This window comes from Flavitalea antarctica, from assembly GCF_054461535.1.
Window position 1 is genome coordinate 1 of the sequence record NZ_JBTLQG010000009.1, and the last position, 115,343, is coordinate 115,343.

Annotated in this window: 96 protein-coding genes and 1 tRNA gene (1 of these 97 running past the window's edge); 54 read left to right on the top strand and 43 right to left on the bottom strand. The window is 44.8% G+C overall.

The genetic code is table 11. The features are described 5' to 3' along the window. Window positions 1–270: 270 nt before the first annotated feature. The 6 genes from ACX0G7_RS10765 to ACX0G7_RS10790 form a co-directional block, all read right to left on the bottom strand. Window positions 271–1,902 carry an ArnT family glycosyltransferase gene (locus tag ACX0G7_RS10765; RefSeq protein WP_458923472.1) on the bottom strand — a complete coding sequence of 544 codons (1,632 nt, stop codon included), beginning with the start codon at window positions 1,900–1,902 and terminating at the stop codon, window positions 271–273. Between the two features lie 195 nt (window positions 1,903–2,097). Beyond that, the gene (locus tag ACX0G7_RS10770) at window positions 2,098–2,721 is read right to left on the bottom strand and encodes a phosphatase PAP2 family protein (protein ID WP_458923473.1); all 624 of its coding nucleotides are present in this window, start codon (window positions 2,719–2,721) and stop codon (window positions 2,098–2,100) included. A gap of 425 nt (window positions 2,722–3,146) precedes the next feature. Continuing rightward, window positions 3,147–3,482: a Rieske (2Fe-2S) protein gene (locus ACX0G7_RS10775; RefSeq protein WP_458923474.1), complete on the bottom strand. Its 336-nt coding sequence runs from the start codon at window positions 3,480–3,482 to the stop codon at window positions 3,147–3,149. Between the two features lie 403 nt (window positions 3,483–3,885). Further along, on the bottom strand, window positions 3,886–5,073 hold the full coding sequence (gene hflX, locus ACX0G7_RS10780; protein WP_458923475.1) for a GTPase HflX: 1,188 nt from the start codon (window positions 5,071–5,073) through the stop codon (window positions 3,886–3,888). A gap of 88 nt (window positions 5,074–5,161) precedes the next feature. Continuing rightward, complete coding sequence (locus ACX0G7_RS10785; RefSeq protein ID WP_458923476.1) at window positions 5,162–5,950, bottom strand: outer membrane beta-barrel protein; 789 nt, start codon at window positions 5,948–5,950, stop codon at window positions 5,162–5,164. A gap of 187 nt (window positions 5,951–6,137) precedes the next feature. Continuing rightward, window positions 6,138–6,214: transfer RNA gene (locus ACX0G7_RS10790), tRNA-Ile, on the bottom strand. Between the two features lie 196 nt (window positions 6,215–6,410). Between ACX0G7_RS10790 and ACX0G7_RS10795 the strand changes: the two genes are divergently transcribed. From ACX0G7_RS10795 to ACX0G7_RS10835, 9 genes are all read left to right on the top strand, one after another. Next, window positions 6,411–7,004, top strand: a complete 594-nt coding sequence (locus ACX0G7_RS10795; RefSeq protein ID WP_458923477.1) for an RNA polymerase sigma-70 factor — start codon at window positions 6,411–6,413, stop codon at window positions 7,002–7,004. 99 nt (window positions 7,005–7,103) lie between these two features. Then, entirely contained in the window at window positions 7,104–8,174 is a 1,071-nt protein-coding gene (locus tag ACX0G7_RS10800; RefSeq protein WP_458923478.1) for a FecR family protein, read from the top strand. Window positions 8,175–8,398: 224 nt separating this feature from the next. Further along, on the top strand, window positions 8,399–11,722 hold the full coding sequence (locus ACX0G7_RS10805) for a TonB-dependent receptor (RefSeq protein ID WP_458923479.1): 3,324 nt from the start codon (window positions 8,399–8,401) through the stop codon (window positions 11,720–11,722). 16 nt (window positions 11,723–11,738) lie between these two features. Continuing rightward, the gene (locus tag ACX0G7_RS10810) at window positions 11,739–13,217 is read left to right on the top strand and encodes a RagB/SusD family nutrient uptake outer membrane protein (RefSeq protein ID WP_458923480.1); all 1,479 of its coding nucleotides are present in this window, start codon (window positions 11,739–11,741) and stop codon (window positions 13,215–13,217) included. 26 nt (window positions 13,218–13,243) lie between these two features. Next, entirely contained in the window at window positions 13,244–14,158 is a 915-nt protein-coding gene (locus tag ACX0G7_RS10815) for a LamG domain-containing protein (protein WP_458923481.1), read from the top strand. After that, window positions 14,148–15,860: a glucoamylase family protein gene (locus ACX0G7_RS10820; protein WP_458923482.1), complete on the top strand. Its 1,713-nt coding sequence runs from the start codon at window positions 14,148–14,150 to the stop codon at window positions 15,858–15,860. The genes ACX0G7_RS10815 and ACX0G7_RS10820 overlap by 11 nt, the downstream gene beginning before the upstream one ends. A gap of 94 nt (window positions 15,861–15,954) precedes the next feature. Beyond that, a complete protein-coding gene (locus tag ACX0G7_RS10825) occupies window positions 15,955–17,304 on the top strand; it encodes a glucoamylase family protein (RefSeq protein ID WP_458923483.1) in 1,350 nt (449 codons plus the stop codon). A gap of 87 nt (window positions 17,305–17,391) precedes the next feature. Beyond that, a complete protein-coding gene (locus ACX0G7_RS10830; RefSeq protein WP_458923484.1) occupies window positions 17,392–18,054 on the top strand; it encodes a GDSL-type esterase/lipase family protein in 663 nt (220 codons plus the stop codon). 139 nt (window positions 18,055–18,193) lie between these two features. Beyond that, window positions 18,194–18,808 (top strand): HAD family hydrolase, encoded by a 615-nt coding sequence (locus ACX0G7_RS10835; protein WP_458923485.1) that lies wholly within the window; start codon window positions 18,194–18,196, stop codon window positions 18,806–18,808. A gap of 183 nt (window positions 18,809–18,991) precedes the next feature. Here the strand turns inward: ACX0G7_RS10835 and ACX0G7_RS10840 are convergent, their stop codons facing one another. From ACX0G7_RS10840 to ACX0G7_RS10850, 3 genes are all read right to left on the bottom strand, one after another. Beyond that, window positions 18,992–19,351, bottom strand: coding sequence for a hypothetical protein (locus ACX0G7_RS10840; RefSeq protein ID WP_458923486.1), 360 nt, complete (start codon window positions 19,349–19,351; stop codon window positions 18,992–18,994). 99 nt (window positions 19,352–19,450) lie between these two features. After that, window positions 19,451–19,774 (bottom strand): hypothetical protein, encoded by a 324-nt coding sequence (locus ACX0G7_RS10845; protein WP_458923487.1) that lies wholly within the window; start codon window positions 19,772–19,774, stop codon window positions 19,451–19,453. Window positions 19,775–20,117: 343 nt separating this feature from the next. Beyond that, a complete protein-coding gene (locus ACX0G7_RS10850) occupies window positions 20,118–20,492 on the bottom strand; it encodes a hypothetical protein (protein WP_458923488.1) in 375 nt (124 codons plus the stop codon). 154 nt (window positions 20,493–20,646) lie between these two features. Between ACX0G7_RS10850 and rimP the strand changes: the two genes are divergently transcribed. The 6 genes from rimP (at window position 20,647) to ACX0G7_RS10880 (ending at window position 31,702) form a co-directional block, all read left to right on the top strand. Next, complete coding sequence (rimP, locus tag ACX0G7_RS10855) at window positions 20,647–21,135, top strand: ribosome assembly cofactor RimP (RefSeq protein WP_458923489.1); 489 nt, start codon at window positions 20,647–20,649, stop codon at window positions 21,133–21,135. A 164-nt stretch (window positions 21,136–21,299) separates the two neighbouring features. Beyond that, a complete protein-coding gene (gene nusA, locus ACX0G7_RS10860; RefSeq protein WP_458923490.1) occupies window positions 21,300–22,547 on the top strand; it encodes a transcription termination factor NusA in 1,248 nt (415 codons plus the stop codon). Window positions 22,548–22,648: 101 nt separating this feature from the next. Next, window positions 22,649–25,675 (top strand): translation initiation factor IF-2, encoded by a 3,027-nt coding sequence (infB, locus tag ACX0G7_RS10865; protein WP_458923491.1) that lies wholly within the window; start codon window positions 22,649–22,651, stop codon window positions 25,673–25,675. Window positions 25,676–25,856: 181 nt separating this feature from the next. Next, a complete protein-coding gene (locus ACX0G7_RS10870; protein WP_458923492.1) occupies window positions 25,857–27,230 on the top strand; it encodes a peptidylprolyl isomerase in 1,374 nt (457 codons plus the stop codon). A 238-nt stretch (window positions 27,231–27,468) separates the two neighbouring features. Next, on the top strand, window positions 27,469–31,050 hold the full coding sequence (locus ACX0G7_RS10875) for a PAS domain S-box protein (RefSeq protein WP_458923493.1): 3,582 nt from the start codon (window positions 27,469–27,471) through the stop codon (window positions 31,048–31,050). A 10-nt stretch (window positions 31,051–31,060) separates the two neighbouring features. Beyond that, a complete protein-coding gene (locus tag ACX0G7_RS10880; protein WP_458923494.1) occupies window positions 31,061–31,702 on the top strand; it encodes a response regulator in 642 nt (213 codons plus the stop codon). 571 nt (window positions 31,703–32,273) lie between these two features. Here ACX0G7_RS10880 and ACX0G7_RS10885 read toward each other — a convergent pair. Beyond that, on the bottom strand, window positions 32,274–32,489 hold the full coding sequence (locus tag ACX0G7_RS10885) for a hypothetical protein (protein ID WP_458923495.1): 216 nt from the start codon (window positions 32,487–32,489) through the stop codon (window positions 32,274–32,276). A 111-nt stretch (window positions 32,490–32,600) separates the two neighbouring features. Here ACX0G7_RS10885 and ACX0G7_RS10890 point away from each other — a divergent pair, with 111 nt between their 5' ends. From ACX0G7_RS10890 to ACX0G7_RS10900, 3 genes are all read left to right on the top strand, one after another. Beyond that, complete coding sequence (locus tag ACX0G7_RS10890) at window positions 32,601–34,448, top strand: amidophosphoribosyltransferase (protein ID WP_458923496.1); 1,848 nt, start codon at window positions 32,601–32,603, stop codon at window positions 34,446–34,448. Between the two features lie 181 nt (window positions 34,449–34,629). Continuing rightward, on the top strand, window positions 34,630–35,265 hold the full coding sequence (locus ACX0G7_RS10895) for a response regulator (RefSeq protein ID WP_458923497.1): 636 nt from the start codon (window positions 34,630–34,632) through the stop codon (window positions 35,263–35,265). Between the two features lie 468 nt (window positions 35,266–35,733). Continuing rightward, window positions 35,734–36,222 (top strand): SixA phosphatase family protein, encoded by a 489-nt coding sequence (locus tag ACX0G7_RS10900; RefSeq protein WP_458923498.1) that lies wholly within the window; start codon window positions 35,734–35,736, stop codon window positions 36,220–36,222. Here the strand turns inward: ACX0G7_RS10900 and ACX0G7_RS10905 are convergent. After that, complete coding sequence (locus ACX0G7_RS10905; RefSeq protein ID WP_458923499.1) at window positions 36,207–37,364, bottom strand: glycosyltransferase; 1,158 nt, start codon at window positions 37,362–37,364, stop codon at window positions 36,207–36,209. The genes ACX0G7_RS10900 and ACX0G7_RS10905 overlap by 16 nt on opposite strands. A 209-nt stretch (window positions 37,365–37,573) precedes the next feature. Here ACX0G7_RS10905 and ACX0G7_RS10910 point away from each other — a divergent pair, with 209 nt between their 5' ends. Next, complete coding sequence (locus ACX0G7_RS10910) at window positions 37,574–37,822, top strand: hypothetical protein (RefSeq protein ID WP_458923500.1); 249 nt, start codon at window positions 37,574–37,576, stop codon at window positions 37,820–37,822. Window positions 37,823–38,015: 193 nt separating this feature from the next. On the opposite strand, the gene ACX0G7_RS10915 is transcribed toward ACX0G7_RS10910, so the two are convergent. Continuing rightward, window positions 38,016–39,272 (bottom strand): pyridoxal phosphate-dependent aminotransferase, encoded by a 1,257-nt coding sequence (locus ACX0G7_RS10915; protein WP_458923501.1) that lies wholly within the window; start codon window positions 39,270–39,272, stop codon window positions 38,016–38,018. A gap of 142 nt (window positions 39,273–39,414) precedes the next feature. Here ACX0G7_RS10915 and ACX0G7_RS10920 point away from each other — a divergent pair, with 142 nt between their 5' ends. Then, window positions 39,415–40,065 carry a YceI family protein gene (locus tag ACX0G7_RS10920; protein WP_458923502.1) on the top strand — a complete coding sequence of 217 codons (651 nt, stop codon included), beginning with the start codon at window positions 39,415–39,417 and terminating at the stop codon, window positions 40,063–40,065. A 120-nt stretch (window positions 40,066–40,185) separates the two neighbouring features. Here the strand turns inward: ACX0G7_RS10920 and ACX0G7_RS10925 are convergent, their stop codons facing one another. Next, the gene (locus ACX0G7_RS10925) at window positions 40,186–40,434 is read right to left on the bottom strand and encodes a hypothetical protein (RefSeq protein WP_458923503.1); all 249 of its coding nucleotides are present in this window, start codon (window positions 40,432–40,434) and stop codon (window positions 40,186–40,188) included. Between ACX0G7_RS10925 and ACX0G7_RS10930 the strand changes: the two genes are divergently transcribed. Beyond that, window positions 40,433–41,860: a thioredoxin-like domain-containing protein gene (locus ACX0G7_RS10930; RefSeq protein WP_458923504.1), complete on the top strand. Its 1,428-nt coding sequence runs from the start codon at window positions 40,433–40,435 to the stop codon at window positions 41,858–41,860. The two genes, ACX0G7_RS10925 and ACX0G7_RS10930, sit on opposite strands and share 2 nt — an antisense overlap. Window positions 41,861–41,914: 54 nt before the next feature. Further along, window positions 41,915–43,846, top strand: coding sequence for a peptidylprolyl isomerase (locus ACX0G7_RS10935; RefSeq protein ID WP_458923505.1), 1,932 nt, complete (start codon window positions 41,915–41,917; stop codon window positions 43,844–43,846). A gap of 17 nt (window positions 43,847–43,863) precedes the next feature. On the opposite strand, the gene ACX0G7_RS10940 is transcribed toward ACX0G7_RS10935, so the two are convergent. Then, window positions 43,864–44,817, bottom strand: coding sequence for a methylenetetrahydrofolate reductase (locus ACX0G7_RS10940; protein ID WP_458923506.1), 954 nt, complete (start codon window positions 44,815–44,817; stop codon window positions 43,864–43,866). Window positions 44,818–44,961: 144 nt separating this feature from the next. Here ACX0G7_RS10940 and lptB point away from each other — a divergent pair, with 144 nt between their 5' ends. The 4 genes from lptB (at window position 44,962) to ACX0G7_RS10960 (ending at window position 50,168) form a co-directional block, all read left to right on the top strand. Next, window positions 44,962–45,756, top strand: a complete 795-nt coding sequence (lptB, locus tag ACX0G7_RS10945; RefSeq protein WP_458923507.1) for an LPS export ABC transporter ATP-binding protein — start codon at window positions 44,962–44,964, stop codon at window positions 45,754–45,756. A gap of 48 nt (window positions 45,757–45,804) precedes the next feature. Then, complete coding sequence (locus ACX0G7_RS10950; RefSeq protein ID WP_458923508.1) at window positions 45,805–47,313, top strand: GH3 auxin-responsive promoter family protein; 1,509 nt, start codon at window positions 45,805–45,807, stop codon at window positions 47,311–47,313. A gap of 76 nt (window positions 47,314–47,389) precedes the next feature. Beyond that, entirely contained in the window at window positions 47,390–48,145 is a 756-nt protein-coding gene (gene fabG, locus ACX0G7_RS10955) for a 3-oxoacyl-[acyl-carrier-protein] reductase (RefSeq protein WP_458923509.1), read from the top strand. A 43-nt stretch (window positions 48,146–48,188) separates the two neighbouring features. Then, entirely contained in the window at window positions 48,189–50,168 is a 1,980-nt protein-coding gene (locus ACX0G7_RS10960; protein WP_458923510.1) for a sensor histidine kinase, read from the top strand. A gap of 18 nt (window positions 50,169–50,186) precedes the next feature. Here ACX0G7_RS10960 and ACX0G7_RS10965 read toward each other — a convergent pair whose 3' ends face one another. Next, window positions 50,187–50,795: a DNA-3-methyladenine glycosylase family protein gene (locus ACX0G7_RS10965; RefSeq protein WP_458923511.1), complete on the bottom strand. Its 609-nt coding sequence runs from the start codon at window positions 50,793–50,795 to the stop codon at window positions 50,187–50,189. 87 nt (window positions 50,796–50,882) lie between these two features. On the opposite strand from ACX0G7_RS10965, the gene mnmD reads away from it, so the two are divergent. Then, on the top strand, window positions 50,883–51,656 hold the full coding sequence (gene mnmD, locus ACX0G7_RS10970) for a tRNA (5-methylaminomethyl-2-thiouridine)(34)-methyltransferase MnmD (RefSeq protein WP_458923512.1): 774 nt from the start codon (window positions 50,883–50,885) through the stop codon (window positions 51,654–51,656). Window positions 51,657–51,703: 47 nt separating this feature from the next. Here mnmD and cysS read toward each other — a convergent pair whose 3' ends face one another. The 6 genes from cysS to msrB all read right to left on the bottom strand — a co-directional run bounded on the left by cysS (window position 51,704) and on the right by msrB (window position 58,398). Further along, window positions 51,704–53,215, bottom strand: coding sequence for a cysteine--tRNA ligase (gene cysS, locus ACX0G7_RS10975; RefSeq protein WP_458923513.1), 1,512 nt, complete (start codon window positions 53,213–53,215; stop codon window positions 51,704–51,706). 75 nt (window positions 53,216–53,290) lie between these two features. Next, window positions 53,291–54,424, bottom strand: a complete 1,134-nt coding sequence (locus tag ACX0G7_RS10980) for an endonuclease/exonuclease/phosphatase family protein (protein ID WP_458923514.1) — start codon at window positions 54,422–54,424, stop codon at window positions 53,291–53,293. A gap of 9 nt (window positions 54,425–54,433) precedes the next feature. Next, the gene (locus ACX0G7_RS10985; protein ID WP_458923515.1) at window positions 54,434–55,348 is read right to left on the bottom strand and encodes a rhomboid family intramembrane serine protease; all 915 of its coding nucleotides are present in this window, start codon (window positions 55,346–55,348) and stop codon (window positions 54,434–54,436) included. 104 nt (window positions 55,349–55,452) lie between these two features. Beyond that, entirely contained in the window at window positions 55,453–56,148 is a 696-nt protein-coding gene (locus ACX0G7_RS10990; RefSeq protein ID WP_458923516.1) for a rhomboid family intramembrane serine protease, read from the bottom strand. Window positions 56,149–56,318: 170 nt separating this feature from the next. Next, window positions 56,319–57,728 (bottom strand): 23S rRNA (uracil(1939)-C(5))-methyltransferase RlmD, encoded by a 1,410-nt coding sequence (gene rlmD / locus ACX0G7_RS10995; protein ID WP_458923517.1) that lies wholly within the window; start codon window positions 57,726–57,728, stop codon window positions 56,319–56,321. 100 nt (window positions 57,729–57,828) lie between these two features. Next, a complete protein-coding gene (gene msrB, locus ACX0G7_RS11000) occupies window positions 57,829–58,398 on the bottom strand; it encodes a peptide-methionine (R)-S-oxide reductase MsrB (RefSeq protein WP_458923518.1) in 570 nt (189 codons plus the stop codon). 129 nt (window positions 58,399–58,527) lie between these two features. Between msrB and ACX0G7_RS11005 the strand changes: the two genes are divergently transcribed. After that, a complete protein-coding gene (locus tag ACX0G7_RS11005) occupies window positions 58,528–59,106 on the top strand; it encodes an adenylate kinase (RefSeq protein WP_458923519.1) in 579 nt (192 codons plus the stop codon). Between the two features lie 19 nt (window positions 59,107–59,125). Here ACX0G7_RS11005 and ACX0G7_RS11010 read toward each other — a convergent pair whose 3' ends face one another. Beyond that, entirely contained in the window at window positions 59,126–59,629 is a 504-nt protein-coding gene (locus ACX0G7_RS11010; RefSeq protein WP_458923520.1) for a hypothetical protein, read from the bottom strand. A gap of 117 nt (window positions 59,630–59,746) precedes the next feature. Here ACX0G7_RS11010 and paaZ point away from each other — a divergent pair, with 117 nt between their 5' ends. Next, window positions 59,747–61,795 (top strand): phenylacetic acid degradation bifunctional protein PaaZ, encoded by a 2,049-nt coding sequence (gene paaZ / locus ACX0G7_RS11015; protein ID WP_458923521.1) that lies wholly within the window; start codon window positions 59,747–59,749, stop codon window positions 61,793–61,795. Window positions 61,796–61,821: 26 nt separating this feature from the next. Then, window positions 61,822–62,592, top strand: a complete 771-nt coding sequence (locus tag ACX0G7_RS11020; RefSeq protein ID WP_458923522.1) for an enoyl-CoA hydratase/isomerase family protein — start codon at window positions 61,822–61,824, stop codon at window positions 62,590–62,592. An 81-nt stretch (window positions 62,593–62,673) separates the two neighbouring features. Here ACX0G7_RS11020 and obgE read toward each other — a convergent pair whose 3' ends face one another. The 6 genes from obgE to paaA all read right to left on the bottom strand — a co-directional run bounded on the left by obgE (window position 62,674) and on the right by paaA (window position 67,050). Further along, complete coding sequence (gene obgE, locus ACX0G7_RS11025; protein ID WP_458923523.1) at window positions 62,674–63,666, bottom strand: GTPase ObgE; 993 nt, start codon at window positions 63,664–63,666, stop codon at window positions 62,674–62,676. Window positions 63,667–63,747: 81 nt separating this feature from the next. Continuing rightward, complete coding sequence (locus tag ACX0G7_RS11030) at window positions 63,748–64,500, bottom strand: enoyl-CoA hydratase-related protein (RefSeq protein ID WP_458923524.1); 753 nt, start codon at window positions 64,498–64,500, stop codon at window positions 63,748–63,750. Window positions 64,501–64,550: 50 nt separating this feature from the next. Continuing rightward, complete coding sequence (gene paaD / locus ACX0G7_RS11035; RefSeq protein WP_458923525.1) at window positions 64,551–65,042, bottom strand: 1,2-phenylacetyl-CoA epoxidase subunit PaaD; 492 nt, start codon at window positions 65,040–65,042, stop codon at window positions 64,551–64,553. A 19-nt stretch (window positions 65,043–65,061) separates the two neighbouring features. Continuing rightward, entirely contained in the window at window positions 65,062–65,820 is a 759-nt protein-coding gene (gene paaC, locus ACX0G7_RS11040) for a 1,2-phenylacetyl-CoA epoxidase subunit PaaC (RefSeq protein ID WP_458923526.1), read from the bottom strand. 1 nt (window position 65,821) lies between these two features. Further along, the gene (gene paaB, locus ACX0G7_RS11045; RefSeq protein ID WP_458923527.1) at window positions 65,822–66,109 is read right to left on the bottom strand and encodes a 1,2-phenylacetyl-CoA epoxidase subunit PaaB; all 288 of its coding nucleotides are present in this window, start codon (window positions 66,107–66,109) and stop codon (window positions 65,822–65,824) included. Window positions 66,110–66,117: 8 nt separating this feature from the next. Next, a complete protein-coding gene (gene paaA, locus ACX0G7_RS11050) occupies window positions 66,118–67,050 on the bottom strand; it encodes a 1,2-phenylacetyl-CoA epoxidase subunit PaaA (protein WP_458923528.1) in 933 nt (310 codons plus the stop codon). Window positions 67,051–67,194: 144 nt separating this feature from the next. Between paaA and ACX0G7_RS11055 the strand changes: the two genes are divergently transcribed. From ACX0G7_RS11055 to ACX0G7_RS11075, 5 genes are all read left to right on the top strand, one after another. Next, the gene (locus ACX0G7_RS11055; protein WP_458923529.1) at window positions 67,195–68,025 is read left to right on the top strand and encodes a hypothetical protein; all 831 of its coding nucleotides are present in this window, start codon (window positions 67,195–67,197) and stop codon (window positions 68,023–68,025) included. A 342-nt stretch (window positions 68,026–68,367) separates the two neighbouring features. After that, window positions 68,368–69,531, top strand: a complete 1,164-nt coding sequence (locus ACX0G7_RS11060; RefSeq protein WP_458923530.1) for a DmpA family aminopeptidase — start codon at window positions 68,368–68,370, stop codon at window positions 69,529–69,531. Between the two features lie 11 nt (window positions 69,532–69,542). Then, entirely contained in the window at window positions 69,543–70,028 is a 486-nt protein-coding gene (locus ACX0G7_RS11065; RefSeq protein ID WP_458923531.1) for a GNAT family N-acetyltransferase, read from the top strand. A 94-nt stretch (window positions 70,029–70,122) separates the two neighbouring features. Next, on the top strand, window positions 70,123–70,746 hold the full coding sequence (locus ACX0G7_RS11070) for a hypothetical protein (protein WP_458923532.1): 624 nt from the start codon (window positions 70,123–70,125) through the stop codon (window positions 70,744–70,746). Next, window positions 70,743–71,123 carry a hypothetical protein gene (locus ACX0G7_RS11075; protein WP_458923533.1) on the top strand — a complete coding sequence of 127 codons (381 nt, stop codon included), beginning with the start codon at window positions 70,743–70,745 and terminating at the stop codon, window positions 71,121–71,123. Before ACX0G7_RS11070 ends, ACX0G7_RS11075 begins: the two co-directional genes overlap by 4 nt. Window positions 71,124–71,251: 128 nt before the next feature. On the opposite strand, the gene ACX0G7_RS11080 is transcribed toward ACX0G7_RS11075, so the two are convergent. Together ACX0G7_RS11080 and ACX0G7_RS11085 are read right to left on the bottom strand one after the other, a co-directional pair. Then, the gene (locus ACX0G7_RS11080; RefSeq protein ID WP_458923534.1) at window positions 71,252–72,391 is read right to left on the bottom strand and encodes a 2Fe-2S iron-sulfur cluster-binding protein; all 1,140 of its coding nucleotides are present in this window, start codon (window positions 72,389–72,391) and stop codon (window positions 71,252–71,254) included. 15 nt (window positions 72,392–72,406) lie between these two features. Next, window positions 72,407–73,003, bottom strand: a complete 597-nt coding sequence (locus tag ACX0G7_RS11085; RefSeq protein ID WP_458923535.1) for a TetR/AcrR family transcriptional regulator — start codon at window positions 73,001–73,003, stop codon at window positions 72,407–72,409. 148 nt (window positions 73,004–73,151) lie between these two features. Here ACX0G7_RS11085 and ACX0G7_RS11090 point away from each other — a divergent pair, with 148 nt between their 5' ends. Further along, entirely contained in the window at window positions 73,152–74,078 is a 927-nt protein-coding gene (locus ACX0G7_RS11090; protein WP_458923536.1) for a PfkB family carbohydrate kinase, read from the top strand. A gap of 138 nt (window positions 74,079–74,216) precedes the next feature. Here the strand turns inward: ACX0G7_RS11090 and ACX0G7_RS11095 are convergent, their stop codons facing one another. Continuing rightward, window positions 74,217–75,953: a lamin tail domain-containing protein gene (locus ACX0G7_RS11095; RefSeq protein WP_458923537.1), complete on the bottom strand. Its 1,737-nt coding sequence runs from the start codon at window positions 75,951–75,953 to the stop codon at window positions 74,217–74,219. A gap of 281 nt (window positions 75,954–76,234) precedes the next feature. On the opposite strand from ACX0G7_RS11095, the gene ACX0G7_RS11100 reads away from it, so the two are divergent. The 6 genes from ACX0G7_RS11100 to ACX0G7_RS11125 all read left to right on the top strand — a co-directional run bounded on the left by ACX0G7_RS11100 (window position 76,235) and on the right by ACX0G7_RS11125 (window position 85,534). Then, the gene (locus ACX0G7_RS11100; RefSeq protein WP_458923538.1) at window positions 76,235–77,251 is read left to right on the top strand and encodes an aspartate-semialdehyde dehydrogenase; all 1,017 of its coding nucleotides are present in this window, start codon (window positions 76,235–76,237) and stop codon (window positions 77,249–77,251) included. 230 nt (window positions 77,252–77,481) lie between these two features. Further along, entirely contained in the window at window positions 77,482–78,114 is a 633-nt protein-coding gene (locus ACX0G7_RS11105; protein ID WP_458923539.1) for an RNA polymerase sigma factor, read from the top strand. A 306-nt stretch (window positions 78,115–78,420) separates the two neighbouring features. Continuing rightward, window positions 78,421–79,464 (top strand): FecR family protein, encoded by a 1,044-nt coding sequence (locus tag ACX0G7_RS11110; RefSeq protein WP_458923540.1) that lies wholly within the window; start codon window positions 78,421–78,423, stop codon window positions 79,462–79,464. A 1-nt stretch (window position 79,465) separates the two neighbouring features. After that, complete coding sequence (locus ACX0G7_RS11115; RefSeq protein WP_458923541.1) at window positions 79,466–82,981, top strand: SusC/RagA family TonB-linked outer membrane protein; 3,516 nt, start codon at window positions 79,466–79,468, stop codon at window positions 82,979–82,981. 36 nt (window positions 82,982–83,017) lie between these two features. After that, complete coding sequence (locus ACX0G7_RS11120; protein WP_458923542.1) at window positions 83,018–84,673, top strand: RagB/SusD family nutrient uptake outer membrane protein; 1,656 nt, start codon at window positions 83,018–83,020, stop codon at window positions 84,671–84,673. Window positions 84,674–84,703: 30 nt separating this feature from the next. Then, a complete protein-coding gene (locus ACX0G7_RS11125; protein ID WP_458923543.1) occupies window positions 84,704–85,534 on the top strand; it encodes an endonuclease/exonuclease/phosphatase family protein in 831 nt (276 codons plus the stop codon). A 96-nt stretch (window positions 85,535–85,630) separates the two neighbouring features. Here the strand turns inward: ACX0G7_RS11125 and ACX0G7_RS11130 are convergent, their stop codons facing one another. The 4 genes from ACX0G7_RS11130 to ligA form a co-directional block, all read right to left on the bottom strand. Beyond that, the gene (locus ACX0G7_RS11130) at window positions 85,631–85,975 is read right to left on the bottom strand and encodes a hypothetical protein (protein ID WP_458923544.1); all 345 of its coding nucleotides are present in this window, start codon (window positions 85,973–85,975) and stop codon (window positions 85,631–85,633) included. A gap of 79 nt (window positions 85,976–86,054) precedes the next feature. Continuing rightward, entirely contained in the window at window positions 86,055–86,723 is a 669-nt protein-coding gene (locus ACX0G7_RS11135) for a DUF2461 domain-containing protein (protein ID WP_458923545.1), read from the bottom strand. 6 nt (window positions 86,724–86,729) lie between these two features. Further along, a complete protein-coding gene (locus ACX0G7_RS11140; RefSeq protein WP_458923546.1) occupies window positions 86,730–87,293 on the bottom strand; it encodes an NUMOD4 domain-containing protein in 564 nt (187 codons plus the stop codon). Window positions 87,294–87,403: 110 nt separating this feature from the next. Beyond that, window positions 87,404–89,494 (bottom strand): NAD-dependent DNA ligase LigA, encoded by a 2,091-nt coding sequence (gene ligA, locus ACX0G7_RS11145; protein WP_458923547.1) that lies wholly within the window; start codon window positions 89,492–89,494, stop codon window positions 87,404–87,406. Window positions 89,495–89,655: 161 nt separating this feature from the next. On the opposite strand from ligA, the gene ACX0G7_RS11150 reads away from it, so the two are divergent. The 5 genes from ACX0G7_RS11150 to ACX0G7_RS11170 all read left to right on the top strand — a co-directional run bounded on the left by ACX0G7_RS11150 (window position 89,656) and on the right by ACX0G7_RS11170 (window position 102,443). Beyond that, window positions 89,656–90,354 carry an NUDIX hydrolase gene (locus tag ACX0G7_RS11150; protein WP_458923548.1) on the top strand — a complete coding sequence of 233 codons (699 nt, stop codon included), beginning with the start codon at window positions 89,656–89,658 and terminating at the stop codon, window positions 90,352–90,354. Window positions 90,355–90,718: 364 nt separating this feature from the next. After that, window positions 90,719–93,685: a SusC/RagA family TonB-linked outer membrane protein gene (locus ACX0G7_RS11155; protein ID WP_458923549.1), complete on the top strand. Its 2,967-nt coding sequence runs from the start codon at window positions 90,719–90,721 to the stop codon at window positions 93,683–93,685. Window positions 93,686–93,705: 20 nt separating this feature from the next. Beyond that, window positions 93,706–95,238, top strand: coding sequence for a RagB/SusD family nutrient uptake outer membrane protein (locus ACX0G7_RS11160; RefSeq protein WP_458923550.1), 1,533 nt, complete (start codon window positions 93,706–93,708; stop codon window positions 95,236–95,238). Window positions 95,239–95,364: 126 nt separating this feature from the next. Further along, complete coding sequence (locus ACX0G7_RS11165; RefSeq protein WP_458923551.1) at window positions 95,365–98,970, top strand: VCBS repeat-containing protein; 3,606 nt, start codon at window positions 95,365–95,367, stop codon at window positions 98,968–98,970. Then, window positions 98,970–102,443, top strand: a complete 3,474-nt coding sequence (locus tag ACX0G7_RS11170; RefSeq protein ID WP_458923552.1) for a VCBS repeat-containing protein — start codon at window positions 98,970–98,972, stop codon at window positions 102,441–102,443. The genes ACX0G7_RS11165 and ACX0G7_RS11170 overlap by 1 nt, the downstream gene beginning before the upstream one ends. 9 nt (window positions 102,444–102,452) lie before the next feature. Here ACX0G7_RS11170 and ACX0G7_RS11175 read toward each other — a convergent pair whose 3' ends face one another. From ACX0G7_RS11175 to ACX0G7_RS11190, 4 genes are all read right to left on the bottom strand, one after another. Then, window positions 102,453–103,370 carry a GyrI-like domain-containing protein gene (locus tag ACX0G7_RS11175; RefSeq protein WP_458923553.1) on the bottom strand — a complete coding sequence of 306 codons (918 nt, stop codon included), beginning with the start codon at window positions 103,368–103,370 and terminating at the stop codon, window positions 102,453–102,455. A gap of 24 nt (window positions 103,371–103,394) precedes the next feature. Further along, entirely contained in the window at window positions 103,395–103,994 is a 600-nt protein-coding gene (locus ACX0G7_RS11180) for an HD domain-containing protein (RefSeq protein ID WP_458923554.1), read from the bottom strand. A 104-nt stretch (window positions 103,995–104,098) separates the two neighbouring features. Next, window positions 104,099–105,613 carry a hypothetical protein gene (locus tag ACX0G7_RS11185; RefSeq protein WP_458923555.1) on the bottom strand — a complete coding sequence of 505 codons (1,515 nt, stop codon included), beginning with the start codon at window positions 105,611–105,613 and terminating at the stop codon, window positions 104,099–104,101. A gap of 150 nt (window positions 105,614–105,763) precedes the next feature. Next, a complete protein-coding gene (locus ACX0G7_RS11190) occupies window positions 105,764–107,452 on the bottom strand; it encodes a serine hydrolase domain-containing protein (RefSeq protein ID WP_458923556.1) in 1,689 nt (562 codons plus the stop codon). A 904-nt stretch (window positions 107,453–108,356) separates the two neighbouring features. Here ACX0G7_RS11190 and rplM point away from each other — a divergent pair. The 7 genes from rplM (at window position 108,357) to pdxH (ending at window position 113,987) form a co-directional block, all read left to right on the top strand. Further along, complete coding sequence (gene rplM, locus ACX0G7_RS11195) at window positions 108,357–108,800, top strand: 50S ribosomal protein L13 (RefSeq protein WP_458923557.1); 444 nt, start codon at window positions 108,357–108,359, stop codon at window positions 108,798–108,800. Window positions 108,801–108,812: 12 nt separating this feature from the next. Continuing rightward, on the top strand, window positions 108,813–109,202 hold the full coding sequence (gene rpsI / locus ACX0G7_RS11200; RefSeq protein ID WP_458923558.1) for a 30S ribosomal protein S9: 390 nt from the start codon (window positions 108,813–108,815) through the stop codon (window positions 109,200–109,202). A gap of 37 nt (window positions 109,203–109,239) precedes the next feature. Then, window positions 109,240–110,124: a 30S ribosomal protein S2 gene (rpsB, locus tag ACX0G7_RS11205; protein ID WP_458923559.1), complete on the top strand. Its 885-nt coding sequence runs from the start codon at window positions 109,240–109,242 to the stop codon at window positions 110,122–110,124. Window positions 110,125–110,222: 98 nt separating this feature from the next. Next, the gene (tsf, locus tag ACX0G7_RS11210) at window positions 110,223–111,059 is read left to right on the top strand and encodes a translation elongation factor Ts (RefSeq protein ID WP_458923560.1); all 837 of its coding nucleotides are present in this window, start codon (window positions 110,223–110,225) and stop codon (window positions 111,057–111,059) included. Between the two features lie 159 nt (window positions 111,060–111,218). Then, window positions 111,219–111,932 (top strand): UMP kinase, encoded by a 714-nt coding sequence (gene pyrH / locus ACX0G7_RS11215; RefSeq protein ID WP_458923561.1) that lies wholly within the window; start codon window positions 111,219–111,221, stop codon window positions 111,930–111,932. Between the two features lie 186 nt (window positions 111,933–112,118). Beyond that, window positions 112,119–113,120 carry a hypothetical protein gene (locus ACX0G7_RS11220; RefSeq protein WP_458923562.1) on the top strand — a complete coding sequence of 334 codons (1,002 nt, stop codon included), beginning with the start codon at window positions 112,119–112,121 and terminating at the stop codon, window positions 113,118–113,120. A gap of 228 nt (window positions 113,121–113,348) precedes the next feature. After that, entirely contained in the window at window positions 113,349–113,987 is a 639-nt protein-coding gene (gene pdxH / locus ACX0G7_RS11225) for a pyridoxamine 5'-phosphate oxidase (protein ID WP_458923563.1), read from the top strand. A gap of 117 nt (window positions 113,988–114,104) precedes the next feature. On the opposite strand, the gene ACX0G7_RS11230 is transcribed toward pdxH, so the two are convergent. The 4 genes from ACX0G7_RS11230 to ACX0G7_RS11245 form a co-directional block, all read right to left on the bottom strand. Beyond that, on the bottom strand, window positions 114,105–114,212 hold the full coding sequence (locus tag ACX0G7_RS11230) for a 30S ribosomal protein THX (RefSeq protein WP_458923564.1): 108 nt from the start codon (window positions 114,210–114,212) through the stop codon (window positions 114,105–114,107). 112 nt (window positions 114,213–114,324) lie between these two features. Continuing rightward, window positions 114,325–114,594, bottom strand: coding sequence for an HU family DNA-binding protein (locus ACX0G7_RS11235; protein ID WP_458923565.1), 270 nt, complete (start codon window positions 114,592–114,594; stop codon window positions 114,325–114,327). 293 nt (window positions 114,595–114,887) lie between these two features. After that, on the bottom strand, window positions 114,888–115,193 hold the full coding sequence (locus ACX0G7_RS11240) for a DUF4286 family protein (RefSeq protein WP_458923566.1): 306 nt from the start codon (window positions 115,191–115,193) through the stop codon (window positions 114,888–114,890). A 29-nt stretch (window positions 115,194–115,222) separates the two neighbouring features. Continuing rightward, window positions 115,223–115,343, bottom strand: partial view of an exodeoxyribonuclease III gene (locus tag ACX0G7_RS11245; RefSeq protein WP_458923567.1) — the end only. It continues 647 nt past the right edge of the window; the window shows 121 of its 768 coding nt (coding positions 648–768); the start codon falls outside the window, past its right edge — the gene reads right to left on this strand; it ends in the stop codon at window positions 115,223–115,225.

Sequence of the window (115,343 nt, forward strand, 5' to 3'; positions counted from 1 at the left end):
ACTGGTTATTCTCTTTTGCCCTTCTGATTAATCCCGCACGTGCGGGACTCTAACCAACTGAGCTAAGGAGGAATATGTAATTGTGTTTTTAACTGGTTATTCTCTTTTGCCCTTCTGATTAATCCCGCACGTGCGGGACTCTAACCAACTGAGCTAAGGAGGAATATGATCTCCAATTGTTGACAACCTCAATCAATTGGGGTTGCAAAAATAAGGATTTTGAGTTCTTTACAAAATGAAAATTCAATTATTTACAGGATCGGCCTTGTTTTATTTAATCAACTCCAGTTTTGACCACTGCAGCTGGGCGGCTCTCCGGGTTTTATTGATGAATTTTCCATTCAACCTGCTGATCCTGAAGTTTGGAAGAATAATTCCCGGTCCCGCCAGCAATGTATCAGCAGATTCACCGACATATAATAACAACGGACGTTGCAAGCTGTCTATCGCAGATAATGTATCAATAGTGGAAACGGGAGCATCGATATAGAACTCCAAAGGATATGAGTGCTGTTTGTATTGCACCACTGGCACCCCCCGATATTGAGTGTTTGCGATAAATGCTGCTTCACTGCCTGATTGATATTTTAATAGATCGGGATATAAGATCCAAAACAGATAAAGGTTGATGCCGATAATGCCAACACTGGAGACGGCGATAATGCGCTGCCTGGTTCCAAAGCTATTGGCCCTCAATACCAGTATTAAGGCCACAATCGAAGCGGCAATTACCAACCAACCAATCCGGGAAGGCTGATAAAAGATCTGCAATGCCAGCGCTCCCAGAACCAGCATTATTATCAGGGTGGTCTGTAGCCTGAGTACACGCCTGATAGCAACTCCCGGGTCGAGTTTCAAAAGGTAATCGGCAGTCATGACTGCAAAAAAAGGAAACACGATATTAAGATAGTGAGGTAGTTGAAAACGCGACAAGGAAAAGAGTAAAAACGTCAGTATCGCCGCGAAAAAACTATACCATTCAAGGTCAGGTTTCCGAAATTTACTGAATCGCTTACCAACGGCTATGAACATGAGAATGCTCCAGGGAAGGAAAGCCCAGAGAGAGGTGTGAATAAAGAAGGAAGGATCACCTTTACCCTTGATTGGCCCGGTATTAAAGAATCGTCCGAACTGGCTATCCCAGAAGAAAAACCGCACCCCGGAAACACCGGTCCGGCCGAAAACGACTTTTTCAGGGTGCCGATCAAACTGAAGCCAGAGCGTGACCAACTCGGGAAGAACAAATATCGCGGTACAAATGATTGCGGCTAACCAACGTATTCGAAACAGCTGACGCAGGTTGCCGGTCACGGTCAGGTGACCAACAATGGCGCCGCCTATTGGCAGGAGCGCAAATATGCCTTTCGTCATCACCGCAAAACCGGCGAACAAACTTCCCAGCAAGAGGTCGCGGAGTCGGTAACGTTCCTGAAGGCAGACAAAATGATAAACAGAAGCAATGATCAATCCGGTCAGATATGGCTCAGCACGGACATCGTTACTGGAAAGAAGGATATGCTCCGCGGTCAGGAGAATCAAGGCCGACAGAAGACCGGTCTCTGTATTGTATAATTTTTTAGCGAAAAGATAGGTGTACCAGGCGCCCAACATCAAAAAAAGGATACCAGGAAGTTTATAGGACCAGCCATGAATACCGAAGATCTCAAAAAATAATGCTGTCACCCAAAATGGAAAGTGCGGCTTATCGAGCCAGTCGCGCCCTTCAGCGTACAGATTGACATAGTCGTTGTTAATCGCCATCGTCTTGGCGATGGACGCGTACAAGGTTCCGTCACCACCTATGATGGTAACAAATAAAGGTGCAAAGTTGGCAAACACCGCCACCGCAATAAGTACCTTAAGTAAAAGGGAGAACTGAACCTGGTCAGGCTGTTTGTCCATATGGGATGACTTTCTCCGGGCAAAGATCGTTAGTTCGATCTATAAGAAGCTCATTGTGCATCTGATAAGCATATTTCGTGTCCATAAGCTCATTTGATATCTCATGAGCTTTTTGCATCCATAAGCTCATTTGAAATCCCATAAATGCATTTCGCAGCTCATAGGTGCATTTCTTATTTCATAATTGAGAGGCTGTTAAGCGTATTTCCGGGTGTTGGCAAGATTAGTATCGCGGTTTGATGTGCTCCCTGAGCGGTGAGAGGTCCATTTGTCATAAATTCTGAAACATAACATACCGGTTATGAAACCCAGTAACGCACCTCCGGCAATATCAAGCGGATAATGTTTTCCAACGTAAATCTGCGCATAACAGATAATAAATGCCCAGAACCAGAGCCAGTACCATTTTTTGGCTGCCATCCGTTGAATTGCAAAAAACCAGAATGTAGCCAGCCCGAAATGATTTGATGCATGGGAAGAGGGAAATGAATATACACCACCACATCCGACCAGGCCCCGGATCTCATCTGCCAGCTCCGGGTCATGGCAGGGCCTTAATCGACCCAGCATGGGCTTAAAAATGCTGGCACTGGCGTAATCCGTAATTGCGAAACACAAAACCGTAATAACAATAAAAGGGAGAGCTTGTTTTTTACCGTACCGAATAATGAAATATAGGAGGAATGCATATAAAGGTATCCAGGTGTACTGGTGGCGGAGGAACTTCATAAATCCATCCAAAAACGTCACTGCACCCTCAACGTGAATAAGCGTAAACAACTCTTTGTCCACATTGATGATCCATTCCCAGATACCCATAGCAATTAATTTAATAATTTAATTATGGCAACCAGCGATCGTGAGCGTTTAACGGATTTGCAGAGGATACCCGAATTTAAGCACGATTGACTCCTGGAAAAAGCGCATCATCAAGCTTAACTTTCATTTAATGTCCGCCATAAGGTCCGCACTGACCGGTCATGTCCGGCTTCAGTTTGACTCAAGAATTTTAGTGAAGCAAACACTCTGTTCTCCAAATTGGAAGTTTAAGCTGTTGTCTGGACGATAAACACGCCTAATTAGTTGATTGTTCAGGATTCCCTAAACATTTAATGCTCAAGTAAAAAAGACACGCACAGATCAGCGAGCAATCCTCAACTAATGTGAGAATCCTCAACAGATGAGAATTCTTAACAGATGAGAATTCTTAACAGAAATGTGAATTTTTCTTACACTGGTGATTCTCAACTAAACAGGCCCGTCGACATGTAAACATACAATCCGTCAGATCGCTCTTCAACCGGGTAGGTTTTCAAATAATATCCTTCTCCACTGGTATTGCGACCGTTTTTTAGACTGAAACGGTACCGATGCACCGGGCAAACAATATTGCCCATTGCATCGAGGTGGCCATTTGCCATAATGCCACTCGCATGAGGACAGGTGTAAGCAAAACCATGCCACTGGTCGGCCTGTTTCACCAGGCAAATCTTTTTGCTGCGCAGCTCAATCACAGCAATGCCATTGGGACCGACGATGAGTTCGTCCGCAGACGCCACTGCTTTGAACCAGGCACTCATCGGGAGGATTGGGTTTTCCGGGAAGTAATCTTTTGCAAGGAAGCAGGATTGATATGCAAGATTTCAGGTTGTCTAAGAAATAAGGTGATAAGCAAGATATTAGATGATATATAATATGTTAGATGATATATCATAGGTTAGGGGATATAGATGTCAGAGCATGCGATGTCAGATCTTAGAAATGTCATGTGATACAAATGTCATGTGATACAGATGACAGGGCATATAGATGTCAGGTCAGAAAGACGTCAGATCATACAAATGTCATGTGATACAAATTTCACGTGACAGATGGGATGTGATACAGATGTCATGTGATACAGTTGTCATAACGCAGATGTCATAAGATACAGATGTCAGGTTATCTGATCACATTGAACAAATGATTCATTATTTCTTCTGATCAATATAAAAATTCTGTCTTATACGGATAGCGGATCTTATAGAGTTCTCTCACCTTTGACAAGATAGCATGGCGCAACTGGTCGATATTTGTTCTCTCTATGGCAGAGATGAAAACAGCATTGCCGTTGGTTTCACGCTGCCATTTTTCTTTCAGATCATTCAGTATCTCCTGCTTTACTTCGGGCTCAAGCCATTCGTCGAAAGTGTTTTTCTCGTACACGTCCATCTTGTTGAAGATGGTGATGGTTGGCTTGTCGAAGGCTTTGATGTCCTGAAGGGTGCTGTTTACAACCCCGAGCTGATCCTCGAATTGTTGATGAGAAATATCTACAACATGCAAAAGTATATCCGCCTCCCGGACTTCATCAAGAGTGCTCTTAAAGCTCTCAACCAGGTGATGCGGAAGTTTGCGGATGAATCCTACAGTATCGCTTAAGAGGAATGGGGTGGTCTCGTATACAATTTTCCGGGTAGTTGTATCCAGCGTTGCGAAGAGTTTGTTCTCGGCGAATACCTCGCTTTTGCTGAGAAGATTCATGATCGTCGACTTGCCGACGTTTGTATAACCAACCAGGGCAACCCGGATAAATTCACCACGTTCCTGTCTTTGCACAGCCGCTTGTTTGTCGATGACGCTGAGGCGTTTACGAAGCAGGCTGATTTTTTCTTTCACGATCCGCCTGTCAGTTTCAATTTCCGTTTCACCCGGTCCCCTGGTTCCGATACCCCCTCCTAAACGCTCAAGGTGGCTCCACATCCCCTTCAGCCTTGGCAATAGGTATTGATACTGGGCAAGTTCCACCTGGGTTTTCGCCTGTGCGGTTTGTGCGCGCCGGGCAAAAATATCAAGGATAAGATCTGATCGGTCGATCACCTTTGTGTCCAGGATCTTTTCAATATTCTGGATCTGGGAACCGGTCAGTTCATCATCAAAAATGACCAGCCCAATATCTTTCCCTTCAAGATATTGTTTGATCTCCTCCAACTTGCCTTTTCCGATAAACGTGCGACTGTCAGGATGAGGTAGTTTCTGGATGTATCTTTTCACTGTCGTGGCACCGGCCGTAAGAGCCAGGAACGCAAGCTCCTCAAGGTATTCCTTGACCTGCGCTTCCGTTTGAGTTCCATAAATAAGACCCACAAGTACCGCTTGTTCCTCTTTGTAAACTACTTTGTTATCTAGCAAAACTTAAATTATTTGTTGTGAAGGTACGTTTTGCAATAAAAAAGCCACATCATTAGATGCGGCTTTTTTGATATTGTGTGGTGAACCATTATAATCCGCTGATCGCAATTCCAACTTGCAGGGGTCTGATATCCGGGCCAAAACCTTCCTTGATAAATGCATTAACCTGGTAAACTGCAAAAAAACTAAAGATTCCATACCCGAGCCTGCCTGTAACCGCCAGTCGCGTACTATTGAAAAATCTTTTTGATTTTTCTTTATCGGTGTAGGCATTGATAGTTGCACCCGAACTGCTCTGCCAGGTCTTTCCTTTTGCAACAGCTCCAACCATTGTTCCGATCTTTGCGCCCAGCGCAAATTTCCACGCCTTATTATAATTTTCGGGATTAGAAGTAAACCTGAGTTCCAGCGGAACCTCGAGGTAGGTATTCATCACTTTGTATTTTTTAAAATGTGTTGTATCGGACACATCGTCAAAAGTGAGTTTATTAGCTTTACGACCTGTGATATCTACGATTACTTTATCAAAATAGGTATTATCGACGCCCACGCCAAGTCCAAGCGCCACGCTGAAACGTGGGTTGGTTTTAAAAGGCAGATCATACATCAGGTGAGCATTGAACGTACGGTTAAACCCCTTGATAGCAATTGAATCCGGAGCCTTTGTCCAGAAATTCATACCAAACTGAAGAATGAAATGATCACCGGTGCGGTTATCGATATTGACTTTGCTCCAGTCTTTTTTTTGCTTTTTTGGTTGTGTGTTGGCCTTGATGATGGAGTCCTGAACCTGGGTACCTGAAGTAGTAAGTGAATCCTGAGCTGACAATTGGGAAACGGAACCTGCCAGCAGGAACGCAATAAGTAATTTTTTCATAAACATAAATGATTGTCAAATGTATCCTGTAGCCGGTTAAAGAACTGTTAAGGAAGATTTCAATTTAATATTGCCTGTTTAATATTGAATACCGGAAAGAGGCATACCTCCTTTGATAACCAGCATTCAATATTAAATAAGCAACGGTTCTTACCTAACATTCGGCAATTGTACAACTGACAATACCTGGTGGACCCTGCTGGGCACGATCCAGCGACCCTCTGATTATGAGTCAGATGCTCTAACCAGCTGAGCTAAGGGTCCATTAGTTGGCTTTGAAAGCCTTAAAACGAGAAAGAACTCGCTGCAAAAACAGAGAAATGAGGCAATTGAGTTTTTGCAGGTCTGCGAAATTAGAAAAATTCATGCAGGGAAACACAGAAATCTTATAATTTTTTTCAGTTAACTTGCATATGGCTTATTTAGACTCACAGGGGTTCTCTATAAAGCAAGATTGCAGATGCCAACTCCTTTAGAATTATTAGAGCTACAAAGGCGAATAGCCTTATATGATGACGAATCGGCGTACAGGCAGCTTTTTTACCTGTTTTATAAACCGCTTCTTCACTTCACGGGATCATTTGTGTCATTAAGAGAGGTAGCCGAAGAGATAGTTTCAGACGTCTTTATTAAGATCTGGCAAAACCGCAAACATGTTGACGAGATCAGGAACCTGAAGATCTACCTCTATGTAAGTGCAAAAAATAATACGCTGAGATATCTTCACTCCCAACAAAAGCTATCACCGATCGGGCTCGATGAGCTTGATGTAGAGCTTCAGAATAATACGCAGGATCCGGAGGAGCTGATGATCACTGCAGAAATGATGTCAAAACTCGAAAGAGCGATCGACTCATTGCCACCCCGCTGCAAGATTGTTTACAAGATGGTACGCGAGGACCGCCTGAGATATAAAGAGATTGCCCAGATACTTGACATCTCCATAAAAACCATAGATAACCAGCTCGCTATTGCTCTCCGCAAAATAGCAGAATCCATACAGTTCGATCTAAGAACCGTTAGTTCCAGTTTGCCTCCTGCAAGAGAATCGTGACCAAAGAGTAGGCGTCCCGAAAGGCATCATCAATCTTTCTTTTCATTGGCTTGGTAGATTCTACCGGAAGGCGTCTCCATATACATACACGTCAACTATATGGTAAGAGATCGGATCTGGACTTTAATGGCCCGCAAACTTGCAGGAGAAATAACAAGTGAAGAACAAACTGAGCTGGAACAATTTCTACGAACTAACCCAGATATACATTTCCCCTTACAAACAATAAGTGATCTATGGGTTCCTGATACCTATGATATGGATCCTGAAGAACCGGATGCTGAAAGCGAGGCAGCTTATGAGGCACACCTGGTAAGATTAAGAAATGCGCATCCTCTCACACATAAAGCAGGAAGTGTTAACCTGCTTCCATACTTCATAACGCTTGTTGCGATATTAACGATCACTTACCTGCTGATGCCGCGGAAGCGCGATGCGACAAAGGCTGCAGCGATGAGTGAAATTTCAACAAAAAACGGTTCGAAAACAAAGACGGTATTGCCCGATGGTTCACGGGTATGGCTAAACGCAGAAACAACTCTCACCTATAATGAAAGTTTTGGAAAAGATAACCGCGAAGTTAAACTTATAGGTGAAGCTTATTTTATCGTGGTTAAAGACTCTGCAAATCCATTCATCATTCATACTCCCCGGATGGATCTCAGGGTGCTTGGTACGAGTTTTAATGTTAAATCTTATCCGGGTGAAGAAACCAGCGAAGCGGCATTGATCAGTGGAAGTCTCGAAATACGACTAACAGCGGGAGACCGGAAGAAAATTATTCTCCGTCCCAGTCAAAAACTTGTTATCTCCAACGATTCTGTGCCCCGGCCGGACAAGCAAAATGCGGGGAAATCTGTGGACGAACCCGCCATGGCCATCAGGGATGTTACCCATTTTAAACAAGCCGACAGCATTATCATAGAAACTTCATGGGTAGAAAACCAACTGGTTTTCCAGGATGAAGCTTTAGTAGACATCGCATCAAAAATGGAGAAATGGTATGGAGTTCAAATAGAGTTTGAAAAGGAGTTTTTAAAGGATTTAAGATTTACCGGAATATTTGAAAAAGAAACGATTCAACAGGCATTACACGCTCTCTCCATCACGGGTGATTTTGATTATATGATCCGGCCTTCAGGCGTTACGATATCACCCGCATCACCATGACCAGACACCGTTATCATGAAAACTCAACAAACAATTTCCGGCTAACCGCAAATGCTAACCGGAAATAAATTAATCAAACTAACAAACGAAACCTCATGAAGTTATCGAACTCTACCTGACAAATAAAAAACGGGAAATGCGCTAACATTTCCCGCCAGATTAGTGCGGTACGGCGACCCTCGGAAAGTTGCCCTACCATTTATTCACGCCTCAATGCTTAAAATATGAAGAAAAAAATGATTTTTTCCGGGTCACCCGGAAAGTATCGCCTGTTGAAGTGCCTGTTCATTATGAAATTGACTGCAGTCATGATTTTGGCCACATGTCTCCAGGTTTCAGCCCACGTTTCCCCTGAATCGAAGATCAGCCTTGACATGCAGTCTACGGATATAAAGAAAGTACTCTCTGCTATCGAAAAAAAATCTGACTATCGTTTTCTCTACAATCAGCGTTTATTAAATGCCCACGGCAAAGTATCCATTACTGCTTCTGAGGAAGATGTGATTTCAGTACTGACCAGGCTCTTCAAAAACACTTCCGTTTCATTTGAGCTTCTGGAAAATAATCTCGTAGTGCTGAAAGCGCAGAACACAAACATAGTAAGGGCAACAATTACCGGCCGGGTTACTAATACTGCTGGCGAGCCTGTCCAGGGAGCTTCTGTCCGTGTGAAAGGAAGCGACGCCGGAACAACTACCGATTCCAGTGGCAGCTTTTCAATCACCGTTCCCGATGGGGCAGTGCTTATCATTTCGTATGTAGGTTTTGCGGACCAGGAAATTTCCACTGCCGGCAAAACGTCAATTGATGTTGTGCTCACAGAAGGCGGTAAGGAACTTGAGCAGGTCGTTGTTGTCGGTTACGGAACTCAGCGGAAAATCGACGTGACAGGGGCAGTAGCTACAGTGCGTGGAGAAGATATCAGCAAGCAACCATCAATAAATCCAATCAGTGGTTTACAGGGAAGGGTTGCCGGTGTGCAGATAACAAATTCAGGCTCCCCGGGTGCTTCGCCACAAATTCGAATTCGTGGGCTGGGCACCGTTTATGGAAGTGCAAATCCATTATATGTCGTTGACGGGGTTTGGTTTGATGACATTAGCTTTCTGAACCCTGCGGATATTGAAAGTATGAATATCCTGAAAGATGCCTCCAGTGAGGCTATTTATGGTATTCGTGCAGCCAACGGTGTTGTTTTGATCAGCACCAAAAAAGGAAAGTCAGGTAAAGCAGTCGTCAACTATTCCGGGCATATCGGGGCACAGTTGGTTACCAACCGGGTTGAGATGGCTAATGCAAAGGAATACGCCATATTATCTAATGAAAAATCCACGATTAACGGTGGAAGCAATGTTCTTAATCCAGACAACTTTGAGGAAGGAACCGATTGGTACAATGTAATCCTGAGAGATGCCCTCATTACCAATCACCAGGTTTCTGTAAGCGGGGGTGGTGGTAAATCGACCTACAATCTTTCCTTAGGTTATCTTAAGCAGGAGGGTAATGTGGAAGGAAATACTTTTAACCGCTTCACCGGCCGTTTCCAAAACGACTTCCAGATTTTCGATAAGCTAAAAGTCGGCTATACCATTACAGCTGCGGGCATTGATTCAAGGGATATCAATGGAAACATATTTTACCAGGCATTTATTGCACCTCCTGTGATCCCGGTTAAATATTCAGATGGTAGTTATGGTGATCCGGGTGATTATCCAACAGGTAATTTTTCAAATCCACAGGTTACATTGGATTTTTTCAATCAACGTTCAAAAACTTACCGGCTGACCGGCAACGTCTTTGCAGAACTGAAGATCCTTAAAGAACTGACTTTCCGCACCAGTATCGGCGGTGAGTATGGCGAAGGTGAAGTACTCGGGTATGCACCGGCTTATTATGCGACAACTATACAAAACAATAATGTCAGCAAGCTAACGGTTTCAAGAGCCGATACAAGGAACTGGATCATTGAAAATACACTTACGTACACAAAAAGATTTGGTGACCATAATATAACTGCGCTGGCGGGCCAGGGTGCACAACGCTACAAATCATACAAGATGACCGGTACCGCGCAGAATGTGCCCTTTAACACCCGGGGCGATCTATATCTTCGGTTAGGCAGTACCGGTTCAAGCACTGCAACAGATGAAGGCGATCTTTCTACCATAGCTTCTTACTTCGGTCGTGTGAACTATGCCTTTATGGATAAATATCTGTTGACGGCTTCTTTGAGAGCTGACGGATCGTCGAAATTTTTTGGAGATGAACGTTGGGGGTATTTCCCTTCCGTTGGTGTGGGTTGGGTTATAAGTCAGGAAGATTTTATGACCAATCAGAAGATCTTTGATAACCTTAAACTCCGGGGATCATGGGGAAAGGTGGGAAACGCCGCTGTACCTTCAAACCTGTCTATACTCACAGTGACTCAAACACCGCAACTGTCTGCATTTTTCGGCCAGCCATCAGTTCCTGCTACAGGTGCAAGTGTAAACAGCATTGTACCTCCTACCACATACTGGGAACGCGGTGTGGGCACCGACATTGGGCTTGAGATGGCCTTTCTGGATAGTCGTTTATTTGTGGAAGCCGGATTTTATAACCGTAAAACCGAGCAGGCAATATTTGATCTGCCTGTTCTTGGTTCAATCGGAACTGGGACCGGTAATATCATTGCAAACCAGGCAACTTTCCAGAACCAGGGTTATGAATTTACGGTTAACTGGAAAGACAATATCAATGAAGATTTCAGTTATAGCGTTGGAGCCAACTTAAGTATCAATGATAATAAAGTGTTGTCCACCACCACGGGCGCTAACCCAATATTTGCGGGAGGTGCAGGTACCGTGGCTGGCAACAGTACCACCAGGACAGTAGTCGGACAGCCGATCGGGCAATTCATGGGGTACCAGGTTGTTGGAATATTTCAGAACCAGGCACAGATCAACTCAACTGTGCATGTGCCGAATGCAAAACCAGGAGATTTCATTTTTGCAGATGTCAGCGGTTCGCAGGGAAAACCTGACGGACAGATCAGTGCACTTGACCGTGTTGTGCTTGGAAATCCAAACCCACGTTACAACTTCGGGCTGAATACAAACTGGACCTACAAAGAATTCGACCTGATGTTAGACTTCCAGGGAGTGGCAGATGTAGACGTTTATAACGGCACGCAGAATGTTCGTTATGGAAATGAGAACTATACACAGGAATTTTTTGATAAACGCTGGCGGGGCGAAGGCACTTCCAATACTTTCCCTTCTGCAAATACAACCGGGAATAATCTTGACCCAAGTTCCTACTACGTTGAGGATGGAAGCTATCTCCGCATCAGGAATGTTCAGCTCGGTTACACATTACCAGCCAGTCTGACCAACCGCTGGAAGATCAATCGCTTCCGGGTTTATGTAAATGCACAAAATCCCGTAAACTGGTTTAAGTACAGTGGATTTAGTCCTGAAGTCGGAGGTACTCCAACGAACGCAGGGATCGACATTAACGTATATCCATTGTATGCCACTTACAATTTTGGTGTGAATGTTACTTTCTAACGACAAAAATTCAATTATGAAAAGTTTCAATAAATATATAAGTAAAATTGCGGGGCTTGGCCTGCTCACCGGTTTGATCCTTCAGACAGGTTGCAGCAAGGATTTCCTTGAGGTTGACCCCCAGGGAAAGCAACCGAGCCAGGAATTCTGGAAAACCCAGGAACATGCCATACAGGCAAAAAATGCCATGTACGGGAACCTCAGGGGATGGACCAATGTTGCCTTCGCACCTATCGCCGTTGAGAGCATGGGGTCGGACGAAGCAGAAAAAGGCAGCACTCCCGGTGATGCAGCATTTCACAATAACTACGACAACTTTACGCATACGGCTACCGAGGGACAGACGCTGGACTTCTGGAAAGGACAATATCAGAACGTAAATTTCGCCAACCAGATACTGGATAATGTGCCCGGGATAACTATGGATGAGGCATTAAAATCCAGGATCCTGGCAGAAGCTAAGTTTGTTCGTGCATATTCTTATTTCCGCCTGGTGCGTGCGTTCGGTGATGTGCCGCTGCGGCTAAAGGTGCCGGCTGATGCAACAGAATATAACATTCCGCGTACTCCCAGGGCTGAAGTATATGCAGCAATAGAAAAAGATCTCACTGAGGCAGCAGCCGTTCTTCCCCAGAGTTACGCTCCCACAGAAATCGGAAGTATAACAAAAGGCGCGGCGCTGGGCATGCATGCCAAGGTCGCCATGTATCAGAAAAAATGGGCTGATGTACTCTCTCTCACGAACCAGGTAATGACCATGGGATATGACCTTTTCCCGAATTATGAGAAATTGTTCCGGGTGGAAAATGAGAATAGCGTAGAGTCGGTCTTCGAAATCCAGGCAACCTACTTACCGGGTAATTGTGATGCTTCCAACTCTCAATATTCGCAGGTGCAAGGTGTGAAAGGTACTCGTGGTGGAGGATGGGGTTTTAACGTGCCAACTGCTGAACTCGCAGCCGCTTATGAACCTAACGATCCCCGTCGTGATGCAACGATCATATTCCGCGGAGAAACAACCCCCCAGGGTGACCTCATCCCGGCAATCGGTGATAATCCCAGGTTCAACCAAAAGTCTTATGTGCCTTTCAGCAGGTATGTTGAATGTAGCGAAGGCGCAGAGCAGAATATCAGGGTCATGCGTTTTGCAGAAATATTGCTCATGAACGCAGAAGCTGCCAATGAACTAAATAATCTTGCCCAGGCAAGGACCTCACTCAATCGTGTTCGCGCGCGCGCGAGGGGAGGGAATCCGGCTATCTTACCTGATATCACTGCGAACGACCAGGCAACCTTACGAACAGCGATATGGAATGAACGTCGTGTTGAACTGGCCATGGAATTTGACCGTTTCTTTGATGTGATCAGGCAGGGCCGCGGCGAGCAGGTATTCGGACCCAAAGGGTTCAAAGCTGGGAAAAATGAACTTATACCCATACCTCAAGCTGAAATCGACCTGAGTGCAGGAAAACTGACGCAAAATCCCGGCTACTAATCATCACAAACTAAAACTTTTGATTTATGAAACTCAGACATTATATATCCGGGATGCTCATGGTAACAGCAACAACCACCCTGATAATTGCATGTGAGAAAGACATGGAGGAATATGCGCCGGAGCGCCCGATAGGGGGCTATAACAGCTCTGCGGAGGTCGGAACTGAAAACCGTGTGGCTCACTGGGCATTTGAAGGTGGGCTGAATGACAGTGTCGGAGGCGCCTCGGCCACTGCTAAATCCGTCACCTTTGCAGCTGGTAAGAAAGGCCAGGGCCTTAAAGGTGCAGCCAGCGGATACGCTTTGGTTGAGGCCGCCCCTGCAAAGATTGTCTCGCTGCAAAGCTTCACCATTGCCTTCTGGATGAACACTCCACAACAAACCGGGGCAGCAGCGGGATTATTTGCCTTAAACAATAACAAGGACTTTTGGGGAAGCCTTGACGTTTACATGGAGCCCTATGCGCAGAACAATGTACCAAACCCGGATACAGCCTTTATGAAAGTGCATATCAATAATGATAATGTGAAATGGAAGGGACAATTCATTGATGCCAAAATCGGGGGAGCAATTAATAAATGGATACATATCGCTGCTACATATGATGGTACGACTTCTGTATTCAATCTCTATGCAAATGGTCAATCTATTGGGGTCAACTCCGCCGGAAATCCTGCAAACACAAAAGGTCCAAAGTTAAGGGGTGATGATCCGGCAACAAGTACACTACTATACGGACCGATAAAGTTTGTCAACGCAACGCAAATGGTTTTCGGGACCTTCCAGTTTCAGACAACTCCCAGTATGACCACTTCAGCAAGCGCACAAACCTGGGCTCAGAGTTTTACTGGTATACTTGATGAATTCAGGATTTACGACAAGGCGTTGTCTTCAGGGGATGTGAATGCGTTATTTAAATTAGAAGGACTTGGAAGATAGATCACCATCGAAATCACATAACTCATCAGTCTTGTACCTCCGGCTCTATGCTTTCCTGCTTGGGACGTTAATTCTCTTTTCATGTGGGAAAGGTGGTGATGACGATCCCACGCCGGTTACACCACCTCCCGCAACGGCATCTTTGTTATTCTCGGGACTTAGGGTTAATGGGCTTTTTAACGGCTATGTATATCATAATATTAACCGCAAACCAGTGTTGAAGTTTTCATTTTCGGCTCCCCTTAACAGTAGTACAGCACCGTCAAGCATCAGCATGAGATCCAAAGCTGGTGCCCCGGCTGCCTTTAGTACTTCATTTGAAAACAACGATAGTACCATGGTGGTGACACCAACATCCGAGCTCGGCCCGTTGACTCAGTATGACCTCACAGTTGGTAATGATCTCCGATCCAAAGCCGGCGGTCTGTTGCAAACAGCAATAACGGTCCGGCTTACAACGGCTATTGATTCCACTGATAAATTTCCACTGATTTCAGATGAGGCTTTACTAACCCTGGTACAGCAACGGACATTCCGGTTTTTTTGGGACTTTGCCCATCCTGTTAGTGGAATGATACGAGACCGGAACCAGAACCCTGATATTGTTACAACGGGTGGTACAGGTATGGGTGTGATGGCAATTGTTACGGCAATACACCGAAACTTTATTACCCGTGCGGAAGGTTTAACCAGGACAGCACTGATCGTTGATTTTTTAAAGACCAAAGCAACTTCATATCATGGAGCTTTTGCTCATTTTATAAACGGTAATTCGGGTGTTACGATACCATTCAGCCAGAAAGACAATGGTGCCGACCTGGTGGAAACTTCCCTCCTGATGCAGGGTTTACTCACTGCGCGGCAATATTTCAATGGCAGTGATGCAACAGAAACAAAACTGCGCACAGACATCAATGAGCTCTGGAACAGGGTGGAATGGTCATGGTTCAGGAAGGGTAATGAAAATGTATTGTACTGGCACTGGAGCCCCCAGTTCAATTGGGATATGAATATGAAGATCCAGGGCTGGAATGAAGCACTGATCACTTACGTGCTCGCCGCAGCCTCCACCACCTGGGGTATTCCCAAAGAAGTATACGACAATGGCTGGGCCGTTAACGGGTCCATGAAAAACGGAAATAACTATCTCGGAACTACATTACCCCTCGGCCCGCCATTGGGTGGTCCTTTATTTTTTGCTCACTATTCATTCCTGGGAATTAATCCAAAAGGACTTACAGATGCTTATGCGAATTACTGGGAACAGAATGTAGCACACTCACTGATCAATTATAATTATTGCAGAACCAATCCCAAAAGTTTTAATGGCTATAGCGGGTTGTGCTGGGGGCTTACAGCTAGTGACGATAATATCTCTGGCTATGGAGCTCATTCTCCAACAAACGATCCGGGGGTTATCTCACCAACTGCTGCGATTTCCTCAATCCCCTATACACCCGCGGAATCCATGAATGCGTTAAGGTTCTTTTATTATAAACTGGGCGACAGGATCTGGAAAGATTACGGTTTTACGGATGCCTTTAACCTGCATGAGCTATGGTTCGCAGAATCATTCCTGGCTATTGACCAGGGACCGCAGATCATAATGATTGAAAACTATAGAAGTGGATTATTGTGGAATCTTTTTATGAGTTGTCCGGAAGTAAAGTCAGGGCTTACCCGGCTGGGGTTCAGTTATTAATCAAACCCCGGGTCTGTATCAAGCCTCCAAATTATCAGAAAACTATCCCTTTCACCCATATCTTATTGCGATTTGATATGAAAACTCATGATGTATGAACAGGCAGATTACCTTAGTTGTGACTTGTATACTGTTGCTCTTCTCTGCTTCAGCTCAGAAAAAGCAAGCAGTCAAAAGTGGACAGGTAGCAAGACCGGCAATACAAAAAAATCTGACCGATGAGCAGTTACTTGATCTCGTTCAGAAACAAACCTTTCGCTACTTCTGGGATTTTGCCCATCCGGTAAGTGGAATGGCGCGTGAAAGAAGCAACACTTCTTTTGACTATGGTGCCGAGGTGGTAACAAGTGGCGGAACGGGATTTGGCGTCATGGCAGTTATCGTTGCAACCGATAGAAAATGGATCAGCAGGGATACTGCTGCAAAGTTTCTTTTGAAGATGGTGCGTTTCCTTGCAAAGGCCGACGCTTATCATGGTGTTTATGCGCACTGGCTCAATGGAGCCACGGGTAAAACGATTCCCTTTAGTCGCAAAGACGATGGGGCCGACCTGGTAGAAAGCTCTTATTTATTCCAGGGACTGCTTTGTGCGAGGGAATATTACAACCAGGAAAACCCGGTGGAGTCAGAACTGCGGAGACGCATTGGCTGGCTTTGGAATGAAGTTGAATGGAACTGGTTCACACAGGGGGGACAGGAAGTGTTGTACTGGCACTGGAGCCCGAACAATGGTTGGGCCATGAACTTTCCCGTACGTGGGTTTAACGAATGCCTTATCATGTATGTACTTGCGGCTGCCGGTGAACGTTATCCCGTTCCAGCCTCGGTTTATCATCGCGGGTGGGCACAAAGTAATTTCTTTAAGAATGGCAAAGAGTTTTACGGTATAAAGCTGCCGCTCGGCTTCGACTATGGTGGTCCATTGTTCTTTTCACACTATTCATTCCTGGGACTTGATCCCCGGGGCCTGAAAGATCAATATGCCGACTACTGGGAGCAAAACAAAAATCATACACTTATTAACCGCGAACACTGTGTGCGCAATCCGAAAGGTTTCAAGGGCTATGGCCCGAACTGCTGGGGACTTACAGCAAGCGATACATACAACGGTTACAATGCACATTCACCGGATAATGATTTTGGTACCATCTCCCCGACAGCTGCACTATCAGCATTTCCTTACACGCCGGAATATTCAATGCAGGCACTCAGGCATTTTTACAACGACCACGGTGATAAGATATGGAGCGAATATGGATTTGTAGATGCCTTCAATGAAACCCAAAACTGGTATGCTGATTCACATCTGGCCATTGACCAGGGTCCGATCATTGTAATGATTGAAAACCATCGTAGCGGTCTGTTATGGAAGTTGTTTATGGGAATCCCTGAAATTCAGAAAGGATTAAAAAAACTTGGCTTTGAAAGTCCTCAGTTGAAATGACATGTAAGCCGAGCCTGTTATAACAGGTGATAAACGATTCGGCTTCGACGATGTAAGATGATAAGATTTGTTACTCAAATACCGCTTATGTATACAAGATTCTCAGTAGTTATTTTTCTGATTTTGACTTGCGGCCTTTCAGTTGTGGCCCAGAAACCGCCTTTCTATGATGATATTCAAAACTTTAAAAGCCAGGACAGTATTTCAAAACCACCTAAAAATGCGATTGTGTTTACGGGTAGTTCATCGTTCACCAGGTGGACAGACATGGAAAGTCGTTTTCCCGGCTATACCGTTATCAACAGGGGGTTTGGCGGTTCTTCACTTCCTGATGTGATACGTTATGCTGATGACGTGATTTTTAAATACAAACCTAAACAGGTTGTTATCTATTGCGGAGAAAATGATGCCGCCGGCGACACTACAATAACGGCAGATACCATTACGAATCGTTTCAACACATTATACAAGATGATACGTAAGCGCCTTCCAAAGGCATCGGTTGTATTTGTATCTATGAAGCCAAGCCCCAGCCGTGTGAGTGTAAGAGATGTAGTTATAAAAGCAAACGAACAAATAAAGCAGCTTTTGTCAAAAGACAAAAATGCTGCTTATGTAGACGTTTATTCAAAAATGCTGAACTCACAACAAATGCCTATGCCTGATCTTTTTGTCAGCGACAGCCTGCATATGAGCCCCAGGGGATATGATATCTGGCAGGAAGCGATCAGGCCCGTGTTGAAGAAATAAAAATGAAAAAGATTATCACCATTGCCGCGATTTTCACGATGGGTTGATATTTTAATTAAAACATGACTTGTCACTAAGCACATAACCGCATAAATTCGCGGAGCATTGATCATTCATTTAAATTCTTTATTCAGCACCTATGTCAATTAAGAACATCATTTTCGATCTGGGCGGAGTCATTATAAATCTTGATTTTTCAGCAGCCGAGAAAGCATTTACAGCACTTGGTTTTGAAGACTTCAAAAACATGTTTGGCAGCGGTAATGTCACTTCGTTTATCAAGGATTATGAAGTCGGGCTGATTGATGATGACCAGTTCGTAAACGAGATACATAAGATTGCCAAAAAGAAAAATGGTGATGATGTCGCTATAGCCGCATGGAACGCGATGCTGCTCGACTTTCCTCCCGAGCGGATTGAATACCTGAAGGAATTGAAGAAAAAGTACAGGCTGTTTTTATTCAGTAATACAAATTCAATACATCTGAAGTCGTTTCGTCAGACTTTTAGTAATGCATTTGAAAATTCGGTATTCGACGAATTATTTGAAAAGACATACTACAGTCATGAAATCAAACTCAGAAAACCTACCAAAGAATCTTTCGAGTTCGTGGTCGAAGATGCGGGTCTGAACCCGGCTGAAACCCTGTTTGTGGATGATATGCTTGCGAATGTTGAAGGCGCACGGGCAGCGGGATTGCAGGCGGTCCAGGTAACGCCGGGAAAGTCCATTCTGGATCTTGACCTGTTATGATCTCACCGGGTATAATGAGAAACCAGTAAACCAATAAGAAAGGAAAAGAACACTATAAGAATAAAACTGCGGCCGGGTTCGGGGTTTTGCTCTTATAGCTCATGACACCCTATGAAGTAACCTTAACCGATCATCAATGAACCTGGGGCAGATAAGGAAGTTTCAGCTGCAGATATTGAAGCTTTATTTGATCTCTTCGAAATCGATGTAATCGTCTTTTTTAGGTTTTGTTTCCTGCCTGGCTGCGCCTGACGATGAGCCAGCGGATGTGCCCCCATAAGTGGGACCGCTTGATTGTGTTCCAAAGTCTTCAACCCGGAAACCTCCCGACTGATAATGACCGGAAGCACTGCCACCAGGCTGAAATCCCCCGTTGCCCCCGGCACCAGGTTGATATTCACCCTGCCGGGTGTTTACATGTTGTTGGAAGTCGCGTACCTGGCGCCTGACCTGCCTGGTAACCTTTATCAGTGGAATCAGGAACCTGAAAATAAAGTTGTACAAAAGATAAGCACCAATAAAGCCTAAAATAATCTGTCCCATGCGTGTAAAGTTAATACAGGAGCTCGAAAAATACTGTTAACAGCAAGCGTATTCGATGAATGGCAAACCGGCCTTTTTAAGGCGCAATCCCTGATCATTTCAGGCTGACTTATCATCTTTACGGCCCTTGAACCTATTCAGAATAGATTCAATTCCCTCACTGGCCATATCGGTGACCGAACCCGCGAGTTTCGTGAAGCCCTCTTTAAGTTTTTCACTTTTGAGAAAATTCCCTGCTGCCGCGATTGGCCCGGTCTCAAAACTGTTTTTTGGAACCACCGATTTGAAGGCCATCGACATAAAGTTTTTCTGCAGGTGCTCACCATTTGCATCCAGCTTCTGTTCCAGCAATTTCTTTTTTAGCTCCAATTCTGCGATCGCTTTTTCCAGCGTTTCAACGTTGTGAATTTTATTATTCGGCATAACAACCTGTTTTAGATTTTTGCTGCATTGTGATTATTACCTGTCGTCTGTTTGTTTGCCAATGGTTCACCAACAAAGGCTGACCGGTGGCACACTAAGCGAATGTTGGCGACTAACCCGATCAACGAAAGTTAGCGACTAACCCGATCATCGAATGTTGGCGACTGGCTCGCTAATCGCACGTTAGCCACTGGCTCACCAATGCAACGTTAACCATTGACCCACTGATAACAGTTTTTGCCGGCCGATCGTATTTAGTAAGTCGTACAACCAAACATATTATTTCAGCCCGGCGATGTTTTAACATTTCTCTCACCTGTTCAGGTAAGACAATACCCAACCATCAGCTTATCTCCCGGGGGTCGTTTTCATCAGTTGATTGGGCAATGATTTTCTGGATCATCGGATTCACAAAAAGTGATTTTCGAAGCAAGGTGATGATCACGAAAACCAGGATAAAGACCAGGGTCGCCAATCCGAATCCCCGGGTGTAACTTCCTGTGAGTTCCGAAAACCAGAACCCAAGGACCAGCCCGGCAAATATCATAATGATAAACACGAACAAAATAGCAACCACGGACCATATCAGCGTACCTGCAGTTTTCGACAGCGTGCGTACCGATTGCAACTTTAGTAATGCAATCCGCGTCTCTATATAGTCTGACAGAAGCTTCTTATTTTCAGAAAAAAATGAGCCGAGATTTTCCGGTTGGGACATATTTCCGTGATTAATTGATTATTGCCTGGTGAGGATTGAAGGTAGAAAATAATCCCGTGGTCTTGGTCATGTTGATTGTTTTCCGTAGATTTGCATAGATAAAAGACAAAGAGAAAGGGAACGGAAGCGTTCCCTTTCTTAATTTCTCATGAGTATGGAAACGCAGTTACAGACAATTGAAACCATGATCGGGACGCTGCTTGCGGAACATCCGGGCTACTTTCTGGTAGAGGTAAAAATAAAGCCGACAAACAACGTAAAAGTTTACCTTGACGGCGATGCGGGCATTTCGATTGAGAAATGTATCATGTTTAACAGGGCGCTTTACAAGCAGTTCGAAGAGACGGGTCTTTTTCCGGATGACGATTTTTCATTGGAGGTTTCCTCCCCGGGACTGGATGAACCGCTGAAGCTCTTCAGACAATATAAAAAGAACATAGGCCGCGAAGTGGAGGTGTTAATGAATGACGGAAGCAGGGTGGAAGGCAAACTTAAGGATGCTGCAGAAGCATCAATTATCGTGGAAGAGACCACCGGTAAGGCTGTTAAAGGAAGACCGGCTTCAAAAAAGCAGGAGATTATTCAACATAATATTCCTTTTGCAAACATTAAATCAACAAAGATCCAGGTACTCTTTAATTGATGTAATCGGGTAGTCATCCGGGTTATAATGACTAAGGGTAACGAAAGTTAAAAGCATACAACATCATCTTACCAGTATTTTCAATTCTATATTGTCCTTGTACACTGATTCATAACAGTTAGTAAAACAAACAACAATGATTAATTCAAAATATCACAACAACAATGGCAAGTATTAACCTGATTGAGGCCTTCCAGGAGTTCAAGGAAGCAGAAAACATCGATCGTCCAACGATGATGAAAGTGGTAGAAGACGTTTTCAAGACGCTTCTCAGAAAAAAATTCGGGAGTGACGACAATTTTGACGTCATCGTGAATGCAGAGAAAGGTGACCTTGAAATCGTTCGCCGGCGCATGATTGTGCAGGACGGAGAAGTTACGGACCCGCTGACTGAAGTGGCGTATAAGGACGCCGTGAAAGTTGCACCGGATTTTGAGGTAGGTGAAGAACTTTATGAAGAGATCAATATCATGGATTTTGGCCGTCGTGCGATCCTGGCTGCTAAACAAACGCTCGCCAGCCGTATCAGCGACCTGAAAAAGAATGTGCTTGTTAAAAAATATGGTGACAGGGTAGGTGATATCATCAGTGCGGAGGTGTACCAGGTTTGGAAAAAAGAAATATTATTGCTGGATGAAGAAGGAAATGAACTTATTTTGCCTAAGTCCGAACAAATCCCACAGGATTATTTCAAAAAAGGTGAAAGCACCCGCGCTGTTGTTAAAAAAGTCGAATTAAAAAATAACTCACCGGTAATCATCCTTTCCCGTACTTCCCCTTCTTTTTTAGCTAAATTGCTGGAAATAGAAGTTCCGGAGATTTTCGATGGACTAATTGTAATAAAAAAGATCGTTCGCGAGCCAGGTGAAAGAGCTAAAGTTGCGGTGGAATCATATGATGACCGTATAGACCCGGTAGGTGCCTGTGTAGGGATGAAAGGAAGCCGGATTCATGGCATAGTTCGTGAACTGAAAAATGAAAACATCGATGTCATAAACTGGACAAACAACACCCAGTTACTGATCCAACGCTCTTTAACACCTTCCAAAATTACCAGCATGGAGCTGGAGAATGAAAAGAAACAAGCCAATGTATACCTTAAGCCTGACCAGGTTTCACTGGCAATTGGCAAAAAAGGCGTCAACATAAAGCTGGCCCAGGAATTGACCGGTTATAGTATTGATGTTTACCGCGATACAGAAGGCGAAACCCAGGAATTTGATATCAACCTCGACGAATTTGCCGATGAAATTGAAGGATGGGTTATTGAAGAATTTAAAAGAATCGGTTGCGATACTGCACGTAGTGTATTAGATCTTACCGCTGACGAACTTGAAAGAAGAACCGACCTGGAAAGAGTCACTATTGACGAAGTCAGAAAGGTATTGAAAGAAGAGTTTGAACAGGGCTAATCCCGCCAGGTACTTGTGCTGGTGTGATAAGTTGGTAAGCTTTTCGCATGAAAATGCGGCGGTTAGCAGCAAACACACAAATAAAATTGTCATAAATACGAATGGCTGAAACAACAACACCCAGATTAATGGCCGCGGCCAAAGAGTTCAACGTAGGTAAAGAAACGTTGGTTGACTATTTGCTCGGCAAAGGATTTGACAAGGATGACCTGAAACCAACGTCTAAATTGTCGGAAGATATGTACCGCGCACTCCAGCAGGAGTTTGCGGGTGATAAAGTCGCCAAATTGAAGAGCGACCAGATCGATCTGCCTAAAGGAAGCCAGGAAGCCAAGAAGAAGAAAGAAGATGAGGCGGTTACTTTCAATAAGATTTTCAAAAAATCTGATGAAGAGAAACCAAAAGAAGAGCCTAAGCCGAAAGAGGAGCCTGTAATACAAAAAGTGCCGGAGCCGGTTGCCGAAGAGGTGAAAGAACCTGTCCGCGAACCAGAAATTGCGCCCGTGGCTGAAACAGCCCCGGAACCGGAATTTAAGGCCGAACCAAAACCTGATGAGCCTGAAATTACCAGGATGGTTACTCCGGAATTGGAAACACCGAAAGTGTTTGATAAGATAGATCTTTCTGCTATAGACTCATCTACCCGTCCAAGGAAGACGATAATCAAGAAACAGGAAGAAGCGGCACCTCCGGCAGCGGAAGCCCCTGCCGAGAGACCAGCAGAGCAACCAGTGGCGGAAGCTCCGGCAGCAGAACAGGCTGTTGAAGCCCCCGCTGAAACAACTGAAGTGGTAAAGCCCCTGCCTCAACCTGCTGAAGTGCTTGTTCCGGCCTTTAAGGAAGATGCACCGAATGTTCAGGATTCTGAAGCAGGCCCCGTTATTACCAACATCAGGGCGGAAAAACTCGAAGGACCAAAAATCCTTGGAAAAATCACGCTTCCGACAGAAAATGATAACCGGCCAAAACCCGGCGAAGAAAAGCGTAAGAGAAAACGTATTCCTATTGAAAGAAAGGATACGCAGACTCCGCAACAAAGAGCTCAGCACCTGTTCAAGAAGCCTGAGGGTCAGCCCCAAAGACCAGGTGGTCCGGGCGGTCAGCAGGGCGGCGGAAACTTCCGTGGACCAGGTGGTCCTAACCGTGGTCCGAACAATCGTCCGGGACAAGGTGGAAACAGACCTCCGCTTACTCCAAGAGAAGCGAAAGAGATCGATAAAAAAGAAATCCAGGATAAGATCCGGGAAACGCAGGCAAAACTTGCCGGTTCCGGCGGAAGGGGTAAAAGCCTTAAAGCAAAATATCGTCGTGCGAAACGTGACGAGCAGTCAGACAGCCATGGCGATGATATGACTGATAACAAGCTGCAACTGACTGAGTTTATCAGTGTTAGCGAACTCGCAAACCTGATGGACGTAAGTTATTCTGAAGTTATCGGTAAGTGTATGGGCCTCGGACTGATGGTTTCCATCAACCAGCGCCTCGACGCGGAAGTTATTGAACTTGTTGCCTCTGAGTTTGGATTTGATGTCGAATTCATCGACATGGAAAAACAACTCGAGATGGAAGACGAGGACGATGATGAAGATGAAGGCGAACTTGTGCCAAGAGCGCCGATCGTTACCATCATGGGTCACGTTGACCATGGTAAAACCTCATTGCTCGATTATATCCGGAGCGCCAACGTGGTTGCCGGTGAGGCGGGTGGTATCACCCAGCATATCGGTGCCTATGAGGTAACATTGCCAAATGGCAAACATATCACCTTCCTGGATACACCGGGTCACGAGGCTTTCACGGCCATGCGTGCACGGGGAGCCAAGGTGACCGATATGGCAGTTATTGTTGTTGCTGCGGATGACGCGGTGATGCCTCAAACGAAAGAGGCCATCAGCCACGCACAGGCGGCAGGCGTTCCAATGATCTTTGCTGTGAATAAGATCGATAAAGACGGAGCTAATCCGCAAAAGATATACGAGCAACTGGCAGGAATGAACATCCTCGTGGAATCATGGGGTGGAAAGTTCCAGAGCCAGGAACTGAGTGCCAAGAAGGGCCTCAACATTGACCTGCTCCTTGAAAAGATCCTGCTGGAAGCGGAATTACTTGAACTGAAAGCGAATCCTAACAAGGAAGCATCCGGTACCATAGTGGAAGCAACCCTTGATAAGGGACGCGGATATGTTGCGACTGTACTTGTTCAGAACGGTACGCTGAAAGCTGGCGACCTCGTTGTTTCCGGTCAGTTCTACGGTCGTGTTAAAGCGATGTTCAACGAAAGGAACAACCGGATCGACAAAGCGCCACCATCTTCACCAGGTTTGATACTTGGTCTGAATGGTGCCCCGCAGGCAGGTGAAAAATTCAAGGTTTATGCTGATGAAGCGGAAGCAAAAGAAATGGCTAACCGCCGTGCCCAGATCCTCCGCGAACAGGGTATCAGGACCAAGAAACACATCACACTTGATGAGATCGGCCGTCGTCTTGCACTCGGAAACTTCAAACAGCTTAACCTGATCATCAAAGGTGACGTGGATGGATCTGTTGAAGCGCTGAGTGACTCATTACAGAAATTATCAACAGAAGAAATAGCTATCAGCGTAGTCCTCAAGGCAGTAGGTGCCATCACTGAGTCTGATGTGTTGCTCGCAACGGCCTCTGACGCCGTAATCGTAGGTTTCAACGTGCGTCCTTCTGCACAGGCTGCAAGGCTCGCGGAAGGCGAAGGCGTGGAGATCAAGACATACTCCATTATCTACAACGTGATCGAAGAGATCAAAAGTGCCATGGAAGGTATGCTTGAACCTAAGATCCAGGAGAAGATCACCGCAAATGTGGAAGTACGGAACGTCTTCAAGTTCGACAAGGCAACAGTTGCCGGTTGTTATGTGCTTGATGGAAAGATTCAGCGGAACTCCAAGATCAGGATCATCCGCGATGGTATCGTTGAATATCCAAAGGGTGAAGGTCAGAGTGCTGAACTTCAATCGCTCAAACGCTTCAAAGATGATGCTAAAGAGGTGGCCAGCAACATGGAGTGCGGCTTGACAATCAAGAACTTCAACGACATCCGCGTAGGTGACATTATCGAAGCTTACGAAGAAGAAGAAGTAAAGAGAACCCTCTGATCAGGGCAACACCAAACATCGCTGCATAGCGGGATATCTGGCCCCGGTTTCCTTTATCAAATCTTTCAATAAAATAAATTATGACAATCCCGCACATGTCCCGCACGTGCGGGATTCTTTTTGTTAAAACTGAAATTCATCAACCCAACCAGATTCCTTTTCCCTAATTTGCATACCGAATATGAAAAAAACTGCTCTCATTTTTTTCGCCGTTTTATTTGCGGCTACAGCTTCTGCCCAGAGACCCGTGGTTGCGGATAAAATTGTTGGTATAGTAGGTGATAAGATCATCCTTAAATCTGACGTTTACAACGATATCCAGGACAGGCAAAGAAGGAACGAACCGGTTCCTCCCAACGCGGAATGTTTTATTATGGAGCAGATCCTTGCTCTCAAAGCATTGGTGCTGCAGGCGGAAAAAGACAGTATAATCATCGATGACGGAGAGATAGAGTCATTGCTGGATAACCAGGTGAGAGGGTTTATCGGCCAGTATGGTAGTAAAGAAGCGTTGGAAGAAATTGCCGGAAGAACAGTTTACCAGATCAAGGAAGACCTTCGCCAGTCATTTAAGGAAAGAAAACTCGCTGAACGTATGCGGGATAAGATTGTAGATGGAGTAAAGATAACCCCCCAGGAAGTAAAGGCTTATTGGGATAAGATCCCCAAAGACAGTTTACCATTTTACGAATCGGAAGTTGAAATCGGGGAGATTGTTCTTTATCCTAAGGCCAGCCGCGAGCTGGAAAAACTTGCGCAGGATGAGTTATTGGATTATAAACAACAGGTTGAAAGCGGCAAGGCTACATTCGAGACACTTGCCGGCCTTTATACCGATGATCCCGGTAGCAAAAATACCGGAGGACGGTATACCACGAACCGGGCGGAAAAGACTATCGAGGGTCAGCCCGCCGATCCGACTTTTGTAAGTAACGCTTTCAGATTAAAAGAGAAACAAATATCGCCTGTATTTAAATCCAGGTTTGGTTATCATATTATTCAGATGGTTACCCGGGCAGGGGACGATGCGGTTGTAAGGCATATCCTCAGGGTTCCCAAGGTTACAGAAGCTGAAGTAACCGGAGCCATGCAGAGGTTGGATTCAATCAGGTCCAAGCTGGTTGCCGGTACTCTTACTTTTGGAGCCGCAGCCGAGAGATACAGTGAAGATGAGAATGCAAAGTTTACGGCCGGTATGCTGCAGGGACAAAACGGAACTTATCTTACCTATGACCAGCTCAGCAAAGACATGGCTCTACTGGTTAAGGATATGAAAACCGGTGAGATCTCAAAACCTGTTGTGTTTACTGACGACAGAGGGAAAAAAGGGGTTCGGATTGCATTCCTGAAATCCCGCTCCGAACCACACCGTGAAAATCTTAAAGATGATTATAACCGGATTGCACAAAGAGCTGTAGAATACAAAAAGCAGGATATCATCGAGAGATGGTTTACGACCAAGATTTCTAATTATTACCTGATGATCGACCCGGAATTCGCGAATTGCGAAACGCTGAGCCCCTGGTTGAAGTACGCATCCAAGTCAGGATTTTAAATAAATTTTACTCAATAGTACGCCCGGACGCTGTTCACAATACGTGGATCGTCCGGGCGTTTTTATTTTTATGAGGCCCGGGCTAAGTCTTGTATGAAATTTTTTTAATTCATGTATATGTAAACCCCTAAACCGGGAAAATAAGAACTCGTACGACTGGTCTTCAAAACGTTTTTTCGGTTACTTGCATAAGTATTTACACTTGGGGACGCTCTCCCTGAAAGCAAAATCTAATATATTGAATAATGCCGATCATCTGATATCCGGGATTACTGTCAATCCCGCCGCCCCGCGGGATCGTCCCGCCGGTTATGATGATCGGTATGCTGACCTGTTGAAGTGGGCCCACCTGCTTTATGAGAACCTGGAACACCCACTTTGCATCCTGGAACCTGGGACACTAAGGTCGGTTTATGCCAATTCAGCCCTGGTTTCAATTTTTGATAAAAGCCAGCCGTTTGAGCATGCTCTATTCAGTGACTTCGTTAGCAGGGACACATTTAAAGAAGTGAGTGATCTGATGGATTTCGTAGAAAACGAGTCATTTTATTATTCCCACGCTTCCCTGTCGATCGAAAATGCCTACTCTTACGAGCTCAAAATCACCAGGCACAAATCTCAGGCTGACTTCCTTACGGTCGAGTTTTTCCAGTCAGTCACTGAAAGAAGAACTGATAGCAATACTCCGAAATCAATCGAAGGAAATGTACCCGGGAGCAGCGACGAATTGAACCGGGTAGTTTCCTCTCTCGATGATGTCGTTTTTGAATACGACTCTGATGGAAACTTCAAAAAGTTATGGTGCAATAACGATGTTTTGCTGCAGCGGATGCCCAGAGACTATGTAGGTAAATCCTTGAGGGACGCATATCACTTTAATCCGGAACTTACAGGCAACTTCATCCATGACTTTGAAAAGGCGCTTACAAACAATGAAATCTGTTATCGCGATTTTCAACTGACGGGTCATGAAGAAACACGCTGGTTTAGTTCTAAAATTACCCCTATTTATTCTCCGGACGGAAAACCCAAAGGTTTCAGTCAGCGGATAACGGATATCTCCGAACAAAAGAAGGTCGATCTGGCCATCCACGAAAAAAATCTGGAGCTAAGGTCCGCACACCGCGAACTAAAAGAAATTATTGAAAACACTTCTGAAATCATATTCAAGCTCGATGGCGATAACAGGATCATTTTCGTATCACCCGAATTTGAAAGAACACTTGGTTTACCAGGCAAGGAAATAGTCGGACAGTCGATTGCTGACATCATTCATCCCGAAGACAGGATACGGTTTCAGTCAGAACTCGGGAACGCCAGGCTTTCCAGGAAACCTGAGGCGAGTCAGATTTACCGGGTATCAGTTCCAGGTGCAGACGATCGTTGGTTCAACATCACCGCGAAATATCTTCGGAACAAGAGAGATGAGTCATTTACCGGGATCGTGTTTGCGAAAGATATTACGGAGTTAAAGCAAACCCTGGACTCCCTCGCAGCTTCCGAGGAACGTTATCGATCTGTTGTTAATTCCCTGACTGAAGGCATCGTGATGCATGATAGCAAAGGGCTGGTAGTTGCCTGCAATTATGCGGCAGAACAAATGTTCCAGCTTGAAAGAGGAAAAGGCCCTGGAGACGTTCTTCGACAGCCTGATCTGCGGGTTGTCAAAGAAGACGGTTCAGCGTTTCTGCTTCACGAGTTTCCGGCAATGATTACACTAACAACAGGGAAGAGGGTAAAAGACGTCACCATGGGCGTTTATAAAAGCGACGGGGAAATTACCTGGCTGACTTTGAATACGGAACCGCTTTATTACAAAGGAGAATCCGGCCCTCCTGACGGAGTGGTGGCTTCGATGATCGACATTATCGAACAAAAAGTGGCTCGTGAAAAGCTTGTTGAAACTACCAGGCAGATCAGGGAATATTCGGAAAGAATCACCGGTATTCTCGATAGTATAACAGATGGCTTTATTGCTGTCGATAACAACCTTGAAGTTACCCTGTGGAACAAGGTGATCGAAACCATCACGGGTATTAGCCAATCCTACGCAGTTGGCAGGAACATCACCACGCTGAACACTTACCTGGCCGACCAGATTGCGTTTCACAATTATAAACATGCCATTCTCCATAAATCAGTTGTCAGTTTCGAGCAATATATTCCGGCACTGGACCTTTGGTTTGAGTCAAATGCATACCCTTTCAGTGACGGCCTGTTTATATATCTCCGGGACATAACTTACCGGAAAAACCAGGAAAATCTGCTCGCCCTTGAGAAACGTGTACTCGAACAGAACGCGCATCAGCTCACAACGCTAAAAGAAACCGTTGAACATTTCCTGGAAGGACTTGAGCAGATCTTCCCGGGTATGCTTTGTTCTGTCCTTACCCTGGACGATGACGGAGTGTCCATGCGGCATATGTCTGCTCCCAAACTACCAAAAGAATTTATCGATAAAATCAACGGTCTTCATATCGGTCCGGCGGTGGGTTCCTGTGGAACCGCGATGTTCACAAAAAGCAATGTGATCGTATCCGATATCAGTACAGATCCGTTATGGGCCGATCATCGTGACCTGGCTTCTGCCCATGATTTAAATGCATGTTGGTCATTCCCGATCCTGACTGCACAGAATGAAGTATTGGCTACCATTGCCGCCTATTACAGGCATGCAGCATCGCCAACACCAATGCAGCTTCAGATCCTGGACAGGGTGCAGAACCTTCTGAGGGTTATCATTGAGAACAAAAAGGCCGATTCAAGGATACGTATCAGCAACGAGCGTTACCTGCTCGCTACCCGGGCAACCAACGATGCCATCTGGGATTATAACATTTCCTCAGACTCAGTATATCACGGCGAAGGTTATGCGAACATCTTCGGGCACAGGACAGTCCGTTCGCCGCGACCGCTTTCTGAATGGACCTCCAGGATCCATGAAGATGACCGGGATAGAGTTCGGCAGAGTTTTGATAATTTTATACTCAGCAAAACCCACAAACACTGGGAAGCCGAATACCGTTTTATCCGGGCCGACGGGCAGTATGCTATGGTTTGTGATCGGGGATACCTGATCTTTAACCAGGAAGGCCAGGTCGCCAGGGTGATCGGTTCGATGCAGGATATCACTGACCGGAAACAACTGGAAAAACAGATACTCAAGCAGGAACTGGACAGGCAAAAACTGGTTGCGCAGGCCGTGGTAGATGCGCAGGAAAAAGAAAGGGCAGAGATCGGAAAAGAGCTTCATGATAACGTTAACCAGATTTTATCTACGGCAAAACTTTACCTTGAACTTGCAAGGAGTGATGAAAAAGAGAGGCTGAACCTGATTGCAAGAAGTACGGAAAATATATTTGATGCAATCAACGAGATCAGGGCCATTTCAAGATCGTTGGTACCACCCAGTATAGGTGACTTGGGTATCATTGAATCTATTAAAGACCTGATGGAGAATGTGAGGGCCACCAAGAGACTAAAGGCTGAGTTTTATTATACGGCAGGCATCGACTTTCTGATCAATGAAAAACAACAACTGATGTTGTTTCGGATTATACAGGAGCAGGTGAATAATGTTCTTAAGCATGCGGAAGCAACCAACCTGATCATCGAACTCATGGTGGATGGTTCAATTGTGGATCTGACTATTAGCGACAATGGCAAAGGCTTCGATAAAGAAAATAACAAATCAAAACGAGGCGTAGGTCTGGCGAATATTTCGAGCCGCACCGAACTTTTTAATGGCGAAGTAAATCTAATAACAGCCCCTGGGAAAGGGTGTACGCTGAATATTCACATACCCATCATAAACGAGTAAAAACCAAAATATGGAAAAGATTAGTGTATTGATTGCAGATGATCATAAGTTGATCCGTGAGACCTGGAGTTATATTCTTAACAATGATTCAAGATTTGAAGTAATTGCTGAGTGTGGTGATTCAGAACAGGCCGTCGAAATGTCAAGAGTAAAAAGACCCCAGATCGTGCTTATGGACATCAACATGATGCCGATATCGGGTTTTGAGGCCACTGAACGGATCAGGAAGGTGTCGCCTATGTCGAAGGTGATCGGTGTTTCAATGCACTCGCAACCAGCCTATGCAAAAAAAATGCTGCAGATAGGCGCCAAAGGTTATGTTACCAAGAACTCATCTAAGGAAGAAATGATCAAAGCGATCATGGAAGTGCATAACGGCAACAAATACGTTTGTGAGGAGATCAAGAATAACATCTCTGACCAGGTGCTCGAAGAGAACAGCGATGCGCCAAATGTAAACGCGCTCACAGAAAGGGAGATCCAGATCATCAACCTGATCAAAGAAGGACAATCATCCAAAGAGATTGCCGCGGTGCTGGCCATTTCATTGAAGACGGTAGAGGTTCATCGTCATAATATCCTCAAGAAGCTTAAGCTGAAGAACTCTGCTTCATTGGTGAATTTTATGAATAATTCTGCTACATATATTTAACGGTTACTGGCAGAAGTTATTCAACTGACTGAAGTTATTTCAGTGACTAAAGTTATTTCACTGAATGATGTTATTTTATTGATTCAAGTTATCTCACTGACTAAAGTTATTTAATTGACTGAAGTTATTTTATTGATTCAAGTTATCTCACTGACTGAAGTTATTTAATTGACTGAAGTTATTGTACTGATTGCTGATAGAGTGCTGGTTTGCTGTTTAGCAAGCCAGCTCTACTTTCTGATTCTTCGTCGCCTGACCTCATCGTCTCTTCACTGCCATTTCTTTGTTGCTTCATCGCTCCGAGGGGCAGGACCAAAAACCAAACAACCAGTCTCCTGCTCGTTCATTCACTTGGGGAGATATGCAGATATGCAGTCATTCCTAACAAATTTTACCAGTCTTCTTCTATTGCCCTCAGGTTTGTAATCTATAATTGGCCCTGTGCACATTGCCAGCACAAATCACGGATTTAATCCATTTTTAAAAGATTGACTTTTGGGATCCCGCGGTACGCCTTCCGGTGCCTGGAACTTTCCGTTTTATGGAATAATTGCCCAATTGCCGGCATCAACTAAATGGTGAATATAATTTTGCTCATCGCATATCCCTGCCAGAGAACGACAGTTGGAACGAGCGCGGAGGGCCTGAGGTGGGTCTGATCTGCCACCTTCGATTCCTCCCGCCCGCCCGGACTGGCAATAAAACCCTGGTCCGCGGGAGGAATCACAGTGGCAATCAGACCCACCTCAGGCCCATCCCGTGTCGTGAGGTACCAAGTGAACGACAACCCGAAAGCGATTTGTTAATTGTCACCCGCAAATCCGCCGAAAAAGCAATCAATAAAAATATTGGATTAACTTTGCGCTTTCTTTAAAGGTTTCTACAACAAGGTTCTCAAATGAGTGATGAATTAAAACATGAGTGCGGTCTGGCATTCATTCGTTTACGTAAGCCATTCTCGTACTATCAGCAACAATACGGAACCGTGATGTGGGGATTGAACAAGCTGTACCTCCTCATGGAGAAGCAGCACAACCGGGGCCAGGACGGCGCCGGGGTCGCCGCGGTAAAGTTAAACGTAGAACCTGGTTACCCTTTTCTTCAGCGCATAAGAAGCAGCGCAAATCAGCCCATCGTTGATATATTCAGCCAGATCAATAATGAAGTGCTCGAACTGGAAAAATACCAGTCGGACATTACGAAACACGCTGGCCTGATGAAAGGTCATATCGCCTTCCTGGGCGAGCTGCTGCTGGGGCATCTCCGTTACGGAACGCAGGGCAAAAACAAAGTTGAATTCTGCCATCCTTTTATAAAAAGACACACTATACCCGCCCGTAACCTTGCGCTGGCAGGGAACTTCAACCTGGTGAATACAGATGAGCTCTTCGGTCTCATCAATGTTGACCCGGGTGAGTTTCAAAAACAAAGTGATCTGGCGGCCATGATGGAAGTTATCCATCATTTCCTCGTAACTACTGACGAGGAAACCCCTGGTTGCCTGGATGTACTGCAGGTTTTGCAGAAATCTGTACCCCTGTTTGATGGTGGGTTTACCGTAGGTGGACTGCTTGGCAATGGAGATTCATTCGTTTTTCGGGATGGTCACGGCATCAGGCCCGCTTACTATTATGTTTCGGATGATGTTGTTGTTGCCGCATCAGAACGGGCAGCTATCAGAACGGTTTTTAATGTAGGAGAGAACGAAGTAAAAGAACTGATGCCAGGCATGGCCATCATCGTTAAAGCTGATGGTTCATATACCCTTGACCAGGTAATCGAACCGAAAGAACGCCGCGCCTGCAGTTTTGAGAGGATTTACTTTTCAAGGGGAAGTGATGAAAAAATCTATCGTGAAAGAAGTGAGCTTGGTAACCTGCTTACCGAGCAGGTGCTCACAGCAATCAACCAGGATGTAAAAAATACGATCTTCTCTTTTATTCCCAATACTGCCGAAATAGCTTTTTACGGGATGTGGAAGGGCATGGATGACTACCTTGCGAAAGTCAAGATCCAAAAGATACTGTCATGGGGCAATAACATCGATCCTGTGAAGCTCGAAGAGATGATCAACCGTAAGATCCGGATCGAGAAAATCGCCATCAAGGACGTTAAGATGCGCACCTTTATCACTGAAGATGTGAGTCGCAATGAAATGGTGCAACACGTTTACGATATCACCTATGGTACCGTTAATAAAAATGAAGACACGATTGTAGTTATTGACGACTCTATCGTGAGGGGAACTACTCTTAAACAAAGCATTATCCGCATGCTTTCCCGTTTGGAACCTAAAAAAATCATCGTGGTGTCTTCGGCACCCCAGATCAGGTATCCTGATTGTTATGGTATCGATATGAGCAAACTGGGTGACTTCATTGCCTTCAGGGCTGCCATTGAGCTGTGGAAGGAACAGGGTAAGGAAGACTGCCTGCAGGAATTATATGATAAATGTAAAGAGTTGAGCCGCATGGGCCAGTTGCATACTGAAAATGTCGTGAGGCAGGTATACAAGCCATTTACCCCGGAAGATATCTCTAACAAAATAGCCCAGCTCATTACTCCGAAATCATTGGATATCCCGGTCCAGGTTATTTATCAAACCATTGAATCATTACACAAGGCCTGCCCTACCAATACCGGCGACTGGTACTTCACGGGAAACTATCCGACCCCGGGTGGTAACAGGGTGGTAAACAAAGCCTTTATGAATTTTATGGAAGGAAAAAATATCCGCGGATATTAAAATCGACAGCCCCGTTTTCTTTTTTAAACCTAACTTACCCTGAGATGTAAGCCACTTGAAGCTTGCAGCATTTCCCCGTGCCCGTCCTAAGAGTTATCATTTATCCTGAACCTTTAATTGGTTTGACAGGTATATTTGATGTACGAGTAGTTTTTACAATTCTGTTTTGAAAAACGTTGCTATGGCTAAAATCTCCGTTCTTATTGTTGATGATCATACTTTAATCCGCGAAACCTGGTCGTTTCTTTTAGGCAGGAATGAGAACTTCGATGTGATAGCTGAAGTGGGAGACGGGCAAACTGCTATCGAAATTGCAAGAGACAAAAGGCCCAACATAGTGTTACTGGATATAAATATGAGTCCGCTTAACGGTTTCGATGTACTCAAGATGATACGCAAACTTTCTCCAGGGTCAAAGGTCATCGGGGTATCCATGCATTCACAACCAGCGTATGCGAAAAAGATGCTCCGGCTCGGTGCAAGGGGTTATGTCACAAAAAATTCACCGCGCCAGGAAATGCTCGATGCCATTGCTGAAGTGAATAAGGGCAACATCTATATCTGCCAGGAAGTTAAAAATATTTTGTCTGACCAGATGCTTGGTGATGAAGATACTACGGCAGGTCTCAACCAGCTTTCTGAACGTGAAATGGAAGTCATAAACCAGATCAGGGATGGGTTGTCATCCAAAGAAATCGCAGACAAACTTGGGATTTCCATAAAAACAGTAGAGGTTCACAGGCATAATATTCTTAAGAAATTAAAGGTAAAAAACACCGCTTCGCTGATCAACTATATCAATGCAAGCGGCTTGTAATTCTGTATTGCTGTTTGCATGCATAACGGCAAACTTATCCTGACCTTAAGCAGCGGTCCTCTTCTAAACACCCCGTTTTAACAATTTCGTTTGGGCATACCTGATAGCTTGCGTTTATTACATTGAATTTCAAGGCTTGATCAGTGTCAAGAAAAGCTAACGCCAGGTAGTTTGGCAGGTAATTTGTTTCCATAGTGCTTAGCCGACCGTTTAGCTTCCTATGAGAAACCGAATGCATATGACAGGCCTGTCTAATTTCAAATCCTTTGATCGAAACTTATTAAATTTAGGGGGAATTTACTTCCCCCTATTTGCATTTAATAATGTCAGGGCACGTTGCGGAGATTGCTTTGCATTCGTTCTCCGGCTTTTAGTGCGGGCCGCATTACCCTAAAGGCACTGAAGCAGTAGCCGTTACCGGCCAGCTTGTTCGGAATTAGATAGAGGAAAGGATAAAAAGACGAATGGATGAAACAATTATTGATCGTAAGACATGCCAAAAGCAGTTGGGAGGATTTTTCGGTGCCTGATTTTGAACGACCTCTGAACGACAGGGGTAAAAGAGATGCACCAATAATGGCGCAAAAACTTCTGCATCGGAATATTATTCCGGACCTGTTTATTACTTCTCCGGCTAAAAGAGCCATAAAAACCGCAGAGTTATTTGCGAAAACGCTGGACGCTCCCAAAGAAAACATCGTTGAAGCAAAAGAGCTGTATGATGCAGGGCCCGAGGCTTTTTTTGAAGTCATCCGGAAAGCGCCTGTTTCGGCCTCCACGATTATCGTGTTTTCGCATAATCCCGGCATCACCGCTTTTGTGAATAAGTTGACGGCGGTGACCATAGACGATATGCCTACCTGCGCGGTGTTTGCCCTCAGCTGTGATATACACGACTGGCAAGAGTTCAGGGCCGCCAAAAAGGAATATCTCTTTTTCGATTACCCGAAACTTTGAGTTTGCCTGCTGTTTATTGAATCGGCCGCTGCCGAATCCAGCTCCGTTTTCAATTGACTGATCACCTCTTTATATAACTCCATAGACAGTGGCCCGGCGGGAGCTACCGCCGCCACTTCTGCGAGAGCAGCAGAAAGGTCCAGTTTATGCTGGTTGGCAATTACTGCGAGTTTCTCGCGGCCCAGGTATTTGCCAAGATATTCCTGCTCGGCCTGGCCGGGAGTCGGAATAAAAATAGCCTTCTTGCCGAGCTTAAACATGTCCATAACGGACGTGTAACCGCAACGCGAGATAACAACCCGGGCTTCACAAATAAGCAGGTTCAAATGCTTGCTGTCGGCAAAGTTGAGAACAGTGATGTTCGGGGTAGACGGGGGGCTCACTGTTTGATCAGCGAGTCCGCGCACAACAATAGCTTTCCCCGGGATGAGCTCAAGCTGCTTTAGAAGTATAGCTTCCAGGATGCTCCTCTGTGGTTCCGGACCCGATAAAATTACAAGGATATATCCTTTTACTAAACCGTCAGCGCAATCTTCAAAACGCGATAAGGGACCAATATACGTTAGCGGGAATGAGGGAATTGCCGGAGGGTGAGAGAGGCCGCCAGCAAGGTTTTGGGGACCTTCGAAGTCGGGCACCCAGCATTCCGTAAATTTGCTTATCCATCGATGAGTGGAAGATGTAGCGACAAGGTCTGCTATTCTCCCGGCACCCGTGATGATTTTCACCTGGTGGGTAAGAAAAATCGACCGGATAGATGAGGAAAAAACGCCATATCTATTGTCTGAAATGATTAAATTTGGGGTGAATTGATTTAAAATGCGTTTGAATTGTCGATTTTCCCGCTTGATTGCGATCAAAATATTTGGTAGCTGCAAAATCAACTTCAGAACAGTTTTCCACCCCGAACGACCGTACGAAAGCCCGTAACCGGTAAGGTATACAAATTCAACATCGGGAAATTCAGCTTGTAAAATCAATTTCTGATTTGAATTACAGGCAATTACGACTTCAAAATTCTTTTGCTGCAATTCCCTGATTAGGGGAATGCAACGAGTGGTATGGCCCAGTCCCCAGTCCAGGGGGGCGATAATCGCTAGGTGTTTTTTTGTAATTGCCGGATATTCTTGTTTTTTAACCAAACTGGTATAATAATTTATAATTAAATTAGTTTAATTTAGAACAACCATCATCTATGAAAAAAGGTAAATTAAATCTGATTATCATTTTCCTTTTCATAAGCATTCTCGGAGCTAGCTGCAGCGCAAGTCGTGGGACCGGCGGTACATCCAAGAAATGTGGTTGTGGGTTAAATAAAGGCTTTGTTGGTTACTGAAAATCCTAATAAGAAATGAAAACACCAAACCGAGATTTGCTTGTCCTTGTGAAGGACGAATTTTTGAACAACGATGAGATGGAGTTTGAGCTCGAAAAGCTAAATCAACTGCTGCTCAGCTTCGAGACCATGGATAAGTTTTGTGTTGCCCACGAGATTTTTGACATGAATAAATTCAGGATTATTCATGATTCAACTGTCATCCAGCGCATCATCAAGCAAAAGGATCTGAAGCCTTTTGAGTTTATTTGTAATAAGAACTGATTCCGCTGGTTTAGTCGTGACTTCTCAGTTAATGGTAACAGGCTGAGTTTACAGTCATGCTATGTCTAACAATACCCGAAATTTTTTACGGTTAAGGAAGCGTGCGCTGGTTTATCCATGCACTAACATTCCATTATAGGCATTTTACCTTAACCTCTTATTACCAACAAAATATAGAGTAGCCTGCTCAAGGCTAATTTACCAGTGCAACGGCTCTTCTCAGTTGCTCTATCATAGCGTCAATTTCTTCGAGTTTGCATGTGCCCACACTAAGCCTGTACCAGGGAGAATTGTCTGCCGTACCAAATGCATAAAATGGAACAACAGCAATTTTTGCTTCATCCAGGATATATGCCGTAACATCGGATTGTTTCGATAATAGAATATTACCCGCTGTTTTTTTACCTGCAAGGTCGAGTTTGATAGTAAGGTAAATGGCTGCCTGGGGAGCTATTGAATCCACCGCATAACCTGCTGCCTTGATCGACTGAATTCCGTTGTGAATAGCTCTGAGCCTTTCTTCCACCGATTTTTTAAATCCAGCCAGGTACTCATCAATCTCATCTGCCATCGGAAGGAATTTGGCAACTGCTTTCTGCTCTGCCATTGGCGCCCATGCTCCGAGATGTGAGTTGATGGCCTTCATTTTTGCAATCACCTCTGCAGGCCCCATGGACCATCCGACCCTGACGCCGGTTGCCGCGAATACTTTACTGATCGCATCTACAAACACCGTGTATTGCTTCATCCCGGGTCTTAGTGAAACCGGGTTGTGATGCTGAATGTCTCCGAAGGTGAGGTGCCAGTACATCTGGTCGTATAGCACATATAATTTTTTCTGATGAGGACCGCGTTTCGCATTTTCCTCAAGTACAAGGTCGCAGATATCTTCAAGCCCTTTTTTAGTGAAAGTGGTACCCGTCGGATTTTGGGGGCTGCACAATGAAATCAACGAAGCTCCGGGTATATGAGGTGCCAGGTCGCCGGCCGTAGGCATAAAATTGTTGGCTGCTGTAGCCTCCACTACTACATGTTCCGCTTCAAGAAAATGTGTATAATGATTATTGTTCCATGAAGGGACCGCGTAGATTACTTTGTCATTCCTGTCTACAATCGCCCTGAATATGGCATAAATCAACGGTCTTCCACCCGCAGCAACCAGGATTTCATCAATGGAATAGTCCAGCTGCTCCCTTTCTTTCAAAAAAGCTGATAATTGCTGGCGCAGATCCAGGTTACCTTCGGAAGCGGGGTAATTTGTAAAATGATTTCTGTAAGCTTCGATGATGGCATCTTCGAGCGCTTTTGGAATGGGAAAAATGGAAGGGTCAAAGTCTCCTACCGTAAAGTTGAAGATCTGCCCGCCCTGCCGGATTTTCTCGCGGATTTCGCCACCTAGTTTAACTATTTCAGAGCCAATCAGTGTTTCAGAGAGATGACTAAGTTTCATGGTGCAAAAGTAGCCGGTTAAAGGTTGACTTTCCGGGTACTTTAAGAAAACTTTTACACGCTGATGATAGTACATCTTCCGATGTGCCGGTTTTTGGAATATCTTTATGACTTAATGTTACAACGCTAAAACCAACACTGCAATGAAAAAATTTCTCCTGATTTCTTTCGTAGTCGCTTCAACCGGAATACTGGTAAGCGCATTCACATCTGTTGACAGAAAATCAACTGATCCTAAACCAAAAGCCGCCAACAGTGAAAAAAAGGTAAATACTACCTGGAAGCTGGACAAGAGCCATTCTACCCTCCGTTTTACCGTAACCCACATGGTGGTATCTGAGGCTGAAGGCACATTTAAAAAATGGGACGGCACTGTTGAGCACACAAAGGAAGATTTTTCTGATGCGAAAATCACTTTTACCGCTGATGTGAACTCAATCAATACCGACAACGAAAACCGTGACAAACACCTGAAATCTGATGATTTTTTCAATGCTGAAAAATATCCTGAGATCAAATTTGTAAGTACTTCGTTTGTACCGGCTGGTGACAAAAAGTATAAACTGAATGGTAACCTCACCATACGTGACGTTACAAAACCAGTCGTATTTGATGTTACTTATGGTGGAATACTGAAAGGTAGCCGTGGAAATAAAGCAGGTTTCAAGGCCACAACAACTATTGACCGTTTTGACTATAACCTGAAATGGGACCGTGCAACTGAAGCTGGTAGCCTCGTTGTATCAAAGGAAGTAGAGATCACCGTGAAACTCGAGTTTGACGAAGTAAAATAAAGAGCTGAACCGCTTATGTTTTTGATAAGTGGTGAGAAAGGTGGTTGTTCAGGCACCCGGTCTACCCGGGCCACCAGGCAACCACCTTTTACTTTTTCCAGGCTTTGACGGATTCCGGCGTTATATGATATGTCCAGCTATCCCGTTAAATGCGGCGGGAACCTTTCCCCCTAATGCCGGGGACCAGTCACGTCCTAATCCAGGCGACCTCTCCCGCCCAATCCAGGGGACCTCTCCCGCCCAATCCAGGGGACCTCTCCCACCCAATGCAGGGGACCTGTCCCGCCCAATGCGGGACTCTTTTACAATATCCATCAAAGCTTGCCGTTTAATTACCTGTCCCACATCAATGTTTATCTTTGCAGACATGAAAAAATTTGTGTGTTTGTTTTTTCTTGCAGCGTTCGCAGTCAGCCTTTCTGCCCAGACAGGTTATAACATTGACATAACCCTGCGTCCTTTCGTGAACCAAAAGATCTACCTCGGTTATTACTATGGTAAGATGAAGGCGTTAACCGATTCGGCCGTCCTGGATAATACAAGCAAAGGCGTATTCCGGGGCGATAAGCCGTTGCCGGGTGGGATTTACTTTATTGTATCTCCTAACAAAGAGATCCTTTTCGAACTGCTGATTGACAAACAGCAATCATTTGGTATTGACGCAGATACAGTGGCGCTCCCATCAAATGTAAAATTCCTCCGATCCCCTGACAACACTGGTTTCCAACAGTACACACTATTTGCAAGCAGAACCGGGAGAGAAAGTGCAAGGCTAACCACGGGTTACAAACAATCCGGTAACGCCAGCGATTCCGTTACAGCAACTGCTGAAATCCGGCGTCTCGGGAAAAAGATGGATGAATACCGCGACAGCGTTATCAAAAAGCAACCTATTTCGTTAATGACCGCTTTGTTTAAAGCGCTTAAAGATCCCCAGGTACCGCAGGCAAAGGATCACCCGGGAGGGAAATACGATTCAACCTTCGCCTACCGGTATTACAAAGACCATTTCTGGGACGGCGTGTCTTTCCGGGATGACCGGCTGGTGCGCACCCCGTTTTTTGAATCTAAGGTGGAAAAATATTTTCGTGAACTCGTTGTTCCGAACCCGGATTCAATTATCAGCGAGGTGGATCATATGCTGCTTGCTTCAAGAGGTACCGCGCACATGTACCAGTTCCTGATGGTGCATTTTGTGCAGAAATATGTTAATCCTGAATACATGGGACAGGATGCTGTGTTCGTTCATCTTTTTGAGAAATACATCAATACCGGGCAGGCGGCGTTTTTTACGGCAACGTATAAAGAGTTTCTTACAAAAAGGGCATATAGCCTGATGGCAAATCTTATCGGGCAGCCTGCTTCTGATATGCAGATGGTTGATTCACTTGGTAAACCCAGGAATCTTTACACGATAAAAAGTCCGTTCACCGTGGTGTTTTTCTGGGATCCTACCTGTGGGCATTGCAAAGAAGTGGTGCCACACCTGGACTCGATGTACCATGCCAAATGGAAAAACCAGGGGGTTAAGATTTATGGTGTGATGGTAGATGGTGGCAAAGAGAACTGGACAAAATATATCAAAGAAAACAAGCTGACGGATTGGGTTCATGTGTACCAGACAAAGGCGCAACAGGATGCCGAGGCCGCAGCAGGTAAGCCAGGTTTCAGGCAGCTATACGATGTATACCAGACGCCGGTGCTCTACCTGCTCGATGAAGAAAAAAGAATTATTGCAAAAAAACTGAGCTACCAGCAAATAGACGAAGTGATTTCGTTAAAACAAAAAAAATGAAAAACATCGGTTACAACGGCTAACCATTACTAACATTATACTTACCTCTTTTCTATGATGACCCCTACGAAGCTTCTTGCTTTTGCATTTATAACCACTTTATCTGCTAACGTAACCGCGCAAACGCTTTTTACTTATGGCACCACTGCGGTTAGCAAAGAAGAGTTTCTCAAAGCCTATTCAAAAAATAATGCCGGTCAACCCGGTACGCCTCAGTCGTATCGCGAATATCTTGACCTATACACAAAATTTAAAGTAAAAGTAAAGGCAGCAAAAGATCTTCGTCTCGATACCTTAAGCAGTCAGAAAGCGGAACTACAGGGTTTCAAGTCACAGGTAGCGGAAAGCTATATGAATGATGACGCAACCACCAACCAGCTGGTAAGGGAAGCATTTGAAAGAGGAAGGAAAGAAATACACCTGGCACATATCTATGTTCCGGTTTCCCAGGAAGCCAACGAAACTGACCTGGCTGCCGCGAACAACAGGATAAGGTCTGCTTATGACAGGCTCACTAAAGGTGAATCATTTGAAGCTGTGGCCTTGTCGGTTTCGGCTGATCCTTCGGTTCAGTCAAACAAGGGAGATGTAGGCTACATCACCGCGCTATCGCTTAGCTATGAGTTGGAAAATCTTGCTTACAGCACTGCTGCAGGTGAGTTTTCAAAACCATATAAAGGCAAAACCGGTTTTCATATTTTCAAAAACCTGGGTGAAAGGCCAGCCTCGGGAAGAATGCGGGCGGCACAGATCTTATTGGCATTTACACCAGGTGCAACAGAAGAACAGAAACAACAGCAAAAAAAACTAGCCGATTCATTATACAATGTCATACAATCAGGTGGTGACTTTAAAACACTTGCCGCACGGTTCAGTAACGACAATCTCAGTTATCAGTCAGGCGGTGAGATGATGGAATTTGGTATAGGAAGATATGAACCGGCATTTGAGAATGCAGCCTATTCCCTCGCAAAAGATGGAGATGTATCGAAACCCGTTCTGACCTCTTTCGGTTATCACATCATCAGGCGCCTCGAACTGAAACCAGCCCCGGATTCTCTTCCTGAAGGCGCCAATTATGATGCGTTTAAGCAATTGGTTACGCAAAGCGATAGGATGGAGACCGCAAGACAGGCTCAGCTCTTAAGGATCAGGGAACAGCTCGGATTTAAAAAAGGAAGTTATAGCGAAGCTACACTCTGGCGTATCACTGATACCCTGATGAGGGGGCGCCCCCTGCCCGCAAATACCGGGCTGAATGCAAACACTATATTGTTTACATACAAGGATAAAAAAGTATTGCTGAAAGACTGGCAGGATCATATCGTTCGGTCCCTGAGCCTGAGATCTTCTTTAAGCCGCAAAGCGATGTTCCAGGAATTCGCTGACCAGAAGGTATTGGACTACTATCGCGAACACCTGGAAGAGTACAATAAGGATTTTGCTTTCCAGGTAAGCGAATTTAAGGAAGGCAACCTCCTTTTTGAAGTGATGCAACGTAAGATCTGGGACAAAGCTGCGGCGGACAGTATTGGTCTCCGGAAATATTTTGACAAATACAAGTCGAAATACAAATGGGAAGCCAGCGCAGACGCCATCATCTTCACATTCGCGAATGCAGAACAGGCTATGCAGATGCGGTCCCGGATAGACAGTAACTGGAAGGCATGGAGCACACTGCAGGAAACAAGCAATGGAAATATGCAGGCTGACTCTGCACGATTCGAACTATCTCAAATACCTGTTCCCGATCGGACAAACTTTCAGCCCGGACTGCTTACTGCAGATACAAAAAATGCAACTGATAACTCCGTCAGCTATAGTTATATCATCAGGATGTACCCCGCAAATGAGCAACGGAGTTTCGCTGCTGCAAGGGGTTTTGTTGTAAATGACTACCAGGCTTTCCTGGAAGAAAACTGGATAAAAGAACTGATGAAAAAATATCCGGTTAAAATAAATGAAGCTGTTCTGAGTTCCCTTTAACTGCGTTGTAAAAACAGTTAAACCAACTCTTTTACAACATTGCAGATAACCTTTGATTTTCCAAGTGTGTAATAATGCAGCACGGGAACCCTTTCTTTTTTCAATTCCTTTGACTGTTGTAACAGCCACTCTCCGCCAACCAATTCCACTTCGGCATCGGTTTTACATTTCATAACCTCGGTGATAAGTTCATTCGGCAGGTCAACATGAAATGTTCTTGGCAATACTGTCAATTGCTTTTTGCTCGTCAAAGGTTTCAGGCCCGGAATAATCGGGACCTCTATTCCCAGTTCCCGGCATCGCCTTACAAATTCAAAGTATTTTTTATTATCGAAGAACATCTGGGTAATGATGTATTCAGCACCGGCATCTACTTTTTCTTTCAGGTATGCCAGGTCGACATCCATATTCGGTGCCTCAAAATGTTTTTCAGGATAACCCGCAACGCCGATAGAGAAATTCGTTTTAAAACCATCGCGGATATCTTCTTCGAGATAAATACCGTTATTGAGGTTATTCACCTGTCGGAGCAATTCAAAGGCATTTCGGTTACCATCAATCTCAGGCTCGAAAACCGTTTCGTTTTTGGCGGCATCTCCACGAAGCACCAGCACATTATCGACACCAATAAAATTCAGGTCGATCAGCGCGTCTTCTGTTTCCCTTTTTGTAAACCCGCCACAAATCAGGTGGGGAACGGCATCTACTTTATAATGATGCATTATTGCTGCACAAATACCTACTGTACCGGGGCGTTTTCTAACCTCTACCTTTTCAAAGCTTCCATCAGCCTTCTTTTTAAACACGTGTTCACTGCGATGATAGGTGACGTTGATGAAAGAAGGTTTGAAGTCCATTAGCGGATCAAGATGATCGTATATTGAGTTGATGGTTTTTCCTTTCAGCGGTGGCAGGATCTCAAACGATACCAGCGTTCCTTTGGCCGCACGGATATGGTCAATAACTTTCATAAAAAGTTCATTAGCCTGCAAACATAATTGCTAAAGCCCATATGCACAAAAGATTGGATATTGCACAAACTCATATTTAACAATAAAAAACAGCCTTAAGGGTCGGCGCATTTACTTATTTTTGTCACTAAACAGGCAGTTATTTTGATCAGTGAAATTCGTGCATCAAACCTTATAAAGAGATACGGCAGCCGGACGGTGGTGAACCACGTTTCCGTTAATGTTAAACAAGGCGAAATAGTGGGTTTACTTGGCCCCAATGGTGCCGGTAAAACAACCACATTCTACATGGTTGTTGGCCTGATCAAACCTGACGAGGGACAGGTATTCCTGGATGACCGGGAAATTACCAAATTGCCGATGTACAAACGTGCGCAGCTTGGTATCGGATATCTTCCCCAGGAAGCATCAGTTTTCCGGAAACTGAGTGTCGAGGATAATCTGAAGGCAATCCTGGAAATGACCAAACTCACCCGGGGCGAACAAAAAATGAAACTGGAGGCCCTTCTGGACGAATTCCGTTTACATCATGTCCGCAAAAACAATGGTGACTCTTTGAGTGGTGGTGAACGCCGGCGTACCGAAATAGCACGGGCGCTGGTAGTGGATCCAAAATTTATTCTTCTTGATGAGCCATTTGCCGGTGTGGATCCGATTGCGGTCGAGGATATACAGGCAGTAGTTGCCCGTCTTAAATATAAAAATATCGGGATCCTCATAACGGATCACAACGTAAACGAAACTTTGTCTATCTGCGACAGAGCTTATTTATTGATTGAAGGAAAAATATTCAAACACGGTACTGCCGAAGAGCTCGCCGCGGACGAACAGGTAAGGCGTTTGTATCTTGGTCGTAATTTTGAACTGAAACGTAAAGACTATCTTCATGAAGAAGCCGGACGTGGTCAGGCATTTGAATCGGCTAGAGATAAGGAGTAATCAACCCATCCAGAGATTGGGTCATTTCCTGAATCATAAATTAACAAATTGAAACTTTTATCCCCGGCCATATCACAGCTTGCCCGTATGCGGCTCTGGCGCATCGAAGCCTGGAAAAACAATCCGGTGGATGCCCAGCGGGAAGTTTTGCAGGACCTCGTTACTTCGGCTCAATACACTGAATTCGGGAGAAAATACAATTTCTCGGAATTGTTCAACATCCGCAAGTTCAAACAGACCGTTCCCATTCACGATTACGAGGATATCAAGCCCTATATCCAGCGCATCATGAACGGTGAGGAAAACATCCTATGGAACACACCCATCAACTGGTTCGCCAAGAGCAGCGGCACTACCAGTGATAAAAGCAAATTCATTCCCATTTCAGAAGAGAGCCTCCAGGATGGTCATTTCAAAGCCGCAAAGGATGTGCTGACCATGTATTATAATTTCAACCCGGACTCCGACCTGCTCACGGGCAAGGGCCTGGTTATCGGTGGAAGTCATACGATCAGCCAGGTTAATGAAGAAGTGCATTACGGTGATCTCAGCGCGGTTCTCTTACAAAATTCGCCCATCTGGGCGGGGTGGATAAAAACGCCCGAACTCAGCATTGCCCTCATGGATGAATGGGAAGGGAAAATTGAGTTGCTCGCACAAAATACCATCCGCGAGAATGTGACTTCCATATCGGGGGTGCCTACCTGGACACTGGTATTGTTTCGCCGGATACTTGAGATAACCGGCAAAGCAACCATCGCCGAAGTTTGGCCAAGCCTTGAACTTTATATGCACGGCGGGGTTTCGTTTACCCCTTACCGTGACCAGTTTCGTAAATTGATAGGGAAAGACATAAATTATCTCGAAAGCTACAACGCAAGCGAAGGTTTTTTTGCAGCACAGGATAATCCTGCCGAAGAAGGTATGTTACTTTTCACGGATCATGGTATTTTTATGGAGTTTATGCCGATTGAAGAATACGGCAAAGAGAAACCCGAGACAATCGGACTGAACGATGTGGAACTTGGAAAAAATTACGCGCTGATCATAAGTACGAATGGCGGATTGTGGCGATATTTATTGGGAGACACTATACAGTTCACCGCTTTACAGCCATTTAAGGTCAAAGTGAGCGGAAGACTCAAGCATTATATCAACGCGTTTGGCGAAGAAGTGATTGTTGATAATACCGACCACGCAATAGCAGTTGCGTGTCAGAAGACCGGTGCAATTGTAAACGATTATACTGCCGCTCCGGTGTATTTCAGTGATGGTGCAAATGGCGCACATGAATGGTTGATAGAATTTGAAAACGAACCGGCTGATATCGAACAATTCACAGCCGAACTCGACGCAGCGCTCAAAGATGTGAACAGCGATTATGAAGCGAAGCGTTATAAGGATATTGCACTAAGAATGCTGGTGCTACGGCCGCTCAGGAAAGGCGTATTTAACGAATGGCTGAAGAGTAAGGGGAAACTTGGCGGACAGCATAAAGTGCCCCGGCTGAGCAACGAAAGGACCTGGCTCGAAGAAATTCTCAGTCTTAATCATTGATTGCAAGCACAGATTTGTATCCATCATCTTTTCATAAGAAACAGGCAACAAAACCTTATCCGGTAAAAGCAACATCATGAAATTATTAGAAAACAAAGTAGTCGTTATAACGGGCGCGGCCCGGGGAATTGGTGAAGCCATCGCATTAAAACTGGCTGAACACGGTGCACATGTTGCATTTAGTTATGTCAGTGACAGCAGTTCAGACAAAGCAGCGGCCCTCGAGCAAAAGTTGAAGGCATTCGGAATAAACGCGAAAGGATATAAAAGCAATGCGTCAGACTTCGGCGCCGCTGAGTCTTTTATTACCAGCGTTTCCCAGGAGTTTGGTACCATTGATGTCTGCGTTAATAACGCCGGCGTGTCCCGGGACAACCTGCTACTGAGAATGACGCCCGAGCAATGGGACGAGGTCATGAACGTGAACCTCAAAAGTGTTTACAACATAACAAAGCAGGTGATCAGGCCGATGATGAAGGCAAAAAAAGGGTCCATTATCAATATGAGCTCCATCATTGGTATGCGTGGTAATGCAGGGCAGAGCAGCTATGCTGCGAGCAAAGCGGGCATCATTGGCTTTACAAAGTCGATTGCGCACGAACTGGGAAGTCGGAACATACGCTGTAATGCTATTGCCCCCGGATTTATTGAAACAGATATGACCAGCTATCTGCAGGATGGGGAAGCTTCAAAAAAGTTCCTGGAAAAAATTCCCCTTGGCCGTTTTGGAAAAGCCGAAGAGATTGCGGATACCACCTTATTCCTTGCATCCGACATGAGCACCTATATCACCGGCCAGGTACTCAGTGCGTGCGGAGGTTTGAATATCTGATATTTGGCCGTTACACACATAAAGCTTTTGATATTTAAAGGAGATGTCACATCCTGAAAGGACAACGCAACCGGCAGGCTCGCGGGAAGAAAATCTTCTTCCATATCAACATACCCTGTTGATGCAGGCTCCTGTTGCTATCGCTGTAGTCAGGATTCCGGATTTCAGGATTGATATGGTGAACGAGCGGATGCTTGAACTATGCAACAAGTCCAGGGCCGAGATCTTGAACAAACCGATATTTGAAGTAAATCCTTCGCTGAAAACGCAAGGTGTCGACTTGTTGATGCAACAGGTGATCAATGACGGAAAGGGAATTGTGATTCCGGAAATTCCTGTAACGCTAAGGCGGCAAAATGTTGATGTAACTATTTATCTGAAGGTCGTTTACGAGCCGTTAAGAGAAAACGATAACAGTATATCTGGTCTGTTGATAACTGCTCTTGAAATCACTGACCAGGTAACTGAGCGGAAAAAAATTGAAGCAGAACGTAAGTTATTGGAGGAAAGCGAGGAAAGATCCAGGTTGGCCATTGAGGCAACCGAGATGGGAACTTTCGACTGGGATCTTAAAACAGGTGAATTCAAATATTCAGAAAGACTCCGGGAGATTTTTGGAGGTGAACCGGGAAAAGACTTTAAGCACGACGACCTGATTAAACTGATCCATCCCGACGATCTCGCTATACGTAACCAGTCGGTTCAGAATTGTTTTGTTACCGGCTCACTGAAATACCAGATAAGACTGATCTGGCCAAACAAGACGGTGCATTGGGTCAGTGTTTATGGAAAGATATCTTATGATGGAAATCATCAGCCCGTAAAAATGTATGGAACGGCGGTGGACATATCGCGTGAACGCAATTATCAGCGGGCCATCGAAGAGAGTGAAGAAAAGTTCCGCACGCTGGCAAACTTTCTTCCCACCTTTATCTGGACAACAGACAGATACGGAAAGCTTACTTATTTCAATCATGCGATAACAGAGTTTACAGGGCTTTCTGAATCTGAGATAAGACAGGGCGGATGGTTCCAGTTACTTCACCCGGAAGACCGGGCCGTAAGCATAAGGAGATTGGAAAAAGCGATCCAGTCAGGAACTGATTTCCAGGCAGAGTTGCGTTTCAAAAACAGGGAAGGTGAATACAGGTGGCAGATGGGCCGTTCCGTTGCACTGAAAGGCGATGATGGACAAATCCAGATGTGGATTGGCACCAGCGTAGATATCCATGATCAGAAAATGATGGCCGAAGAACTGGAGAAACGGGTTGCCAGGAGAACAGCTGAATTGAAACAGGCTAATGACGAACTTATGAGGGCAAACCAGGATCTTGAACAGTTTGCCTATGTATCGAGCCATGACTTGCAGGAACCACTCCGAAAGATCCTGACCTTTAGTGATCTTGTCTTAAAGAAGATCGCCAGCGATCAGGAGGAAGTGAGGTTGCACCTTGAAAAAATAAATGCATCTGCCGGGCGAATGTCGGTGCTTATCACCGACCTGCTTAATTATTCCAAAGTCAGTAAGGCGGATGATAAATATGTTCCTATCAACCTGGATAAAGTACTCGAAGATATCCGGAATGATTTTGAAGTACTGATCGCCCAGAAGCAAGCCGTTATTAAGGCTAACAATCTCCCGGTAGTAAAGGGCATACCCATCCAGATAAACCAGTTGTTTTATAATTTAATAAGCAACGCTCTTAAGTTCTCACAGGATAAACCAGTGATCACGATTACGGCAAGGGAAGTTGCCGGTTCAAACCTGCTACCTGAAATTCCATTACCCGCCACCAGGGATTATATCGAACTGGTTTTCCAGGATAATGGTATTGGGTTTGAACAAATTTATGCTTCACAGATATTTACTATTTTCCAACGGCTCAATAACCGGGCGAATTATAGCGGAACCGGTATAGGCCTGGCTATATGTAAGAAAATAGTCGAAAATCATGGGGGTTATATTTTCGCAACAAGTGAACTTAACAAGGGAGCAACATTCACAGTATATCTCAGCAGATAATTAGCGCGGGAGTCAGCCTCAAATCTTCGGCACCGCGGCAAGACCCTTCCATAGATGCAAGCAGGCATATGTCCGGTACGGACTCCATTTCCTGGCCTTTTTTATCATAGCCTCTCTGAATTTCTTTTTATCCGAATTATCGAGTTTATAAAAACGGATCATGGCATTCTGGATACCAAGATCATCAACTGCGAACACATCTTCGCGCCCGAGGGCAAACATCAATAACATTTCAACTGTCCATCTACCCACTCCCTTGATCTCAGTTAAATAGGTTATCACTTCTTCATCCGGCATTACTGCTAATTTTTCGTTCTCCATTCCACGCTCGGCTGCAAATTTTGCTACATTATGTATATAAGAGCATTTGGCATTTGAAAGACCGATACCACGAAGGGTAGCCAAAGGGGTTGCGAGAATCTCATGCGGAGTTGGCTCTTTGCCGTTATACAAAGCCAGGAAACGCTGATTGATGATAGCTGCAACTTTTATTGATAGCTGCTGGCTCATGATTGAACTGCAGAGATACAGGCAAATATTGGTTTTGGGACTTAATTGCACTGCTCCGTGTTCGCCGATAAGCCGGCTCATTACTTTTTCCTTTGCAAAATGTTTTGTGTAGCTCATTGATGTCAGTACTTGATACCTGTTACGGCAAATCTAAAGATATCGTTCATAAGATTCAATCAGATCCTCGTTAACTTTGCAGACGTTATGACAACATCTGGAACCGATAAGGCAGTCGAACAATCACAACACGATGTCCACGCTGAAGCAGCCAGGGGTGGAGATAAAGAGTTGTTATTGACAAAAGACGGATCGCATACTGTGATTATTCCTTCCCTTGATGTTACTTACAGGTCTAGGCATGGTGCGATCCAGGAATCTATGCATGTGTTCATTGATGCAGGTTTAAAATACAAGTGGTCAACCGACCCACAATTTGCGACTGACACCACAAGACCGATCCGGATTTTTGAACTTGGGTTTGGCACCGGGCTAAGCGCTTTGCTGACTGCCAAAGAAGCAACCGCTGCCCAACGCAGCATTTCATATACTACAATCGAGCCCGAGCCTCTTGAGCCCGCGATGGCGCGCCGGCTCAATTACGAAGATGGTCCCGGGGATCTGCAAAAAATGCATGAAGCCGAATGGGGCACACGGGTTCGCATCAATCCTTACTTCCTGTTCACGAAATATAAATTAACACTGGCAGACTTCAATCCTGATACTGCACGGCTCAACAGTGATGAACACGGATCCGGCTATGACCTCATTTATTTTGATGCTTTTGGTCCACTGACCGCTCCCGGGCTATGGTCGGCTGAGAGTTTCACAAAAATTGTTTCACTGATGAAACAGGGTGCGGTACTCACCACCTATTGTTCAAAAAGTGTAGTTCGAAAAACCATGATGAGCAGCGGACTGAATGTTAAAAAGATCCAGGGTCCTTATGGCAAACGTGAAATGGTAAGAGCAACAAAATAACTGAAGATCACATTCATGCACTTAAGCGAGGCTATAGCTCATGGCGCTTAACCGAAGCTATAGCTCATGCTTCCGTCTTTTTCATCTTTCAATATAATTCCCAGCGCGGATAGCTGTTTCCTGATCTTATCAGATGTTGCATAATCTTTCTTCGACTTTGCTTCTTTACGGATCTCAATAAGTAGTTCCACCACACCCGTAAGTTTGCCTTCGTTTTTGCCGGATTCGTCTTTCAATCCAAAAACATTTTCCAGGTAAGCCCTGAAATAGTCCTGGAATCTCCTGATGGTGTTGGCAGAAAATGTAGCTAGGGAAATGTGTTTGTCTTTTATACCGTTAATCACATGCACCAGGTCAAACATATTGGCAAGTACCCTTGAGGTATGGAAATCATCGTTCATGAATTCGTCCATCTCATTCAACAGTGTCATCACCTTAGTGTCCTGTTCCGCATCAAATCCTGCAGAAGACGAATTTTGGGATTCGTCTTCTGCGGGATTGAATCCCATCAGTACCTGGTAAGCTTCCCACATACGCCGGAAACCTTTTTCCGCCGCCTGCAGCGCCTCATTGCTGAAATCCAGTGTACTGCGATAATGTGTCTGCAGCATAAAAAAGCGGACGGTCATCGGCGAATAAGCCCTTTCCAGCAAAGGGTGATCCCCCGTAAATAGTTGATGCGGGAGAAAACCGTTGCCCGCGCTTTTACTCATCCGTGCACCGTTCACAGTAAGCATATTTGTATGCAACCAGTAATTAACAGGACTTGTGTGGTAACATGCCTGCGACTGCGCAATCTCATTGGTGTGATGGGTAGCCGCCAGGTCCATTCCGCCACCGTGTATATCGAATTGTTTACCGAGATATTTTTCACTCATTGCGGAACACTCAATATGCCATCCGGGGAATCCTGTTCCCCAGGGCGATGGCCATTGCATCAGGTGTTCCGGTTTTGCCTTTATCCAGAGAGCAAAATCGAGGCGGCCTCTTTTCTCGTCCTGGCCGCCGAGCTCTCTTGTGCCCTCAAGCATATCTTCCAGCTTCCTGTTTGTGAGAATACCATAAGGTTTTTCCTTGTTGTATTTCTCAACATCAAAATAAACGGTACCATTCACTTCATATGCATAACCATTTTTCAGGATCTTCTGCACCATCTCAATCTGCTCTATGATATGTCCGGTAGCTGTGGGTTCGATGGTTGGCGGAAGCGCATTAAACATCTCCATTGTCTTGTGGAAACCAAGGCTGTACTTCTGTACGATTTCCATAGGTTCCAGCTTTTCGAGCCGCGCTTTTTTTGAGAATTTATCATCACCTTCATCACGGTCTCCTTCCAGGTGACCGGCATCCGTGATGTTGCGCACATAACGGACCTTATATCCGAGGTGGGTAAGATAACGGTAGATGATATCGAATGAAATAAATGTACGGCAGTTTCCAAGATGCACGTCGCTGTAAACGGTAGGTCCGCAAACATACATACCAACGTAACCAGGGGTTATCGGCTGAAATATCTCTTTCTTCCTGCTTAATGAATTATATACGGTCAGTTCGCTCATTTTCAAATATCAATGTTTATCATCCATCACCCATTCTTTCAAAACTTTACAAAAATAGCTGTCCACCTGCAAACATCACTCACCATTTAGCTGGAAATCAGCAATAATCGGATAGTGATCAGAAAAGGGGAGAACCCTGCGGTCGAATTGCAGCACTTCCAGACGTTTGTCCGCAATAATATAGTCAATTCTTAACGTTGGTGAGATATGAGAAAATGTTCGGCCGAGCCCCCAGCCTTTTTCATGGAAGGCGTCTACGCGATTTTTCCTGAGGCGGAAATATGTATATGAATTCGGGATGTCGTTGAAATCGCCGGCAACAATCTCGGGGTGAGGACTTGCATCCATCGCAGCTGCAACCTTGTCTGCCTGTTCGCTGCGGAACCGGTACGCTGCCCTTAGTTTTTTTGCAATCGATTTTGAGGCGATGAGAACACTATCCCTGACTGCGCGCCTGCTGCTTACGTGTACATATTCTTCCTGACCTATCCTGTTTGACTGGAGGTGGGTCGTGAAAATGCGGAGGGTTTTGCCGTTGATGGCGATGTCGGCAGCGAGCAGGCTTTCCGCGCTCATCGATGAGATATGCCCTTTGTACCTTATCCTGAAACTATCGGTAATAGGATGCTTTGAAAAAATGGCCACCCCCATCGTGTATTCGCCCTGGTCCTGGATATAATCTTCGCTCACAAAAGAATACGGATAGCCGATCTCTTTCATGAGGTCGAATACCGTAACCATTTTTTTCGGAGGTAACCGGTCCTTCACAAATTCCTGCAGGCACAAAATATCAGGGTTCTGTTCCCTGATGAAATCCAGCATCTGCCTTCTCAGGCCCGGGCCTTGTTTCGGATCCTCAAAATAGCCGAACTGATGAACGTTCCACGACAAAAGCCGGACAGAATTAGGCCTTTTTTCAGCACTGAATCCTGAATTAAAATTCGTTCCCACCAATGCACTGATATTGGAATAGCCTATGATCAGTGCGACAAGGGATAGTAGTGCCCAGCGCGATCTTGCCAACAGCCAGCCGACTATAAAACCAAGGTGGACGACGATCATGAAGGGAAAAAACAATCCAAGTATGGCAATGAACCACCATTCACCCGGATTGATGTACATATTGATACAGGCCAGTAAAAAGAAAACGACCGCCAGTATATTCAGAAAGATAAAAAGCCGCCTGGTAAACTTTGCAAAAAAAGACATAGAGTATTGTTAAGCATCATCATCGGCAGCACGCTTGAGGATATCTTTTTCCTCCTCTGTCAGATATCGGTATCCCTGTTGATTAATTTTATCAAGGATATCGTCTATTCGTTTTTGTGTGATGTTTGGAATTTTTTTATAAGGTTCAGTGCCTTTTACGGAGTAATGAAAATCACGTTTTGCTGTTTTTTTCCAGTTCTTTTTGTCGGGATTGAACAGGTTACTTATCCAATAGAAAAACTTGTTAACCGGGCTGCTCCAGTCATTCCCTTTCTTTAACTGGACGGTAAAAATATAACCGATTATCGCGCCGCCGATATGTGCAATATGTCCACCGCTATTATCGGACGAGATCATCGCGACATCGACAATGATATAGATCAGGGTAATAACCCAGAGCGGTATACCGCCGTTGATCATTGGGAATATCCTGTAACCCGGCGCCAGCACTGTTGTGGCGATGGCGATGGCCATTGCACCTGCGGAAGCTCCAACCACTGTTGCAATGGGCATATTAACACGAAGGCCGGGGAAGATATTATAGCTGAGCAGGAACAGCAGTCCTCCCGCTACCCCGCCATACAAAAACAAGGGAATGATCTTGCCATTACCACTCAGATCCTGGAGAATGTAGCCAAATATCCAGATCCAGATCACGTTTCCGAGCATATGCCATACACCATCGTGCATAAACATATAGGTGATCAGTGTCCAGGGTCTGCGGGCAAGTGTACCCAGATCGGCCGGAAGACTGAACCAGCTGAAGATATTTTCATAATACTGTGCAAGCGGAATTCCGGATAGATAAAATCCAACTCTTAGGAAAATAAAGAGGCAAAATACGGTCGCAAGGATCGCAAGCAACAGCACAAGAGTATTACCGTCCTGGCCCAGCGTCATTTTCCTCTTGAAGCGATTATCCATCAACACAGCATTAATTTAAGTGAAAATACAAAACCCGTGCGAAATAAGCCAGTGCTTAGTTTCAGTACACAAAATTAACAGATTACTGCCTGCAAAGTTGGAATTTAATAAAATTGCCTCCGGTTGGTTTTGTTCCAATAAATCACCATGAGTATACCTACCAGCGCTCCCCCGAGATGCGCCCAATGTGCCACATTATCACCAGCGGAATTGGCGACACCCATCCATAGTTCAGCAGCCGCATAAAGTATAACAAACCATTTCGCTTTTATCGGGAAAAGCGCGTAGATGTAGAGAACGTTGTTAGGGAACAGGTATCCAAAAGCCGCGAGGCAGCCAAATACTGAACCTGAGGCACCAACCGTAGTAGAATAATGAATTGCACCGACTGCCCGTTGTTGATCTTCGGGGCTCATAAACGGAAGCTGATCAATGATTGCCTGGAATTCATAGTACAGCACCCCTAAATGTAACAGGCCGGCGCCTACACCACAGGATATATAAAAAAGCAAAAAGCGTTTTGGCCCCCACACGTTTTCAAGTTCTGAGCCGAACATCCATAAAGCGAACATGTTGAAAAAAATATGTCCTATTCCGCCATGCATGAACATGTAGGTGAATAACTGGTGGAACTTGAAGAGATCAGAGTGAAGATCGTGAAGTGCAAGCCAATCATCAAGACGGACGGTGCTGCTGTTTTCAAATGTAATCTGGGCGAAAAAGACCAGGGCGTTAACAATAAGCAGGTTCTTAATAACAGTGGGTATCCCCTGAAACCCCCTAACTCTTATATCCCTCATACATATTTTTTTGAATGGCAAATATCGTTATGTTTAGGTGATTAGCAGAAACCTTAACTATAATTTCATTGACAACACGTTTATTAACAACGCTTTTACTCATTTCGCTTTTGTGATGTTTTGAATTCGCCCTGAAGGCCAGCCAGGTCTGCATGCGCGCGGGAGCACTTTCACCCCCTCAGCTTTAGCTGGGCTACGTTTTCGATATGATGTGTATGTGGAAACATATCAACCGGCCTGATCCTGGCGACCTCGTACTTTGCATCCAGCAGGTTCAGGTCCCTGGCCTGGGTGGCCGGGTTACAGCTCACATAAACTACGGTAGGAGCCGCAATATCAAGAATTTTCTCAACCAGTTTTTCGTGCATGCCGGCACGTGGCGGATCCGTAATGATCACATCCGGGCGCCCATGCTGACCAAAGAAGGCGTCATCACAAATCTTAATTACGTCCCCGGCATAAAACTCCGCATGACTAATATTATTCAGCAGGGCATTTTCCCTGGCATCTTCTATGGCTTCATTGATCAATTCAACACCCACAACTTTTTTTGCCTGTTTACTTACAAACAGTCCTATGCTGCCCGTGCCACAATAGAGGTCGTAAACTATTTCATTCCCGGTCAGGTCCGCATATTCCCTGGTTACCTGGTACAACCGCTCACCCTGGCCGGTGTTTGTCTGAAAAAATGATTTCGGGCCTATTTTGAATTGGAAATCTTCCAGGGTTTCGATCACATATCCCTTGCCGTGATATACCTCCGGAGCCAGGTCAAAAAGACTATCGTTCCACTTTGTATTTATGGTATACAAGAGTGTGGTGATGGATGGAAACAATTCCAGCAGATGGTCAAGCATTGGAACACGCTGAGCCTCATCTTCATAACCCAGGATTACATTCACCATCAGCTCACCCGAACGGCAGAGGCGAAGCTGAACGTTTCTCATAAACCCAGTGTGGTTCCGGATATCGTAGAAGCTTAAATTATGGCTGATTGCATACTCCTTCAGGGCAAGCCTGATCCCATTCGTGGGCTCGGCCTGGAGATGGCATTTCCTGATGTCAACAATTTTATCAAAAAGCCCTTTCACATGGTAGCCGGCCACATTCTCGAAGGCTGAGAAATTCGGGTCACCCACTTCTTCCGGCAGGAGGTATCGTTTGTTTCCAAACGTGTACTCAATTTTATTACGGTAAAATCTTGTTTCTGCAGCGCCAAGGATTGGTTCGAAAGGCGGGAGGGCGACCTTCCCTATCCGTTGCAGGTTATCCTGCACCTGTTTTTGCTTAAAGCCTAGCTGTTGCTCATAAGGAAGCATCTGCCACTGGCAACCGCCGCAAACACCAAAATGTTCGCAGAACGGCGTAACACGGTGACTGGCATATTGCCTGAAATTGATTGCCTTACCTTCCGCCCAGTCTTTCTTGCTTTTCGACAGGCGAACATCTACAATATCCCCGGGCACGGCATCTTCAATAAAAATGACCTTTCCATCTATCCGCGCAAGTGATTTTCCCTCGGCTGCGTAGTCCTCGACCAGTATATTTTCGAGCACTTTCTGTTTGTTATTCCTTTTCAAGCCGCGAAGATATGAACTAATAAAAAATGGCCCCCACATCGTGTGAGGGCCAACTAATCATTCAAGGTATTTATGAAAAAATTATTTGCCGGTCCGGCAATTATTCACCCTTTGCATTGTACTTTTTTTCAGCGGCCTGCGCCTTTTCAAAGTCGAGCACAACACCATTGATGCAATATCTTAAACCGGTTGGGGGAGGACCATCATCGAAAACATGACCAAGATGTCCCTTGCACCGGCCACACATTACTTCGGTACGCTTCATACCCAAAGAATTATCAACTTCATAGATTATGCTCGTTTTGCTGATTGGCTGGTAAAAGCTTGGCCATCCGCAACCACTGTCAAATTTTGTATCGCTCTGAAATAACGCATTACCGCAAGCTGCGCAATAATAGGTTCCTACCTCTTTGCTATGCTCAAAATGACTGGTACCGGGTCTTTCAGTGCCTTTCTGCCTTGAGATATAATAGACGTCGGCAGGCAATATTTTTTTCCATTCGGCCTCACTCAAACCCACCTTCGACGAATCATTGCGGGAATATACCGGGTTGTTCTCTTTTTTATTATCCATACTTACTTTTTTTGTTTCAGGAGATTGGGAATAGGAGCACTGCTGCAAGCCGCCGGCCAGCATTATCATTATCGCGAAAAGTGTAGATTTCATCATATAGATTGTTATAACAAATTTACGATAACCTGGTTCGGTGGGATTCCTCAAAATTGTTAAACGTAGTTTAACGCTGTTCCTTTATATTTGTCCGCTCACAATGGCATTCATTAAAGGCTGGTAACACAAATGTTCAATCTAATCTTGTTTGGCCCCCCGGGCAGTGGCAAAGGTACACAATCTGAAAAACTGATAGAAAAGTATGGCCTGATGCATCTTGCAACCGGCAACCTTCTCCGGGAAGAAATTGCCAATAAAACAGCACTTGGCCTTTCTGCAAAAGGATATATGGACAGGGGCGAACTTGTTCCCGACGAAGTGGTTATCGGAATGATCCGTTCCGCGATTGAAAACAATCCGGGAATCAGGGGTTTTCTTTTTGATGGATTTCCAAGGACCGTGGCCCAGTCTGTTGCACTCGATAATCTCCTGGCTGAGAAAAATGCTCAGATCGACCTGGTGCTGGCACTGCAGGTTTCTGAAGATGAGCTGATCGACCGGTTAATAAACCGCGGGAAAACTTCCGGACGCACGGATGATGTGAACGAAAATATTATCCGCGCCCGTATCTCCGAATATGAAAATAAAACATCGCCTGTTGCAGGACATTATAGCAAAACCGGCAAGGTTGTGCGCGTAAAAGGTGAAGGAACTATAGAGGACATCTTTGTTCAGCTATGCCGGGAAATCGATCTGAAACAGGGTTAAAAGAATCTCATCGGTTATTTTAACGAGGCTGCTCTTCCCTGTCTATATCACGCCCATAAAGAGAATCGGCCCGTTTAATGGAATTCATTATCCTGTCGCGGATCTTGTTTATCTTATCTCTTTCTGACTCGAGGTAGGCGATCCTGACTGGCTCGTTGTTCTCAGCAGAGTCGAGCTTAAACTCTTCCATCCACCTGTTCATACTATATTCTGCCTGGCTCAGGTCCGCAGAAACTGATTTGAGTGCAGCGACAACATTTTTATCTGCAGATTTCTGTTTTTTGGCGCTGTCAAGAGAGGCTTGAATCAACTTCAGGTATCCTGAAATCTTACCCATTTTGGCCATGCCAACATCATGACCATCCATCACCTCCTGGAATACCGAATCCTGCTTTGTCTTCAGATTTTTGGTATAACCATCCTTTCTTGGTTCTTCCTTTGGTGGCGTTTCATCTTTACATCCAATCGTAACGGCCATACTGATCAAAAGAAAAAGAAAGAAGAGGCTGTTGGGATTTCTCATAATGTTAAATCGGTTTTGCGATAAGTATCAAAGATAAGGAAGCAGAAATCAATAGCTGTTTTCAGGGTATCTTTTGATTAAATTTGGTGTAGGGACACAATAAACCAGGCTACCACTATGAATAAACTTCAGAACTATGTTTCCGGTCACTGGATATCGGGTGATGGCGAGGGCCAACCGCTGATCCATGCAGTGGATGGGAGCATCATTGGGTTTGCTACTACCAGGGGTCTTGATTACCAGTCAATTCTTGAATATGGGCGCAATACGGGCGGGCCGGCTTTAAGGAAGATGACCTTTCATGAACGCGGTCGTATGCTCAAAGCACTCGCCCTGCATCTGCAGCAACATCTTCCTGCTTTCTATCGTACCAGTTATATGACGGGCGCAACGCGTGCGGATAGCTGGATAGATATAGAAGGAGGTATAGGCAACCTCTTTTCGTATGCTTCACTCCGGAAAAAGTTTCCTGATGAACCTTTTTGTACTGATGGAGATATTATCGGTTTAAGTAAAAACGGCACTTTCATGGGGCAGCACCTGCTGGTTCCCAAAGAGGGTATAGCTATTCATATCAACGCCTTTAATTTTCCCGTTTGGGGTATGCTGGAAAAGATCGCAGTAAACTTACTGGCAGGCGTACCTGCTATCGTTAAGCCGGCCACGGTAACCTCTTATCTTACTGCAGCTGTTGTTAAGGAGATTGTAGCATCCGGTATACTTCCTCCGGGTGCCATTCAGTTGGTTTGTGGCAGTGCGGGCGACATGCTTGACCATGCCGGTCCACAGGATGTGGTAACATTTACCGGTTCTGCTAAAACGGGTTTGTTATTAAAGAGCAATTCCAATATGCTTGCACGACATGTGCCCTTTAATATGGAAGCCGATTCACTCAATTGCATTGTTCTGGGTAAAGATGTGGAACCCGGGATGCCTGAATGGGATATTTTTATAAAAGAAGTCAGGAAAGAAATGACGGTCAAGGCAGGGCAGAAATGCACCGCTATCCGCCGCATCTTTTGTCCGGAGAACCTGATGGATGCAGTCTGGAAAGACATGACGAAGGTGCTGGATCAAACGGTAATCGGCAACCCGTTGAATGAAAAAGTCCGGATGGGGGCATTAGCGGGTATGGGTCAGCGTGAGGAAGTGCGGGGACAGGTTCAAAAATTACTGGCTTCGTCACAGATAATCTACGGTTCGCTTGATGAAGTAGAAGTGTTGGATGCCGATGCGGTAAAAGGGGCCTTTATGAGTCCGCTTTTGCTCATGAGCGAATCCCCCTTCAAGGTGAGCGAACCACATGAGGTGGAGGCTTTTGGACCGGTAAGTACCATCATGCCTTATAAAACCACTGAAGATGCTATTTTGCTGGCGCGAAAAGGGAAAGGCTCGCTCGTTTGTAGTATGGTAACAGCCGATAATAAGATTGCAAAGGAGTTTGTGATGGGGGCGGGAGCCTGGCATGGAAGGATCCTGATCCTGAATCGCGACTGTGCTGCGGAAAGTACCGGCCATGGGTCACCATTGCCAATGCTGGTACATGGCGGGCCGGGCAGGGCAGGTGGCGGTGAAGAGATGGGAGGTATAAGAGGGATACATCATTATATGCAACGACTGGCCTTGCAGGGATCACCATCATCAATTACTGCCATCACCAATGTTTACCAGGCAGGAGCTGCATTCACCCAGGATGAAAAACATCCGTTCCGTAAGTACTATGAAGAACTAAAAGTGGGTGACAGTGTTATAACTCATAAGAGAACGATAACAGAAGCGGATATAGTGAATTTTGCAAACATCAGCTGGGACCATTTCTATGCCCACACAGATCATACCTCGCTTGGCGGTACTATATTTGAGAAACCGGTGGCGCACGGCTACTTCATTCTCAGCGCAGCGGCAGGGCTTTTTGTAGATGCGAAGAAGGGACCGGTGTTGCTCAACTACGGAGTTGAAGAATGCAGATTTCTGAAACCTGTTTATGCGGGTACAACAATAGGTGTGAAGTTAACCTGTAAAGAAAAACTTCCGCAGGATATTAAGGAAGAAAGCGAGGTTCCGAAAGGGATCGTGAAATGGCTGGTGGAAGTTACCGATGAAACCAATGAAATGATTGCCATTGCAACAATACTTACGATGGTTGCCAAAAAACAAAGCTCTTAACTACCTTAACATTCAAAAGTTCAAGTATGCTCAATGAAATTCTTGGCGGTTATGTAAAAACCGAAACGCATGGCAATATAACGACTATCGAATTCTACCATCCCTCGGGTAACTCGCTTCCTTCGAGGTTATTACAGGAAATTGCTCACGCCATTCATGGGGCGGGTAACGAAACGGATACAAGAGTGATCGTATTATGCTCCGGTGGCAGTTCCACTTTCTGCTCAGGCGCCTCATTTAAAGAACTCAGTACCATCACTACTCTGGAACAGGGTCAGAAATTTTTCAGCGGGTTTGCGGGAGTGATCAATGCCATGCGTACCTGTCCGAAGTTCATTATAGCAAGGGTTCATGGAAAGGCCGTCGGCGGCGGCGTTGGTCTCGTTGCCGCAGCTGATTATGCAATAGGGGTAGAAGGAGCTGATATCAAATTGAGTGAATTGTCAATAGGGATCGGTCCGTTTGTGGTTGGACCCGTCATAGAAAAACGCATTGGCTTCTCTGCCTTCAGCCACCTGGCCATCGATTCAACGATGTGGCGCAATGCCGATTGGGCCAAACGCAAGGGCTTGTATGCAGAGGTACATGAATCCGTAAGCGGGATGGATGAATCTATATCGCGATTAACCAATGCGCTCACTCATGCCAGCCCTGCGGCTGTTCGCGAACTGAAGCTTGCGTTCTGGCGAGGTTGCGAACACTGGGATACCTATCTCGCGGAGAAAGCTGCCATCAGCGGTCGGCTGATCCTCAGCGAATTTTCAAGGCAGGAACTGGCCAAATTGGTGAAAGCTTAGTTGTTAATCAATGCTTGGTTGAGCTTCTGAAAAACTGGTCAACTTTGTGCAAGTTTAGCTGAAGTAAACATTGTTCATAGCTTAGTCATTCAACGTTTTCCACAGCGCATCTTTGAGCTCAGTCAGGCCTTTGCCCGTTACAGCAGAGATGAATATATGCGGAACATTTGCAGGTAGTTCTTTTGCGACAGCTTCTTTCAGTTCATCATCAAGCATGTCGGATTTGCTTACTGCAATGAGAAATTGTTTGTGCAACAGTTCCGGGTTGTATTGTTCCAGCTCACTCAGGAGGATCTCAAATTCCTTGCGATGATCACTGGCATCAGCGGGTATCAGGAAAAGCAGTATTGAGTTTCTCTCGATATGCCTTAGGAACCGGTGACCAAGTCCCTTTCCTTCTGCGGCACCCTCGATTATGCCCGGAAGATCTGCGATACAGAATGACTTTCCATCCCTGTACTCCACCATACCCAGGTTTGGAACCAGGGTAGTGAAGGCATAATCTGCAACTTTTGGTTTGGCAGCAGTAACTACTGAAAGCAAAGTTGATTTGCCTGCATTCGGAAAACCTACCAGTCCTACATCGGCGAGCACCTTTAATTCAAGCACCTTCCATCCTTCACTTCCCGCTTCGCCTGGCTGGGCATATTCCGGTGCCTGGTTGGTAGCCGTGGCGAACCTGGCATTGCCAAGACCACCTCTACCGCCTTTTATCCATACGATCTCCTGGCCGTCCGTGAGGATTTCGCCTTCTACAAGTCCGGATTCCTCATCCCGGGCGATAGTTCCTAAAGGAACTTCAATGATAACATCCTTACCGCTTCTGCCGGTCGAGTTGTTTCCCGAACCGCCTTCGCCGTTTTCCGCAAGCACATTTTTGAAATAGCGCAGGTGAAGGAGTGTCCACAGGTTTTTATTTCCTCTTAGAATGATATGTCCACCACGGCCACCATCGCCGCCGTCCGGACCGGCCTCGGGGTTAAACTTCGTGCGCATGAAGTGTTTGCTTCCGGCACCGCCATGCCCCGAGCGGCAAAATACCCTGATCTGATCTACAAAATTCGATTTTTCCATTTGAGCGGCAAAGATAGCATTTACTTCCGGTCGTATCTGTTAAGCATACACGCCATTTTGAGGTATGGGGCTGAACGGACTCTATTTTTTAACAAATGCCCTTATCCTTTGCGCAAATTCGGGAGATCCTGCAGCCTGTTGCTGTAATTCATCTTCCTCAATCAGTTGCTTATTCAAACTGTTTTGAAATGATGTCTGCAGCGCACGTTTCGTGTATGCAAGACCGGTAGCCGGCATGTCACTAAGCCTGGTACAGATTTCCCTGGCTGAATCGTCAAAAACATCATCTTCGAAATATTTGTAAATCATACCCATTTGCATGGCCTCAGCAGCCGTTACTTTATCACTTAACATCATCAGCGCGCTTGCTTTCTGCCAACCGACCAAACGGGGAAGAAAATAGGTGCCACCACTGTCAGGGATCAGCCCGATCTTCGAAAAAGCCTGGATAAAAGCTGCTGACTTTGCAGCCACAACGATATCACAACTAAGTGCAATATTGGCACCTGCACCTGCCGCGATACCATTAATCGCCGCCACCACTGGTTTATTCAACGAAGTGATTTTGTGAACGATCGGGTTATAGAGCTCAGACAAAATTCTTCCTATACCGGGATTTTCAGCATTGCAGATTTCAGAAAGATCCTGGCCCGCACTAAAGGCCCGACCAATGCCTGTTATCATAACAACTTTTATGGAAGCATCATGAGCGCAGGAATCAAGCCGGGATTGGAACTCCAGCGCCATCTCGCGGTTAAAAGCATTCAATTTATCGGGCCGATTGAAACTGATACTGGCAACATGATTGTTAATTTCGAATAAGGTTGATGACATAACTTTTTTTTAGTGATAGCGATCTGATTTAATTAAAAGCCGGTTAACGACTAGTGACATTTGAAGTAGTCGAAGGGTTCCTGGCAATTGTTGCACTGGTATAGTGATTTGCAGGCGGTGGAACCAAACTGGCTTATCATCCTGGTATTATAAGAATTGCATTGCGGACATTGTATGGCTTCTTCCGCATGAAACATGCGGGAATCGCAAACGGACTGACCGGGCATAGGCGGAGCTATACCATATGACTTCAGCTTAAGCTTGCCTTCTTCGCTCATCCAGTCTGTTGTCCATGCAGGTGATAGTATTGTTGTTATTTCAAAATTGGATATCCCATTAGTCAGCAATGCTGCTCTTATCTCCATAACTATCACATCCATGGCCGGGCATCCGGAATAAGTGGGCGTGATAACAATTTCAAACTTGCCATCCCTTTGCTTCACATCCCGCACAATTGCCAGGTCAACTATCGACAATACGGGCAGTTCCGGATCATTTACCTCGGCAAGCAGGTTCCATATATGGTTAATTTCTTCTGTCATGCAGATGTTTCTTTATTGATCACCATTCAGCGCCGGGATAAGCCCGTTGCAAAAATTGCATTTCAGCAAGAAGATAACCAAGCTGCTCTGAATGTATCCCGCTTTTACCTCCCCACTGCATCCAATGGCCTGTTGGAGCAATCAACCGTGCTTCTTCAAGTATAGCTGTCACCTTATCATCAAACATCGTTTTTATAGATACCGGATCAATGGCAATTCCCTCGATGGCGAGGCTGATCTCATAGTCGGCTCCCCTGACTAACTCACCCGTGTATGACCAGAGCTGTGTCACAGCCTTTTGCATCCTTTGATTACTTTCTGGTGTACCATCACCAAGGCGCACCATCCATTCACTGCTCCAACGCAGGTGATAGGTTACTTCTTTTAAAGATTTTTCCGCGATAGCAGAGAGTCTTGCATCACTACTTTTAACCAGGTCTTGATAAAGGTAATATTGATAAGTACTAAAGACAAATTGTCTCGTGATGGTAAATGCCCAGTCGCTATTAGGTTGCTCAACCAGCAGGCAGTTCATAAATTCCCTTGAATCACGCAGGTATGCCAGCGAGTCTTCTGTTGAGCCCCCGCCCTTAAGTTCTGCAGCATATTGATAAAAATTTCTTGCCTGCCCGATCAGGTCGAGGGCTATGTTGCTTATGGCGATATCCTGTTCGAGAATGGGGCCGTGACCAGTCCATTCACTATTCCGGTGGCCCAGTATCAGCGCATTGTCTGCCAGGTGTAGCGTATATAAAATCAACGGATTTTCCTGATGCATGCTACATGTGTTTTAACTCGTCTGGGAGATCATAAAAAGTAGGATGCCTGTACACTTTATCGTTTGCCGGTTCAAAAAGGCTTTCGGATTCATCCGGACTTGAAGCATGGATATTTTTTGATTCAACAACCCAGATGCTGACTCCTTCCATTCTCCTGGTGTAAACATCACGGGCGTTCTCAATAGCCATTTGTGCATCGGCAGCGTGCAGGCTTCCGACATGTTTATGATCGAGACCCTGCCTGCTTCGGATAAATACCTCCCATAATGGCCAATCTTGTTGTTGCATAGACTTTGTTATATAAGCTGTCCCTTTTTCTTAAGTGCATAAGCCTGTGCCGCCTCGCGCACCCAGGCGCCATCTTCATGCGCTTTCACCCTGGCGGCCATTCTTTCTTTATTGCATGGTCCGTTTCCGTTCAGGACCTCGTAAAATTCGTTCCAGTTAATTTTTCCAAAATCATAATGACCCTTCTCCTCGTTCCATTTCAGGTGAGCATCCGGAAGCTGCATGTTAAGCAGTTTAACCTGCTCCGCACAAACATCAACAAATTTTTGCCTTAGTTCGTCGTTGCTTAATCTTTTGATTTTCCATTTCATGCTCTGCGCTGAGTTCGGCGAATCTGTATCACTCGGTCCGAACATCATCAAGGAGGGCCACCACCATCGGTCTATGGCGTCCTGGCACATTTCCTTTTGTTCTTTATTGCCCTGGCTTAATTTAAGAAGGATCTCAAAGCCTTGTCTCTGGTGAAAACTTTCCTCTTTACAAATGCGGACCATCGCCCGGGCATAAGGGCCGTAAGAAGCACGGCAAAGCGGAACCTGGTTCATGATGGCAGCGCCATCAACCAGCCAGCCAATCGCACCAATATCAGCCCAGGTGAGGGTCGGGTAATTGAAAATTGAAGAATATTTTGCTTTGCCGGAATGCAGTTGGCTGATCATCTCATCTCTCGAAATGCCAAGGGTTTCGGCAGCAGCATACAGATATAAGCCATGCCCCGCCTCATCCTGCACCTTTGCTATAAGGGTTGCCTTCCGTTTCAAAGTCGGGGCCCTCGTGATCCAGTTTCCCTCTGGCAGCATACCGACAATCTCACTGTGGGCGTGCTGGCTGATCTGCCTGATCAACGTTTTCCGGTATGCCTCCGGCATCCAGTCTTTCGGCTCGATACGAATCTCCTGTTCCAGCTTGGTGTCAAAATTCTCTTGGAATTCGGCAGGCATCTGTAGTAGTTTTGCCTTAAAGATAGCAAATTTTCCCCCGGAATACTAACGAGTGTTAGTATTACATCATCAAGAAAAAGCAGCAGGTTGTCAAGATTATTTTCCGTGCCCAATAACTGCTGCTAAATTGTATAAAACAACAATATGCAAGTGCTGCTTCTGATAATCATGCTTATTTCCGGCAGTGTCGCGATTATCACCGGTCATACAGGCCAGGCAAACGAAGTACATTATACGGCCAGCACGCCCGCCGGACCAGCCGTAAGGAATTTCCTTGGCATCAGCCAGGCAGACTCGGTAGACTTCATCCGCTGGAACCTCGTGATCATAGATAACAACCAGTTCGGACTGAAATGTAAGTATGGAATCAGTAAGCCTAATACAAATGGTTTTATTGATGAAAAAGAGGTAGCACTAAACGGTACGACTGTGGTGAACAATGAACGGTTAACACTGACATACGGATCAAAATCCCTGGTAATGCTGGTGTTGAATGCCAACATTATTCACTTGCTCGAGAAAAATGGAAGCATGATGGTCGGGAACGGTGGGTGGAGTTACACGCTAAATGCGGTGGACAAAATTTCTACGCGGGAAGTTAATCTGAGACCGTTTAAAAGTCATTTTGAAGACTCGGTTGTTTTTATTGGAAGAACGCCTTGCCGCGGAATCGAGGAATTGATGATTGGTAAAACCCGTCCCGAGTGTTATAAGAAAAAGTGGAAGATCACGATGTATAAGGACGGACCCGGTGCGAGTGCTGGTACCTACCGGATTGGCAGCGCTGAATCAAGAAATGGAAAATGGAAGCTGAAAACTGACAAGGCAAACAATATTATTTATAGCCTTGACTTAAATAATGGAAATACTTTTGATCTTTTACAGACAGATGAAAATATAATCTATATCATGGACCCAAAGGGAGGCCTGATGGTGGGGGACCATGATTTTTCTTATAGTTTAAACCGGAAATAATACCGCAGTTATAGATGATCTATCGAATATGAGTGCAGCTTAATGAAGATGTTCATTAAGCTTTTCCTTTTTTACGGAAGTAACCAAATCCGTTCTCCTCATCCCAAAGAGAAGGCCATCACGAATTGAGAAAATCGGTATATTGAAACTGTCTTCAGTTGCTTAAGGACAAATAAGTTCTATAGCTCGGAACAAATAAATAATATGTTGTTCCAGGCTTATCTCGAAAACATAACTCAAAAAACCGGTAGGCGCTCCCGATGACTTCGGAAGCTTCGCAGGCCTTCTATACCTTGCTTAATGGACAAAAAAATACAGTAAAATAACGTAACAGCATGGCCTATGCAAAAATTAGTAGGAGTTCTCGGATTGGTTCTTTTCTGCATGGTAACGAACTGGTCGAATGCCCAGTCGAAAAACAAAAACAGGGCGAGAGATCTCGGTATACCTTTTGACGGAACTCCGGGCAAACTGAATGCGATCACTGATGTCCCTTCTCTTGAAATTGGATATAAGACACTCATAAGAGGCAATGGTAAATTGAAATACGGGGAAGGTCCGGTCCGCACAGGTGTAACCGTTATATTGCCCGTCGGCCGGTCCGGCAGCAATTATCCAGCGGCATGGTTTTCATTGAATGGAGATGGCGAGATGACGGGCCTTCCATATATAGAAGATTATGGCATGGGTTCAGGCCCGATCGGTATTACAAATACCAATAGCGTGGGTATAGTCCGTGACGCCATAGGAGCCTGGTCGTTTAAAAAGTTTTCAAAAGGTGGAGACGTAGATTTTTCATTTGGATTGCCCGTAGTCGCTGAAACCTGGGATGGGATGCTAAACGATATCAATGGTTTTCACGTAAAGAAGGAAGATGTCTGGCAGGCGCTTGACAGCGCTACCGGCGGGCGAGTATTGGAAGGTAATGTCGGCGGAGGAACGGGTATGGCATGTTATGGTTTCAAAGGTGGAAGCGGAACTTCATCAAGAGTGTTTTCGATTGACTCGAACCACTACATACTCGGCGTTTTTGTACAGGCAAATTTCGGCGGGAGAGACGAGCTGACCATTGCAGGCATACCTGTGGGCAGGGAAATACAGGAGAAAAAGGCAATTCTGAACGAAGCGAGGAGAAAGGATGGGTCTATTATAGTCATCGTTGCAACAAATGCGCCGCTATTGCCAGGTCAATTGAAACTGGTTGCAAAAAGAGTTTCAATGGGCATAGCAAGAACAGGGACTTACACTCATAATGGATCAGGCGATATCGTCCTGGCGCTAAGTACTTCCGCTCCGAAATACACCAGCGACTACATGAAGGAGTCTTGGCTCGTTCTTACGAAGTGGGAGCTGGATCCTGTTTTCAAAGCAACCGTTGAGGCTACTGAAGAAGCGATTATCAACGCTCTGGTGGCTGCCGAGGATATGGAAGGTATTAATGGCAATAAATATTTTGCCATTCCACACAAGCGTTTGCAGGAAGTGATGAAAAAATATAATCGATAGTCTGAAAAGCTATGAAAATTGAGAATAATAACATCATCATAAGGGAAGCAAGAGAGAGCGACATTGACCAGTTGTATATTTTTGAACAAGGCGTTATTGCCGCTGAACGTCCATTTGATCCAACCTTAAAACAAGGCAACATACATTATTACGATCTTCCGCGACTTATCCATTCAGACGATTCACAGTTACTCGTCGCTGAAATTGATGGAAAATTGATAGCTTCCGGTTATGCAAGGATCGAGAAATCTGAAGCATTTTTACAACATAGGTATCATGCTTACTTAGGTTTTATGTTTGTTGTTGAAGAATACCGTGGACAGGGCATAAACAAAAGAATTGTGGCGGATTTGCAAAAATGGGCGCTGTCAAAAAATATCAATGAGCTGAGACTCGAAGTTTATTACCCGAACTCTGCCGCAATCAGGGCCTATGAAAAAATTGGATTCTCAAAACATATGATTGAGATGCGTTTGCCGATTGCAGGCGATGATTAATGCTGTCTATACAACCATGCATAATGCTAAACTTCCTGCGTGAGTGTCGCCGTTGATTGCTTTATCACTAAATTGCTTTTCCTTAATAAAATATATGTCTAAGACGATCGTCCTGGTTTGCATGTTTCTTTCTTGTGCTCATTTGTTTGCGCAGGACGCAAAGTCCCGTTTTGACGGCCACAACTGGCAGGCCCCATATTCATTGGCCACGGATGGATGGGAGATCGAAAGATTCCTGATACCTATTGAATTCGCACCTGGCATAAAATATAAAGGGGTAGAAGATGTGCGTTTCACCAAAGGCTGGGGAGATTCAACAAGCAATGAGTATTGGTCCTATGCTTTTTTATGGTACCTCGATGGCAAAGCGACAATCAATGAACAAGATATTGAACGAAACCTGGCAATGTATTACGATGGCCTGGTCGGCAGCAATGTGGAGCCCAGAAAAATTCCCGCTGCCCTGGTAACACCCACTAAGGTATCGGTACGCAGGATTCAAACAGCTACAGGAGATGTTTCAACATTTTCAGGAACAATCTGGATGATCGATTACATGCAACAGAAGCCGATCATCATGAATTGCGTTGTTCATCACAAGTTTTGTGATGGGCAGGATAAAACTTTTGTATTTCATGAAATATCCCCAAACCCACTTACCGATGCTGTCTGGAGATCCCTTGATAAACTCTGGTCAGATTTTAAATGCGTTAAATGAATACGAAACTACTGATGATTTCGAGTGCCGTTATTTTTGGCGCTACCGGGCTCCTGTTAACATTTGTTCCTGAAGAAGTGGGTGTATACCTGGGTCTGCCGGTTGAGGCAACCCTTCTGATTCAATTCCTTGGCGCTGCAAATTTTGGTTTCGCCATGCTAAACTGGATGGCCAAAGGCAACCTGATCGGCGGAATTTACAGTAAGCCCGTTGCTCTTGGAAACTATTCGCATTTTCTGCTCGCCGTACCTGCCGTAGGCAGACTCGCGATTAAAAGTGAAGGCCTAAATTATCTTTGGATCATAACGATCGTCTATGGGATCTTCGCAGTGTTATTTGGATACATTTCATTCCGTAACCCAAAGCCTAACCACTAGCCATACCAGAAGCTTCAGCACCAGCTTATCATACAGAACGTGACTCAGTCGCTCCGTAAGCGCATCTGATCAAGGCGGTTCTCACTCACTTTCTCAGGCCCTTTATTGATGTTAACCGACAATTACTACTAGCGTTTATCGAAATCGACAACCACTTTTCCTGTCGTGGGATGAGATTGACAACAAAGAATAAATCCATCTTCAACCTCTTCGGGTTCCAGCGCATAATTCAGATCCATCGCTACCTGCCCCTCGACCAGCTTCGCCCTGCAGGTGCTGCATACTCCGCCTTTACACGAGTAGGGTAGATCTGCTCCCTGTTCAAGTGCTGCCTCAAGAATTGTTTTGCCTTCGAAGGGTAACATAAATTGAAAATTGATACCGTCCAGTTTTACGGTGACATCGCTAATCAGCGCTTTCGAATCCACATTCTTGTGACTTTGAAGGTTGCCGGATGGAATTCCGACAGCCGTTGTTGAAGCAGCAATGCCAGTACCTTGCGGCATATCCCTCACCGCAGTAACTGGGGTAGTAAATAACTCATAGTGAATTTTATTGGATGCAATTTTCCGGGCCAGCAGCCAGTCTTTAATTTCAAAGATCATTGCTTCCGGACCGCATAAAAAGATCTCATCCATCAGTTGAAAATCGATGAGACCAGCGCTCATTTCCTCACACTTCAGGGCGGTTATCCGTCCACTATAAATTTCTGCATCTGTTATTTCGCGGCTCAGTATATGATGCAGGGCAAACCGTTCCATATACCTGTTTTTCAGTGCATCGAGCTGATCCCGGAAAATGATCGAGTTGCGGTTCCGGTTTCCGTAAACCAGCGTGAATGAACTTAATGGCTCGCTGTGAAGTACAGAACTGATTATTGAAAGTATTGGCGTTATCCCACTTCCGGCTGCAATCGCCAGGTATCTCTTTTTGTTTTTGATATCAGGATGAACGATGAACCGGCCCGTTGGTGGCAACACATCCAGGAAATTCCCTTTAATTAATTCGCGGTTCGCCCAGGTTGAGAAAATCCCGCCCGTAGATTCTTTCACTGCTATACGCAGCTCGTTTTCATGCGCAGCACTACAGATAGAATAAGATCGCCGCACTTCCTCGTTGTTTATTGATGATCTTACGGTGACGTTCTGACCGGGCTCATAATGAAACAATGGTTTTAATTCATCCGGCAATTCAAAGGCAACCGATATACAATCCGGTGTTTCCCTCCTGACATCCACAACGGCCAGCTTATGAAAATGAATGGACATGATTTTTACAAACAACTATTTATTACTCCTGAGCCCATCGATCAATATCATGAGCATATTTTCTTCCAGTAGTTCACCGCTGATCTTTTTTTTGCTTCGGTGCCATGATTCAATGCCGCTGACTGCATGCAGCATTATCAGCACGGCCGTTGGAGCATCAATATTTTTGATCTCACCTTTTTGAATTCCATGTTCGATCATCTGCGCCATCCGCTGGCGATATGTTCTGCGTTGATTCTGGTAATTAGACATATAGGGGTCAACCAGGTGTTTCCATTCCCTGTCACTTACATAAACTTCTTCATAATGATGGATCATCTGCTGAACATGAAATCGAAGCACGGCTTCGATTTTGGCTATAGAGTCTATGGGACTGTTGTCTATTGCCTCTATATGAGACATAAACTTATTGGCAACCTTGAAACAGATCTCCTGAAGTATTTCGGATTTCGAATTGATGTGATTATATAAACTTGCCGCTTCAACGCCCACTTCTTCGGCGAGATCACGCATAGAACTCGCGCTATACCCTTTTTCCCTGAACAGCCGGGCCGCCTTGGATATGATCACATCCTTACGGGTTCCGTTTTTATTGCTCTTGATTTTCGACATGGCTGACAAATATAGTAATATACTAACATTCGTTAGTCGTTTTTGAGAAACGCAATCAAACGGGCCTGATATCATGGCTGATCTCTGGCTATTTTCATGTAGGTTTGCACGATTTTGAAAATCAGTTTATATAATTTAAAAACACACTATGTCATTGATCGTTGTAGGCACGATGGCTTTTGATGCTATTGAAACACCATTTGGTAAAACCGACCAGATTGTCGGGGGATCTGCCACCTATGTGGCTTATGCCGCGAGCAATTTTGTAAAACCGATCCAGCAGATATCTATTATTGGTTTCGACTTTCCAAAAGACGAATTGGAAGAACTGAAATCACGTGGTGTTGAACTTGAGGGTGTAGAACTGGTTCCGGACAAAAAATCCTTTTTCTGGAGCGGTAAATATCACCTCGATATGAATAGCCGGGATACGCTTATCACCGACCTGAATGTTCTGGCTGATTTTAATCCTGTTGTTCCTGATTCCTACCAGGGGGCCGAATTCCTTATGCTTGGAAACCTGGACCCTACCATTCAAAAGAAAGTTATACAGCAACTAAAGGTGAGACCAAAGCTCATCGTTATGGACACCATGAACTTCTGGATGGAGATTGCTATGCCTCAGCTTGAAGAAGTGCTCGGCATGGTTGATGTGCTGATGATCAATGACAGCGAAGCCAGGCAGTTAAGTGCCCAGTTTTCCCTCGTGAAAGCTGCAAAGGAAATCATGAAGATGGGACCAAAATATCTTATCATTAAAAAAGGAGAACATGGCGCCCTGCTGTTTCATAAGGACCAGGTGTTTTTTGCCCCGGCACTTCCATTGGAAGATGTATTCGATCCAACAGGAGCAGGTGATACTTTTGCAGGTGGATTTATAGGACATATCGCCCGCACAAAAGATATATCGTTTGAGAATATGAAGACGGCAATCATCGTAGGTTCCGCCATGGCTTCATATTGCGTTGAAAAATTTGGTCCGAACCGGCTCCGGGAAATCACAAAAGAGGATATCGATAACAGGATCCAGCAATTTGTGAATCTTGTAAATTTTGATATTGAACTGACAACCTGAGAGGTGCCTCGGATTATACCTGACTGAAGCGCCTTGAGCCTGGCCCGGTGCATTGTCAGGTGAAGAAAAGTCGTATTACTCCCGAATAAACGATAAAGCAGCTTTGAAAATTTCAGGCTGCTTTATTGTTTATATGTGTCATTGAAGTTTCCTCGCCAGTGTTATCGTTTGTCTGATCCTTTTTACCTGGCCCTTAAGGTTGAAGAATTCCATCAAAACAACATAGACCCCGACTGGTAGCTTCTTGAGGTTTTCATCCAGTCCATCCCAATTATACGCTCCTTTCATTCCAAGTAATTGACTTTTCACCAGGTATCTTACCGGCCTCCCGGATGCGTCGTAAATGGTAATGGAACCCATGTAGCCAGGTTCTGCCATCTCGTATTGGAACGCAGTATGGTCCTGGAACCCATCATTGTCAGGCGAAAATATTTTTGGTTCTGTCACCAGGTTCCCGGTAGCCTGCAAATCCGCACGAAACTGGCTGTTTTGGTAACCAGGTGTGCCAAACCCCGCCGCCGAAGCTGCTGACGTCCAGTTCGTTTTTTCATTGGTTGGCATTGCATGATCAATTCTTTCGAGCGCAATGCCTTCCCTGTTATTTAATAATGCAAAATGCCACTTGTCGGAATAACTGATCTCATCAATTACCAACCCGCGTCTATCTATAACAGCCAGGTTGCCCTTGTCATCCGGCATTGAAGGAAGATCCGGGATCGTTGAAATGGCAGCTCCGATCTTAACCATATAATGTTGCCTCATCCAAAGAGCGTTTTCTGTTACAACAACGTATTCACCCGGAAAAAGCATCCGTTCATCTTTAACAACACTAATCATGTTTATTAAGGTACCAGTGGCTGATCGCGATCCAAGCAGTATCTCCCTAAGATCAATCACCTTTGTGCTTCTGTTATAAAGCTCGACATAATCATAGCCTCCGGGGGCGGGATCAAACAACAATTCGTTTATAACAACATCATTTTTTTCCGGTGCTGTTGATATACCACATTTTACTTTGTTTACTGAGCCAACCGTGTTCCCGGCACAGTCAGTTAAGCTGGTGATGGTTAATTCATCAACCTCGCCCGGCTTCATGGCAGCTTTCATAATAAGTTTAACTGAGTTAAAAGAAGGACCAACCGGCACTGCCGCCTGGACAATGTGTTTAGTCATATTAAAACGGTAATTCATGATGTTGACCGCTGCAATACTATCCAAAGGTTCATCAAAGAACACTAACATAGTCACGCTGTCCATTGCATAGCTCTTCAACACTGCAGGTGGTTGCTGGTCAGGGTTTGATCTGTTTACTGAGTTAGTAGATCCGGGTGTGCCGCCGTTGCTATGTTCACTGGCTCTCCAGTTAGATAACCCGGAACAAAAATTCAGCGGGTCCATGATTTCCAGCGTCCAGCCACCTTCCTTTTTCACATCATTGTGATACCAGGACTCTTCATAATGCACATGATGCACCAGGTTGCCTGCCGGGTCATATACGCTCACCTGGTCCTCATCATTGTTCAATGAAGGAAACCCTGTGAGTCCTAACGCAGAACCAAAGGCTTTGAAAGTGATCACGGCCGACTGGGGACAAACCACCAGGAAGCTATCAGGTTTCAGTTCAAGGCTGGTGGTGATGGTCGCGCTGGTTGACCCATCAGTGATCTTCCACCCTTTAAGATTGATACCTGACCGGGAAATGTTCTTAAGTTCAATGAATTCAGACTGCGGGATGGCCGACTTAGCATCCGGATCAGGGTATAGTTCAGTTATTACCACCGCGTGTTTGAACGACGGCTGGCTTTGGGATTGAGCAGTGTATGGCAGGCCATAGATCGAAAAAAACAGGACCACCCGTATCAGCATTTTTATCATTCATTCATATTTTGGAAATAAATCAAGTTAAAAATTTGGGAAGTACCCCGATGGTGGTTATTTTTGGAACTCAGGTGAAAATCACGGTAAAAAATATTAAGAACATAAAGAAGCAGTCCTCCAACGGGGAAGGTTGAACGTGTTCTGATACCAGCATATTCATAAAGCCTTCCCCCGGGGAGGCTTTCTTGTTTTTAACACCTGGCCAGAACTGAAAAAAATCATATAAAAACAAAATCAACGAATCAAAGACAAATCAATATTTAATACTTAAAAAAATCATGAAACAATTAAAAGTTGCCGTTGTAGGTGCCACCGGGCTGGTAGGTACCAAAATGTTACAGGTTCTTGCTGAACGTAATTTTCCTGTCGCTGAAATTATTCCCGTTGCTTCCGAACGTTCAGTTGGAAAACAGGTGGAATACAAGGGCAAACAATATAAGGTGGTGAGTATGGATGATGGTATCCTTGCCAAACCCGATGTTGCGATCTTTTCAGCAGGTGGTTCTACTTCACTGGAGTGGGCTCCAAAATTTGCTGCTGCAGGTATCACCGTAATTGATAATTCATCTGCATGGAGAATGGATCCAACAAAAAAACTGGTGGTTCCCGAAATCAACGCTGATGCACTTACTGCATCAGACAAGATCATTGCGAATCCTAACTGTTCAACTATTCAAATGGTTGTTGCGCTTAACCCGCTCCATCATCAATATAAGATCAAGCGTATAGTTGTTTCCACTTATCAGAGTGTAACCGGCACGGGCAAAAAAGCCGTTGACCAGATGATGGGTGAACGCAATAAGACCGTGAAAGGAAGTACCGATGAATTTCCAATGGCTTACAAATATGAAATTGATATGAACGTTATTCCCCAGATCGATGTGTTCCTGGAAAACGGTTATACCAAGGAAGAAATGAAGATGGTTCATGAAACAAAAAAAATCATGCGTGATGATTCCATCCTCGTAACCGCTACTACAGTTCGTATACCCGTGATGGGTGGACACAGTGAATCTGTGAACGTGGAATTTGAAAAAGATTTTGAACTGACCGAGGTGCGGAACCTGTTAAGCGGTGCCCCCGGCGTTAAGCTGGTCGATGATCCTTCACAGGCCCAATACCCGATGCCTAAGGATGCTCATGAAAAAGATGATGTATTTGTAGGAAGATTACGTCGTGATGAGTCACAGCCAAACACCCTCAATATGTGGATCGTGAGCGATAACCTTCGGAAGGGAGCAGCCACCAATGCTGTACAGATAGCGGAGTATCTGCTGCAAAAGAACTTATTATAAGATCAGCGGCACATTACATATGATGTAAAAATGCTACCTGATCATTGATCAGGCATATTCCAACATATGTATCACAGGTATGTATACCTGATATGTTTGATCGGGCAATTAATATTTGCCGGGCAGTTGCAGTAATGCATTGCCCGGCTTTTTATTTCCATGTATTTTCCATTACTTTAAGTAATCAAAACTTAACATGCCTGCTGTAACTGAAAATTTAGTTTTGCGGCATGATATTCCGAAACCGCATGGACGATTGTTTTCAGATAGAACCGGGGATATGGGAAGCCTGCAAGGCCGGAAACAAAAATGCTTACTCCATCATTTATACCAGCTGGTATCCGCGTTTGTTTAATTATGGAAGAAAATTTACCGGTGATGAACAGCTGATAGAAGACTCTATCCAGGAAATTTTTACAAAGTTTTGGTTCCAAAGACAGAAACTCAAGTCAGTCAGGGAACTAAAAGGTTATCTCCTGGTATCTTTCCGCAACCAGTTGCTTAAGGGCATCCACAACGCCCGCAACACCAAATACAACGGCAATGAGTTTGATACGGAAAATTTTGAGCTCGAGGTTTCGGTTGACCAGGTCATGATCAACGCCGATCATATGTATGAGCAAAAAGTAAACCTGGCACAGGCGCTTGAAAAACTCACCGCTCATCAGAAGGAGGCGATCTTCCTGAAGTTTTATGCAAATCTTTCCTACGAGGAGATTGCTTTACTATTTGGCATCTCTACCAAAGCAACTTATAAGTTGGTTGCTAGGGCCATTACAGAACTTCGCGAGGCTTACAAATTGAAGCTAGCCTCCACTTTGCTATCGGTGATCAGCATTTGCTTTCTTCTTAATTTCCGGTAAACGAGCATTCGTCTTCTTTTCAATTTCCGGTAAACGAGCATTCGCCTTCTTTTCAATTTGCGGTGATAAGTATTTGTCTTTTTATCAGTCTCGGATTATAAGCATTTGTCATCTTTTAATTTTGTGGGATACTTTTCCTTTTCAATCTCGGGTGATCAGCATTTGTTTTTGTTTACAATTTCCGTTCAACCAGCTTTTGTCTCTTTCAGTGATCCCTAATCGTGACTCTGCTCTTCCAAATTTCGTGAAATAAAAAAAGTTTTCTTCTCCGTGGGGTAAAATCGTCGGGTTCAGACTCCTGTATCTGTGAACCAGCGTTACCTGAATTTTACAGTTGATGATTTTGTTGCTGATGAAGAATTTCAGCGATGGGTCAAATCTCCGGATCGAATGTCTGATCCGGCCTGGCTCAAGTGGTTAGCTGAAAATCCGCGTCAACAGGCTGTGGTTGACGAGGCGGCGGCATTTATTCTTAACCTCCAATTCAACATTTCCCTCCCGGAAAGTTCGACGGTACAGCAATCCCTCGAAAGAAATCTCCGGCATATATCTCAACAGGAGATTGTGCTCAGCACGAGGAAGCCGAAACGATCCCGCTGGCCTGCCATCATGGCTGCCGCAATCATTGCGGTCGCAGCCCTCTTTACTTACAGAATTCTTGATAACCGCGCCCCGGTGATGGTTGAATTTGTGACCGGGCCGGGTGAAATTAAGACCCTGCAATTGCCGGACAGTTCAACGATCACCATGAATGAAAATTCATCCGTTAGCTATTCATCATCACTTCCGAAGTCGGTGAAGAGAGAGGTATGGATGAAGGGTGAAGTGTTCTTTAATGTTACGCACATAGAAAACACGCCTGGTCATCCGCGACAATTCGTTGTGTATAGCGGCGATCTCCAGGTGGAGGTGTTGGGTACGGCATTCAATGTCAAAAGTTATCGCTCGGTTACAAATGTTTCTTTGAACACCGGCCAGATAAAGATTGGTGTAAAAGACGACCCGGTATCAGTAACACTGCAGCCCGGCGATTTCATACAATATTCAGAGGCCGATAAGAAGCTGGTCAAAAGGAAAGTTGATGCCGGCCTTTATTCAACATGGAAGGAGAAAAAGGTAAAGCTGGACAAGATGCCAATGCGTGAAATCGCACAGCTTATACAGGATATCTATGGCTACAAGGTTGAGATAACTGAACCCGCACTACGGGAAAGCCAGATCTCAGGGACACTACCGGTCAACGATGAAAAAACATTTTTGGAAGCGCTTGCTTTCGTACTTGACATACAGATAGTAAAACAGGACAGCATACTCAAATTCACTTCAAAATCTAAAATCAAAGAGGAATAATATGAAGGCCCGATTTTCTATTCCGAAACCGCCATGCATTGTAGTAGCGATGCTGTGTCTTATCAACTCTCCGGTGTTTTCACAGGATGCCCTGGCGTATAACCGCGTTGGGACAGATCTTTACCAGCGAAGTCCTGTCACTGTAAACAATCTTTCCCTCGGTGACTTGCTTGAAAATATTGAGAAAAGGCATGATGTAAGTTTTGTCTGCCGTTCCGAGGTGTTGGATATTAAAGTGAATGCAGGTAAAGAGGATTTCTCGGGTACCCGTTTCGCTTACCGTCTTGAAAAATTGCTGAAGTCTTATAATCTCCATCTTAAGCAAATCTCTGACAAGCAGTTTGCAATTTCCTTCCGGGATGAACCGAAACAAACGTCCCAGGCAAAAACGGTGTCCGAATCGCCGTTGGCTGAAACTGCCAGGTCAGTAAAATCAACCGGGGTTGATCTCGGCCTGTTGTCCATGAGCCGCCGTGAGCGCAGGCTTGAAGCGATTCGTCAACAGCAGATCTCCGGCATTGTTACCTCGAGGAACAGCCTGCCGCTTTCCGGGGTATCCGTGACTGTGAAAGGCACCGAAGTCGGGACCACTACAGATAACGATGGCAAATTCAGCCTGAATGTCCCGGACATGAAAGGCATACTTGTATTCAGTTATGTTGACTATAAAACCCGTGAGGAACCCATCAACGAGCGCATAAGCATCGACGTTGTAATGGAGGAAGCCAACAAAGCGCTGGAAGAAGTGGTTATCGTGGGTTATGGAACACAGAAAAAAGCCAACCTTACCGGGGCGGTTGCCACCCTTGACGGTTCAGTCCTGGAATCGAGGCCCGTTACTTCCGTATCGAGTGCCATCCAGGGTTTGATCCCGGGCCTGACGAGTATTGCTGCCAGTCCGCGTCCCGGTGGAACCGGCGCAAACATGCGTATTCGCGGGATCTCAACACTTGGAAATTCAGAACTGTTGCTGGTGATTGATGGAGTGCCAATGGCCGGACCGGGAGACCTGAATCACATCAATCCGGGCGATATCGAAACAATCACTGTCCTGAAGGATGCTGCTTCCGCTTCCATATATGGAGCCAGGGCTGCCAATGGTGTTATGCTGGTAACCACCAAGAAAGGTAAATCAGACAGCAAACCATCGGTGGCTTATAACTATTACTATGGTATCCAGAAGCCAACCGCTAAAGCGGAGTTCCTGAGTTCCGCAGATTATATCCGCCTGCTCAATGAGTCGCAGCGAAATGTTGGCAAAACACCGACCTATACCGATGAGCAACTACAGAAGGCTATTGACGGTTCGGATCCCAATTACTTTGCCAACACCAACTGGGTGGAAGAAATGTATAAGAGTTCGGGCTCGTTACAGAATCATAACATTAGTGTAAACGGAGGTAGTGGAAAGTCGGGTTACTTTTTGTCATATGGTTATTTGAAGGACAACGGCTTCATCACGGGTGACGCATTCAAGGCACACCGGCATAATGTGCGTTTGCGTATGAATACTGAAATTATCGACCGTGTAACCATTGATGGTAACGTCAGTTATATAGACCGTTTCGATTCTGAACCTGCACAGGGAACGGCAAGGGACGGGGGAGTAATATATAGTGCGCACCAGATATCACCACTTGTGCCGGTGCGTTTCACCTCCGGTGGATGGGGTTACGGCGGCGGATCACAGAACCCGATCGCCATCGCCAGCCTTGGAGGGCAGAATCGTTTCCAGTCACAACAGTTCAGTGGAAATGTGAATGCAACCATCCGGATCGTGGAAGGCCTGTCGGTTAAGGCCCAGTACGGAATGATCATTGACAATTCGCTTAGAAACGAACAGAACAATACCATACGTTACTATTACCCCGAGAACAACCTCCTCTGGTATACAAGCAACCCGGTGAACAACGTTGCATTAAATGATTATAAAACACGGAATCAAAACCTGTTCTTCCAGGGTGATTATGCAAAAAAGTTTGGCAAACATGATGTCAAGGTGCTGCTCGGTTACTCCCAGGAATGGCTGAGGGGTGATTTTTTTGGCGGTAACAGGCAGGGCATCATATCTGAAGATCTGCCGACCTTAAATATCGGCGCCGGCATCCAGACGAACAGTTCAAGCGCGTATCACCGGGCGATCAGATCTACTTTCGGACGTTTCAATTATGCGTTCGCCAGCAAATACCTGCTGGAAGTAAATTACCGCCTTGATGCTACCTCAAGGTTTGCGGAACAAAATCGCTGGAAAGGTTTTCCATCGTTTTCTGCGGGCTGGTTGCTTTCCGAAGAAAAATTCATGGATTGGTCACGCAACACATTATCAAGTGCAAAAATCCGTGGGTCCTATGGCAAGCTGGGTAACGAAAATCTTGGTTCCAACTACTACCCATACCTCTCTCTTATGTCAAGTGTTGGTACCATGCCGATAGGAGGTGTGTTAACCAGCGCATATGCCCAAACGGTAGCCGCTAACCCTGATCTTTTCTGGGAAACCCACGAGATGTCCAATATCGGTGTTGACCTCACTTTCCTCAAAAATAAGCTGGAGATCAACGCTGACTATTTTATAAAAAATACCAGGGATATTCTTGCTACTATTCCACTTCCTGATGTACTCGGTGTTAGTGAGCCACAACAGAACCTCATCTCCGTAAAAAATAAAGGCTGGGAGCTTGCAGTAAACTGGAAAGACAATGTTGGTAAAGTAGATTACTCTTTGCGGTTCAATATTTCTGACGTGAAAAACGAAATCACCAACCTGGCCGGCGTTGCACCGGTAATTGGCGACCAGGTCAGAATGGTCGGTCAGCCGATAGATGCTTTCTATGGACTGGTGGCGGATCGTATATCACAGGTAGAGGATTATACGTTTGATCCGGCTACGAATAAATACACACCAAAGTTCCCGGTACTCGTAGCTGATAGAAACTTTCTCGGACCCGGAGATATCATCTACAAGGATCTCAGCGGACCAGACGGTAAACCGGATGGGGTGATCACGCTGGATAATGACCGCCAGGTTATTGGTAATCCATACCCGCGCTACACTTACGGTTTCCGTGGTACTGCTAATTATAAAGGGTTTGACTTTGCATTTTTTCTGCAAGGTGTACTGAAGTCGAATGGCTATATTCTCGGACCTGCACGTCATGCATTTATCAATGAATCAACAAACCCGCAGAAAGTTCATCTTGACCGGTGGACCAAAGAAAATCCCGGGGGTTCTTATCCAAGGTTGACGTACCAGCAGTCACATAACCAGCGTTTCTCATCATACTGGCTTGAAGATGGTGCTTATCTCCGTCTCAAAAATATTCAGCTCGGCTATACACTTCCAACCTCGCTTACAACCAAATTAAGGATACAACGTTTGCGTTTCTATGCATCAGCAGACAACCTGTTCACGGTTACGAACTTCTTCTATGCTTATGATCCGGAAACACCACTAACTAACGGTGGGCTTTACCCGCAGTTGAAAATCTTCACATTCGGACTCAATGTAAATTTCAGATAACATTCAATGTAAAGACCATTAAATAAACTGATAAACATGAAACGCATAATATATATTCTCGCTGCCGGATCTCTTTTTTTCAGCGCCTGTAAAAAAGATTTCCTCGACCGTTATCCGCTCGATGCAATTTCGGATGAGAATTATTGGGAAACTTCCGAACAGTTGAAACTCGCTGCAAACGGAACCTATGCTTATCTTAAAGCAAAAACCAATGTTGATTTTGAGAACCTTGGAGACAATACTACCTGGCCCACAACTACCGATTTCCAACGTATCTCAACGGGTAACTATGGATCCGACCTGGGCAGCGTGAACGCAGAATGGACCAACGCATATGATGGTATCCGCCGCTGCAATCACTTCCTCGAAAACTACAACAGGGGCGTTGAAGTGCCTGCAGCCGAAAAAGAACGTTATGCAGGAGAAGTAAGATTCGTCCGCGCGTATCTGTATTACCTGCTCACTTCGTTTTATGGTGACGTTCCGTTGTTAACTAAAACATTAACCCCCCAGGATGAAGAACTTTACGGAAAACGCAAGCCTCGTAGTGAGGTGGTGGACTTCATGTTAGCTGAACTTGACTCTTGTGCTGCCAGGCTTCCTGCCAGTTATGGTGCAGCTGATTACGGCCGTATCACAAAAGGAGCGGCACTTGCATTCAAAGCCAGGGTAGCGTTGCAACATAACAAATTCGATGTAGCTGAAGCTGCCGCCAAAGCTGTAATGGATATGAACATCTACAGCCTGTATAGTAACGGCAACAAAGCCACCAGCTACTACGAACTCTTTACTTATAAAGGAGAACAAAGTAAAAACGGGACTAATAAAGAAACGATTCTTGCCAGGGTGCATGTACCCGAAGTGTCTATGCACAACCTGAGCCGGGAGATACAGGTGCCGGACCAGGAGATTCGCTGGAACCCTACCAAATCGCTCGTTGACGCTTATCTCTGTAAAGATGGACTGCCGATTAACAAATCGCCATTGTATAGTGAGCTAACCTATGCAGACATCTTCAAAAACAGGGATCCCCGTATGATTCAAACTGTACTTTCACCCGGCAGTGCCTGGAAAGGCCTGGATGATGGTGATGCGGATAATACGCCTAATGATATTTATAACTGGCCAAAGTTCACCAGCGATAAAAAAGGTGCGGTAACCGTTACAGGTTACTACTTTACCAAGTACTGTGAACTGTCAACAGTAGGAGTGGTAAGCAAAGATGAAAATGATATTATCCTCATCCGATTTGCAGAGGTGCTGCTGACCTGGGCCGAGGCCAGGTTTGAGCAGGGAAAACTTACACAGACTGATATCAATAACTCCATTAATAAGATTCGTGAGCGGGTAGGGATGGTTCCGATGGTGATTGCAGATATAACTGCAAACGGTATGAACCTGAGAGACGAGATCCGTCGCGAAAGAAGGATCGAACTTGCATTGGAAGGACAGCGATGGTTCGACCTGATGCGTTGGAAACAAGGTTCACTGCTTGCGGCTGATGTAAAAGGTATGAAAAAATCACTCGCCCGGGTTCCATCCGAAATTGCCGGCCGCCCGGCTGATGCAAACGGTTTCCTGATCTTTAACACAAACAGGACCTTTGTAGAACCAAAACACTATCTGTGGCCGGTGCCGCTTGTCCAGTATCAGCGTAACGAAAACCTTCTTCCCCAAAACCCTGGCTGGTAAATACATTAGCTACACTATAATCTGTAACGAATGAAATTTGTATCGGGACTTGTGCTGTTAATGATTGCCGGCATCTTTGCATGCAGTCCGAAAATCAATAATGAGAATCCCGGTCCTGGTGGCATTGCCACATCTTTACCGGCAACATTAAATGTGCTTAGTTATAATATTCACCACTGTAATCCGCCAACAGCAGGAACACTTATCGATGTTGATACCATCGCCGGAGTTATCAGGAAGCTGAATCCCGATCTTGTCGCCTTGCAGGAGGTGGATGTAAGAACCAAAAGAAGCGGGGGAATTGACCAGGCAAAACTACTCGGTGAAAAAACCGGGATGAAAGCTTATTTTTTTAAGGCTATCGATCACGACGGAGGAGAATATGGAGTCGGTGTACTAAGCAAACTTCCTGTGAGTGACTTCAGGCAGTACAAACTGCCCACCGTTGAAACCTCAAAAGGTGAGCCCAGGATTCTTGCAACCGTCACCATTAAAGGAAAAGATGGCAGGGATCTGTTGTTTGCCTGCACTCACCTGGATGCTCAGTCGAATCCGCAAAACCGTTTGCTTCAGATACGGGAAATCAATAATATCCTGAAGGATAGCAAAATGCCTGTGATTATTGCCGGCGACCTTAATGCTGCTACGGGCACTGAGGTGATCAATATTTTCGATGAAGTGTTTACCCGGACCTGTGCAACCTGCGCCTTCACCATCCCGGTACTTAATCCAAACAAAACAATCGATTTTATAGGTTACACCCCAGCTTCAAAGTTCGAAGTAGAAAAACATGAGGTGGTCAATGAGACGTATGCTTCGGATCACTTACCGGTTAGCGTAAGGTTGAGGCTGAAGTTTTGATCGTTTCTAAAAACAAAACAAGGCCGGGTTTGCCGGCCAGTATATGTTGATTGAAGAAGGTAAAAAGCAGGAAAGATGCGTCGTGCGCCAGGTTGCTCAATTCTTATTGGAACGGATCCGGGTGGTGGTCATATCGGCCACCATAGAAGGAGTTTCAACAGTCTGACCATTTAACTTGATCTTCAGATCGCCACGAAAAGCCTTATCATACCTCATCTGGTATTCATCTTTGCTTATCTTTTTACTCGGATTGTAAACTTCCTTTTCGAAATCGCTTTTCTGGGAAGTGACATTGCGACTGTACTGCTTCATTTCCAGGCATTTTTGTGCGCTGAAGAAGGGCACACAAAGTGCTTCAACCGTTGCAACATTCTTTTCAAGTGAGATTTTATAATAATAGGTTGAGAAAAGGTAGCGTGTTTTGCGATACAGAACAGTCATACAAATCGTTTTATGATTTTGTGTATGCAAATCCCGGACCACCTCAATTAGTGAAAACCCAGTGGGATCTGGTGGCATTTTAACCCAATGCGCGATTTATGAAGTTGAGAAAGGGTTGTATGGTTTCAAAGGCGGTAATTATCTTTTTTGTTAAATCCGGAGATGTCATTTCGACGTCGGTCAGATTTTTCATTGCCAGCCAACTTTTTAGTTTGAGATAAGGTGCGGCCGGGTTATCTGCATCAAAACCCTGTGGCACTTTTTTCAGGCTGGCGTCCTCGCCTTTATAAAGCCCTCCAAAAATCGTTTTGAATTTTTTCGACTCAACTATCGATTTAAACTCGTCCAGGCAATAGTCAATCTCCTGCCTGACTTTTTTTGTTTCTTCAGGCATAGGCATCCAAAGTCCGCCACCTACAAAACTTTTTCCACCTGGTTCCAGGTGAACGTAGTAGCCTGCGTAGATGGATTTTTTTCCACCACGGTCAAGGCTACCCCCCATATTCGTTTTGTAAGGTGTCTTGTCTTTTGAAAAACGTATATCCCTGTTGATCCTGAAAGTGCATTTCTTGGCAATAAGGTCCCGGATTGTTTCATCCGTCCTGCCATGTTTGTCTATCAGTTCCTGTATGAGCGTTTCAAAGTCGGATTTAGCAGCATCATATTTCGCTCTGTTGTTATCGAACCAGGTCTTGTTATTATTTTTACTAAGGTCCCGGAGAAATTTTACCGTGGAAGGTTGAAGCATTTGTTATTATTTTACCCTGGCCCAGTTCTCACCACTTTTAATGCGGTACATAGTCATTTCACTAACGCCATACTTTTCAGCAAGTTTCTTAATGGTGATTTTTCTTTTTTTGTCAATCAGTGTTTTCTTGATGCTTTCAACTTGTTTGGCATTTAATTTCAAACCAACTGATCGGTTAGCCTGCACCTTTTTGTAAGCAAGTTTTGCGGGACTGCTTTGCTGGTGCTCAATCATTTCTTCCAACGAAGCCCAGGCAAGGTTCTTAACGGAATTGTCAAGTTTGTTGTGATTGGTATGAATCACAAACTTGTTCTTTGTTGAAGACTTTCCAAGAAACAGCCTTGCAATTTCGCGATGAATGTAAAGGGTTCCATTGTTGCCCGGTCGGTGAAGATTTAGTGTCCGGTAACCGGTAGTCAGCGAACCCTGTAAGAGTTTGCCATCTTCGATTACATCTTCAGTAAAACTTGCAATGCGACCATGAGAGGAAAGGGCGTATTTTTTTCGGAGATGTTTCCAGCCGGGAAACTGCAAAGGTTTCCACACTTCGCCGGGGAGTTTTTTTACCATGACCACCTTTTATTTAAAGATACAAATAAATTATAACGTGAACTTAAGTACACCATCAATAATTAATCCATCCGCATATTTTAATTGACCGTAACTGTTGAATGCAAAAGCTAGTGATTTACCATTTCAAGAAATTCTGCTTCACTGATAATTCTAACCGAACTTATCTTTTTGGCCTTTTCAAGTTTTGAACCGGCATCTTCTCCTACGATAAGATAATTCAGCTTGCTGCTAACGCTGCCTAACAACTTACCTCCCTGTGCTTCGACCATTGCTTCGGCATCGGATCTTTTAAGTGTTGGCAACGTGCCGGTAAAAAGAAACGTTTGTCCGCCAAGGTTACCCTTATCCATCGAACTTTTACGGGTACTTTTCAACGTAAGCCCAAGGCTTTCCAGTTCTTTCAACATCGCAATGTTATCATCATTATGAAAAAACTGGTAGATGCTTCCAGCAACCTTAGGTCCGATATCTTCCAGACCCGTAAGCTGTTCTATTTCAAAGTTCGCAAAATCCAGCAGGTGTTTTATAGAATGCGCAAGCACTTTAGCAGTCGTTTCGCCAACATACCTGATTCCCAGGCCAAAGATGAGCCTGTTGAGAGGTTGGGATTTTGAAGACTCAATGGCTGCCTGGAGATTAGTAATGCTCTTTTCACCAAAACCTTCCAGTGATCTGATCTTGTCGAAAGGGATGCGATAAATCCCGGGGATATCCGGGAGGAAACCAAGTTCAAAAAATTTCCGCACATTAGCTTCTCCAAATCCCCTGATATCCATCGCATCTTTACTCGTAAAATGGATAATTCTTTCCACTACCTGCGCCTTGCAGTTAATATTAACGCAGCGCCAGACCGCTTCTTCTGCCGGTTTAACCAGCTCATCGCCACAAACAGGGCAATTTTTTGGGAAGACTATCGGGAGCTCCTTACCTGAGCGTAACTCGCTCAACGATTTTACAATATATGGGATAACATCTCCTGCTCTTTCAACAAGCACCGTATCGCCTATCATCAGATCTTTCTCACGAATTACGTCTTCGTTGAATAGTGAAATTGAGCCAACGGTCACCCCGCCAATGGGCACCGGCTCAATTTTCGCAACCGGCGTTACCGATCCTGTTCTGCCAACCTGGTACTCAACGGCACGTAGCTTACTCGTGGCCTGCCTTGCCTTAAATTTAAAAGCCATAGCCCAGCGGGGGTGATGGGTAGTCATTCCGAGCCGGTCCTGCAGCCCGATGTCATTCACCTTGATAACCATGCCGTCAATTTCATAGGGCAGGTTATCCCGTTCAGCCTCAAATTCATTACAATACTCAATGACTGCATCAATTCCCCTGACAACCCGCATTTCTTTTTGTGGACTGCGGAATCCCAGATTCCATAACATCTCCAGCATACCACTATGCGTTTCCAATGCTGAATGTGCTTTGAAATTAGGATCATGCACATGATAACTTACATTATATAAAAATGCCTGGAGGTTGCGACGGGCCACTTCCCTCGAATCTTTGATGCGTAAGGCACCGGCTGCCGCATTTCGTGGATTGGCAAGCGGAGCGAGATTTTGTTCAGTGAGCTGTTCATTGTATTTTTTAAAACTGTTTTTGTTCATCAACACCTCACCCCTGATCTCTATCATCTCTATACCATAACTTGAAAATGATGCGGAGAGCGGCACAGATTTAACCTGGCGGATGTTTGGGGTGATATCATCGCCCTCCACTCCATTACCCCTAGTTACCCCACGAAGCAACATATCACGTTCATATATAACCGAGATGCTCGCCCCGTCGAATTTCGGCTCCACGCAATATTCAACCTGCGGCAATTTTGATAATTCCCTCACTTTACGATCCCAATCCCTCAGGTCATCCGCATTGTATGAGTTTTCCAGCGATAACATCGGAACAAGGTGCGCCACTTTTGGAAAGTCATCCGTCAGGCCCTTTGCCACACGCTGGGTGGGGGAGTCAGGAGTAATAAGATCGGGGTTTGCGGCCTCTATCACCTGTAATTGCTTGTACAACTGGTCATATTCCCCATCGGCAATCAGGGGATCATTCATTATATAATAACGGTATTCATGAAAACGGAGAACGTCTCTGAGTTTCTGCAGGTCTTTTTTTTCTGTTGATTTTTGCTTCAATAGTGCGGTAGTGGCATCCTGCAGGGACCTGGTCTGGACATTTGAATACATAGAAGTGATTTGCGTTGTTAAAGATAGTCCAGGCCGGCGAAAAAAGATTTTCGCTGAGATCACAAGGAAATGTTAACAGGATTAAGTATCATTGGAACGAAATAAGATCGAGTGCCAAAAATTGGTTTGCGATTGCCACTGCTTGTCATAACTTATTATTAATGTCATCACCGAAGAACATTCAACAATTAATGAATGAACAAACGGAGTTTTTCCGCATAGGTATCTCCGTTGATTGTGTGATCCTTGGATTTGATGATAATGAGTTGAAGGTGCTCCTGATAAAATCCGACCTGGAGGAATACCGGGATCAATGGTCACTCCTGGGTGACCTCGTGAAACCTGATGAAAATCTTGATAGTGCTCCTTACCGGGTTCTCCGGGAAAGGACCGGCCTCGAAGACGTGTTTCTTGAACAGGTTTACAGTTTTGGAGACGTGACCCGACATCCTGCAGGGCGGGTAATCACCACGGCTTATTATTCACTGGTAAACATCCGGGATCATGATCTTAAACTTGAACATAACCAGCTGCACTGGCACCCGGTGAATGATATTACTACGCTCGCATTCGATCATAAAAAAATTCTTGACACCTGTATCCGCAAACTACAAAGCCGGATAGAAGATCATCCAATTGTATTCAATATGCTTCCACAAAAGTTCTCTCTCCGGGAGCTCCAGTCTTTATATGAATCCATCCTTGGGCAGAAGCTTGACCGCCGCAACTTCCGCAAAAAGTTCTTCCACATGGACTGGCTGCTCGATGCAAATGAACTCGAACAGGATGTACCCCACCGCCCGGGCAAACTATATATATTTAATGAAGCGCGGTTCGCCCAGAAAAATCTCCATGGATAAATAATCGGGGGAACACCAGTTTTTAAGATTTTCTGACTGATCGAACAACTTTGAGGCGATGAATGTTAAGAAAATCTGAAGATGACTGTTAAAGAAATTGGAAGAAATATTGCAGGAAATAAAAAACTTCATACTGAAGTTTAAACATCATGCAGCAATGTGCAATGTTATCGTGTCCATATCTGGATTGAATTTCATTACACTTGTGGGTCAGATTCAATGGATTAAGTGTTGAAATGACCTTTAACATTTTTTTGGATGTTCATGTAATTGTTCTATCATTGTGTAATAATCACACATTGTGATTGTTCAAGCCATATTAATAAACCAATAATCTCGCTGTATGCAAATCAAACGATTGCTTATGAAGGTAGCCTTACCTTTGTTACTGCTATTTGTTACCCAGACCTTGCTGGCCCAAAACAAGGAAATAACGGGAAAAGTTACCGATGCTAAAGATGCATCGCCCGTCTCAGGAGCTTCCGTCCAGGTAAAAGGAACCAATCAAGGAGCCTCCACAAAAGCAGATGGTACATTTACCATCTCTGTTCCTGCAAATGCGACTACACTTACCGTTTCATCGGTCGGTTTCAAAGAAATTGATGTAGATATTACCAACAAAACTTCGGTAGACATAGCACTTGAAGCATCAGGTGCGGATCTGAGTGAAGTTGTGGTTGTTGGTTATGGTACTGTAAGAAAACGAGATCTTACGGGTGCGGTTGTTTCCGTTCGCGAGAAAGATTTTAATAAAGGAACGTTTTCGGCTCCTGATCAACTGATCCAGGGTAAAGTTGCCGGGGTCCAGGTTCTTAATAATAGTGGAGCGCCAGGTGGCGGTACTACTGTTAAGGTGAGAGGAAACTCCGCCATTACTGGTTCGGGTCAGCCGCTTTACGTAGTTGACGGAGTGCCTTTAGATGGGCGTTCTTCAAGACCAGGGCTTGATGTAGGTGGATTGGGTGTTTCGCCCGCGGGAAATCCTCTGAACTTTATTAACCCTGCTGATATCGCCTCAATGGAAGTTCTGAAGGATGCATCAGCAACTGCCATTTATGGTTCACGTGCAGCTTATGGCGTTGTATTGATCACTACAAAAAGAGGTGCAAGTGGTCAACCAAAACTCGACGTGGGTGCTTCATATGGACAGAGTACACTGATGAGACAAATTGAAATCCTTGACGCATCAGAATACAGACTGGCTTTAGCGAAATTCGGTGCACCTTCAGCCAATGATAAAGGCAGTGATGTTGATGCCATGGATGCGATTCTCCGGACAGCAAATATTCAAACTTATAATGCTGCGGTTAGTGGTGGAAATGAAAATGCAAAATACAGGTTGTCTACCAGCTTACTTGACCAGGAAGGTATCGTTCGCAAGACAGACTTCAAAAAATACACCGTTGGTTTAAACGCCAACTTCAAATTCCTGGAAAAGAAAAATCTTGGTATCGACTTCAACGTTATTTCCAGTCAGTACACAGAGAACGTTGCCCCAATTTCAAACAACGCAGGTTCAACTGGTAGTCTTATCAGCCAGGCACTTCAGTGGAATCCCACTGAATCTCTATACAAGGCCGGAACAGACTCGCTGAACATTGCCGCAGGTGGTGGTATTATAAATCCACTGGCCATGTCAGAATCTTACGCCGATAACTCCAAGGTGACTACAATTCTGGGAAGTATATCTCCTTATTTCAAAATAACAAAAGACCTCGAATACCGGATGTTGTATAGTGTGAACTATAGCACGGGTGTTCGCAGAAGTTCAATTGCCTCTTACCTGAACCTGAACGAAATTATTGGTAAAGGAAGAGCATACATTTCAAACAACGAACTCATCACCCAGCAAGTAACGCATACACTTAATTATAACAAACAACTTACATCAGATTTCAGTATCAATGCCCTTATCGGTTATGAGTATATGAAATATACCAATAAGGGAAGCAGCATGAATGCTTTCGGTCCGGATGCTGGTGGTTTCGGAAACTATGGTCTTGATTACACAAATTATATCCAGTATTCCAATGCTTCTTCGCGCACCGTCAATTCATTTATTGATCCGGTGTCTGAATTGCAATCTTATTTTGCAAGAGCAGTAATGAACCTGAAGGACAAATATTTATTAACTGCAACTTTCAGGGCTGACGGTTCTACCAAATTTGGTTCTAACAATGCATACGGTTACTTCCCATCCGTATCAGCTTCATGGGTAATCAGCAAGGAAGATTTCTTTAAGGTAGATTTCTTCAATGACCTTCGTGTAAGAGCGAGCTGGGGTATCACCGGAAACCAGGAGTTCCCATCAGGATCTTCACAAACACGCTATACTTTCAACGGACCTGCTTCGATCGGTCTTGCCAATAATGGTAACCCTGATTTGAAATGGCAGTCTGATGAGCAATATAACTTCGGAGTTGACTTCGCAATCCTTGACAACCGTATAACTGGTTCACTGGATTATTTTAATAAAAAAACATCTGACCTGTTGTTCCCTACAACACCTATTCAACCATCTGCTCCCGGTACAACTGTTACCTGGAAAAACCTGGAAGGTGAAGTGCTTAACAGGGGATTCGAAGTTGCTGTGAATGCAAACATCATCCGTTCAGAAGACTTCTCATGGGATCTGGGTGTTAATGCCAGTTTCATAGAAAATGAAATTCAAAATCTGGGTGCACCAATCCGGACAGGTGCTTTACATGGCCAGGGTGTATCAGGTTCTTCTGTTGAAACTATCAGGAACGGTTTACCCATCAATGCCTTCTTCACACGCGCATATGGCGGACTCGACAAGACTACCGGCCAGGCAATCTATCCTGACGGGGAAATTTTCAGTTACCAGGGAAATCCAAATCCTAAAACAGTTATGGGCATAAGCACCACATTAGCTTACAAAAAATTAATGTTGGTTGTGAACATGAACGGTGCGTTTGGACAATATATCTATAACAATACTTTAAATAACGTAATAAATGTTTCCAACCTTGTTGGCGGTAAAAACATTGCCCGTTCTATTTATGAAGATCCAACACAGGAAGCATTATCAAACCGTGTAACTCCTTCAGCAAGATTTATTGAGAAAGGAAATTATATGAAGATGGCAAATGCTACTCTTTCTTACGGAGCGGGAGATGTTGCCAAGATCTTTAAGAATGTGAATATATTCCTGACAGGTCAGAACCTGTTTGTTATTACTAATTTCTCTGGATTTGATCCGGAAGTAAATACTGATAAAAGCCTGAACTCTGTGCCTTCATTGGGTATCGAGTACGCTCCTTATCCTCCGGCAAGAACAATCACTCTTGGAGTAAATTTTTCTCTCTAAAAATTTAAAGAACTCGTTATATGAAAAGTATCAGAATATTAGTGTCAACTGCGCTTGTCTTGTCTGCGGTTGGTTGTACAAAACTTGATGAGACCTTACAGGGCAATCTTACTGCCGACCAGGTTGGAACAAGTGGCGGCGGAAACAACGCTGCGCTGCTGCGTGGTATTTATAATTCAATGCGGGTTAGTTACCAGGGACAGGAAAGGGTATTTGCCCTTGGTGAGTTACCAAGTGATGCTGCCATTGTCCCAACACGGGGTGGAGACTGGGATGATAATGGTGCCTGGCGGGTGCTTCACTCTCATGCGTGGGATGCTGAAAATCAGTATATCCGGAATGCTTACAACGATTTATCAGGTACGCTGTTTGCTGCGACCGACTTTTTGCAATATAATCCTTCTCCTCAGCAGGCTGCAGAAGCAAGATTCCTGAGAGCGTTTACCATGTTTGATATTCTTGATGGATGGGACCAGGTAGCTTATCGGGAGCCGGGAGAAAATACTTTACTTCCATCAAAAGTCAGAAAAGGAACGGAAGCGCTTGATTATATTATCGCCGAAATAACCGCTATTTTACCCCAATTAAAAGTCAGCGGCCCAATCGGCGCAAACCAGGATGCTGCCAAAGTGCTTCTGATGAAATGCTATCTGAACCGGGGTGCTATAGCTAACAGGGCAGCACCTACATTCGCTCCAGCTGATATGGCACAGGTTATAACGCTTGCTGACCAGATCATCAACAGCAACAGGTATACCCTGGCTAATAACTATTTTGACAACTTTGCACCAACGAATGGCGCGATAGGCACTGAAAATATATTCACCGCTGAAAACGTAGGTGGTGTCGAATCCGGCGGTCTGAACTCACGCTGGCACATGACCATGCACTATAACCAGAACCCCGGTGGATGGAATGGTTTTACTACCCTCTCTGATTTTTATGACAAATTCACTCCCAACGATCAGCGTCGTGGCGTGGCTTATCCTACTCCTGGTGTTCCAAATCCCGGCAATCGTATCAATGTTGGATTTATGGTCGGGCAACAGTACAACTGGACCACTGATGTGCCTTTAAGAGACAGGACAGGTGCTCCGCTTTCTTTCACAAGAGAAGTAAAAAGCGTTGAAACCGGTACTAACCTTGAGATCACAGGTATTCGTGTGAATAAATATCCCATAGACTATCCAAATGATGGTAGTGGTCGCGTGGACAACGATTATGTCTATTATCGTATTACCGATGTGATGTTGATGAAAGCAGAAGCTCAACTCAGAACAGGAGCAGCTGGTGCAGCATTACCGATAGTAAATACTATTCGTGCAAAAAGAGGTGTTGCACCATTTACCACACTTACGCTTGATAATCTGCTTGATGAAAGAGGACGTGAATTGTATTGGGAAAATTACCGCAGGCAGGATCTTATCCGGTTCGGAAAATTCCTTCAGCCTTACCAGGAAAAACCAACAGATGATCCTAAATACCTGTTGTTTACAATCCCTAATGAGCAGCTGGCTGTAAACCCGAACCTGACTCAGAATCCGGGTTACTAATCGATTAATAAGACTTAATTTTATAACCCTAAAAGATCAGGTTTAACTGATCTTTTAGGGTTTTTTGTTGATTATTGCGTTTGAAGATCCATGTGCGATTTTAATTTATAACCGAGTTTATTGCTGATGAGAAATCTGCTGATTTTATTCGCCGTTGTGTATAGTGTTTTCTTGTTGTCTTGTAAAAATGATCAGCCGGTTTTGTTTGATCTCATGAAACAGACCGGGATAGACTTCAACAATGTGGTGCAGGACACTAAAGAAGAAAACGGTTTTTATTTCAGGAACTTTTACAATGGTGGCGGAGTGGCGATCGGCGATATAAATAATGATGGTCTTGCTGACGTTTTCTTAACCTCGAACCTCGGGGATAACAAACTTTATATTAACAAAGGAGGGTGGAAGTTTGAAGATATCTCCAATAAGGCAGGGCTGAAACAGGATAGTATGTGGAGCACCGGCGTGGTCTTTACCGATCTGAATAATGATGGATGGCTCGATATCTATGTGTGTAATTCAGGGCACATGAAAACGGGTAACCGTCTCAATAAACTTTATATCAATAACAAGGATCTGACCTTTACTGAATCAGCTGCAAAGTACGGACTTGATATTTCTGCCTATACTACGCAGGTTTCATTTTTTGATTATGACCTTGATGGTGATCTGGATTGTTTCATGATCAACAATAGCCCGATCCCCGTTAATACCCTCAATTATTCCAACAAACGAGATCTTCCTGAAGCGGAATGGCCGGTTGCAGAATTTCTCAAGGGTGGCGGTGATCATCTTTATCGCAATGACGATGGCCGGTTTCATGAAGTATCGAAGGAAGCCGGGATTCACGGTACCCTGATCAGTTTCGGTCTTGGTGCTTCCGTGGGCGATCTGAACAACGACGGTTATCCTGATATCTTTGTTTCCAATGATTCCTACGAACGCGATTTTCTATACATTAACCAGGGTAACGGCACTTTTAAAGATGAGCTTGAAGAAAGGATGGGCCATACCAGTTTTTCCTCTATGGGTGCTGATGTAGCGGATATCAACAATGACGGTTTCCAGGAAATATTTTCAACCGATATGCTTCCTGGTGATGATTACCGGTTAAAAACTTTAGGAGCTTTCGATAACATTGATCTGTATAACGCTAAGATCAAAGCCGGTTTTTATCATCAGTACATGATGAACTGCCTGCAATTAAATAACGGCGATGGACGATTCTCCGATATTGCTAATTTCAGCGGTGTTGCCGGCACTGACTGGAGCTGGGGCGCATTGATGTTTGATGCAGACAATGATGGATACAACGATATCTATGTTTGTAATGGTATCAATAAAGACGTTACCAATCTGGATTTCATGGACTTTTTCGCCAACGATGTTGTTCAACAGATGGTAAAGACGGGCGAGAAAGAAAGCCTTGATAAAGTGCTGGAAAAGATACCAGTGAATGCGATGCTTAATAAGGCCTATCGCAACCTTGGCAACCTGAGATTTGCGGACCAGGGAGAGGAGTGGGGCTTCACACAAAAATCTTTTTCTAACGGGGCAGCATACGGAGATCTCGATAATGATGGCGACCTCGATCTTGTTATCAATAATGAAAACCAGCCGGCATTTGTCTATAAAAACAATGCAAGAGAGTTAAACGGGCATCATTATTTAGGGCTTAGTTTGAAGGGTTCACCAAAAAATCCGTTTGCAATAGGCAGCCGTGTAGTCGTATATGCCGACTCACAGGTAATATCCCGGGAGCTTGTTCCCAGCCGTGGGTTTCAGTCTTCAGTGGATTACAAAATTATCATCGGGTTAGGCAGCCGGACAAAGGTTGATTCCATGTTAATCATCTGGCCAGACAGATCAGTAACTTCATTTCCGGCCCCCGCATTAGACTCGGTACATGTTTTGGGTCAGCCGGATGAGTTAAAACCGGGCAGGGCCTACAAGTTCAGCGATCTATCACTTAACAGTGACTTATTCAACAGCGGACCTGATACAAAAAGATTTGAGTCTGATAGCACACGTAATCCGGGGCGAAATACAACAAGAATTAAATCTGATATCGCACTCAATACCGGATTAAATACCGAAAGATTGAAATCTGGTAGGACAGTCAATACCGGACTAAATACTGAAAAATCGCGATCTGGTAACGCAGTCAATTCCCGAACAGATGGAGACCGACTCAGATCTGATGTTGCAATCAATCGTGTCAGCCGGCCAGAAAGAAACAGGGGGACAATGTTTAGCGTGTCTCCCACCAGGTTCGATGAACACAGGGAAGATGATCATATCGACTTTTATTATGAACGCAACATACCGCAAAGTTTATCCCGCCAGGGTCCAAGGGCAGCGGTAGCTGATGTAAATGGCGATGGCCTGGAAGATGTTTATATCGGAGGTGCGGCCGGTCAGCCGGGACAATTATATCTACAGACTGATGATGGCTTCCGGAAAAAAGAACAGGAAGTTTTTAATCGGTTTGCCGCATTCGAAGATGTGGCCGTAGCCTTTTTTGATGCCAACAAGGATGGATTTGCAGACCTGATGATCGGCGCGGGAGGTAACAAACAAACTAACATGGCAAGCCTCCTCGAGCACAGGCTATATCTCAACGATGGCAAAGGCAATTTTGCCATTGACACCCGCGCATTTCCAAAAAACAATACGGACATTTCGACCATTGCTCCACACGACTTCGATAACGATGGTGATATAGATCTGTTCGTCGGTAGCGGAAATGTTCCGGGAGATTATGGTGCAACACCGCAGAGCTATTTATTTGAAAACGATGGCACCGGTCACTTCAAAGATATTGCGAAAACAAAATTCCCTGCTATAGCCAATGCGGGAATGATCACCAAAGCGTGTTGGGCAGATCTTAACCAGGATGGTAAAAAGGATCTTGTGCTGACTGGGCTTTGGATGGCTCCGCGCATATTCAATTATGTGAACGGTTCTATGGTTGAATTGCCTTCCAATCTGAATGGCTTACACGGCTGGTGGCAAAGTATGGAAATAGCTGATCTTGATAAGGATGGCGACATGGACATAGTGCTGGGTAATATCGGCCAAAACTTTTACCTGAATCCTGTTCCCGATTCGCCTGTAAAGCTATGGATGAACGATTTCGATGATAACACTACTGTTGAAAAGATCTTAACAAGGACCGTTGAAGGAAAAGATGTGCCGGTATTTCTCAAAAGGGATCTGCAGGACCAGCTTCCGTCGCTGAAGAAGCAAACGCTCAAACATGGTGAATTCGCCACAAAGTCGATCCAGGACCTGTTTCCCGGCCCGGCGCTGAAGAAATCACTTGTTAAGCAATTCAACTATTGCGCCTCGATCGTTGCGATCAATAATGGTAGTGGACAATTCGAAATAAGGGAATTGCCCACACTTGTACAATTGTCATCGATAAACGCCATTGCATTTGAGGATGTAAACGGCGACGGTGCGACAGACATCATAACGGGAGGTAATCAGCATGGGTTTTTGCCACAGTTTGAAAGACTTGATGCAAGTTTTGGTGACGTGCTGATCAACGATGGAAAAGGGTTTTTCACAGTAATGGATAACCGAAAGACCGGTTTACAGGTACTGGGTGAGGTCCGGGACATCAAGCCTGTAATGGTTGAGGGTACCAGGCAATTTTTATTTCTCCCGAATGACGATGTGCCCGTTCTGTACAAATTTAACAACAAGATAAATCAAGCGGCAAAGAACTGATGTGTAAGACAAAATCACATGGGCTCATTATACTGATGGTATCACTGTTTGTGATTTGTACTGTTTCGTGTAAAAACAGCGCGAGCGAACAGCAATCGTTTGAAGTTCTGGAGAGTGACCGGACCGGGCTAAGTTTTGCGAACAAACTGACTCCAACGGATAGTTTCAACCTGTTTGATTACATGTATTATTACAATGGTTCCGGCGTGGCGGCGGGCGATTTCAATAATGATGGAAAAATCGATCTGTTTTTTGCCGCAAACCAGTCAAACAATAAAATTTATCTGAATGCTGGCGATCTGAGGTTCACAGACATAACCGCTCCATCAAAGATTCCACAGGATGGTGGCTGGTCAACCGGTGTGTCTGTAGTAGATATCAACAATGACGGACTGCTCGACCTCTATATTTCCCGGGTAGGAAACTTTCATTCCCTTCATAGCAAAAATCAATTTCTCATCTGCCAGAGAATAAATGCGCAGGGTATTCCCGTCTATGCAGATAAAGCAACAGAATACGGCCTTGATTATTCTGGATTCAGCACGCAGGCAGCATTCCTTGACATCGACATGGATGGTGACCTGGACATGTTCCTGTTGAATCACACTGTTCATGAGAATGGTGTGTATCGTCCACGACAGGAATTTTTGGGTTCAGTTCATCCGGTTTCAGGAGCAAGGATGTTCCGGAATGATGGTGGGCATTTTTCAGACATCACAAGGCAGTCGGGCATAAACAGCTCAGTGATAGGCTATGGACTTGGAATTGCCGTAGCTGATATTAATCTTGACGGTTTTCCTGATATCTATATCGGCAATGATTTTCATGAAAATGATTACCTGTATATCAACAACGGCAAAGGCGTTTTTAGTGAACAGATCACAGATAAGATCGCACATACCGGCAGGTTTACGATGGGCGTGGATATAGCCGACATAAATAATGACGGGTTTAGTGAGATCATCTCAATGGACATGCTCTCCGATGATCCCTATATCCTTAAGCGGTCTCTTGGTGAGGATGAGTATGATATATTCAACCTCAAGATTGCTTATGGTTACCAGCATCAATACACAAGAAATAATCTTCAATACAATCGCGGTAACGGCCACTTTACAGAGCTTGGCCTTTATTCGGGCATAGCAGCTACTGATTGGTCCTGGTCGCCGTTGTGGGTGGACTTCGATAATGACGGATTGAAGGATTTGTTCATTTCAAATGGTATACCCAAGCGGATGAATGATATCGACTACATCAACTTTGTTTCCAATGAGGAGATTCAACGAAAACTTTCGCCCGGTAACAACAAGGAGAACGGGTTAGAGATGATTGACAAGTTTCCGAAAATCAAGATAAAAAATAAGTTTTTCAGGAATGCCGGTTCTCTATCCTTTACCGATATCGGTGGCCAGGTAGGCAAAGCGAAGGAAACCTATTCGAATGGTGCAGTATATGCCGATTTCGACAATGATGGTGACCTCGACATTGTTGTAAACAACATCGATGAACCGGCATTATTATACAGGAATAATTTTACGGAAAATGCAAACACGGAGCCTGGTACGGACTCTGTTGCAAGTTTCTCCATTTCACTCAAAGGCGATTCTTTGAACAGGCGGGCCGTAGGTGCAAAATTGATTGTCTATTCAGGCAATACCACCAGGTTGTATGAGAAGTTTGGTGTGCATGGATTTCAGTCTTCCATGGATATTCCATTTCATGTTGGTGCAGCAGACCTGGTAATTGATTCAGTGTTGCTGATCTGGCCGGATAACAGTTATGAAAATATCCCTAAAGAAAAGCTCTCTTTTCACAGGCGATCAGACGCACAGAAAGTCAGCGACAAAGCGGTCGTAATCAGCGGTAACAGTGACGGCAACAATACTACCAACATCATAGGCTTGAATATTGTGAAGTTGGAATACAAAAAAGGATTGCCCCGTTTTGATTATTCCAGACCATATTTCCAGCGTCGGTATGAGGCAGGTAAAGCTTCTGACATCACGGGCGAGGCAGGTCTTCTTTACAAACACCAGGAAAATGTATTCGCAGAATTCAACCGCGAGCCGCTTCTTCCGCATATGATCAGTACTGAGGGACCGGCATTGGCAGTTAGTGATATGAACGGGGACGGACTTGATGATGTTTTTATCGGTGCTGCACGTGATAAAATTCCCTCTTTGTGGATTCAAAAAACGGGCGGAAAATTTGAACGCTCAGAACAGGAGGCGCTTAATAATGACAGTGTTTTCGAAGATGTCAGTGCCTGCTGGACGGATATCGACAAAGACGGGCACAAAGATCTTGTAGTCGCCAGTGGAGGCAATGAATTCTATGGACGCTCGGAAAATACAATGCCCCGCGTTTATATGAATGATGGTTCAAAACTTACCCGAAAAAAAGATGCGTTTGAAAATATCTATGTAACAGCATCTGTAGTTGTTGCTTCTGATTTCGATGCTGATGGGTTTGAGGATCTTTTTATTGGTGGCAGGAGTGTACCACAGGAATACGGGACGGTTCCACAGTCATATTTGTTGAGGAACGATAGCAAAGGACGATTTACCGATGTTACTTCAGGTGCCTCAACCGATCTCAGGCAGGCTGGATTTGTGACTTCGGCAACCTGGTCCGATATCGATAAAGATGGTGATCCGGACTTACTTGTATCTGCCGAATGGAACGGCCTTACAGCTTATATAAACGATAAGGGCAGTTTTACTAAAAAGGTGTTAACAGATAAAAAGGGTTGGTGGAACTTTATGCTTCCCTGCGATGTGGACAATGACGGGGATATCGATATGATTGCCGGCAACCTAGGCCTCAACAGCAGGCTCAGGGCTTCGGATAAGGAACCGGTGAACATGTACTTCTATGATTTTGATGGCAATGCAAAAAAAGAACAACTGCTAACTTACTATCTCAACCACAGGGAAGTTCCATTTGCTTCTATTGCTGACCTGAATAAACAGCTACCGGTCATAAGAAAGAAGTTTCTCTATGCTGGTGATTTTGCAAAAGCCACATTGCCCGAAATTTTTGATAATGAAAAGTTGAAGGCGGCCGCTCTTTTCCAGGCTAACTATTTTTCAAACGCTGTTCTGATAAATGATGGCGCGTTGAACTTTACTGTTCAGGATTTGCCCTGGGAGGCGCAGTTAACCTCTTACCGCGATGCAACTATTATCAACGCGAATAATGATCCTTTGCCTGATATATTGCTGGTTGGAAACTATTTTGAATCTAACACTGAAATGGGCAGGTATGATGGCGATTTGGGAACCGTGCTTATAAATAAGGGGAAAGGTAACTTCCAGGTTGAGCTCTTAAACGGTGTGATGATAAAGGGCCAGGCTCGTCATATTGCGCCTGTCGTTACATCATCAAACCCCCAGGCTTTTATAGTCGCAAGAAATAATGACAGCGCTATGGTCATTTCGTTACCTGGTGCCCGTTTGGTGAGCCCTCAGTAATTAAGAAACTCAATCCCGCAACGGGTAATAAATTGTTGTGATCCACCTGCTCGTATCGGGCTCCCTGGTCCGGTCAGTAATCATCGACTCAAATGGTATAGCAGGCGAGCTTAGTTTATAGTCAGCTTTGTATTGCCTGATACTTTCCCAGGCTTTCTGTATTGTCCATTCTCCGCCCTTTATCCTGGTGGCTATCAGGTTTCCACCTACCAGTCCCTTAGCAATAAAGCCGTTATTCGACCTGAGCAGCCTGCTGGTTGGAATAGCAACCATTAACTCATGACTGTTAGAATCGAGCTGGGAACTATATTTCATTGCCGGGCCTATTGCACTGTCGCCCTGGGCTAAAGCATTCTTTTTTAGCTCTTCAATAAGTTGATAAGCATCTTCAGCAGTAGGATAACGATGCATTATAATCCGCTTCGACAGCAGGGGGTCATCCTTAAGTTGAGCCCTGACAATATCTGCAGCATAAATCCTGCGCTTATCATTCAAAAACGCTGTCATTTGGCTCATGACAACATCCATTTGTTTCTTTAAAGCTTTTGCTTTTTGATACTGGCCGATCCTGGTGAAAGGATTGTTCCCGGTATATAAGGTGTCACCCCATTCTATGCCAATTGAATCTGTGTTGAACGGAATCAACCTTAGCGTTGTGGTATAACTTTCTCCGTCGCTATCTATTTGTATGTCCGTTTTGGTAAACGTGGTATTCGTGACCTTGTATATGTGACCATGACTGCTTAGTGAATCATGATTGATCCACTGTGGCCATTTGTTCTGTTCAAAAAGAAAGCGCTGCGCCGCGGGGAGACTGCAATTAATGATGCCAACCTCAGAAATGATGAGCCTTGATGGTATCAACAAATAAACGGCAGCGAAAACAATAACCAGGAAAATACCGGTTGCCAGGAAGCCCTTTCTCATATAGCACGTAATTACGGCGCTAAATTAATGAACGTTTTTTTGATGTGTGATGATAAAATCAATGATTTCTTCCAATGGTGTATCTACCCGCGAAAGCGCATCAGTGATGTCATCCCGGTTTACCTGTGCAGCAAAAGAAAGTGTTTTTAGTTTTTTTGTAATGCTTTTGGTATCCATGCCCTCATATCTTGTTGGCCGGATCAGTGCAGCGGCATGTATGAAACCCGATAACTCGTCAAACACATAGATCATTTTGTCCATGCTGTTTACGGGCTCCACGCCAAAATACCTGGGTCCATGGGAAGCAATACAATGTATCACTTCCGGATCAATATTCATCTCCTCAAGCTTTTCAATGATTACCCTGCAATGATCGTCGGGATTTTTTTCCCAGTCAGCATCATGCAACAGTCCAGCCAGTTCCCATTTCAGCGCTGTCTTTTCATCGGCATGTTCTTTTTCGAGTGCCCACGCTTTCATAACGGCAGCAACCTGTTTCATGTGCAGGCGAAGCCGGTCATTGGGGACCCAGTCGTTTAATAATGCATGAGCCTCTTCAATGGACATGAGGTTTCCCTTGTTTGCCGGATTGCCAAATTCAGAACGATTCAGAGCGTGAGTCATTAATAATAATTGAGGATTAAAATTGGGGGACTTTCCCGACAATGCAAAGAAAAAACCGGCTCTGATTACAGGCCGGTTCTTTATATGATATTATGTATGAATATTTATGCCTGGCGATGAATCCTGTCATGCTCCTCACGTAAACGAACATCTTCATCAATATGTGTATCAATGATCCGGCTTCTTCTTCTTTGTGATCCGGCTACATCAGGTCGCTGTCCGGCAGGTATCTCTTCCTGGTAGACAATTCTGGTTTCTCTACCTGAAGTTTGATAGGAATCGTTGTCTCCGGCGTTCCTGATCGCTTTGATTTCTTCAGCGCTGAGACCGGCTTCTTTCAGATCTTCATCGGTAAGACCCTCATTGGTCAGGTCTACAGTTTCTGAGATAACTATCTTTTCGGAACGTTTCTCGCTCTTGATCCGCTCCTCTTCCCTGAGTCGATTCTCCTCCAATTCTGCTGCCCGGCGTTCTTTCTCTTCATTAATTCGCTCCTGGTCTCTGAGTTCCTTCTCTCTCGATTCTGCTTTCCATTTTTCTTTCTCTTCATTAATCCGCTCTTCGTTTCTGAGTTGCTTCTCTTTGAATTCGGCTTCCAGGCGTTCTCTCTCCTCATTAATCCGCTCCTGCTCTCTGCGTTGCTTCTCCTGGAATTCTGCTTCCAGACGCTCTCTTTCATTATTAATCCGCTCTTGCTCCCTCAGTTGCTTCTCTTTGAACTCTGCTTCCAGCCGCTCCTTCTCGGAATTGATCCGCTCTTCTTCCCTGAGTCTTTGTTGAGTCAATGCTGCATCTGAGGTTTGGTCATTGTACCGCCTGTCAGGGAATGCTGAATCACCGGTATTTTGATCATAATTTGTTATCCCTTGGGGTTGAAATCGCCTGTTAGACAATGTCGCATCTCCCGCCTTCCTTTCATCATCCGACTGCTCTTCTTCCCTGTATCGCCGATCAGACAAAGCGGCATCTCTATCATCATTGAAGGCTGACTGATCCTTAATCCGGTCATTTGCATTTTGGTATCCACTTCCTGCATTCGCGTTCTCAACAACAGTGTCCTGGTAAGTTTGTCCGACCAGTTCACTTTCATCAATGTCCATCGCACCACAACCATCAAGAATATTTGCAGCTTCTTCAGCCTGTTCCCTGCTGCCTGCATGAACGGTTACGATGGAGTCGGCACGTGCAGACGCATTTGAATATTTCTTCGCGTCATCGCTTCCATCACCGAACAGCGAATTAAAAAATCGCGTGATAGCGTTGCCGCGGTGTTCGCTTTTTTCCCGGTATTCATGAGCGGAAGCATCGTTGTCGGAATCGCTTCGATCCCCGGGATATTCCTCGTTTGATTCGTAAACAGTATCAGGATTGTCCCTGTAGTCGGTGCGTGCATCAACTGTCCGGCGAGCTTCTGCCCGGTCATTGACTGTCCGAACCTCATCCGTCCGACTATCAACTGACTGATAATCTGACTCTGGATACCCGGATGAATCAGATGTACCTATCCGGCTATGGGAAAGATCAATATCGTTACGGTAAAAACCAGCGCCGGTCAATTGTTGCACCGCATCTTCCGCCTCTGATCTCGTCTTGAAAAAGCCTATAACTGTGATTGACATGATCGTAAATTTTAAAGTTGAACAAAAAATGAAATCTTGTTATCACTTAGGCTAATTCAATTATTGTTCCCCCCTACATCAGGCATAGCAGGGGAAATCGCTGCTCATATTTCCAGGGCAGGCGATCGCCTTTTTGGGCGCGGGAGATCCTTATAGTTTTTTGTACTTAAGTCCGAGGATTCTTCCACTGTTTACCTCGAAGCCGGTAATTTTTTGGTCATTATCTCTCAGGAACCTGATATGATTCATCCACCAGTTGGAAGTTGTAAATTGGTCGGGAGCGATACGGGTTAAAGCTGTATTTGGGAATTTGCGATGTTCAATTGTTAATTTACCATCCAGTTCGGTGACGGTGTAGAAAGCTTCAGTTTCATCAGAATAATAGCGACCTCCATACTCCGCGGTAATTGGAGGCATCACTGCAGGCATCCTTTTGTACACCACGCTGTTTATCGGGCTTTCCATAGTTAATTCTACAATTGAATCACCTTTGATATTCTCAGGGTCAACAATAACCGACGGACCGCCGGAAGGTAACACATAACGTCCAGGACCAGCTACTACAAAGCGGGACTCAAGCGGGTTTGATCCGTTACGGCCGGCACGAAACAATTTTCCATCCTTCCAGTACATTTCCCCCATATCGCCCCTGGATGAATAATATTTGCCAGGCATCTTTTTGAGAAAACTGCTGTCAGCAAAGTTTGTATTAACGGGTGGTTTGACTTCTTCTTTGCTATCTGGGATCAACAGTTCGGCCACCTGCCTCACCAATCCTCCCGGGTTAACGAAGCCGGAGTTGCTGAATACTACAATACCAAGTCCTTTATCAGGATATCTGCAGGCATAAGTTCTGTACCCTGCATCTCCCCCGCCATGGCCGATCTGATCCCAGCCTTTAAATTTATCCATCACAATAGCGAATGCATAGTTGAGCTTGCGGCCATCGTTCAATACTCCTACGGTATGCATTTTCTGAATGAGATCCTTGCCCCCGACCTGTCCGGTTGCGAAGTTGTTCAACCATTTGGTTTCATCCTCGACAGTTGTAAAAAGGCTTGTTGCCCCAACGATCGAATAGCTTAGTACAGCATGCTGGTACCCGCCTTTATTGTTCGGGTTATAAGAATATGCGCGGTTGGGGACGAGTTCCTGGTAATTATCATGAAAATGAGTATCCTTCATGCCAAGCGGCCCGAATATATATTTCTCTGTGTATTGCCTCAGCGTAAGCCCGCTAACCTTCTTCACGATCTCAGCCATCAGGGTGTAACCGGTATTACAATACATATGCTCTTCACCGGGCTTAAAGTTCAGCTCCTTTTGTTTTGATACCAGTTTGATAACGTGATCCTGTGTGATCACATCATCCAGTTGCCAGCCGGCATTTGCCAGTAGCTGCCATTGATCCCGGAGACCGCTTGTGTGATAGATAAGTTGTTTAATGGTGATTTTCTCGTGAAAGTCGGGAACATAATCGAGGTACTTCCTGATGTCATCATCAAGAGAAAGCTTGCCTTCCTTCTCAAGCAGCAACATACAAAAAGCCACATATTGTTTTGATTCGGAAGCAATATGAAATACCGTTTTTGGGGAGATTGGAATATTGTATTCAAGGTTGGCCATTCCATAGCCTTTTTCAAAAACCAGTTCCCCGTTTTTAATTATTGCAATGGCACATCCGGGTGTTTTGTCGTTAAAGGATTTAAACACATTATCGATCTTCGATTTTATCGAGTCAGGCAGTTGAATCCCTCGGATTTTTACCGGGTCAGTTGACTGAGACTTACAGGCAAGATGCAGGCAGATCAATATTAAAACACCGGCAAGCTTATTCATATCAAAAAGGTATTGAAATTTTATCAAATTTGTTTTCTACATGGACAAACGAATTGTTATTGTGATGAGAGGTTTCATTTCTGGTTATCTGTTGTGGTTGCGGGTTCAGGGGCGTTCACTTGGTATCTCACTCCGCCGGATGGGCCTGAGGTAGGTCTGATCTGCCACTGTGATTCCTCCCGCGGACCAGGGTTTTATTGCCGGTCCGGGCGGGCGGGAGGAATCGAAGGTGGCAGATCAGACCCACCTCAGGCCCTCCGCGTTCGTTCCAACTGTCGTTCACTGGGAAGGTTATGCGATGAGCAAAATTATATTCACCATTCACTTGATGCCGGCAATTGGCACTTATTGCTGGGAATTTGCTTTAGATTTTATATTAATTAGAGCCTTGCGATTCTCACGGCCTTGCCAGCGACCTGCTATTCTCGCAGCCTTGCAATTCTCACGGCCTTGCCAGCGACCTGCAATTCTCACAGCCTTGCCAGCGACCTGCTATTCTCACAGCCTTGCAGTGACCTGCAATTTTAGGGGTCAAATGCAAAAACGCTGATCTGCACGAAAAGCGGATCGGTGCCAAAGGCTGGGATGGAGAGAGCCAACCTATAAACCAGGAAAGCGGCGAAAAAAGCAGTGAGGTCCCTCACCCACGATGTGAAAAACCAGCGAGTACTCGCAACAAGTATGTGAAAATGCGGCCACAAATGTTGGAGAATTAAACATCTGCTCGGGACATTTGCAATGAACTTTGAAAAACCAGCAAAATTTTTATTGAAAATCAGTGGATTATAAGCATGCGCTGAAAGAATAGTTTTGATATTTGCATTTTATCTGATGAATAACTCTACCTTTGCAGTCCAAAAATTATCAACGCCGGGATAGCGGCAAAACTTAAACAGAAATTCAAATGAGCAAATTACATTTTACTACCAAACATGCTAACGCGGCTACCGTAAAGCACAACTGGTACGTTGTGGACGGTACTAATCAAACCGTTGGACGCATGTGCGCCAAAATAGCTGCTGTTCTTCGTGGTAAGAACAAGGCCTATTATACGCCACATGTTGATTGCGGAGATTACATCATTGTTATTAATGCCGACAAAGTGGTTTTCACCGGCCAGAAACTTGACGACAAGGAATACCTGACATTTTCAGGATATCCGGGTGGACAGAAAGCGGAAACTGCAAGAAACCTGCTTGCCCGCCGTCCTGAAGCAGTTATCGAAAGAGCTGTAAAAGGTATGTTGCCAAAAAATCGTCTTGGTCGCAAGGTGTACAAAAAATTATTCGTGTATGCTGGTGATAAACATGAGCATGCTGCACAGAAACCACAACCATTAACTTTCTAATTGTAATCATACATGGAAAAGCAAAAAAACGCAGTAGGCCGTCGTAAAGAAGCAGTTACAAGGATCTTCCTTTCAAAAGGCTCTGGTAAAATCACAGTAAACGACAAAGACTACAAAGAATATTTCTCACTGGTATATCTTCAGAACCAGGTTGAATTACCTATGAAGACACTCCAGGTATTAGATAAATATGATGTTAAGATCAATGCTGCCGGTGGTGGTATGAAGGGTCAGGCTGAAGCCGCAAAACTGGGTATTGCCCGTGCGCTGGTTGAAGTTAACCCTGAAAGCCGCCCTGCTCTTAAAGCTGCAGGCGTTCTGAAACGTGATCCAAGATCTGTTGAACGTAAGAAATTTGGTCACAAGAAAGCACGTAGAAGCTTCCAGTTCAGCAAGCGTTAATCTTATCTCTAAACAAAATATTCAAAGAAGAAATAACATGGAAAATAACACTTCGTTACAACAACAATTACTGGAGGCAGGTGTACATTTCGGTCACTTGCGCAAGAAGTGGAATCCAAAGATGTTGCCATACATCTTTGCTGAAAAAAAAGGTATTCACATCATTGATCTTAACAAAACAACAGAACATCTTCAGGAAGTTGCTGCAGTTTTGAAGCAGGTTGCCCGTAGTGGTAAAAAGATCATGTTTGTCGGAACCAAAAAACAGGCAAAAGAAATCGTATCTGATTGCGCTAAGAAGGTTAACATGCCTTTCGTTACTGAGCGTTGGTTGGGTGGTATGCTTACAAACTTCAACACTGTTCGTAAGAGCGTGAAAAAGATGCAGAGCATTGATAAGATGCTCGGCGACGGAAGCGCGGAGAGCCTGACTAAAAAAGAGCGCCTGCAATTACAGCGCGATCGCGATAAAATAGATAAAGTATTGGGTGGTATCTCACAACTGGGACGTGTACCCGCAGCTTTGTTCATCATTGATATCGGTCATGAACACATCGCTCTTGCAGAAGCAAAGCGTCTTGGAATCACAACTTTCGGCATGGTCGATACCAACTGTGATCCAAATAAGGTTGATTTTGCTATCCCATCTAATGATGATGCAACAAAATCAATCGCAATCATTACTCAATATATTACTGCAGCGATTGCTGAAGGTCTTGCTGAAAGACAGTCTGCAAAAGATGAAGAAATAGATGAAAGTGGTGATGAAGAAAAAGAAAAGAAAGCAGCACGTCTGCAGGCTGAAGCGGAAGCTGAAGCTGCACGTGGTGGCGGTGGTAAAGTAAGGGGTGGAACACAGCCAAAGCGCCGTGTACCAGGTGGAGCAACCCGCAGACCAGGTGGTCCGGGCGGTCCTCGCTAATCCCGGACGTCCGGGATTACAATATTAAAATTAATACGGTCAGGGAGGCATGGAATGATGTATCCCTGGCCAATTTATAAAATTTCAAATAATATTTTATGTCAACTGTTGCTATTACAGCCGCTGATATTAACAAGCTTCGCCAGACTACTGGCGCCGGAATGATGGATTGCCGCAAAGCATTGACGGAAACGGGTGGCGATTTCGAAGCCGCAATCGACTGGCTGCGTAAGAAAGGTGCAAAGGTTGCCGCTCTCCGTGGCGATCGTGAGGCAAAAGAAGGTGTGGTTCTTGCAAAAACAACTCCTGATCAAAAAACCGGGATCGCTGTTTGTATCAGTTGTGAAACTGATTTCGTGAGTAAAAACGCTGACTTCGTTGCTTTTGCCCAGAGCATTGCTGACGCTGCTGTCGCCAATAACGTAAAGTCGATCGACGAACTGAACAATGTATTGGTTAATGGCGCTAAGGTTTCCGACCTGGTGAACGACAAACTTGCCAGCATCGGCGAGAAAATTGGTATTACCAAACTGGAAAGAGTAGACGCTCCATATGTAGCATCTTATATACATGGTGCAAACCGTATCGGTGTACTTGTAGGAATGAACAAAGAATCAGCTGAAGCAGGAAAAGATGTTGCTATGCAGATCGCAGCCATGAATCCTGTAGCTGTTGATGCTGATTCAGTACCACAAGCTACCATCGACCGTGAAAGAGCAATCGTTACTGAACAGATCCAGGCTGATCCAAAGATGGCTGGCAAACCTGCAGAGATGATATCTAAGATCGCTGACGGAAAACTGAACGCGTTCTTCAAAGAACAAACTTTAACTGCCCAGGTTTTTGTTAAGGATAACGGCAAGACTGTTGCTGAATACCTTAAATCTGCGGGAGACATCAAAATAACCGAATTTAAGAGAGTTGCACTCGGATAAGACTGAAGTCAACAGACGTATGAAAGCCGTTCCCAAAAGGAGCGGCTTTTGTGTATCAGCCACAGAAGCCCTCATACATCAAAGCGAAGATGAGACTTACCATAAAAATCCTTTTCTTTGCACGAATAAGGCTTCATCATCTAAAATCTTCTAATTCACATGCTTCCAAAGTATAAACGTGTTCTGCTTAAGCTTTCCGGGGAATCTTTAATGGGCGATAAAAGTTTTGGTTTTGATACTGCCATCACAGAACAATATGCGAATGATATAAAAAGCATCGTGGATCTTGGCGTTGAAGTTGCGGTTGTAATAGGAGGAGGCAATATTTACAGGGGAATGAATGAAAAGGAAACCGGGATCGAAAGGGCGCATGGAGATTATATGGGTATGCTGGCCACAGTGATAAATGGAATGGCCATGCAGGCAATGCTTGAAAAAATAGGAGTTTACACCCGGTTGCAAAGCGCCATCAAAATGGAACAGATCGCGGAACCCTATATACGCAGACGTGCAATCCGGCACATTGAAAAAGGCAGGGTAGTAATATTTGGTGCTGGTACAGGAAATCCATATTTTACCACTGATACCGCGGGTTCACTTAGGGCGATCGAAATTCAGGCTGATGTAATTTTGAAAGGGACAAGAGTGGATGGAATTTACACAGCTGATCCGGAAAAAGATCCTACTGCAAAAAAATATAGTGTAATCACGTTCCAGGAATGCATATCAAATAACCTCCGGGTAATGGATATGACTGCCTTTACCTTATGTATGGAAAACAAATTGCCAATCATTGTTTTTGACATGAACAAACCAGGCAACCTTCACAGTGTGGTCACAGGGCAAAAAGTCGGCACACTGGTAAAGGATTGACCATCAGGAGGATAGAGATATGATTTTATATAGTTTGCATATTCAGGAATGTGTCACTACTTTACCTGTACGAAAAACCACCAAACGGGTGGTTTTTTCATTACCCCTGAATCCCAATCCATTGAAAGACGGTCCCTGTTTTATATCCCGCGTAATGCGGGAGATAAACGTTAACCCAAAACCGTTATGAATTCATTAGTAGTCATCCTAGGCTTCCAGTTAACTGTGAGCATTGTAGAAATCTTGATTTTCCAGATCGGAGCGATAATCCTGGGATTTTCCATCCACTTTTTCTGGACAAGCAGCAAAACTCCCCCGCCTTCCAACGCCGAACGGCCCGTACTGGCAGGATCAAGTTTAAATCCCGGCAACGAATGGCGACTAAAGTATGTAGAAGAAGTAGAATCAAGACAAAAGCTTGAAAAGCAGATGAGGCGCGACCTCGAAATGACCCGTGATAATGAAAGCCTCCTGATCATCGAACTGGAGGAAGCAAAAAAGGAAATAGCCCGCCTGGAAGAGCTTATCAAACTTCCCGAGGAAAGCAACGATCAACAGGAGAAAACATACCTCGACCAACTGCACGTGGCCCACAGCAACCTTCATGAGCACAATCAACACGTATCAAAACTATTGAGCCAGATTGATCTCCTGAAAGAATCTGAACGAAAACACTTAAACACCCAAAAAGTAAACGAGGAACTCCATGCGACCCTGCATGAACTCCGGAAAAATCTTTTTGATAAAGAAAATGAGCTCCGGCTGATCAGGCAACAGCAACATCTCACTGCAGAAATCCAGGAGCGCCTCGACAAAGCCCATAACGACTTCATCGGTCTGCAGGAAAATATCTCTAAGCTAAAGACCTATATCGCAAGGCCTGAGAACCGAAGCTTCGAATATGAAGATCTCCAACAATCATTTTTCAGACTCACTTCAGAATTTGATGCCCTGAAACTCAAGCAGCAATCGATGCTCGAGGAAAATCAACGCCTGTCTATTCTCCTGGCAGATGCGGACGATAAATTGCGCGAGTCAAATTTTCAAAGACAACAGATTTACAAGAAGGTAACTTTCCTTGAAGAGATGAACCGGGATCTTCAGCAGCTAACCGAACAGAACAAGAAGCTCGACAGCCAGCTAAAGAGAGCAACGGATATCGGAAATATGATTGAAAGGAAGGATTGATTCCTTTCGAAAGCCGATAACGAATAGTAGCAGTACTACGGTTACATATGGTCGTTTCGACACCTTGCGAATGCATTGTGCTTTAATTTTAACTACCAGCTGTCACTTTAAGTGGCAAACGTAAGTATGTCTTGCCGTGACGACCAGGTTAATTGGATTTCATGAGCTTTTCTTTTGTGTGTAATTTGCAGCTGGCAGTTGAGTTTATTTCGAAAACATCAAGGCATTATGACATCAATCGCAGATATCAGGAAAGACTATCGCTTGCAATCTTTAAATGAGGAAGATGCCGGCTCTCCGTTTGATTTGTTTAATAAATGGTGGAAAGAGGCGCTGGACGCGCAGATTGATGAGGTGAACGCTATGACGCTTGCTACAGCTTCAGCTGATGGTGTGCCTTCGGCGAGAATTGTTCTGATGAAAGGTTTCGACGAAAACGGCTTCGTGTTTTTTTCCAATTATAAGAGCTTCAAAGGTCAGCAGCTGGAAGAAAATCCAAGGGCAACCCTGGTATTTTTCTGGAAGGAACTTGAACGGCAGGTCCGGGTCACTGGACTGGTATCAAAGACTTCCGCAGAAGAAAGTGACATCTATTATCATAGTCGTCCTGAAGGTTCAAGATTAGGCGCCTGGGCCTCCCCGCAAAGCCAGGTGATTGAAAGCCGGCAATGGCTCGAGAATAATGAGCGGCAGTATCGCGAACAGTTTGCCGGTCAGCCGGTGCCCCGCCCGGAGCATTGGGGAGGATACCGTGTGAAGCCTGTCTCCTTCGAGTTTTGGCAGGGACGAACCAGCCGTCTCCACGACCGGCTGCAGTTCAGCCTGTTGACAGATGGCGTCTGGCAATTGGAGCGGCTTGCTCCCTGATTTGAACCGGGCATAAAAAAACCAGCCTTGGCTGGTTGTCAAAAATTATGGCACCTTAATGTCGAAGATATGACCGCCCGATGGATTCACCCACCATGGCTCTCCATCCCCATATGCTTATGCATCTTTTTTCTTAGCTACCTTTTTTGCTCTAGCAGGTCTTGACTTTCCAAATGATCCTTTGAATGTCTTTCCCTTTTTTGTTTTTTTATCTCCTCTGCCCATGTTGATTTTTTTTATGCTGCGAAGTTATTCTTTTTGTGTTGCAAAAATGAAAAAAAGCTCCGTTACTTCGATAGGTGCAAGTAGCGGAACTTTTGGATGCAGTGCATCAACATCATAATTTGGCTTGCAATTCTTTCCCGGCTTTGAAACGTGCAACTTTTTTTGCCTTGATTTTGATGACAGCTCCGGTTTGTGGATTACGACCATTACGGGCAGCTCTCTTAGAAACCGAAAAAGTTCCGAAACCAACAAGCGTAACTTTACCACCACCTTTCAGTGTTTTAGTAACAGCTTCTACAAAAGAATCTAAAGTAGCATTTGCTTGTGTCTTGGTAAGGCCTGCATCGTCAGCAAGCTTTGCGATTAATTCAGCTTTGTTCATAGTGTAATATTTTTATTTACTTTAAGCATAACAAATTTAGAAGCTTTTTGATATACACAAAACTTTTGTGCAATTATTTTGAAAGCTTAGAGACTTGCTAGAAACCGCAATGGATAAGGCTTATATGGGAAAATGAGTGAAATACGGGCAAGCTTCTCAACAGTTTGATCTCACGAAACCCGCTACCAGAGAGGGTTTCATGAATCGCTGGCTGAAATCCTTGCCTGTACTGCGTTTGAGATTAATGTACTACTTTTTTCTATTGAATAAGGTTAAAATATTCTTATCCACAATTAGTTAATAACTTCCATGAGGGTTCTGAACGAAATCACGTGATCTCCCCATCTGTTTATGGCTTTCTGCCTTATGCCAGCTGCAAATTGCTGAATGTAAAGGTCATAATTCTCCTTATTATCCAGGTAGTACTGAACTGCATACGTGGGGCCATCAATGTCGTCAACATCGAGCAGGCGCACCAGCTGATGCTTCAAAAAAAGCCCTGTTTCCATCACTTCCCTGATCTGTTCTGTTTCCATCCATTCTATCCAGGTGTCATTTGCCTCCCAGCTAACCTTTGTGGTAACGTTATAAATAAGCATGAGCATTCGGTTGATCGGTATAAGCAATCTTAGTTTTTCAATTCGAGATATATCGGACAATGATCACTATGTTTTACATCAGGATAGATCTCCGACGAGATCAGTTGAGCTTTTAAGGGGCTCGTGACATTGATATAATCTATCCGCCAG

What these genes read in the sequence shown, in the direction of transcription:
- ACX0G7_RS10765 (WP_458923472.1), bottom strand. Translation starts at nt 1,902, where the DNA reads ATGGACAAACAGCCTGACCAGGTTCAGTTCTCCCTTTTACTTAAGGTA.
- ACX0G7_RS10770 (WP_458923473.1), bottom strand. Translation starts at nt 2,721, where the DNA reads ATGGGTATCTGGGAATGGATCATCAATGTGGACAAAGAGTTGTTTACG.
- ACX0G7_RS10775 (WP_458923474.1), bottom strand. Translation starts at nt 3,482, where the DNA reads ATGAGTGCCTGGTTCAAAGCAGTGGCGTCTGCGGACGAACTCATCGTC.
- ACX0G7_RS10785 (WP_458923476.1), bottom strand. Translation starts at nt 5,950, where the DNA reads ATGAAAAAATTACTTATTGCGTTCCTGCTGGCAGGTTCCGTTTCCCAA.
- ACX0G7_RS10795 (WP_458923477.1), top strand. Translation starts at nt 6,411, where the DNA reads ATGCCAACTCCTTTAGAATTATTAGAGCTACAAAGGCGAATAGCCTTA.
- ACX0G7_RS10800 (WP_458923478.1), top strand. Translation starts at nt 7,104, where the DNA reads ATGGTAAGAGATCGGATCTGGACTTTAATGGCCCGCAAACTTGCAGGA.
- ACX0G7_RS10805 (WP_458923479.1), top strand. Translation starts at nt 8,399, where the DNA reads ATGAAGAAAAAAATGATTTTTTCCGGGTCACCCGGAAAGTATCGCCTG.
- ACX0G7_RS10810 (WP_458923480.1), top strand. Translation starts at nt 11,739, where the DNA reads ATGAAAAGTTTCAATAAATATATAAGTAAAATTGCGGGGCTTGGCCTG.
- ACX0G7_RS10815 (WP_458923481.1), top strand. Translation starts at nt 13,244, where the DNA reads ATGAAACTCAGACATTATATATCCGGGATGCTCATGGTAACAGCAACA.
- ACX0G7_RS10825 (WP_458923483.1), top strand. Translation starts at nt 15,955, where the DNA reads ATGAACAGGCAGATTACCTTAGTTGTGACTTGTATACTGTTGCTCTTC.
- ACX0G7_RS10830 (WP_458923484.1), top strand. Translation starts at nt 17,392, where the DNA reads ATGTATACAAGATTCTCAGTAGTTATTTTTCTGATTTTGACTTGCGGC.
- ACX0G7_RS10835 (WP_458923485.1), top strand. Translation starts at nt 18,194, where the DNA reads ATGTCAATTAAGAACATCATTTTCGATCTGGGCGGAGTCATTATAAAT.
- ACX0G7_RS10840 (WP_458923486.1), bottom strand. Translation starts at nt 19,351, where the DNA reads ATGGGACAGATTATTTTAGGCTTTATTGGTGCTTATCTTTTGTACAAC.
- ACX0G7_RS10845 (WP_458923487.1), bottom strand. Translation starts at nt 19,774, where the DNA reads ATGCCGAATAATAAAATTCACAACGTTGAAACGCTGGAAAAAGCGATC.
- ACX0G7_RS10850 (WP_458923488.1), bottom strand. Translation starts at nt 20,492, where the DNA reads ATGTCCCAACCGGAAAATCTCGGCTCATTTTTTTCTGAAAATAAGAAG.
- rimP (WP_458923489.1), top strand. Translation starts at nt 20,647, where the DNA reads ATGGAAACGCAGTTACAGACAATTGAAACCATGATCGGGACGCTGCTT.
- nusA (WP_458923490.1), top strand. Translation starts at nt 21,300, where the DNA reads ATGGCAAGTATTAACCTGATTGAGGCCTTCCAGGAGTTCAAGGAAGCA.
- infB (WP_458923491.1), top strand. Translation starts at nt 22,649, where the DNA reads ATGGCTGAAACAACAACACCCAGATTAATGGCCGCGGCCAAAGAGTTC.
- ACX0G7_RS10870 (WP_458923492.1), top strand. Translation starts at nt 25,857, where the DNA reads ATGAAAAAAACTGCTCTCATTTTTTTCGCCGTTTTATTTGCGGCTACA.
- ACX0G7_RS10880 (WP_458923494.1), top strand. Translation starts at nt 31,061, where the DNA reads ATGGAAAAGATTAGTGTATTGATTGCAGATGATCATAAGTTGATCCGT.
- ACX0G7_RS10890 (WP_458923496.1), top strand. Translation starts at nt 32,601, where the DNA reads ATGAGTGATGAATTAAAACATGAGTGCGGTCTGGCATTCATTCGTTTA.
- ACX0G7_RS10895 (WP_458923497.1), top strand. Translation starts at nt 34,630, where the DNA reads ATGGCTAAAATCTCCGTTCTTATTGTTGATGATCATACTTTAATCCGC.
- ACX0G7_RS10900 (WP_458923498.1), top strand. Translation starts at nt 35,734, where the DNA reads ATGAAACAATTATTGATCGTAAGACATGCCAAAAGCAGTTGGGAGGAT.
- ACX0G7_RS10910 (WP_458923500.1), top strand. Translation starts at nt 37,574, where the DNA reads ATGAAAACACCAAACCGAGATTTGCTTGTCCTTGTGAAGGACGAATTT.
- ACX0G7_RS10915 (WP_458923501.1), bottom strand. Translation starts at nt 39,272, where the DNA reads ATGAAACTTAGTCATCTCTCTGAAACACTGATTGGCTCTGAAATAGTT.
- ACX0G7_RS10920 (WP_458923502.1), top strand. Translation starts at nt 39,415, where the DNA reads ATGAAAAAATTTCTCCTGATTTCTTTCGTAGTCGCTTCAACCGGAATA.
- ACX0G7_RS10930 (WP_458923504.1), top strand. Translation starts at nt 40,433, where the DNA reads ATGAAAAAATTTGTGTGTTTGTTTTTTCTTGCAGCGTTCGCAGTCAGC.
- ACX0G7_RS10925 (WP_458923503.1), bottom strand. Translation starts at nt 40,434, where the DNA reads ATGTCTGCAAAGATAAACATTGATGTGGGACAGGTAATTAAACGGCAA.
- ACX0G7_RS10935 (WP_458923505.1), top strand. Translation starts at nt 41,915, where the DNA reads ATGATGACCCCTACGAAGCTTCTTGCTTTTGCATTTATAACCACTTTA.
- ACX0G7_RS10940 (WP_458923506.1), bottom strand. Translation starts at nt 44,817, where the DNA reads ATGAAAGTTATTGACCATATCCGTGCGGCCAAAGGAACGCTGGTATCG.
- fabG (WP_458923509.1), top strand. Translation starts at nt 47,390, where the DNA reads ATGAAATTATTAGAAAACAAAGTAGTCGTTATAACGGGCGCGGCCCGG.
- ACX0G7_RS10960 (WP_458923510.1), top strand. Translation starts at nt 48,189, where the DNA reads ATGTCACATCCTGAAAGGACAACGCAACCGGCAGGCTCGCGGGAAGAA.
- ACX0G7_RS10965 (WP_458923511.1), bottom strand. Translation starts at nt 50,795, where the DNA reads ATGAGCTACACAAAACATTTTGCAAAGGAAAAAGTAATGAGCCGGCTT.
- mnmD (WP_458923512.1), top strand. Translation starts at nt 50,883, where the DNA reads ATGACAACATCTGGAACCGATAAGGCAGTCGAACAATCACAACACGAT.
- cysS (WP_458923513.1), bottom strand. Translation starts at nt 53,215, where the DNA reads ATGAGCGAACTGACCGTATATAATTCATTAAGCAGGAAGAAAGAGATA.
- ACX0G7_RS10980 (WP_458923514.1), bottom strand. Translation starts at nt 54,424, where the DNA reads ATGTCTTTTTTTGCAAAGTTTACCAGGCGGCTTTTTATCTTTCTGAAT.
- ACX0G7_RS10985 (WP_458923515.1), bottom strand. Translation starts at nt 55,348, where the DNA reads ATGGATAATCGCTTCAAGAGGAAAATGACGCTGGGCCAGGACGGTAAT.
- ACX0G7_RS10990 (WP_458923516.1), bottom strand. Translation starts at nt 56,148, where the DNA reads ATGAGGGATATAAGAGTTAGGGGGTTTCAGGGGATACCCACTGTTATT.
- msrB (WP_458923518.1), bottom strand. Translation starts at nt 58,398, where the DNA reads ATGATGAAATCTACACTTTTCGCGATAATGATAATGCTGGCCGGCGGC.
- ACX0G7_RS11005 (WP_458923519.1), top strand. Translation starts at nt 58,528, where the DNA reads ATGTTCAATCTAATCTTGTTTGGCCCCCCGGGCAGTGGCAAAGGTACA.
- ACX0G7_RS11010 (WP_458923520.1), bottom strand. Translation starts at nt 59,629, where the DNA reads ATGAGAAATCCCAACAGCCTCTTCTTTCTTTTTCTTTTGATCAGTATG.
- paaZ (WP_458923521.1), top strand. Translation starts at nt 59,747, where the DNA reads ATGAATAAACTTCAGAACTATGTTTCCGGTCACTGGATATCGGGTGAT.
- ACX0G7_RS11020 (WP_458923522.1), top strand. Translation starts at nt 61,822, where the DNA reads ATGCTCAATGAAATTCTTGGCGGTTATGTAAAAACCGAAACGCATGGC.
- obgE (WP_458923523.1), bottom strand. Translation starts at nt 63,666, where the DNA reads ATGGAAAAATCGAATTTTGTAGATCAGATCAGGGTATTTTGCCGCTCG.
- ACX0G7_RS11030 (WP_458923524.1), bottom strand. Translation starts at nt 64,500, where the DNA reads ATGTCATCAACCTTATTCGAAATTAACAATCATGTTGCCAGTATCAGT.
- paaD (WP_458923525.1), bottom strand. Translation starts at nt 65,042, where the DNA reads ATGACAGAAGAAATTAACCATATATGGAACCTGCTTGCCGAGGTAAAT.
- paaC (WP_458923526.1), bottom strand. Translation starts at nt 65,820, where the DNA reads ATGCATCAGGAAAATCCGTTGATTTTATATACGCTACACCTGGCAGAC.
- paaB (WP_458923527.1), bottom strand. Translation starts at nt 66,109, where the DNA reads ATGCAACAACAAGATTGGCCATTATGGGAGGTATTTATCCGAAGCAGG.
- paaA (WP_458923528.1), bottom strand. Translation starts at nt 67,050, where the DNA reads ATGCCTGCCGAATTCCAAGAGAATTTTGACACCAAGCTGGAACAGGAG.
- ACX0G7_RS11055 (WP_458923529.1), top strand. Translation starts at nt 67,195, where the DNA reads ATGCAAGTGCTGCTTCTGATAATCATGCTTATTTCCGGCAGTGTCGCG.
- ACX0G7_RS11060 (WP_458923530.1), top strand. Translation starts at nt 68,368, where the DNA reads ATGCAAAAATTAGTAGGAGTTCTCGGATTGGTTCTTTTCTGCATGGTA.
- ACX0G7_RS11065 (WP_458923531.1), top strand. Translation starts at nt 69,543, where the DNA reads ATGAAAATTGAGAATAATAACATCATCATAAGGGAAGCAAGAGAGAGC.
- ACX0G7_RS11070 (WP_458923532.1), top strand. Translation starts at nt 70,123, where the DNA reads ATGTCTAAGACGATCGTCCTGGTTTGCATGTTTCTTTCTTGTGCTCAT.
- ACX0G7_RS11075 (WP_458923533.1), top strand. Translation starts at nt 70,743, where the DNA reads ATGAATACGAAACTACTGATGATTTCGAGTGCCGTTATTTTTGGCGCT.
- ACX0G7_RS11080 (WP_458923534.1), bottom strand. Translation starts at nt 72,391, where the DNA reads ATGTCCATTCATTTTCATAAGCTGGCCGTTGTGGATGTCAGGAGGGAA.
- ACX0G7_RS11085 (WP_458923535.1), bottom strand. Translation starts at nt 73,003, where the DNA reads ATGTCGAAAATCAAGAGCAATAAAAACGGAACCCGTAAGGATGTGATC.
- ACX0G7_RS11090 (WP_458923536.1), top strand. Translation starts at nt 73,152, where the DNA reads ATGTCATTGATCGTTGTAGGCACGATGGCTTTTGATGCTATTGAAACA.
- ACX0G7_RS11095 (WP_458923537.1), bottom strand. Translation starts at nt 75,953, where the DNA reads ATGATAAAAATGCTGATACGGGTGGTCCTGTTTTTTTCGATCTATGGC.
- ACX0G7_RS11100 (WP_458923538.1), top strand. Translation starts at nt 76,235, where the DNA reads ATGAAACAATTAAAAGTTGCCGTTGTAGGTGCCACCGGGCTGGTAGGT.
- ACX0G7_RS11105 (WP_458923539.1), top strand. Translation starts at nt 77,482, where the DNA reads ATGATATTCCGAAACCGCATGGACGATTGTTTTCAGATAGAACCGGGG.
- ACX0G7_RS11115 (WP_458923541.1), top strand. Translation starts at nt 79,466, where the DNA reads ATGAAGGCCCGATTTTCTATTCCGAAACCGCCATGCATTGTAGTAGCG.
- ACX0G7_RS11120 (WP_458923542.1), top strand. Translation starts at nt 83,018, where the DNA reads ATGAAACGCATAATATATATTCTCGCTGCCGGATCTCTTTTTTTCAGC.
- ACX0G7_RS11125 (WP_458923543.1), top strand. Translation starts at nt 84,704, where the DNA reads ATGAAATTTGTATCGGGACTTGTGCTGTTAATGATTGCCGGCATCTTT.
- ACX0G7_RS11130 (WP_458923544.1), bottom strand. Translation starts at nt 85,975, where the DNA reads ATGACTGTTCTGTATCGCAAAACACGCTACCTTTTCTCAACCTATTAT.
- ACX0G7_RS11135 (WP_458923545.1), bottom strand. Translation starts at nt 86,723, where the DNA reads ATGCTTCAACCTTCCACGGTAAAATTTCTCCGGGACCTTAGTAAAAAT.
- ACX0G7_RS11140 (WP_458923546.1), bottom strand. Translation starts at nt 87,293, where the DNA reads ATGGTAAAAAAACTCCCCGGCGAAGTGTGGAAACCTTTGCAGTTTCCC.
- ligA (WP_458923547.1), bottom strand. Translation starts at nt 89,494, where the DNA reads ATGTATTCAAATGTCCAGACCAGGTCCCTGCAGGATGCCACTACCGCA.
- ACX0G7_RS11150 (WP_458923548.1), top strand. Translation starts at nt 89,656, where the DNA reads ATGTCATCACCGAAGAACATTCAACAATTAATGAATGAACAAACGGAG.
- ACX0G7_RS11155 (WP_458923549.1), top strand. Translation starts at nt 90,719, where the DNA reads ATGAAGGTAGCCTTACCTTTGTTACTGCTATTTGTTACCCAGACCTTG.
- ACX0G7_RS11160 (WP_458923550.1), top strand. Translation starts at nt 93,706, where the DNA reads ATGAAAAGTATCAGAATATTAGTGTCAACTGCGCTTGTCTTGTCTGCG.
- ACX0G7_RS11165 (WP_458923551.1), top strand. Translation starts at nt 95,365, where the DNA reads ATGAGAAATCTGCTGATTTTATTCGCCGTTGTGTATAGTGTTTTCTTG.
- ACX0G7_RS11170 (WP_458923552.1), top strand. Translation starts at nt 98,970, where the DNA reads ATGTGTAAGACAAAATCACATGGGCTCATTATACTGATGGTATCACTG.
- ACX0G7_RS11175 (WP_458923553.1), bottom strand. Translation starts at nt 103,370, where the DNA reads ATGAGAAAGGGCTTCCTGGCAACCGGTATTTTCCTGGTTATTGTTTTC.
- ACX0G7_RS11180 (WP_458923554.1), bottom strand. Translation starts at nt 103,994, where the DNA reads ATGACTCACGCTCTGAATCGTTCTGAATTTGGCAATCCGGCAAACAAG.
- ACX0G7_RS11185 (WP_458923555.1), bottom strand. Translation starts at nt 105,613, where the DNA reads ATGTCAATCACAGTTATAGGCTTTTTCAAGACGAGATCAGAGGCGGAA.
- ACX0G7_RS11190 (WP_458923556.1), bottom strand. Translation starts at nt 107,452, where the DNA reads ATGAATAAGCTTGCCGGTGTTTTAATATTGATCTGCCTGCATCTTGCC.
- rplM (WP_458923557.1), top strand. Translation starts at nt 108,357, where the DNA reads ATGAGCAAATTACATTTTACTACCAAACATGCTAACGCGGCTACCGTA.
- rpsI (WP_458923558.1), top strand. Translation starts at nt 108,813, where the DNA reads ATGGAAAAGCAAAAAAACGCAGTAGGCCGTCGTAAAGAAGCAGTTACA.
- rpsB (WP_458923559.1), top strand. Translation starts at nt 109,240, where the DNA reads ATGGAAAATAACACTTCGTTACAACAACAATTACTGGAGGCAGGTGTA.
- tsf (WP_458923560.1), top strand. Translation starts at nt 110,223, where the DNA reads ATGTCAACTGTTGCTATTACAGCCGCTGATATTAACAAGCTTCGCCAG.
- pyrH (WP_458923561.1), top strand. Translation starts at nt 111,219, where the DNA reads ATGCTTCCAAAGTATAAACGTGTTCTGCTTAAGCTTTCCGGGGAATCT.
- ACX0G7_RS11220 (WP_458923562.1), top strand. Translation starts at nt 112,119, where the DNA reads ATGAATTCATTAGTAGTCATCCTAGGCTTCCAGTTAACTGTGAGCATT.
- pdxH (WP_458923563.1), top strand. Translation starts at nt 113,349, where the DNA reads ATGACATCAATCGCAGATATCAGGAAAGACTATCGCTTGCAATCTTTA.
- ACX0G7_RS11230 (WP_458923564.1), bottom strand. Translation starts at nt 114,212, where the DNA reads ATGGGCAGAGGAGATAAAAAAACAAAAAAGGGAAAGACATTCAAAGGA.
- ACX0G7_RS11235 (WP_458923565.1), bottom strand. Translation starts at nt 114,594, where the DNA reads ATGAACAAAGCTGAATTAATCGCAAAGCTTGCTGACGATGCAGGCCTT.
- ACX0G7_RS11240 (WP_458923566.1), bottom strand. Translation starts at nt 115,193, where the DNA reads ATGCTTATTTATAACGTTACCACAAAGGTTAGCTGGGAGGCAAATGAC.